Here is a 112311-nt window from a genome sequence, read left to right on the forward strand (position 1 = left end):
CGGTCGATGGCTCGGATTGCGGAGGCACAGCGGGCTCGTGCTCGACCTCGGGTGCGATTGCGGCTTGCGACTCGGCGGTTTCCGGTTCGGCGACGTCGGGTACACCGGCTTCCGGTTCAGTCGGCGCGGCCGGCGGGGGTGGCAGCACGGGAGGAGTGAACGACGTGTTCACCAGCGGCGGTGCCGCGCGGCGGTTGCGTGCGGCATCCAGGCGATCAGAGAGACTCATCTGCTGTCCTTCCGTTCGGAACGGCGACTCCTCGTCGGTCGCTCGCGTTCGGCAATCCGGGTGGCGAGATCCCGGAATCGGCCGGATGCCCGATCCCGAGGGCTATCGATCACCACGGGCACTCCGCGGTTGGTCGATCGCCCGACCGCACCCGTGCGCGGCACCACCACTCCGACACGGTGTCCGAGTGCGCCCTCGATCTCGGCCAGCCGCGCACCGCGGCCCATGAGGTTGAGCACCAACTGATGCGACTCAGGAATCATCGACAGTTCACGCAGCACCGAAAGCTCCTTGGTGAGGCCGTGGACGCTCGTGATGTCGGGGCTCGTCACCGAGATGACGTGGGCTGCTTCGTCGATCGCGGCGAGGGTGTGCTCGGACAGACCGGGAGCCGTATCCACGACGACAAAGGCGTACTCCTGGGCCAGTTGCCGCAGAACGATCGCGATATCGCGCGCGGTGATCCGGTCAGCGTGCACGGGTGAGGGCGGCGCGGCCAGCACGAGAAGCCCGCTCGAGTGCGGAGTGAGTGCGTGCTTGACGAGGAGCACGTCGCGCGAGGCGGCGGGGCCCACGGCATCCGCCATCGACGCCGTCGGCTCGAGAGCGAGTGCCTCGGCGACGTCCCCGAACTGGAGGTCGAGGTCGACGAGCACCGTCTCGTGCGGGCGCATCGCCGCGAGGACAAGGGCGACGTTTGTCGCGATCGTCGTTTTGCCGACGCCACCCTTCGGCGCCGTCACGACAACCACTTCTCCCCGCGGGCGCAGTTCTCGGGGTGTGGAGAGCTGCGCGGCAGCGCGAGCGGCCCGGTCGGATGCCGCGACGAAGAGCGCGTCGACATCCTCGAGTTCCGCCCCCGGAGCGAGGGTGAACGAGATGCCGACGGCCGCATCGGCGGGGGTCACCTCCGAGCCGGAACCGGCAACGGCGAGGGAGGGGATCGTCAATCGCAGGCGCGCCGCGAGTTCCGCGGTCTGTTCCGCGGTGACGTAAGGGCCAAAAACTACCAATTGCGGGCGAACGGGCAGTCGGAAGAGACGGCTCAGCACGGCTTCGGTTTCGGCGGGCGGGAACACGACCACCTGGTCCTCGAGGAGCAGACGGGACTGCTCCTCCAGGGCGCTGTCGGGCCCGATGAGAACAACGCGGGTCACGTGAGGAGCTCCTGAAGGGTGAACGGCGTGTTGGTGCTCGGCGTCGTCTCCTCGTTCTGTTTCGTGAACCACAGCTGCGCGTACTCGCGCGCGTAGATGATGGCCTGAGCGTCGACCTCCGACACCGCGAGAGTGACCGTGACCGTGTTGCCGGCGCTGATCGTGCCATCCGCGGACACCGCCTGACCACCCGAAACGGCGGTCACCAAAACCTGCTCGAGCAGCGGTCGCGTCTGGCGTGGGTTGGCGCCGTCACTCTCGACGCTCACATACACGCCGACCGAGTCGCCTGCGGCGATACGCCCACCGAGGATGCGCGGGGCCTCCAGCGAGACCGTGACCTCCTGCAAACCCTCCGGAATCTGCACGGAGCCGCCACTCTCGACGAGCGATTCGGGTGAGGCAAAGCGTTCGCGAACGAGCTGCTCACCGCTCACGAGCGCCGCCGTCGTCACGAGGTCGGCGACCTCGGCGAGCTCATCGACACTAGTGAAGGCGCCCTCCGCCCGGAAGGCCGCAGGAACCTCGCGCTGCTCCACAAAAAGCTCGAGCTCACTGGCGAGCGTGCCCTGCGGCACCGTGTCGGTAACCACAAGCACCGGTGTGAGTTCCGCGCCCTCGGATGCCCGCTGATCGGCACCCCTCACGTAGTTCACAAGCAACACCCCGCCGGCGATGGCGAGGGCGATGGCGACGACCAGGGCAATAATTCGTGTTCTCATCGGGACTTTCTTTTAGGCGACGAGGCGGTAGGGGGTTAAGATTTCGGCGGCTTCTTGCTCGGTGAGATCGTCGTCAACGACCTGACCCTGAAGGCCTTGGCAGGCAAGAGCCTCCGCGAGAAGGCCCTCGACAAAGGGCAACAGCGAGCTAACAACTCCCGGACCTAGACCTAGCAACTCCCCGAGGTCGCTACTGCATCCGGGGTCCTCCCCGCCGGGCGGGTAATACTCGAGGTTCTCGCCCGAACTCAGGATCCCCTCGAAGTCCCAGCCCGTGACGCGGATCTCGGCGAAGCGTTTAATGTCGGTCTCTCCAAACACGGATCCGACGGCTGTTCCCACCGCGCTGTCGTACACCGGCACGAGTACCCGTTTGCCCTCGAGTCCACGGATCACGTCCGCACATGAGTCGTAGGCGACAATCTTGCGCAAGCTCGCCCCCACGTACGTCGCAAGGTTGGGATCGAACGTGCAGTCGTCGTGCATGTTTGCGAGCCAGCCCCCCGCAAGCAGATTCGTGTTGCAGTTGACGACCTTCTCCACGTAATCGGCGAGGTCGACCGTGCCACCGAAAATCGCAATCAGTCCGCCGACAGAGGAGAGCAGCGTTTCAACACCCCCGTAGAGACCCGTTCCGATGAAGGTGGTCTCCTCGCTCGGTTCACCGAGTACACATGAGTTCACCGCGAGGGGTAGGGCCACGGCCGCGGTGTTCCATTGGGCGGTGGCGCTCGCCGCGACATCCGTTCCACTACTGCCGACGCTCCAGGAGAACAACGCGTTCTGCGTGCTCGTGAGGTTCACCGTCACGGTGCCGTCGCCGAATACCGGTTCACCCACGACACTCGCGTTGCCGTCTCCGACCGTGGCATCGGCGATCGCATTAGCGGTCGCGCTCGCCCCGGCTCGGACGTCCGCGGCGCACCCGTCGACATCGGTTGTGGCCGGGCTTTCGTAGCAGCGCTGAGCGAGCGAGAGTGCTGCAGCATCCGCCGCATCCTGCAACTGTGCATCGCGCGAAATGGCGGCGCCCATGTCGACAACGAGCGCCGCGACGATGAGCACAATCGTCATCGTCATGGCGATGAACACGGCACTCGCGCCGCGCTCGTCTTTAGCGCCGCTGATCAGCCTCCGCATTGCCGGGTTGCCTTTCCGCTGAGCGGCAATGTTGCGCCGAAGAAGCCGGTCAGGAGCGGTTTTTGTACCGTGACGGTGACAGTCAGCATCGCGGGACTGGAGCACACACCGTTCGGGGTGACAGCGAAGTCGATGTCGCTCGCTGTGAGCGGCAAACCGATGACCTCGGTGGCGGTCGACGCTGCCGCAACCGCGGCTGTTTCGTCGGCCGTGATCGAGTACGACCGAGCAGCCTCCCTGGCGGCGTTCGTCAGCAGTAATTGCGCGTTGTACGCCGCGCCGAACTCGATGATGCCGAGCAGCACGATGAGCAGCACCGGCAGCACGAGGGCGAACTCGACCGCGGCAGCCCCGCTCTCGGAATCCCCTTGATTCTTGCGCGCGCTCCCCGGTTGCTTCACGGGTCCGTTATGGCGTTGCCGGAGGCTCTTCGGCCGGCACGTTGTTGTTGAGTACGTCTTCGATGCCGCCGAACATGTTGCCAAGAGCGCCGGAAAGTCCCGCCACGGCGACCACGAGTACAACGGCGATCAGGCCGACGATCAGCCCGTACTCCACCGCTGTGGCGCCGGTCTCATCCCGAACGAGCCGCGAACGAATGCGGTCGAATGTGCGTATGAACATAAAAACCCCCAGGAATTCGGCTACCACTGAGCGGACAGGTGGCACTCACAAAGTGAGCGTGCGTCGGGGTCAGGATACGCTCAGGTCCCAGACGCACGGTAACGAAATGGTACCCCCCATTTGGGTGACACCGTGTACCCCATAAGAGATGTGCGATTCGAGCAAAAAATGACCGAAAATGACGTCCCCTCGGGCGGGGTCGAGCATACCTCGGTTCCCACGGCCCCGCGATACCGGGCGGTCGCGTGGATCGGGGGCACCGCCGTTGCGATCGCGCTGACGGCCGTTTCCGTCGCGCGGATGCCGGGTTCGCCCGTCCTGCTCGTGCTCGCGCCTTTCGCGGTCGTGAGCGTTGTGCTCGCCGCGATCGACCTCCGTCGGCGCATCATCCCGAACCGCATCGTGCTGCCGAGCCTCGTAATCGTGCTCGTTCTCGGGGCGACCGCAGCACTCCTCGACGACCATCCGCTCCGCGCGGTGTGGATGCTCGCCGGATCCGCCGCGCTGTTCGTGATCTACCTCGTACCGGCGGTGGTGGCTCCCGGTTCGGTCGGTTTCGGGGACGTCAAACTTGCCGCTGTCGTCGGCGCGGTGCTCGGGATCTTTGGTCTCCAGGTGTGGTTCTGGGGCGCCATTGCTGGGTTCTTCGTCGGTGCACTGATGGGTCTCGTTGGGATGGCCATCCGGCGGCTCACCCTCCGCTCTCGCATCCCCTTCGCGCCCGCGATGCTCGTGGGGGCCTGGTTGGCGGTGCTCATCGTCGCGCTGTGAGGGAACCTCGGGGGAGGGTTGAGATCGAATCGCATCCGTGCAAGGCTGGCATCAATCGGGTGACCTGGCTGGGGAGCGGGGCACTGAGTTCCATAACAACTTCTTGTGCAAAGAAGGAAGATCCCAGCCATGAAAACGTTCACGTCTCGTTCGCGTTCCATCCGCTCGGGCACCGTTGCCGCTCTGGCTCTCGGCGCCGCCGCCGTCATTGTGCTTCCCACCGCCGCGACAGCGGCTCCCGTCGTCTCGCAGGGTGAGGGTCGACTCCTCACCGCGAGCCTCCTCGGTACACCCATCGATGGGCTGTTAGAGCTCGCCGGCGCCACCGCGGTGAACGCCACCGGCGAGCCGACGGTCGTCGCCAACGTGCCCCTCGACGCCACCGCGTTGGGGGCCCTCAACATCCAGGTGGCGCCGGGAATCGGCCTCTTCGGTGATACCGGGCTCATCCGCCTCGGTGCCGTCGGCCAGTACGCCGAGGCCAGACCGGACGGTTCATCCGTCGCATTCTCCGGAACGGTGAGCGCCGCCCCTGGCCTGCTCGATATTGAGACCACCCCTGAGGGAAGCAACGTCGGCACCCCGGGTGCCGGCGACTCCGCGAGCATCACGGTCGGAACCGCCGCACTCCTCGGCGGCGCAGACCTCGTAAACCTCAACATCGGCATCGGCGCGGTTGCCGCGAGCGCGCAGCAGTTGCCTGGTGGGGTACCCGCGACGGGCGACTACACGATCTCGGACCTCTCGGTCGGAGTCGGGGGAACGCTCCTGGATAGCACGCTCTCGCAGCTGTCGCCCATCCTCACCACGCTCCTCGGCACCGTCACAACCCTCACGGGGGTGACGATCGAGAACCCCGTCACGCCGGGTGGCACGATCGAGGTCACGCTCGATGAGCTGCTCGCGGCGGCGGAGGTTGCAAGCCTCAACGAACTGCCAGAGGGAACAAATCTCCTGCAGTACCTGCCCGAGGCTCTCGTCACGAAGCTCACGAGCATCGTGAGCGGCCTGCTCACGGAGGTCTCGGCGCTCGTTGCGACGTTCCCGCTCGTGGGTGCGCTGCTTCAGGCCGCCATCGACCTCGCGAACGGTTTGCTCACGCCGATCCTCACGAACCTCGCGACCGCGCTCGGTGGACCGCTCGGTACCGCGATCGACGGTCTCGCGCAGCTCGACGTGAACAATAAGACGACCAACCCGGACGGCTCGTTCACGCAGAACGCCCTGACGATCGGCCTCGGAGCGGACGGATCGATTGCCGAGGTGGCCCTTGCAAACGCCACGGTCGGGCCGAACGCCGGCATCGAGGGTATTCCGGTGGCCAACGCGGAGAGCCTGCTCATCGCGGGTGGCATCCTCGGGGCCGGTGCCATCGCCACCGCCGCGGTGCTCGTCAGCCGTCGCCGCTCGATCGCCCGCGCGGCCTAAAGGCGGTCGACGATGAGTGGCAACGGAGTTCCCATCGGTGGCGGCCTCGCCGTCACGGGCCTCGCCATACCGTTCGGCTGGTATTTCGTGATCGGGATTGCCGTGCTCGTGCTCGGCTTCCTACTCGTGAGGGTCGCCATGCGGCGCAGCGCTAAGCGCAGCCCGCGGCACGCCTAAGCGGTTCGGCACACCCACAACTCAAGACATCACGTACTCAACACTGGGGGTGATCCCGGTCGGTTCGGGCCGACCGGGATCGCTGGGGAGGAGATGATCGGATGCCCGCGAGCGAATCGGCGCAGGCCCTGGCTTTCGTGCTGCTCATCATCTTCCTCGCCTACGTGCTCTTGATCCTCGTGCCCTTCCTCCGACGGTCGAAAGACCCGGAGGGGGACCCGAGCCGGTTCGGTTGGCACGTTTTTGTTCCGTGCCGTGACGAGGAGGCGGTGATCGGGGCGACAATCGAGCGGCTCCGCACGACCTTCCCCGAAGTGCATGTGTGGGTCATCGATGATGCCAGTGACGACGACACCGCGAGCATCGTTCAGGCCGTGGCATCCGTCGACCCGCTTGTGCACCTCGTGCGGCGGCACCGGCCGAATGCGCGGCAGGGCAAGGGTGCGGCGCTCAACGAGGCCTACCGTGCGCTCAGCCGTTGGTTGCCGCGGGACGCCGACCGCAGCCACACGATCGTCGCCGTTGTCGATGCCGACGGACGCCTCGCGCCCAACGCGCTGCGTCAGGCCGCGGGAGCCAAGGCCTTCGCTAACCCGACGATCGGTGCCGCTCAGGCCGCCGTGTGGATGAGCAATCGGGATGACCCCGCCCCCCTCAAGGGGGAGCACTCGTCGTTGCGGCAGGCCTGGGGCCGCTACCTCGTACGCATGCAGGACATCGAGTTCCGTACGACGATCGCCGCCATGCAGTGCCTTCGGCTGCGCACCTTCTCGGTGGGGCTCGGGGGCAATGGCCAGTTCAGCCGTCTCTCGGCGCTCGACACCGTCACCGAGATGTCTGGTGCCCCATGGCACGGATCACTCCTCGAGGACTACGAGCTCGGCGTCCACGTGGTGCTCGCGGGCTACCAGAACACTTATATGCATGACACCCATGTCGAGCAGGAGGCGCTCCCGCAGACGCGGCGACTGCTCACGCAGCGCGTGCGGTGGTGCCAGGGCGGAATGCAGTGCGCCAAGTACCTCCCCAAGATCTTCCGCTCCGAACACTTCACCAACGCGGGGTCCCTCGAGGCGACCTACTTCCTTCTCCTCCCCTTCATCCAACTCGCCGGAATCGTGTTGTGGCCGGCCGCCTTCATCGCGATGGCCGCCCAGGGCACGCTCTACGCGGGGAGCTTCGCCGCTTTCGCTGCGCAGTCGTGGTGGCTCATTCCGCTCATCGTGCTGACGGGCATCCTGCCGTTCGGCATCTGGGCCATCATCTACCGTCAGCAGGTGGCCCGCGAGGCGAGTTGGGGTCGCGCGATCGGCTGGGCCATGGGGTACTGGCTGTACATGTACCAGGCGTATATCTGCGTGGTGCGCGCCCTCACCCGGCTCGTGCTCGGCAAGGACACGTGGAGCAAAACCCGGCGTAATGCCGAGCGCGACAACCTCGGCCTCGTGGCGAGGGAAACATGACAACCGCCGAACTTCGACCCCGGGCGCGTGGGCGTCGCGTCGCTACGGCGCCATCGTCGCGGAGACCGGCGCTTCTCGTCGCACTCGCCCTGTGGGGGTTCGCCCTCGTGCTCGCGCTCAACTCGAGCGCCGTGATCACCCTCGAGGCGAAGTTCACTTCGCTCATCATGGGGATGTTCACCTTCGGCGGTGCGACCTCCCACGATCACCTCATCTATATCGGCATCGGAACCGGCGAAGTCCTCGGGTTCCTCATTACGCCCCTGTGCACGTCGCTTGTGCTCGCAACCCCCGTCATCGTGCTCGCCGGAGCACTACTCCTCTTTCCTCGCTACCGCGTCTCGTGGGTACTCAAAGGCGTTCTCATCGCGCTTCCTCTCGCCGTCGGCGCGAATACCGCTCGCTTCGTGCTCGTCGGCGTAGCCTTACAACTGTGGGGACGTGGGGGCTTCGAGGTCATGCACCACTACGTCGGTTCCGTACTCGTTCTGCTGTGCTCGGCGCTCGCGCTCGTGCTGCTGCTCGTGGTCGCCACGACCGGCCGAGTGCGGATTCCCCGCTCGTGGCTCGACCGGCTGGGGCGTCGAGACTGAACGCACCACACACTCGCGCCGCGATCCTCGTGTGCGCGGCCCTCCTCGCTACCCTCGCGGGGTGTGCCACACCCGGCGCCGGGGTGGGTGTCGCCGACGGAGAGCCCACCGTGGGGGAGTGCCACAACCTTGATCGACCAGAACACTTCGCCGTGCTGAGCGACAGCGCTCCCGCCGTCGCGTGTGACCAGCCGCACACAACCGAGACCTACCTCATCGGCGATCTCACGAGTGTGACGAGATTCGCCACACGGTATCCGGCGCTCGAGGAGCGTGGGCTGATCGCCGATCTCGTGTGCGACGGAGCCGTCGTCCGCGCCTACGTAGGCGCGAACCCGCGGCAGGCGCTCTACGGGCTGTGGACGGTTGCGGTGCTCCCCACGCCAGAACAGTGGGAGAGCGGCGCGCGATGGGTTCGGTGCGACCTCGCGATGGTGCGTGCCGAGGATGCCCCGTTCGAGCCGATCGACTCGAGCTTCGCGTTGCGGGATGCCGCGGCATCCGGTGACGCCGACGGACTGTTGCGCTGCTACGTGCGCGACGGCGAGAACGCGCGCGACGTGCGCTGCTCGGAGGAGCACGACGAGCGCGACGTCAACATGTGGATGCCCGTGACCGCAATCCCGTCGGAGCTGGAGATCGTGCAGCGCTGCGTGCCGTCGGTCACCGAGTGGTCCACGTTCACGGGCACAACCGCTGACGGTGTCTCCGGAGTGCTGCACACCGAAGACAACGGGTCGCTGACACTTCGATGCACGGCGGTGAACGAACGTGTCGACGGCTGACGGCAGGCGCCGCGCCCGGCACTCGGGGCGGCAGTCGACGCGACGACGGGTCACACTCATCGATGGGGTGAGCGCGGTTCTCTCGCGTATCGCACCCGGTGAGCTCGAGAACCGACCCCGCGTGTGGCTCGCCGCGGTCATCGCCGGCGCCGTCGCACTGACGGCACTCCTCGTCCGCATCTTCGTGCCGAGTGTGGTCGGTATGGCCGACGACGGCGACGGATTCCGGATGCTCTGCGCGCTGGGTCTCGCCGGTGACAGGCCGTTCACCGCAGACCCGTCGCGAGCGGTGTATCCCCTGTGGAACTCGGCCGAATGGTTCGGACGGGCCTGCCCTCCTTCGCCGGCCGCCCCCTTCGCCACCCAGTACCTCTTTGTTGCGCTGGCTCAGGCGATCTCCCCCCTCTTCGGCGCCGCCCTCGATCTGCGTGTGCTCGGTGGCCTCCTGGCCCTCGCGGTCGCGTTGCTCGTGGTCGCCCTCGTTCGCTACCTGCCGGGGTCGACCCCCTTCCGACTCGTGATCGCGGCGGCGGTTGTCGTCATCCTGCTCGACAGCTCGTTCATCGATTTCTTCGTGTCGGCCGACCGCGAGGGTGTCGAACTCGTCGCGGTGCTCGCCGCCTTTGTCGCGCTCCTCATCCTGTGGGGTGGGTACGCGGACCGCGTCACCACGCTCGACATTCCCCCGCGCGGTGTCGCCGCAAACCTGCTCGCCGTGGGGCTCGCGGTGCTCGTCACCCTCACCAGTCCGCTTCTCGCTGGCGCCTTTCTGCCGGGGTTTGTCATCGGACTGCTGTGGGTTCCGCGATTGCGCGACCTCGAGCGGGTTCGGTCGCGACCGGTGGGTCGCGCGCTCCCGGGCGATCGACGCAGGGAGTTCGCGCGTAAGGTCGCCCGGCGCGCGCCAGCGCTCGTCGCGTGTGCCGTGCTCGTCGGCCTCACCGGGGCCCACGTTGCCGTCGACGCGACACGCGACCAGCGCGCCGAAGTGTACGACGGCATCTTCCTCACCATCCTTCCGTCGAGCTCCACCCCCGAAAGTGACCTCGAGTGGTTCGGACTCGACGCGCGGCTCGCGGGAGCCAGTGGTGCGGCCAGCACCACAACGGCCGCCGCCGAGGTCTTCGCGGATGCGGCGTTCTCGGAGATCGCGGCATCCGACGTGATCCTCTTCACGGTGACGCATCCGGAGCGGATTGTGGCGCTCGCCGACCGCGGCATGGCGGCGATCGCGTCGCCGCAGCAGGCTGGGAGGGGCAACTTCCTCGATGTGCGCCTCGACGACGATGGCGAACTCCTCCACGACACCCGATGGGTGCCGGTGCAGTGGGGAAGCCGACTCCTCTATTCTGTGCCGCTGCTGATCCCCGCCGGTCAGATCGCCGGAATCCTCATGTCGCTTGCTCTCGCCTTCTCCGGCGCTGGCTCAGTGCGCAGTCGTAGCCTCGGCTGGGCGACGTTTTTCCTGCTGCTCGGCTCGGCGATCATCTTCTGGTCGACCTTGCTCGCGCCTCACACGAGGCTGTCGGAGGCGTTGCTGCCGGTGACGCTGGTGGTGTGGCTCACGGTTCCCCTGCTCTTGGCCTGCGCGGCACTGAGGCTCGCGTCGGGGGCGCCGCCGAAGTCGGCGATTCTCGAACCGGAACCGAAGAACTCCTGGATCGCCGCGGCCACACGCATCGCGGCGCCGCCGTCACCGTAGGGATTGATGGCGCGAGCCATCTGCGCGTACGCGTCATCGTCGTCGAGCAGGCGAAGGGCGGTGGAGACGATCGTGGCCTCATCGGTTCCGACGAGAACGGATGCTCCGGCCTCCACCCCCTCGGGGCGCTCCGTCGTTTCGCGCGTCACGAGCACAGGTTTGCCGAGGCTCGGGCCCTCCTCCTGCACCCCACCCGAGTCGGTGATCACCAGATGCGAGGCCGCCAGGAGCGACGAGAACTGGTGGTAGTCGAGGGGTTCGACGATCGTCACACGCTCCTGCTCGGGGAGCGACACGTCGAAGGCCTCCCGCACGATCGGATTGCGGTGCAGCGGGATGACCGCGTGCACGTCGCTGCGGGCCGCGACGATCGTGCCGATCGCGCGAGCGGTCGATGCGAGGCCCGACTCCCACGACTCGCGGCGGTGACTGGTCACGAGCAGGATGCGTCGGCCGGAGTCGATCGCCGCCTGCACGTCGGCGTCGAAATCGGCGGGAACATCGGTGGCGTGCAGCAGCGCATCGATAACCGTGTTGCCCGTCACGACGATGCTCGACGGGTCGATGCCCTCGCCCAACAGATTCTCGGCGGCACCGCGAGTGGGCGCAAAGTGCAGTGCGGCGATGTGGCCGATGATGCGCCGGTTACCCTCCTCGGGAAAGGGGGAATCGAGGCGGCCGGAACGCAGCCCAGCCTCGAGGTGGAACACGGGAACTCCGCTGTAGTAGCCGGCGATGGCTGCTGCCGCGGCGGTGGAGGTGTCGCCCTGCACGAGCACGGCATCCGTCGGCGTCTCCGCGAGAACGCGGCCGACCCCGTCGAGTGCGCGGGAGGCGAGAGACGTGAGTGTCTGACCGTGCGCCATGAGGGAGAGGTCGACGCGCGGCTCGATGCCAAAGAGGTTGTTGACCTGGTCGAGCATGGCGCGATGCTGTCCCGTCACCACGACATCGACGTCGACACCCGGCGTCGACTCGAGGGAGGTAATGACGGGGGCGACCTTGATCGCCTCAGGGCGCGTACCGTAGACGACCATCACGCGGGGCACGGGTGGCTCCTCGGCGAGACTCTTGCGGCATTCGCGGCCCCGGAAAAAACTAAGGGGGCCGGTGCCGCCTTGCTGGGGACTCCGCGGCACCGGCCCCTGGTCCCGATCACTCGGGGCTGAAGCAAGGGGCACTTCACCAGACAAGACTCGGAACCCACGTGGCTATGACGCGACTTTCCAAACTTTTTTTGGATCAAGGTGTGACGGAGACCGGGGCGGGCATCGGAGCCCCCGGCGCGGGGTCGAGAGCGCGCGAGAATCCGATGGCGAGACTGCCCACGAGGATGACCGAACCGATGATCGCGACGAGCATCGCGCGCCTACCGACGACCATCGCGAGGGAGAACGTTCCGATGAGGGCGGGAGCCATCGCGTCATTGTGCGCGGCGGTTTCTGCGGCTTCGGGAAGCGACGGAAGGATCGACTCGGCCATTGCCGTCATGGAGGGCTGCGTGAGCGTCTGGAGGTAGCCGACGCCGGCAACCCCGCCGAGGACGAGCGGGATCATGACAAACGCGAGGCGCGACCCGATCTCCTCGATCTCCGCGGAGACCAGGAGGCACTTCGTGCACTCGCCCAGATGGCGCTCGATGCGAGCGGTGTCGCGAGACCCGAGGCTGCGCCGTGCGTATCCGCCCATCTTCGACGTCGCCCACTGGCACTCGTCCGAGTTGCCATCGTCGCCCACGTGAGCCTGAAGCCAGGTCTGGCGGAGGCCCTCGCGAGCACGCAGGGCAAGCGCCGCGACACCGTTGGCCGAAATGCCCATGAGCGGGGCGACCTCGTGGGGGTCCATGCCCTCGATCTCCGTGTACCAGAGCACGGTCTGCCAGCGTTCCGGCAACGCACGGAAGGCCTTGGTGGTGATCGAACGCTCCAGCGCAACGAGCATCTGATCCGATTCGTGACGCGGATCCACCGGGTCTTCGTACAACGGGTCGGTTGCGAGCTTCGCCGCGGCGGCACTGCGCGTCATGGCGACATTGCGGATGACCGAATACAGGTAGGGGCGGAACGCCGACGTCGGCCCCTTGCCGGCGAGCAACTGCTGGTACACCCGCAGGTACGCCTCAGAAATGAGGTCGTCTGGTTCGATGGTGCGCGAGAACTGCTGAGCCGCGCGGTAGGCGGGGCGGTAGTGGCGCTGCCAGAGTTCGCCAAAGGCACGTGTGTCACCAGAGCGGATGCGTTCGATGAGTTCGGCATCCGACGTGACGGTTGCGACGTCAGTCTCGAGCATGAGCCCCCCTCGGAGAATTCTATCGAGCGGGGGGCCGCACGGGAAGGTTTCTCAGAAGAGTCGGCTGTGCGAATCGTCGAGGCCACGCATGGCGTCGTAGTCGAGCACGAGGCATCGGATGCCACGATCCTCGGCGAGCACGCGCGCTTGTGGTTTGATCTCCTGCGCGGCGAAGACCCCGGCCACGGGTGCCAGCAGCGGGTCGCGGTTCATGAGTTCCAGATACCGCGTAAGTTGTTCGACCCCGTCGATGTCGCCGCGACGCTTGATCTCCACCGCGACACTTCGGCCGTCGGCATCCGTTGCGAGGATGTCGACCGGGCCGATCGCGGTCATGTACTCACGGCGCACCAGGCGGTGCCCGTCGCCGAGGAGCTCGATCTGCTCGGCGAGGAGCTTCTGGAGGTGGGCTTCGACGCCGTCCTTCTGCAGCCCCGGGTCGATGCCGAGCTCGTGTTTGCTGTCGTGGAGGATCTCGTGGATGGAGATCACGAGGAGGTCGGCGGTTTTCGCCTGCGCGACCTTCCAGATCTCGGTCACGCCCGCCTCGAGTTGCTCCTCGTCCGGCTCGATAGACGACACCGTGCAGGGCGGGCTCATCCAGTTGAGCGGTTTGTAGCTGAGCGAGTCGGAGTGCACGAGCACACTGCCATCCGCTTTGAGCAGAAGGAGTCGGGTCGCGAGGGGGAGGTGTGCGCTCAGCCGCCCGGCGTAGTCGACCGAGCAGCGGGCGATGACGAGTCTCATTGGTTCAACGCTAGCGGACCCAAATGCAGGAGATTCGGCGCAGGATGCTCGGCCAGCGCGGTTCTGGGGCGCCGGTAGCCCCGAACTCCTGCATTTGGGATCGGGCGGGGTTAGGACAGGTGCGGCTCGCGCGCTCGGGAGCGCACTCAGGGGTGTAGAGAGCGAAGAAGATCGAGTGCTTCGGTGAGGCACTCGTCGAACGGCCTGTCCTCGCCTTCCGCTATCCAGGTGGCGAACGCGAGGGCAAAGGCTCCGTCACCGCTCGTAGCCGCGAGAGCCGCAGTGCGGGGCGGAACGCCGCGGGCCACGAGTCCGGCGGAGAGAGCCTCGGTGAGGCGAATCCGTTTGAGCGACTCGCGCTCGACGAGCGCTGGACTCGACGTGATGATTGCCTGTCGCGCGCGCGAGTGCTCGCGCTTGCCGTCGGGAAAAAACGTCGCGCCCCCGCGAAGTGCGTCCTCGACGAGTGCCATGGGTTGCGTCGCGGGCGACGACTCGAGTGCGTTTACAAAGAGAGCGTTGTACTCCTCTTGAGAGCTGAAAAGCGCTTCGCGCTTGTCCGTGAAGTATCGGAAGAAGGTGCGCTCCGTTACACCCGCCGCCGCAGCGATGTCGCCAACCGTTACGGCGTCGAATCCGCGCTCGGTGAAGAGTGCGATCGCGGCGTGTTTGAGTCGACCCCGTGCATCCTCAGGCCAGCGTCCCATGCGCTCCATGCTACCGGCGAAGTTCCGAGTGATGACAGGTTCTGACATCACGGCGTACAGTGATGTCACACACTGACATGAGGAGAAGCCGATGCGTGTTTTTGTCACGGGCGGAACCGGGTGGATTGGGTCCGCCGCCGTCGAGGAACTTCGGACAAGAGGACACGACGTCCTCGCCCTCGCGAGGACGGAATCGGCGGCGACCGCGCTCGCGGGAAATGGCATGACCGTACTTCGGGGGGATCTCGACGACGCGGAGGCGTTGCGTCGAGGAGCGACGGAGTCGGATGCCGTGCTGCACCTCGCAAACAAGCACGACTGGGCGCATCCGGAGGAATCCAATCGAGCCGAACGTTTCGCGGTAGGCGCCCTCGCCGATGCGCTAGTCGACACCGGAAAAACATTCGTGCTCGCATCCGGCCTGCTCTTTCCCGGCCTCGACCGCCCCGCGCGCGAATCCGACATCAACCCCGCCGTTGGCCCCGAATCGCTGCGAGGGGGAAGCGAGAATCTTGCACTGGAATACGTCGAGCGAGGGGTCGGAACGGTGGCGCTTCGGTTCGCCCCGACCGTGCACGGGCGCGGAGACACGGGATTCGTTGCTCAGCTTGTCGCAGCGGCCAGACGTGCACACTCGTCGGGCTTCGTCGGTGACGGGTCTGCGGCGTGGGCCGCGGTTCACCGTCGGGATGCAGCGCGCCTGATCGCGCTCGCACTCGAGGGCGCCGCGCCCGGCTCCCGAATCCACGCCGTGGCGGAGAGCCGGGTATCGACTCGGGCGATCGCGGAGGCGATCGGGCGCACTCTTGAGGTTCCGACAGTCTCGGTGAACCCTTCCCGAGCCGTCGAGCATTTCGGTTTCGTCGGGAGGTTCTTCTCCGCCGATGTCACCGCGACGAGCGACGCAACACGTGCGCTCCTCGGGTGGACTCCTCGGGATTCGGGTCTCATCGCCGACATCGAGGGCGGGGCGTACAGCGAATGACGCCGCCGCCGCGCTGGAAGTTGGCGATCCTGACCTGGATCGGCGTCTACCCGAGCATCACCGTTCTCCTGGTCGTGCTCGGTCCGTTTCTGTTCGAACTGCCGATCCCCGTCGTCACCCTCGTCCTCTCGGTCACCCTCGTCGCACTCCTGAGCTTCGTGATCATGCCGCTCCTGACGCGAGTTTTCCGCCCCTGGCTCACGCGACGCGCACCAACCGCCGACGCCGATCGCGACTAGCGATCCCAAATACAGGAGATGTGGCGGGGGATGCTCGGCCAGCGCCGTTTAGGCGCATCCGCGGCCCCCGAGTTCCTGTATTTGGGATGTGAGGGAGCGCAAATGTGAACTAAGAAGTGACGAGAGTGCGGAACCTAACGTCGTAGGTCTTCTTCTGTGATGACACCCAATCTCAACGCAATTCCCTGCTGCCTCGCGAGGATAGCGCTGCGGTTGTAGTTCAGAACCATCACGAGCACGAATGACGCGATCAGGGAGATGACGAGCACTCCATACGCTTGGTTGAATCCCGCAGCCAGCGCAGTGATCACCGCCGCGACATAGACGAAAAAGCGCACAACTCCGATCAAATTGAATCTGCCGCGAAGCTGCATGAACTCTGGGTTGGATAGCAGCACTCGGTTTGCTTGCTCAGGGTTGATCACTTCAGCTCCCGCTTCTCGAATCAATGCACGTTATCGAAGCGTACTCATAATTGGATTATCTCTGCGACGGCAGGGTGGGACGAGCCCAGATGTGGAAGCCACGTCAGCGGAGCTGGCCGTGATCATTTCCTTGCACGACGGCCCACCGAATGCCTACCGCATGAAGGTGGGGAGCTGGTGAAGAGGTTTCCTCGACGTGGCGCAGAAAAGGCGCCGGACCGTAAAGTGCGCCGACCTGAGATTTACCCTCTCGCGCTCTTAGCGCGGCAGGTTGGGGTCGGCGAAGGTGTCGGTGCTCGTTGTGGCATCCGCGCGCTCTCGTGCGGCGCTCGCCACAATGCCGCCGGCAACACACAGCACGAGCACCACGAGGAGCGCGTTGAGGATGCCCACGTTCTGGCCGAGCACTCCGATGAGCGGCGGGCCAGCGAGGAAGGCCAGGTAGCCGATCGTCGCGACGGCACTCACGCGTGCGGCGGCCGTCTTGGGGTCGTCGGCCGCGGCCGACATGCCGATCGGGAACCCGAGCGCCGAGCCGAGGCCCCACGCGGCGGCACCGATCGTGGCGATGATCGGGTCGGGGACGATGATCACAACAAGAAGGCCCAGCCCCGCGACGAGGAAGGATGCCCGCAGCACCGGAACACGTCCGAAGCGGTTCAGCAGCACAACCCCTCCGAGGCGGCCCGCGGTCATCGCCGTGACGAAGACACCGAAAACGAGCGCACCGGACGCTTCGGTCACGTGGTGGCCGTCGACCATGGCGATGGTCAGCCAGTCGTTTGCCGAGCCCTCGGCGAAGGCTGCGGCGAGCACAACGAGTCCGATGAGGATGGTGCGCGGGTCGCGCCAGATGGAGAGGCGTCCGCGCCACGTGAGGGAGCTGTCATCCTCTGCGCTGGACTCCGCTTCGCCGGAATCGTTCTGGAGGAACCTGTAGGAGACGAGGGTGACTGTGACCATGATGGCCGCGACGATCGCCATGTGGATGGCGACGGGAAGAGCGACCGCGGCCGCGAGCGCGCCGACCGCGGCTCCGATCATCGTTCCAAAGCTGAAGAACGCGTGGAAGATCGGCATGATCGCTTTGCCGAGCGCACGTTCGTTGGCGGCGCCCGAGACGTTCATCGCAACGTCGGTGATGCCGGCAGCCGAGCCGAAGACGAACAGTCCGATCCAGGCGACCGCGAAGATGCCGAACTGGGCGCCGATGCCTGCCACGGTGATGCCCGTCGAGACGACGATGAGTCCCGCCAGCACGCTCGCGCGCGCGCCGAAGCGCGCGATCAGGTGGCTCGAGAAGAGGAGGCCAACAATTGAGCCGGAGGCGAGCCCGAACATGAGGATGCCCACTTGGTCGAGTTCGATGCCGAGGGCGTCTCGTACCGACGGTAGTCGCGACACCCACGACGCGAGCGCGATGCCGGCGAGGGCGAAAACGGCGAACGTCGCATTACGCCACGCGAGGAGCTGGGGGCGGGCGAAAGTGCTGGTCATGGGCATCCGTCGGTCGTGCGAATTCGCTATCGAATCGATTCGAGCGAATCGATTCGACTAAGCTACCAACCCATGACGACCGAGGCAAGCCGGCCCACCCTCGCGTCCGTGGCCGCGCTCGCGGGCGTCTCGGCCTCGACGGCTTCACTCGCCTTCAGCGGGGCAGGGCCGGTCTCCGGCGCGACCCGCGACCGAGTGCTCGCCGCGGCACGCGAACTCGGCTACGCCGGCCCGGACCCCCGAGCACAGTCGCTGCGACGCGGACGGTCGGGAATCATCGGTGTGGTCATGGAGGATCGCCTGAGTGACGCGTTCCGCGATCCCGTGAACATCGCCATGCTCGACGGGGTCTCGGAAGAACTCGGGATTGCCGGATACTCCCTCCTGCTCCTGACGGACACCGGCGACAACCATGCGACTCTCGCCGCTGCCCCCGTCGACGGTGTCATCATGGTCGGCTGTAGTCGCGAGCTCGACGACCCAGTCACGGCGTTCCGTCAGCGCGGCATCCCCATCGTGGCGATCGAAGCCGATCGAATGGACGGGGTGCTCCACATCGACCTGGACAATCGGGATGCCTCGGCGCGAGCGGCTCGCTACCTCCACGAGCTCGGCCACCGTCGAGTCGCGCTCGTGACCCTGCCGCTCGAGGGAACACACACGATCGGTCCGCTCACCGCGGAGGCCGAGGCGGCGAGCCGCGTTCACACAACCCTTGAGCGCATCCGCGGTGTTCGCGACGTCTTTTCGGAGGCGACGGGTGTTGTTGCCGGTGGCAGCTCTGTCGAGGACGGCCTCGTTGCCGGTCGGATGCTGTTGGCCGGGGACGAGCGGCCCAGTGCCGTGATCGCGCAGAGTGATCTGCTCGCGCTCGGTGTCATCCGTGCTGCCGAGGAGGCGGGACTCGCGGTGCCGGGTGATCTGAGTGTCATCGGCTTCGACGGTGTGCGTATCGAAGGTGCCGGTGACTACGAGCTCACCACGATGGCTCAGCCCTCGGTGGACAAGGGGCGAGCCGCGGGTCGCGCGGCGGTCGACCTCCTCGGTGACGGCGAGGCCGCTCCGGCGTCGTTCACGAGCGAGCTGCGCGTCGGCAACACAACGGCGCCGCCGCGTTAGCGCCCCTATTTGAGATGCTCTCCGTCGGGCGGGAGTGGTTCGCCGCCGAACGTCATCGGTAATCCCTGCCCAGTAAGGGGTGAGCGTCGATCCATGAGCTGTGCATGAACGTGCGGCTCGGTGCTGTTGCCGGAGTTGCCGCACAGGGCGATCACGTCCCCTGCCCGCACCCGATCGCCGACCTTCACGCGGATCGACCCGCGCTGCAGGTGCGCGACGAGGGCGAAAACCCCCGACTCGGCCTCGATGACAAGGTGGTTGCCGACGATGAAGCGCGGCCCGCCGAGTTCACGCGCTGCGCCCTCGACGAACATATAGAGGAGCGCCGGCCAGTTCGATCGGGCGCGGTGGTCCCGCAGACCGTCGGATGCCGTCACGACAACCCCATCGACCATGGCGCGCACCGGTTGCCCGAAGGCGGGGTACTCCGCCGGGGCGCGGAAGGCGCGCCCCGAGGAGAACTGCGGTCGTGCGGTGTCGGGCGACTCCGGGTCGAGCACAAGATCGATCGCGTACGCCTGGCCGTAAGCCCGCACGCCGTGGCTCGGTACCTTCGTGGTTGGGCTGTTCACGGCGAGCCACCTTCCGGTGACGGGCGCCGCGACATCCGTGGGCGGATGCTGCGGCAACAGCCGCCACCCCACCAACGCGAGGATGGCGACCAGCGCCAACCCTCCGATGCCCACACGAATGACGATCGTGGCGACGTCGCCGAGGCCGGGCGCGATGATCCGCAGCGGGATCGTGGCGAGAATCCCGATGACCGCCACAAGGAGGATGGCTCCTCGCACCCGGTAGAGGCCGAGCACGGCGCGCTTCATCGTTCCACCGCCACAAGGCAGGCGAGCAGCGGTACGGCGCGGGCTGCGGGCACCTCGTAGCTGCCTCGCCCGCTCTGCTTCAGCCATCCGGTTGCGAGCAACTGGCGCAGGTGGTGATGCAATTGGCCGGTGGTACCGAGCGACTCGATCGCGGCGAGGCCGGAGGTCGAGGTCGTGCCCGACATGACGTGGCGCAGGAGTTCGAGCCGCACGGGGTGGGCGAGCGCCGCGAACCCCGCAGCCCTCTCGCCCCAGTCGACCTCGAACAGTCCCTCGGTGCCCGCGCCCTGCTGCCATTCGGCGACCGCACCCGTCGGCGTCGTGATGGAGCCGACGATCATTACTGCGCCCTTTTCGGTCGACGGATGCTCGGCCAGGCGCTCGCGCAGCCCGCTGAGCGCCCACAATGCGTCACCGGACGCCGCGGTGGGCGCGCTGCGCTCGTTTCGTGCACCCTCCAGCGCTGCCACGCGGTCGGAGAGCGACGTGATGGCGAGGCGGAGGGCATCCGTATCCTTGTCGATCATGAATCGATACTACGTTTGAACGTAGAAACGTATCAAGCTTTCACACTGATTCCTCTGGCGGGCGAGGAATGGCTGTGGATATCGCCGTGAGTGCGCATCGTTTTCCTAGGCTGGTCGAATGGCACGCACTCCGACGGCGCAGACGGCCGCAGCATCCATCGACCTGTCGAAGCGCGATCTGACCCTCGACCTGGCCCGCGTGTTCTGCGTGCTGCTCGTTGTGGTGATTCACCTGCTCATGGTGGGGGTGGGTGTCGGAGCGGATGGCGAGCTCATCGCGCAGACCCCGACCGAGAGCCCTCTGGGTGCTGCGCCGTGGTTTCCGCTCGCGACCTGGGCTGGTCAGATCATGCCCCTGTTTTTCGTGGTCGGTGGGTTCGCGTCGATCACGGCCTGGCGCAGTCTCACGCGGCGCGGCGGAACGGGCGCCGACTACGTGCGCAACCGGGTACTGCGACTCGCGCAGCCGGCCCTGCCTCTGTACATCTTCTACGCGATCGTGATCGGGGCGGCGATGGTGCTCGCGGTCGCACCCGAGCTCGTAACCCTGGCCGTGCAGGGCGCAGCATCGCCGTTGTGGTTCCTGGCGGCGTACACGCTCTGCCAAGCGCTCGTGCCCTTCATGGTCGGCTGGCATACGCGCGCACCACGAGCGACCGTGGTCGTATTGCTGGCGGGCGCAATCGTGGTGGATGCCGTGCGCTACAGCACCGGCATCCAGCAGATCGGTCTTCTCAACCTCGCTTTTGTGTGGCTTCTCGTGCAGCAGATCGGATTCTGGTACGCCGACGGATGGTTCGGCCGGCGCCCCGCCTGGCAGCTCGTCACCATCGCGGCCATCGCCTATGCCAGCCTCGTCCCACTCACGACGTGGGGTCCGTACTCCGACAACATGCTCACCAACCTCAACCCGCCGACGCTCCCACTCGTCGCGTTGGCCATCGCGCAGGCATGCGTGCTGCGGCTGCTTCGCCCGGCGCTCGCCGCCCTCATGAACACCCATGCCGCACGGGCGGTCGTCTTCCTCGCAGGTACCCGCTTGATGACGATCTACCTGTGGCACCTGCCCGTCATCCTCATCCTCACCGGAGTCACGCTGCTCATCCCGGGTGCCGCGCCCGAGCCGGGAACGGCGGCGTGGTGGTGGTCGCGACCCCTCCTCTATGTGCTGGTGTTGGCCGGCGTCTTCGGGCTCTCGCTCGTGGTCGGTCGTTGGGAGGCACCGCGCGAGGTGATGCCGACACCTCCGACCGCCGTGGTTGTCGTCGCGGCCGTGCTGTCGTTCATACCGTCGTTTCTGGTCATGCAGTTCTTCATGGACTTCGTCATCGCGGTCACGGGGAGCGTGCTGCTCTCGGTGTCCGTGCTGATGCTCGGTCGGTGGGGTCAGCGCGCCAGCGCCGCGGGACAGGGAGCGCCGCTCTAGCCCGTCACGACCGTCGCCACGGCGTCGCCGAGCGTCTCGCGCAACTGGTCACGGGTCGGGCGCGTCTCCGGCACGAGCATGGCGACGGCGAGCCCGTCGATGAGCGCCAGGAGCATTCGAGCGTGGCGGTCTGCGGTGCCCGGGAGCATCGCGCCCTCCTCGTCGAGAATCTCGAGCCACGCAACGGTGCGCACCTGCGCTTGTCGGGTGAACGCCGTCCAGGCGGCTCGCATCTCCGGGGTCGCGCGCTGACGCACCATCGACGCGAAACCCTCGAGCCACGCCTCGAGTGCAGCCTCCGTGGAGTCCGCGGCCTCAAGAAACTGCCACAGGCATTCCAGCAGCCGATCGCGAGGGGGAACGGTCGTGTCGCGAATACGCAGGTCGTGGAGGTTGGCGTCGAAGGCGGCGGTAAACACCGCGTTGTGGAGGTCCCGCTGGCTGGGGAAGTAGTGCCGGAGGGTGCTCGCGCCGATACCCGCGCGTGAGGCTACCGAGCGCACGGTGACGGCGGATGCCCCACCCTCGAGGAACACGAGTCGTGCTGCTTCAACGATCTCGTCGCGGCGTGCGCTCATGGCACCTCCCTTTAGCACAGTGTACTAGCACAGTGTGCTAGTCTCGATGAACCGATAGCACAGTGTACTAACGAGGAGATCCCACCATGCTCGAAGCCCTGCAGAACTTCACCGAAGGCCTCCCGGCCGCCCTCCAGTGGCTCGGCGTGATCCTCCTCGGTGCCATCCCGTTCGTTGAGTCCTACCTCGGCTCCGTTATCGGGGTGCTCGCCGGGCTCTCGCCCTTCGTCGCCATCCCTGCGGCGATTGTCGGCAACATCATCTCCATGCTCGTTTTTGTGTTGTCCGCACACCGCGTGCGCGAGCGGGTGACACGCGACAGCGAGAAGGTGCTCAGCCCGCGGCGGCAGAAGCTCAAAGAGCGGTTCGATCGTTTCGGGGTTCCGGGCGTGAGCCTGCTCGGTCAGTTGGTGCTGCCGAGCCAGATCACCTCGGCTGCGATCGTCTCCTTCGGCGCATCGCGCAATGCGGTCATCCTGTGGCAGACCATCTCGATAGTTCTGTGGGGTGTTGTCTGCGGCACGCTCGCCGCCGTTGGTGTGAACCTCTTCGCTGGCAGGTAGGTGCCGCCTAGGCTGACGTGATGCAGTACGCACTGCCACCACGTCGCCGTGGCCGCCCGCGCCGAGGCGAAAGTCTCGACACTCGCGAGCGGATTCTCGCGGCAGCGGCCCACGAGTTCGGGGAGCTCGGGTACGACGGCGCGACCATGCGCGGTATCGCGGGTCGAGCGAGAGTCGATGCATCCCTCGTCCATCACTATTTCGGCACAAAGGCCGACCTCTTCACACCGCATGATGAATAACGCGGTGAAGGTCGCGGGGCTACGCGTGACGCGCGGACGGGTCGCGGTCTTCGACGGTTTCGACGTGGCCGTGCGACAGGGCGCGATCACGGGACTCCTCGGTCCATCGGGGTGTGGCAAGACCACACTCCTGCGGTCCATCGTCGGAGTTCAGCGCATCGCCGCCGGCACCATCACCGTGCTCGGAGCACCTGCGGGGTCGCGCGCGCTGCGTCGCAGGGTCGCGTATGCCACGCAGGCGGCATCCGTCTACGACGACCTGACGGTGCGGCAGAACCTGCAGTACTTCTCCCGTGTGCTCGGCGCACCCACGGGAGACGTGCAACGTGTCATCGACCAGGTCGAGCTCGGGCCCTACTCCCGCCAGCGAATCGCGTCCCTGAGTGGCGGGCAGCGCAGCAGGGTCTCGCTCGCCACGGCCATGCTCGGTACGCCGGGGTTGCTTGTGCTCGACGAGCCGACCGTCGGACTCGATCCGCTTCTTCGCGAAAACCTGTGGAGCATCTTTCGATCCCTCGCCGACTCCGGCGTCACGGTCATCGTCTCCAGCCACGTCATGGACGAGGCTCTGCGCTGCGACGATCTGATCCTGCTGCGCGATGGAGCGCTCGTAGCCCACACGACACCGGCGGGGCTCCTCGAACAAACAGGCGCGACGAACCCGGATGACGCTTTCCTGACCCTTATCGAACGTGCGGGGCGCGCGGCATGAGCCCCACTGCCACACTCGCGACCGCGGCCAGAGTCCTGCGTCAGCTCTCCCACGACCCACGCTCGATCGCGCTCATGCTCGTGGCGCCGAGCCTGCTTGTCGGACTCTTCGCGTGGCTCTTCGTCGACAACGACGGAGTGTTCCAGAACTTCGGCGGGCCCGTCCTCGCGCTTTTCCCGTTCATCGTGATGTTCCTCATCACGTCGGTCACGACACTCCGGGAGCGGCGCTCGGGCACACTCGAGCGATTGCTCTCCACCCCGCTCGGCAAAGCCGACTTCATCCTCGGCTACGCCATCGCATTCGGGGTCATGGCAACGATTCAGGCCATCGTCACCGTCGCATTCGCGGTCGGGGTGTGCGGCCTCGAGGTCGAGGGTCCGCTGTGGCAACTCGGGCTCGTCGCTGTTCTCGACGCGATCCTCGGCACGGCGCTCGGACTCCTCGCGAGTGCGTTCGCGAACACCGAACTCCAGGCCGTACAGTTCATGCCCGTCCTCGTGTTCCCCCAGATCTTCCTGGGGGGCCTCCTCGTGCCGCGGGACACCATGCCCGATGTGCTCTACGCCATCTCCGACTGGTTGCCCCTGAGTTATGCCATCGACGCGATCACCGCGGTCACCGCAGGCGACGGGGGCTGGGATTTCGCGAAGCCGCTCATCGTGATCGGCGCATTCACGATCGTGTCACTGGCCGTGGCCTCTCTCACGCTCCGCCGCCGCACACCCTGAGCGACTGACAGCGGTCGCGTCGGTTCGGCGAACTAGGATTTCGGCATGAGCGTAGCCTCCGGCATTGACCCCGATGAACTCGAGCCGGGCATCCGCCCGCAGGATGACCTCTTCCGCCACGTGAACGGGCGGTGGATCGATCGCACCGAGATTCCCAGCGACAAGGCCAGGTACGGGTCCTTCTACCTCCTCGCCGAGGAGGCCGAGAAGGCGGTGCGCGACATCATCATCGAGTCCCAGTCGGCAGATCCCGGCACCGAGGCTCGCAAGGTCGGTGACCTCTACGCGAGCTTCATGGACGAGGCGCGTATCCAGGCGCTGGGCGCAGAACCGATCGCGGAGGCCCTCGCATCCGCCGCCGAAGTCTCGAGCATCCCCGATGTGCTCGCGACCCTGGGGCGGCTCGAGCGCGGAGGGGCGTCCGGCTTTTTCGCGGCCTTCGTTGACAACGATCCGGGTCAGCCCGACCGCTACCTCGTTTTCCTCGAACAGTCCGGTCTGGGGCTACCCGACGAGTCGTACTACCGCGAAGACGGCTTCGCCGATATCCGTACCGAGTACGTCCATTTCATCGAGCGGATGCTCACCCTCGTCGATCTGGACGGTGAGGGTGACGACTCCGCCGCCGCACGCGCCAGCCGCATCATGACCCTCGAGACGGAGCTCGCGACCCATCACTGGGACAACGTCACCTCTCGCGACAGCGAGAAAACCTACAACCCCATGCTGTGGCAGAAGGCCAACGACCTCGCCGGTTCCGTCGACCTCGACGTCTGGCTCACCGCGCTCGGCGTCCCGGAGCGTTCGTTCGACGAGGTTGTCGTGCGTCAGCCGAGCTTCCTCAGCGGTCTCGAGTCGGTTCTCCGTGACGACAACCTGGCCGCGCTGCGCGACTGGCTCGCATGGCAGGTTGTGCGCTCCAACGCTCCATATCTCTCGAAGGAGTTCGTCGAGACGAACTTTGGTTTTTACGGCCGCACGCTCACGGGAACCCCGCAGATCCGCGATCGGTGGAAGCGCGGCGTGAGCCTCGTCGAGGGTGCGCTGGGTGAGGCTGTTGGGCGCATTTACGTCGAGCGGCACTTCCCGGAGGCGGCGAAGACCACAATGGACGGCCTCGTCGCCAACCTCGTCGAGGCCTACCGCCAGAGCATCGAGAAACTCGAGTGGATGGGGCCGGCCACACGAGCGCGAGCCCTCGAGAAGCTCGCCAAGTTCACACCCAAGATTGGCTACCCCGTCCGCTGGCGCGACTACTCGAGCCTCGAGATCGACGCGACCGACCTCATCGGCAACATCCGCGCGACCAACGAGTTCGAGTTCCAGCGCGAGCTCGGAAAGATCGGCAAGCCGCTCGATCGCGATGAGTGGTTCATGACGCCGCAGACCATCAACGCGTACTACAACCCAGGGTTCAACGAGATCGTGTTCCCTGCGGCCATCCTGCAGTTCCCCTTCTTCGACGAGACACGGGATGCCGCTGCGAACTACGGTGCGATCGGTGCCGTCATCGGTCACGAGATCGGCCACGGGTTCGACGATCAGGGGTCCAAGTACGACGGCGACGGCAAGCTCACCGACTGGTGGACGCCCGAGGATCGCGCCGCGTTCGAGGAGCGCACGGCATCCCTCATCGAGCAGTACAACGCGCTCGCCCCTCTCCAGGTACCCGACCACCATGTCAACGGCGCGCTCACGATCGGCGAAAACATCGGTGATCTCGGCGGCCTCTCGATCGCATGGAAGGCCTACCTCCTCTCGCTCGGCGGCCAGGAGCCGCCCGTCATCGACGGCTTCACGGGTGCTCAGCGGTTTTTCCTCTCGTGGGCTCAGGCATGGCAGTTGAAGGCGCGAGACGAAGAGGTTGTGCGCCTCTTGACGATCGACCCGCACTCGCCGAGCGAGTTCCGCTGCAATCAGATCGTGCGCAACATCGACGAGTTCTACGACGCCTTCGATGTCAGCGAGTCCGATGCACTGTGGCTCGACCCGAAAGACCGCGTCACCATTTGGTAGAGATCACCCGAGCCCGAGAGCGCAGGGAGCGTCTTCGCACCCCCCGCGCCCCGCAGCATGCCGGCACCGGGGAGCACGAGAACTTCTCCGCCACGTTTGCCGCGCTCGGGCGGCTCGCGTACGAAGGCGCACGAGTATCGGCGAGTGCCGTGGACCTCGCCAGCGGCAAGACTCTTCTCGCCATCGACGATCGCATCGTGCTTCCCACGGCGAGCATCGGCAAGATCCTTCTGCTCATCGAGGTGTCGGCGCGCATCACCCGTCGGGAGTTCTCCGGCTACGGCATTCTCGACAAGACCCCACCCGATGCGGTGGGCGATTCGGGTATTTGGCAGCACCTCCAGGCGCCGTCTCTTCCCATTGCGGACCTCGCTTCGCTCGTGGCATCGACAAGCGACAACCTCGCGACCAATGTGCTCCTGCGGGAGGTTGGTCTCGCGGCCGTCCGGTCGCGCACCGAGTCCCTCGGTCTCATGCGCACGGCGCTCCTCGATCTCGTGCGTGACAGCCGAGGGCCGGATGACGCGCCCCAACTCTCGGTCGGATCGACCACCGAACTGACGTGGCTTTTCGGGGCTCTCGCTCGCAACGAGGTGGTCGATGCGCTCACGAGCCAAAGGGTCCTCGGTTGGCTCTCGTTGAATTGCGACCTGTCCATGGTGGCGAGCGCCTTCGGGCTCGACCCGCTGGCCCATCGTGGCGCAGATCATTCAACACTTCTCGTCAACAAGACGGGAACGGATGCCGGGGTGCGCGCCGAGGCGGGCGCTGTACGCGGCAGCTCGCGATCGGTCGCCTACGCCGTGTCGATCCAATTCAACGATGATTCACTCGCGGCTCGACTGCGTGTTCTCGAGGGGATGCGCACGGTGGGCACCGATCTCCTGGAGTACATCCACCAGTGACCCCCATTCTGGGGTAGGGGTAGCTGTCCCCCGTCCGGGGCAACAACGCGATTGCGGGTTGTCCGCAGAAATGCGGACATGCTAGTTTTGCCCGAGCGACGCGTGCGTGAACCCGAAAAATCACGCACACCCCGACTCGTCGCGGTCGAGCCTTACCCCGATCAGGCCATTTCCTCACCCGAGGCGTTTGATGCTGGGTGCGGCGCGACTCCCCTTACCCAGGAGTTCACCCGTGCTGAAGAAGTTCCTCGCCGTCGTGACGACCCTGCTCATCGCTTTCGGCCTCTCGGTCGTCGCGGTGGCGGCTCCCGCGTCTGCACACCACACCGACCTGTCCGCGAAAGCCGACTGTAAGACCGAAGGCGGCTGGACGATCACGTGGACCGTGATCAACTCCGAGAACTTCGAGGGGGAGGTGACCTCCTCCAACAACACCGCGATTCCCACAGGTACAAAACTTGCGGCGAACCCGAACTACGGCAACAGCAACTCGATCAAGAACACGTTCACTCAGACGGTGACCTCGAACTCGCCGGTGAACACGACCATCACCGTCAAGTGGTTCCGCCAGGGCAACACCGTGTCCCACACCTCGAACGTCACGTTCTCGAGCTTCCCTGCGGACTGCTTCAACTGGAACTGGGAGTACCCCGCCCCGACGTGCGAGTCGCTCACCGTCACCTACCCGTCTGGCATCCCCGCGGGCCAGGCGAATGACGTGAACGTCCGCATCAAGTACGGCGTGAACTTCGCCAACGAGGTCACCCTCAACTTCCACAACAACACCGGAACGTGGTCGGGCACGCAGTCCTTCGTCTACGCCCAGCACCCCAACTGGCCAGCGAACATCGGTCAATACAAGGTGGTGTGGGTGCAGGTCGGCGGCACCAACTACCACTGGCAGGGTGAGGTCACGTGTGGCGAGCTCCCGAAGGATGCTTCCGCCGAGGTGAGCACCACCACCCCGACGTGTGAGCAGGGTTCGAGCCTGGTTCCGGGCGCCATCGTCAACGCGACGTGGGGCACGCCGGTCATCAACGGCAACAGCTACTCGATCGTCGCGACCGCCAACCCCGGACACCTGTTCGCCGACGGCAACTCGACGAAGACCTTCTCGGGAACACTGCAAGGGCCGAAGACCGGGGGCGTCTGCGACGACGTCTCGGTGGCCATCACCATCACGTACGTACCCGAGTGTGCGGTCGACCCTGACAACACGTGGCGTGTCTTCAACCCGTCGGACGAGACCATCGTCGTGACCTACAACGGCCTCACGCACTCGGCGACTCCCGGTTACTCGACGATCACCACGCCGCGCTCGATGGACCCCATCACCCTCACGTGGGGTGCCGATGAGTCGGGCATCAAGCCGGGAAGTGTTGTCGGAACACCCGGCGCCGACCTCACCGGTGAGGACGAGGAGTGCTACACGGCTCCCGATGTGACCAAGGTCGTCGGACAGTGCGCCTACTTCGAGGACGGCACCGCGGGTAACCGCACCGTCTCGATCACCTACGACAACACCGACAGCAACGTGCCCGTCACGTTCTCTCTCCAGGGCTTCGCGGGCGTCTACGACCGCACCGTCCCCGCTGGTGAGAGCGTCACGGTTGAGGCTCCCAACGTGCTCCCGGCCGGTGGGACGTACACCGTGACTGCTGCTGGTGAGACGTTCAATCTGGTGATCGAGCCGTGCCCGACGTTCGAGAAGCCGGAGCCCAAGGTCGAGCAGCGTCCGGTGGCATCCTTCGAGTGTGGCGACACCCAGGTGACGATCGTCACGACGACGTTCACCGCCGAGCCGGTGTTCAACACTGAGACGCTCGAGTGGGGTTGGGGTGAGTGGGTCGAGGGTGAGTCGGTGACGACGTACCGCGCCCCGCTGCCCGAGGAGATCTCCGAGGAGGGTTGTGCCATTGTCGTGACCGACCCGTCGGCCTCGACCTGCACCCCGAACGGTGCGACCGACCTCACGAGCTGGATCCGTGTCGAGCTGAACCCGAACGTGGAGTTCCGTATCGACGGTGAAATCGTCACGGCCGAGTTCACCTCGGTGACCGCCGGCGAGCACGAGGTAACGGCGACGGCCCTGAACGGCTACACGCTCGAGTCGGTCAACCCGGAGCCTGACTACTGGACCGGAACCTCGCACGCGTGGACGTTTACTGCGGTGGATGCTGCGGTCGACTGTGTTCCGACCCTCGCCGATGTGCTTCCGTCGTTCGACTACGAGCCGCTCACGTGTGACACGGACGGCAGCTTCACGATCGGTGCCGAGTTCGGTGACGTGTCGTGGACGGTCAACGGAACCGAGTACCCGCAGGGCACCTACCCGGTGACCGAGGCATCCACGGTCACGCTCGAGGCCTACCCGACGAACCCGGAGGACACCCTCAATGAGGCGTGGATCGACGAGCCGATCGTGTTGACCTTCGAGGAGCCTGCCAGCGGTTGTGGCTTCCCGCTCATTCCGAAGACCCCCGAGCAGCTTGCCTTCACCGGTGCTGCCGCCTCGGTGGGTATCGGTTGGGCCGGAGCGCTCGTCGTCCTGACCGGCCTCGGCCTGGTCATCCTGCGTCGCAAGGCATCCGCCAACTAACGCACGCAACACAGCGCACACGAGCCGCGGTGATCGGGAGACCGGTCCCCGCGGCTCGTGTGGTGTTGGGGCGTCGTACAGTAGCGGGATGACGCGGCTCACGCTCGAGCAGAAAGCTGCCCTCGTCGTGGGCAACGGCTACTGGACGACGGCGTCGGCTCCGGGCATCCCTCCCATCGTCATGGGTGACGGGCCGCACGGGCTTCGGACTCAACGCGAGACCGCGGACAACCTGGGCATCGGCGCGAGCCTCCCTGCGACCTGCTACCCACCAGCGGTGGGACTCGGGTCCAGTTGGAACAGGTCGCTCACCGAGCGGGTCGCCCGGGCCATCGCCGACGAGGCGATCGAGCAGGGTGTCGATCTTGTGCTGGGGCCGGGTGTCAACATCAAACGTTCGCCACTGTGCGGCCGCAACTTCGAGTACTTCTCCGAGGACCCCTACGTCAGCGGCCAGCTCGGCGCCGCGTGGGTGAGGGGCGCGCAGTCCCTCGGCGTTGGCGCATCCGTCAAACACTTCGCGGCCAACAACCAGGAGACCGCGCGCATGACGGTGAGCGCGGAGGTCGACGACCGAACCCTGCGCGAGATCTACCTGCCGGCCTTCGAGCACATCGTGCGAACGGAGAAGCCCGCGACGGTGATGTGCTCGTACAACCGCGTCAACGGTGTCGCCGCGGCGGAGAATTACTGGCTGCTCACCGAACTCCTCCGCGAGGAGTGGGGTTTCGACGGGCTCGTGCTCTCCGATTGGGGTGCCGTCGACAACGCGGTGCCCGCTCTCGAGGCTGGACTCGACCTCGAGATGCCCGGCCCCCAACGCGATTCGCGTGACGCGATCCTGGCCGCCGTGCGGTCGGGCGAGCTCGATGAGTCGGTACTCGACCGTGCCGTCGCCCGGCTGAGCTCACTCGTCGAGCACGTGCACTCCCGCGGCCACCGCGGCGACCACCTCTCGCTCGCCGAACGGCAGAGGCTGGCACGGGATGCCGCGATCGAATCGATCGTGCTGCTGCGCAACGAGCGAGGACTGCTGCCGCTTCGCCCCGGCACACGCGTTGCCGTCATCGGCGAATTCGCACGCACTCCCCGGTTTCAGGGCGCGGGAAGCTCCCAGGTGAACCCCACAAATGTCGAGGCTGCGCTGCCCGCCATGGAGCAACTCGCGGACGTCACCTTCTCACCCGGTTACTACCTCGACGAGCGTGACAACACCAGTCTCATCGAGGATGCCGTCCGTTCCGCCCGGGACGCCGACGTCGCTGTGCTCTTCATCGGGCTCCCGCCCATGGAGGAGTCAGAAGGGTTCGATCGCGACCACCTCGATCTGCCGGCCGACCAACTCGCGCTCATCGCTGCTGTCGCGGCAGCCACCGCCAACACGGTGGTCGTGTTGAGCAACGGCGGCGTCGTCACGGTGGAGCCGTGGCACGACTCGGTAGCGTCCATCGTGGAGGGCTGGCTCCTCGGGCAGGCCGGAGGCCCGGCGGTAGCCGACGTGCTGTTCGGGGTGGCCGCACCCTCGGGTCGCCTCGCGGAGAGCATCCCGTTCCGCCTTCAGGACAACCCGAGTTACCTCAACTTCCCGGGCGAGAACGACGTCGTGCGCTACGGCGAGGGGGTCTTCGTCGGCTACCGCTACTACGAGAGCGCCGAGGTCGCCGTGCGCTACCCGTTCGGGTTCGGGCTCGGCTACACCGATTTCGAGTTCAGCGACCTCGTCGCGACACGCAGTTCGGCGTCGGTTCGTGTCACCAACACGGGTGATCGCGCGGGCAGCCATGTCGTCCAGCTGTACGTAGCTCCGGCGCCATCGCACGTCTCTCGCCCGCGCCGTGAACTCAAGGGCTTCGAGAAGGTGACGCTCGGGCCCGGGGAGTCGGCCGTCGTCGACTTCGTGTTGGATTCGCGAAGCTTCGCCTACTGGGACACCCTCACGGGTGGTTGGCTCGTGCCCGGTGGCCAGTACTCGGTGGAGATCGGGCACAACGCTCGCGACATTGCCCTGCGCGCCGACGTTCGGTTGCCAGCGCCCCCTCCTCGGCGGTTGTCACTGGATTCGCGTGTGAGCGAGTTGATCGAGCATCCGGTGACGGGGCCCGTGCTGTCCTTCGCCATGCGCCGAGCGGAGAACGCGAACGAACTCGGCGGCAACCTCTTCGACATGGTCGCGACCGTGCCGGTGCGTCGACTGCTGCGGTTCCCCGGTGTTGGCGAGCAGATGCGTCAGTTGCCCCTGCTGCTGTCGCTCGCGAACAACCCCGTCATTCGCGCGGTAGCGAGCTGGTTCGGCAAGCGCAGACGCCCGTGAGGTGCCCAGTTCGGTGGGTGCAAATCGCCTGAGACCCACCGAAGTGGGCACCTCACGGAGGGGTGAGGGTTAGGCGGAGTGCTCTTGCGTATCGATGACGGATGTCACGGCGGGCCGCACGTCGAAGACCGCTGCGAGTCCGGCCTCGAACTCGTCGAGCCTTCCCTCCGCGGCGAGTTCTCGTGCTCGTACGGACGGACCGTGCACGAGCACACTCGCGAAGTGTTTGAGCGCCCGCTCCACTTCAGGTGACGCGGCGCGAGCTACCTCGTCCTCGAGCACGTCGAAGATGTGGGTGCGCAAGGCAACAACGGCGGGTTCGGCGGCCGTGTCGGCGGCGAACTGGTGTGCGGCATCCCGCACCATCGCCCGCGCGTCGTCGTGCGCGGTGAGTTGTTCGAGGGGGGCGTGGAGGCTGATGGTCTCGAGGTCGAGCATCTCGACCCCCGGCAGGAAGGCGACGGCGGGGTCGATATTGCGTGGCAGGCCCAGGTCGATCACGAGGCGCTGGCCACGACCCGGGAAGCGATCGACGCCGAGCACGATGTCGGCGGTGCACGTGATGATGACGTCCACCTCGAAGTCGTCGCTCACGGTGAGGCCGTACTTCGCGGCGAACGGAGCCCCACGGCCACTCGGCGAGTGCACGCGGATGTCCTCCGCACCGTGCTGCCGGAGGGCCGCGACCGTGGTCGCCGCGTACTGTCCCGTGCCCACGAGGAGCACCCGCATACGCGACCAGTCGTCGATGCGGCTGGACGCGAGTTCGAGCGCGAGGCGCACGAGCGAGCGCCCGGCACCCCCGACCGCGGTGCGGTTTTTGACGCCGCGACTGGTGTGGGTCGCGCGCTGGAACAGTCGCTCCAGGTCACGACTGGTTGTGCGGTCCCGCCGGGCACGCGAGAGGGCTCCGGCAACCTGGCCCGCGATCTCGTCTTCGCCGACGACGACGGATTCGAGGCCCGAGGTCACCGCGAAGAGGTGAGCCGCGACATCCGTTCCCTCGTGGACCTGCACGGATGCCCGCAACTCGGGCAGCGGAATCCCACTCGCATCGCTCAGTGCCTCGAGGAGCGACATGCTCGCGACGGCGGTCGCCGCCGTGAGTGGCTCATCGATGTCGAGGTAGGCCTCGAACCGGTTGCACGTGGCGAGCACCACAGCGCCGCTCACGAAGTCTGTGGCCGCGACGAGATCAATCGTCGTCTGCTCTGCCACCGTCGAGAGGCGGTCGAGGAGGTCGAAGGATGCGTTCTGGTGGTGGGAGCTCAGACACAGAAGCACTGACCCATGGTAACCCCGCTTCCGGGGTGCTCTCAGGCGCGCATGGCGACCCCGCGGCGCCAGTACCCCATGAAGGCGACCTGGCCGCGGTCGATTCCCAGACCCTTCACGAGGTGCCGTCGCAGCGTCGTGACGACACCGCTCTCGCCCGCGATCCAGAAGTAGCGGTCCGCATGAATGGCAACCGACACGGTCTCCTCGCCGAGCCCGGAGAAGGTGGGGGTCTCCCACAGGAGCTCGTCGCCGACGGGCGGGGCTTCGTCGATGGCCGCGACGGAGGCTGCACCGAGATGCCCGAGCACGGCGGGAATGAGCGCAGACCCGTGCTCACGCCCGAAACGCGGCAACCAGGTCACCTCCACGCCCCGCGGCAACACGATCGGCAGGATGTCGCCCGCCTCGGGAACCTCGATGAACGCGTGACCCGTGGTCTCGGCAGGGGAGTCCTCGAGGATGCGCGCGATAGCCGGCGCCGCCGTTTCGTCGCCCGCGAGCAGGATGCTGCCCGCCTCACCCGGATCGAACTCGATGCCTCCGCCATCCGTGCGTCCGCGGCGGGGACCCAGGACGAGCACATCGTCTCCGGGTCTGGCCGAGCTCGCCCACAACGAGGCAGGCCCGGTTCCGTTCGGGTCGAGGTGGAGTACAAAATCGACGACGAGTTCGGTGGCCGTGGCATCCGCGCGGAGGTGGCGGATCGAGTAGGTGCGCATGGCACCGCGGGTGTGCTCTGGCAGCTCAAGCCAGCGTTGGTACCACTCGTCGCCTGCCGCCTCGAGGGTCGGCAACGGGGCGCCCGGGCTGGGGAAGATCAGTTTGATGCGCTGATCGAAGACGAAACCGGGGGTGCCCAGCTCGGCGATCTCGTCGCCTCCGAACGTGATGCGCACGAAGCTCGGCGAGACACGGTCGACCGCGCGAACAACCGCGCGCGCGAGAAGGAACGGGGAGACGGTGTCAACGGGCATGGTGCCTTCCAGCGGGGATCACGAGCGGGTCGCCCGATACGGGGTCGGTGATGATCGAGCATTCGAGACCGAACGCTTCGCGCACGAGCTCGGCGGAGATGATGTCGCGTGGCGCGCCGGTCGCGAGGATGCTGCCGTCCTTCAGCACAACGAGTTCGTCCGCGTATCGCGCGGCGAGGTTGAGGTCGTGCAGCACCATCACGATGGTGGTCCCGCGATCGCGATTGAGGTCGATGAGCAGATCGAGCACCTCGACCTGGTGGGCGACATCGAGGAACGTCGTCGGCTCGTCGAGCAACAGGATGTCGGTGTGCTGGGCGAGCGCCATAGCGATCCACGCTCGCTGCCGCTGCCCACCGGAGAGCTCGTCGACGGGGCGTTCGGCGAGGTCGAGGATGTCCGTTGCCTCGAGGGCGTCGGCAACGGCGGCGTAGTCGTCGGCGCTCCAGCGGGCGAGGGCGCCCTGGTGCGGGTGGCGGCCGCGGCCGACGAGGTCGGACACCACGATGCCTTCGGGAGCCGTGGGGTTCTGCGGCAGGAGCCCCACGATGCGGGCAACCTCGCGCGTGGGGAGGGAGCGCGGGTCCTTTCCGTCGAGGAGCACCCGGCCGCTGGCGGGCGCGAGGAGTCGCGCGAGCGAACGCAGCAGTGTGGACTTGCCGCATCCGTTGGCCCCCACGATTGCGGTGATGCGCCCGCTCGCGACGTCGTAGTCGAGCGCGTCGATGACCGTGCGGTCCCCGTAGGCGAGGGTGAGTCCCTCGGCGGTGAGGGTGCGGTGGGTCGTCATATCGTGCTTCCCTTGCGATTCATTCTGATGAGCAGGTAGATGAGGTACGGCGCACCGAGCGCGCCCGTGATGACGCCGACGGGGTATCGGTTGTCGAGGGCGAACTGGCCGATGAGGTCGGCGCACAGCACGAGCAGTGCGCCGATGGCACCCGCGGGGAGCAGCAGGTTCGCCCCTGCACCCCAGATTCGTGCCGCGATCGGCCCGGACATAAACGCGACGAACGCTATAGGGCCCGTTGAGGCTGTCGCCACGGCGAGCAGGCAGACCGCGGTGACGATGAGCGCCAGCCGCGTGCGCTGAACACCCACGCCGAGGGATGCCGCGGAGTCGTCGCCGAGCCTCAGGGCTCCGAGCGGTCGCTGCAGCGCGATGAGCACGGGAACCGCGAGAACACAAGCGATCGCCACGGGCAGCACACGCGACCAGCCGGCTCCGTTGAGGCTTCCCGTGAGCCACTGCATGGCCACCTGGAGGTTCCACTGCGCGGCCCGCGAGAGCACGTAGGCAACGAGGCTGTCGAGCATGGCGGCAATGCCAATACCGATGAGGATGAGACGGATGCCCGAGAACTCGCCGCGGTGGGAGAGCAGGTAGATGGCGCCCGCCGTGAGGAGCGCCGCTGCGAGCGCGAGCAACGACACTTGGGTTTCGCTGAAACCGAGGACCACGATCCCCACTACACCGGCGGCGCTGGCTCCCGCCGTGATGCCGATCACGTCGGGCGAGGCGAGCGGGTTGCGCAGAAGCGTCTGGAAGCTCACGCCGGCCATCCCGAAGCTCACGCCAGCCAGGAGGCCGAGGGTCGCGCGGGGGAGGCGTAGTTCACCGATCGTGAAGGCGCCGGGCGCATCGACTCCCACCAGGACGGCGATCACGTCGGAGAGCGGATACACGGTGTCCCCGACCATGAGGGTCGTGGCGAACACCACGACTACGGCAAGGGCAGCGATCGCGAGAAGGATGCGCTGCCGACGGAGTCGCCGGGTGCGACCCTCACGGAGGATGCTCACGGCGGTCATAGTTCGCGCACCCGCTGCCGGCGGACGATCCAGATGAAGAAGGGTGCCCCGATGACGGCCGTGATGATGCCGACCTGGATCTCTTCCGGCCGCGCAATGACACGACCGAGAACGTCCGCTGCCACGAGGAGTGCTGCTCCACCGATTGCCGAAAACGGCAGCAGCCAGCGGTAGTCGGTGCCGACGATGAGACGGCACACGTGAGGAACAACGAGACCGACAAATCCGATGGGGCCAGCGACGGCGGTCGCGGTGCCGCACAGCAGGATCGCCCCGATCGCTCCGACGAGGCGGGTGCGCCCGACGCGCTCGCCGAGTCCCGCCGCGAGGTCGTCGCCGAGCGCGAGCACGGTCATGCCGCGCGAACTGATCAGGCACAGCACCGCTCCGAGTGCGAGGATCGGCGCGACAACTCCGATGCGCCCCCAGTCCGCTCCGCCGACGCCCCCGATCTGCCAGAACTGATAGAGCGTGAGCACGTCGACGCGCGGTAGGAGGATCGCGGTGACGAGCGAACTGAGCGCTGCGGATGTCGCGGCCCCTGCGAGGGTGAGTTTGAGCGGTGTAGCCCCTCCCCGGCCCAACGAGCCGACCGTGTACACACCCGCGGAGGCCACGGCGGCGCCGAGGATCGCGACGGCGACCATCGTGTAGGGCTCGCTGAGCCCGGCGAAGGCGATACCGATGACCACGGCGAGGGCTGCTCCCGACGACACTCCGAGGATGCCCGGGTCGGCGAGAGGATTCCGCGTCACGGCCTGGATGCTCGCACCAGCAAGCGCGAGGGCAGCACCGACGATGATCGCGAGCACCGTGCGCGGGACACGCTTGACCACCGCGGACTCTCCAATTCCCGACGTGCTGCCGGAGAGGCCGCCCACGATCTCATCCCACGAGACATCCCGCGCGCCAAAGGCGAGGGATGCAACACACAGCACCGCGAGCACGCCGAGCGCGACAGCGAGCCACCCCAGGCGCACCAGCCGAGTTCGCTGGAGCGTGTGGGCCGGTGAGCCCGGGGTGATGGTGGCGGTGGTCACGACGCGGTGAGGGGCTCCGAGAGCGTCGCGAAGTACTCGTCGATGCCCCACCCGATCGACAGCGGTGACGGGTTGGCCGAAGCGGCGAGCGGTGCGGAGTTCTCGAGCACCGCAATGCGTCCTTCCGCGATGGCGGGGATGGTGCGCAGAAGCGGGTCGGCCTGGAGCTGCGTGATGATCGCGCCATCCGCATCCCCGTAGGTCACGAACACGTCGACGTCGGCGAATCGGTCGGCGGCCTCGGAGCTGACGGTCACGTAGAACTCGTCGGTGCCGGCGGACTCCTCGGTCACGATCTCGGGCGCGGGGAGTCCGATTTCCTCGAGGAATCCCGGGCGCGTGTCGTGGCTCGTGTAGAACCCGATCTGACTGAGGTCGGAGGGGTCGAGGTAGGAGAACAGCACCTTGGCGTCGGCGAGTTCCGGATGCCCGGCGAGCGCGTCGTCGATCTGCGTGTCGAGCTCCTCGATGAGCGCCTCGCCCTCGCTTTCGAGCCCGAGAGCTGTCGAGTTCATGCGGATCATGTCGTCCATGGACGTGCCCCAGGCCACGTCGGGGTAGGCGACGACGGGCGCGATCTTCGACAGGGTGTCGTACTCCTCCTGAGTGATGCCGGAGTAGGAGGCGAGGATGACGTCCGGGTCGGTGTCGGCGACAGCTTCGAAGTCGATGCCGTCGGTCTCGTCGAAGAGCACCGGTGTCTCGGCGCCCAGCTCCTCGAGCTTGTCCTCGACCCACGGCAGCACACCGTCGTTGTCGTCATCCCCCCACGTTGCCTTGCTCATGCCGACCGGCACGATACCGAGGGCGAGCGGAACCTCGTGGTTGGCCCAGGCGACGGAGGCAACACGCTCCGGTTTCGCGTCGATCGTCGTCGTGCCGTAGACGTGCTCGATTGTGACGGGGAAGACTCCGTCGGAGGCGGCCTGTTGCTGCTCGTTGTCGGTCGTGGAGCACGCGGCGAGAGTGAGCGCAACGGCGCTGATGGCGACGATCGCGGTGGGGCGGAGGCGGGTCACAAGGGTCCTTTCGGTGGGCATGTTAGGGGAGCCTAACCTAATTAAGCAGAGCGGTCTAGCGTTACTCTGGAACCGTGAACCTCCCAGCCCAGCACCCCCTCAACGACGGCCGAACCGCCGAATCACGGCTCGTCCGGGCCTATCGCGGGGAGCGCCCCGAGGTCACACCCGTGTGGTTCATGCGTCAAGCCGGGCGCTCGCTACCCGAGTACCGCGAGCTGCGGGTCGGCACCGCGATGCTCGATGCGTGCCTGACGCCAGAACTCGCGAGCGAGATCACACTCCAGCCCGTACGCAGGCACGGAGTGGATGCCGGCATCTTCTTCAGCGACATCGTCATCCCCGTGAAGCTCGCCGGCGTCGGGGTCGAGATCGTTCCGGGTCGTGGACCCGTGGTCGAGCATCCGATCCGCACCGCAGCCGACGTTCTCGCGCTGCGACCGCTCGATCCGGCCGCGCTGGAACCCATCACCCGCGCCGTGGAACTCACCGTCGCCCAGCTTGGCTCGACCCCCCTCATCGGATTCGCGGGGGCGCCATACACACTCGCGTCGTACCTCGTCGAGGGCGGGCCGTCCAAGGATCAGCTGCGCACGCGCACCCTCATGTACTCGGACCCCCACACGTGGGCGGCGCTGCTGAACTGGTGCGCCGATGTGACAGGGCAGTTTCTGCGAGCCCAGGTGCTCGCCGGTGCATCCGCCGTCCAACTCTTCGACTCGTGGGTGGGGTCGCTGAGCGAGCAGCAGTACGTGCGCAGGGTCGCGCCGCACTCGAAGCGTGCCCTGTCCCATCTCCGCGGCCTCGACGTGCCGCGTGTGCACTTCGGTGTCGGCAGCGGGGAACTCCTGCACGCCATGCACGCGATCGGCGTTGACGTCATGGGGGTCGATTGGCGCATCCCCCTCGACGAAGCCGAGCGGCGGCTCGGCGGGGGTGTTCCCCTCCAGGGCAACCTCGACCCGGCACTCCTCGGTGCTCCCTTGCCCGTGCTGGAGGCGCACGTGCTCGACGTGCTCGACCGCGGGATGCTCGCACCGTCGCACGTCGTCAACCTCGGGCACGGCGTGCCGCCCGAGACCGACCCCGACGTGCTCACGCGCATCGTGGAACTGGTGCACTCACGATGAGTTCCCGTGACTGACGTCACCGTTGTCGGCGGCGGCATCGGTGGGCTTGTTGTCGCACGCCTACTCGCGCTTGCCGGGCGTACGGTGACACTGCTCGAAGCGTCCGACCGGCTGGGCGGCACCGTGGCGAGCCACACCGTAGGCGGCCTTCAACTCGATGCCGGTGCCGAGAGTTTCGCCACCCGAGGCGGCACGGTTCGAACGCTCGCGGCTGAGCTCGGGCTCGGCGATCGTGTTGTTGCCCCCGCGGCTCTCAGCGCGTGGTTGCAGCCAGTCTCCGGCGAGGCCGTGCCCCTACCCGATGCCGCGCTCCTCGGCATCCCGGGGACGCCGCTCGCGGCCGACGTCATCACCGCCGTCGGTGGAGCGGCCGCGTTCCGCGCCCAGCTCGATTCGCTCATCCCCGCGCTGTGGGCGCGGAAATCGCTCACCGTCGGCCAGCTCGTGCGGCGTCGGATGGGGGCCGGTGTGCTCGAGCGACTCGTCGCGCCCGTCGTCCACGGCGTGTACTCGATTCATCCGGACGACCTCCCCATCGACCGAGTAGCCGGACTTCGTCAGGCTTATGGTCTGCAGGGCTCGCTCGCGGCAGCCGTGCGCTCACTGCGTGATGCCGCGCCCGCCGGCTCGGCCGTGGAAGGGATCGAGGGCGGGGTGCACCGGCTCGTGTCGGCGCTCGCCTCCGACCTCGACAGGCTCGGTGTCGCGGTCGAGTTGGGGCACGAGGTGACCTCACTCGCTGGCCTCTCCGGCACGGTCATCGTTGCTGCTCCCGGCGTGGTGGCGCCCGTCGATGGGCGGGACGTGACCGTCGCCACCCTCGTCGTCGATGCGCCGTGGTTGGATGCAGCACCCCGAGGTACGGGGGTGCTCGTCGCTCGAGGGGCACGAGGCATCCGTGCACGCGCACTCACGCATTCGACGGCGAAGTGGCCATGGCTGCGCGATCGTGCGGAGGGCAAACACGTGCTGCGCCTGTCGTATGACGATGAACCCGACAACCTTGCCGAGTCGGCGCGCACGGATGCCGAGGCTCTCCTCGCAGCGGAGCTTCCACCCGCGTCGATCCTCGACTTCGCCCGCGTGACGTGGACCCGGCCAGCGGCCCTCACGACCCCGACGGACCACATCGTGGTCGGCGAGACCGTCGGTGGCTCCGGCATCGCGGGCATCGTCGCGCACGCGGAGCGAACCGCGCGAACGCTACTGGAGAACTCATGACGAACATCACGATCACCCACGCAGAGACGGGAGTCATCCACGCCGAAGTGCTGCGAAGCCAGCGCATCTCGCCGAACTTCGTACGCGTCACCTTGACGGGCGACGATCTGCGGCGGTTCGAGTACCGCGGATTCGACCAGTGGTTCCGGCTCGCGCTCCCCGTCGACGACTCGACCCGGTTCGACAACCTGCCGAGCCGCGTCGACACCCGCGGGTATCTCAAGTTCCTCATGCTGCCGAAGACCACCCGTCCGGTCATCCGTAACTACACCGTGCGAGCGTTCCGGCCGGAGGGCCCCGAGCTCGACATCGACTTCGTGGTGCACGGCACGGAGGGTGTCGCTGGCCCGTGGTCGGCCGCAGTGGAACCCGGCGAGAGGGTGGCGTTCATCGACCAGGGGTGCGGGTGGAAGGGCGTGGCATCCGACTACGTGCTGCTCGTCGCCGACGAGACCGGACTGCCCGCCGTTGCGAGTGTGCTGCGCGACCTGCCGAGGGAGGCCACGGGCCATGCCGTCATCGAGGTGCCCGACCTCGCCGACCAGCAACCGACCGACGCGCCCGACGGTGTCACGGTGCGCTGGGTCGCGCGAGAGGGCGACGCGAAGCCCGGGACTCTCGCGCTTGACACTGCGAAGGCGCTCTCGCTGCCCGCAGGCACCCCCTACGTTTTTGTGGTCGGCGAGTCCGCCCTCGCGACGGGACTGCGACGCTGGGCGGTCTCCGAACGCGGCGTCCCGAAGTCGCACGTCACCTTCTGCGGCTACTGGAAGCAGGGGCACGGCCACTAGTTTTTTTGGTGGTCACCAACTAAATTTGGTGACCACCAACTATTCTGGGAGGCACCATGCAGTTTCAGAACCCATTCGCTGTGATCACTCCCAGCGCCGATGGGGACGTGCTTCAGGTCGTCGCGCGCGCCCCCCAGGCCTGGCACACCTCGGCTGCGGTGGCGCGGATCGCCGGCACCCGATCCCAGGAGGGGGTACGACTCGTCCTGAATCGACTTGTCGAACAGGGCATCGTCGAGCGTGAGGCAGACACCCAGGGGCATCGATTCCGTCTGAACCTGGACCATCTCGCCTCCGACGCCGTCATAGCCATCGCCCGGCAGTGGGAGACCTTCCTCTCGCGTCTCACACTCGAGGTGGAGAGTTGGAATCGACCGCCCCTGTACGGAGCCGTGTTCGGCTCGGCAGCGCGCCAGGACATGAAGGCGACAAGCGACATCGACCTCTTCCTCGTTCGCCCAGAAGGACTCACCGACGACAGCTGGTTCGAGAACGTGACGGTCTTGGAACACAAGGCTTCGAGGTGGACGGGAAACGATGTGCGAACGCTCTGGATGGATGGGTCAGAGGTTTCGGAGCGTGTGCGCGAGACCGTACTGAGGGATATCCTCCGTGACGGCGTCCGCATCACGGGAGATCCCCTCTGGCTGAGACGTGTTGTGGGTGGGTCACGATGAGGACCATCGAGTGCACCGCCAACACGCGGGAGGGCCGGATGCGCAAAGCGACGGACACGCATCGGGCCAGAGTCACGACGAAGCTCGAAAGTTGCTAAGACAAGCTGAGCCCTCGCTCGAAACCTCTCTCACGACGCTGTTGGGCATAAAGACCGATGCTGGATACGGATCGGTCGCGCTGTCCGCGCAGAAACTGAAGGCCGCCGAACGCGCGGCGCGAAAGCTGGTCGAAGCGGCCCGAACCGTCTAGTTTTCTACGGCGCGTATTTTCTACAGCGTGTAGAGAGTGCGAGGATGGAACGATGACAGACGAAGCGCTCGGCTACACGTTGTGGGCAGTTTTGCGCAGGGATGGCGCCACCCCGGCAGGTACGGGTGATCTAGCCCCCGCGATCGCGGCGGTCGAGGCTGCGGGGGTCACAATCCGCGGGTTCTACGACGTGTCATCCATGCGGGCGGATGCCGACCTCATGATCTGGATGCACGGCGAGAAGCCCGAGACGCTGCAGTGGGCACTCCGCGAACTGCGTCGCAGCGAGCCCCTGAAGAGCCTGCTCCCCACGTGGAACGCGATGGGAGTGCACCGCGAGGCCGAGTTCACGCGCAGCCACGTGCCCGCGTTCCTCCGCGGCAAGGAGCCGGAGGCCTGGCTCACCGTTTACCCCTTCGTGCGCTCCTACGAGTGGTACCTGCTGCCCGACGATGAGCGCAAGGCGATGCTCGCCGACCACGGACGCAAGGGTTCCGAGTACCCGCAGGTGCTGGCCAACACCGTCGCGGCCTTCGCGCTCGGCGACTACGAGTGGATCCTGCCGCTCGAGGCACCGGAACTCGTCGACCTCGTCGACCTCATGCGCCATCTACGGCAGACGGATGCCCGGCTGCACGTGCGCGAGGAGATCCCGTTCTACACCGGTCGCCGCATCCGCGTCGACGAGATCGCGGAGGTGCTGTCGTGACGCTGACAAACGGTGAGGTTGGGCGACTCGTGCCCGGCGCAACCCCTGCCGCATCATCCGGCCCCGAGCACGTGGAGGAGCCCGTCGCCTACGACGCGATCCTGCTCGCGAGCTTCGGCGGCCCCGAGGGGCAGGACGACGTGATCCCCTTCCTCCGCAACGTGACGCGCGGCCGCGGAATCCCCGAGGAGCGCCTCGAGGAGGTCGCGCACCACTACCGTGCGTTCGGCGGCGTGAGCCCCATCAACGACCAGAACCGTGAACTCAAGGCAGCCCTCGAGGCGGAGCTCGCGAAGCGCGGCATCGACCTGCCGGTGCTGTGGGGCAACCGCAACTGGGACCCGTACCTTCGGGATGCCCTCACCGAAGCGCACGAGCGCGGGTTCACGAAACTCATCGCCGTCGGCACGAGTGCCTACAGCTCCTATTCGAGTTGCCGCCAGTACCGCGAGGATTACGCGATGGCTCTCGAGGAGACCGGCCTCGGCGGGGTCATCCAGATCGACAAGGTGCGCCAGTTCTTCGACCACCCCGGTTTTGTGGAGCCCTTCATCGAGGGCACGCGTGACGGCATCGCCGCGCTCGAGGCGCAGGGCATCCCGCGCGATCACATCCACGTACTGTTCGCGACACACTCCGTGCCGACGGATGACGCGATCCGCAGCGGCCCCCGCGACCGCGACTTCGGGGAGGGTGGCGCCTACGCCGCCCAACATCTCGCGGTCGCCGAGGTGGTGGTGCGCGAGGTCGCCGACGGAATCGGGTGGGACCTCGTCTACCAGTCCCGCTCCGGGCCGCCGACGCAGCCGTGGCTCGAACCGGACATCAACGACCGCATCGTCGAGCTCGCGGGGCAGGGCGTGAAGGGTCTCGTGATCGTTCCGCTCGGGTTCATCTCCGATCACATGGAGGTCAAGTGGGACCTCGATACCGAGGCGCTCGAGACGTCTGAGGAGAACGGCATCACCGCGGTGCGGGTTCCCACCCCCGGTGTGCACGCTGCCTTTGTGAGCGGGCTTGTCGATCTCGTGCTCGAACGCCGCGACGGAGTACCGACCGCCGAACGACCGGCACTCACCGATCTTGGCCCCTGGTACGACGTGTGTCGCCCCGGCTGCTGCGAGAACATCCGTCTCGGATTTAAGCCGGCTCTCGCGGGGATCGCGCCGTGACCGTCGTGCGCATCGGCACGCGAGGCAGCGAACTCGCGCGGGCCCAGACCGGGATGATCGCGCGGGAGCTCGAGAAACGCGGCGCGCAGACCGAGCTCGTCATCATCGCGACCGAGGGCGACCGCTCGACGGCGCCGCTCGCCTCCCTCGGCGGCGCTGGTGTTTTTGTCGCAGCCCTGCGTGAGGCTCTCCTCGACGGACGAGTCGACGTGGCGGTGCACTCGCTCAAGGATCTGCCGACGGCGCCGGCCCCCGGCCTCGCGATCGGAGCTGTACCCAAGCGCGTGGATGCCCGTGATGCACTCTGCGCTCGCGACGGACTGACCCTCGAGACTCTCCCCGAGGGCGCTCGTGTCGGCACGGGGTCGCCCCGCCGCGTTGCCCAGTTGCGCGCTCGCCGTCCGGATCTCGAGATCGTCGACCTGCGCGGAAACGTCGACACGCGGCTCGGCACTGTGGCGTCGGGCGAACTCGACGCGGTGGTGCTCGCCGTCGCCGGTCTCGATCGCCTCGGTCGCCTCGAAGTCGTCACCGACTTCCTCGATATCAACCCCTGGCCGACCGCACCCGGTCAGGGTGCGCTGGCTGTAGAGGTTCGTGCGGGCGAGGAGAAACTCGTCGCTGCCCTCGACCACAAGACGTCTCGAGTGACCGCCGAGGCGGAGCGCCGCACGCTCGCACTTCTCGAAGCGGGATGCTCGGCCCCCGTCGGCGCGCACGCGGTCATCGACGACGGGCTCCTCTTCCTCAGTGCCCGTGTCTACGGACCTGACGGTCACATCACGAGTTCCCACGCCCTCTACGTCTCGGACTCGAAGGATCCGGCGACCGAACTCGCCGAGCGTGTTTCGGCGGAGCTCTTCGACCAGGGCGCTGCCGACCTGATCGGGGCGACGGCATGATCGTCCGCCCTCGCCGATTGCGCGCGACACCGGCCATGCGCCGACTGGTCGCGGAGACTCGACTGCACCCGGCCGAGCTCGTCCTCCCGATGTTTGTGCGCGAAGGTACAAGCGAGCCGATGCCCGTAACCTCCATGCCCGGTGTCGTGCAGCATTCCCTCGATTCGCTTCGCCGCGCGATCGCCGAGGCTGCGGAGGCGGGCGTCGGCGGCGTCATGCTCTTCGGTGTGCCAGAGCACAAAGACGCCGTGGGTTCCGGGGCAACCGACCCTGACGGCATCCTCAATGTCGCCACTCGCGCAGTCGTCGCCGAGGCGGGGGATGCGCTCGTGGTGCAGACGGACCTGTGCCTCGACGAGTTCACCGACCACGGGCACTGCGGCGTTCTCGATGCCGAGGGCCGTGTCGACAACGACGCCTCCCTGCTGCGCTACCGCGACATGGCGATCGCACAGGCAGAGTCCGGGTCGCAGCTGCTGGGTCTCAGCGGCATGATGGACGGTCAGGTCGCGGCCGTGCGCGACGCACTCGATGCGGCCGGGCATCCGGATGTTCCACTCCTCGGGTACGCGGCAAAGTACGCGTCCGCCTTCTACGGGCCGTTCCGCGAAGCGGTCCAGTCTTCGCTCGAGGGGGACCGGCGCAGTTATCAGCTGAATCCCGCCAACGCGCGGGAGGGCGAGCGCGAGGTGCTACTCGACGTCGAGGAGGGCGCCGACATCGTGATGGTCAAGCCCGCGATGAGTTACCTCGACGTGCTCGCTCAGGCGGCCGCGATCAGCCCCGTTCCCGTGTGGGCGTACCAGGTCTCGGGCGAGTACGCGATGATCGAGGCGGCTGCGGCGCACGGCTGGATCGATCGTGAGCGAGCGATCGCCGAATCGGTCCTGTCGATCAAGCGTGCCGGCGCGGATGCCGTACTCACCTACTTCGCCCTCGAGCTCGCAAGGAGTCTTCGATGACCGAGTCGATCACCAATGAGCAGGCCTTCGAGCGAGCCAGAGCCGTGCTGCCGGGTGGTGTCAACTCGCCAGTGCGCGCGTTCGGTTCCGTCGGCGGCGCGCCCCGCTCCTTCGTCTCGGCGCGCGGTCCGTACGTCACCGACGTCGAGGGTCGCGAGTACGTCGATCTCGTCGGATCGTGGGGTCCGGCCATCCTCGGTCACGCGCACCCCGCCGTGATCGCCGCGGTGCAGGATGCCGCCGCACGCGGACTCGGCTTCGGGGCATCCACACCGGGCGAGACCGAGCTCGCCGAGCTCGTGATCGACCGTGTGGGAACCCGTTATCTCGAAAAGCTCCGGCTCGTCTCGACGGGCACCGAGGCGACCATGACGGCGATCCGCCTCGCGCGCGGGGCGACCGGTCGCGACCTGCTCGTGAAGTTCGCCGGGCACTACCACGGTCACTCCGACGGCCTCCTCGCTGAGGGCGGCTCGGGCCTCGCGACTCTCGCGATCCCCGGTTCGGCTGGCGTGCCGGCACCCATCGCCGCGCAGACGATCGTCATCGGCTACAACGATCTCGATGCGGTGCGTGAGCTCTTCGCCGAGCGTGGTCACGAGATCGCGGCCGTCATCGTCGAGGCGGCGCCGGCGAACATGGGAGTGGTTGCGCCGGCCCCCGGCTTCAACCGAGACCTCACCGAGATCGCCCACAACCACGGCGCCCTCGTCATCCTCGACGAGGTGCTCACGGGCTTCCGTGTCTCGCCCTCCGGCTGGCTCGGGCTCGACGGCGACTACTCGCCCGACCTTGTCACCTACGGCAAGGTCATCGGAGGCGGCCTGCCGCTCGCCGCCCTCGGTGGTCGTGCCGCCGTGATGGACTTGCTCGCCCCGCTCGGCCCGGTGTACCAGGCGGGAACACTCAGCGGTAATCCCGTCGCCGTCGCCGCGGGGCTCACCACCCTCAAGAACGCGGATGCCGCGGTCTACTCCCACCTCGATGCGACGGCGGCAACCCTCTCCTCCGCCGTCTCGGCTGCACTCTCCGCGGAGGGGGTGGACCACAGCATCCAACGCGCGGGCAATCTCTTCTCCATCGCGTTCCGTTCGACGGCACCCACCAACTACGCCGAGGTGAAGCAACAAGACGCGTTCCGCTACGCGCCCTTCTTCCACTCCATGCTGAGCGCGGGGGTGTCGTTGCCGCCGAGTGTCTACGAAGCGTGGTTCGTCTCGGCGGCCCACGACGCTGCGGCACTCGACCGCATCCTGGATGCGTTGCCGGCAGCTGCCGCTGCGGCCGCAAGCGCGGTGTGACCCTGCGACGGATCCCCCGCCGCTGTCAACCCCTCTGCATTCCCTTCGTGGCATAGACACGCGAGGTCTAAGGTGGAGGCGTCAGCACCACGACTACCGAATGAGGGAGACACCATGCGAGGCAAGATCCTCTTCGTAGTCGGCCTGGGGGTCGGCTATGTTCTCGGAACCCGCGCCGGTCGCGAGAAGTACGAGCAAATCAAGTCGGCAGCCTCGAAGCTGTGGAACGATCCGCGGGTTCAGAAGCGTGTCGACGACGCGCAGGACTTCGTGAAGGACAAGGCCCCGGAGGTCGCAGAATTCCTCGCCGACGGCGCGAAGAAGGTTGTCTCGAAGGCATCGGGGTCATCGACGAAGGCGCCCGCCAAGTCGAGTGGCTCGCGTTCGACGGCGTCGAAGTCGACGTCTGCGAAGTCGTCCACGGCGAAGTAGTCGGTTATGTCCGGCGTCCCTCCCCGCCCCAAGCGTTCGCTTTTCGCACTCATCGCAGACCTGCCGGGGTATCTCGTTGACCTCCTGAGGGCCGAACTCGACCAGCTCAAGAAGGAGCTCGCGCAGCGCGCGGCACAGGCAGGAATCGGCATCGGTTTCCTCGTCGGTGCCGGACTGTTCCTTTTTTTCGCGCTCGCAGCCTTCATCACGGCGGCCATCCTCGGGCTAGGGGAGGTCCTGCCCGCATGGGCGGCAGCTCTCATCGTCGCGGGGGCGCTTCTCGTGATCGCGGGCATCCTCGTGGCTATCGGTATCGCGTCACTCAAGAAGGGCGCACAGGGCCCTAAGAACACTGTCGAGAGCATCAAAAAGGATGTCAGCGTTATCCAAGGAACAGGAAGGCGAGACTGATCATGACCGACCTACCCGTTGAAGAGCGCGTAGCTGCCGCACGAGCCGGACTCGGCGACACCCTGGACGCGATCGAAGACAAGCTCAACGTGCCCAAGCGTGTCGAGGAACTCACCGCCAAGGCCAAAGCCTCGTACGAGGCGAACCCGATTCCGTGGATCGTTGGCGCCGTCGGTGCGGCGGTTGTGGTGGCTGGCCTCGTGGCGTGGGCAGTTCTGAGCGACGACTGACCGGCGGGGCGCCTCGATTCGCGTCCCACTCCCCTACGGGGGGAGGATAGACGCATGGCACCCAAACCGCTCGCCGGATGGCGCGTGCTAGTGCCTCGAGGCGGTAAGTGGGGCGACGGCGTCGCGGCGACCCTGCGTCAACTCGGCGCGACCCCCGTCATCGCGCCCATGATCAACTTTGCGAGCGCGGATGACGGAGCGGCGCTGGCCAACGCGCTGCACGAACTCGCCGATGGACAGTTCGAGTGGCTCGTCGTGACGAGTGCGACAACCGTCGACGTTCTGGCAGGGCACGGCGTCACTCTCCCCGAGTCGACGCGTGTTGCCGCCGTCGGAGAGACAACGGCTGCCGCTCTCCAACTCGCCGGGTATCGCGTCGATTTTGTGCCGCAGCGCGACAACTCTGCTCGAGGTCTCGTGAAGGAGTGGCCGGCCTCCGGCGGCGGGCGTGTGCTCGTCCCTCAGTCCGACATTGCCGAGCCCACTCTCGTATCCGGGCTTCGCAAGCTCGGACTCGACCCCACCTTTGTCGCGGCGTATCGAACCGTGGGTGTTGCCGTGTCGGACTCGGTGCGAACGGATGTCGCTTCCGGTCGTATGTCGGCAATTCTCGTGAGTTCCGGCTCCGTCGCGCGCCAGATCGCCGAGCAGTTGGCTCCCCTGCCCGACGGCATCATCGTCGCGTGTATCGGTCCGCGCACCGCCTTCGACGCGCGCGCTGCTGGTCTGCGCGTAGACCTCATCGCCGAGGACCGATCGGCCGACTCGCTCATTGACGCTCTCGTGGAGCGCGCGGCGAGGTAGGCCGTCAGCGACGGGTGAGCCTCACGAGGGGGATCGTGCGAGATGTCTTCTTTTCGTAGCTCGCGAATCCTGCGTTAACCGAGGTGATGTACCTCCACAGGTCGTCGCGTTCGGCACCCTCGACCACCGTTGCGTGAACTGGCACGGTTTCGTTGCCGTACTCGATGACGGTGTCGGGGTGGGCGAGGAGGTTGTAGTACCACCCGGGATTCTCGGGTGCCCCACCCTTGGAGGCGACGACGATCCAGTTGTCGTCACCGGGGAAGCTCATGAGCGGGCTGACTCGTTCCACGCCCGACTTGGCGCCCACGTGATGCAGGAGTACGAGCTTGTCGCTGTGGAACGGCGCACCGACGTAACCACCATTGGCACGGAAGTCGGCGATGATCGCGGAGTTGAAATCTGTCACGCCGTAGTCAACGCGATGACGAGCGACACGATTCCCAGCAGCGGAGCGAGACCCTGAATGAGTGCCGGTCGCGCGAGCTTCGGTGAACTCGCGATGAGCACGAGAGCCGCTCCGACCATACTTCCCGCGGCGAGGAAGATGAGCGCGGCGCCGGCCTCGGGCATCCCCGCCCAGAAAAGCACGATGCCCACCGCCACACCGATCGCGAGGAAGAGGTTGTAGAACCCCTGGTTGAAGGCCATCGGCTTCACCGTGTCGGCGTCCGCCTGGCTGCCGACACCGAAGGTGCGCCACGTTGAGGGGCGCGACCACCGGATGCTCTCGAGCACAAAGATGTACAGATGGATGATGGCGCCAAGCCCCACCAGCACGCTTGCCGCTACGGCGAATCCCACGTTCATGGGGTGAGCGTATACCCGCGGCCGCGTGTGGACGGGGACTTAACCGAAGAGGATGGCCGCCTCGTCGTACCGGGATTGCGGCACAACGTTGAGGGTGCCGAGCGCATCCTCGAACGCGACGTGGGTGATCGACGTGCCGCGCAGCGAGACCATGCGGCCCCAGTGGTTGTGCACAACCGAGTCGACCGCGGCCATTCCGTAGCGGGTGGCGAGCACGCGGTCGTACGCGGTGGGGGTGCCGCCGCGCTGGATGTGCCCGAGGGTGGTCGCACGCGTCTCGATTCCCGTGCGGGCCTCGATCTCGGGTGCGAGCACGTCGCCAATGCCTCCGAGACGGGGGCGGCCGAAGGCGTCGAGTCCGCGCTCGGAGTGCGCGTCATCCATCGTGTCGAGCTTGAACCCCTCGGCGACAACAACCAGCGGCGCGCGTCCGCGGGCACGAGCGGATTCCACCCAGCGGATGATCTGATCCATGCTGGTCTTCTGCTCGGGGATGAGGATCGCGTGCGCGCCCGATGCCATACCCGAGTGAAGTGCGATCCAGCCGACGTGACGACCCATGACTTCGGCGACCATGCACCGACCGTGCGAGTCGCCCGTTGTGCGAAGGCGGTCCATGGCGTCCGTCGCGATCTGCACCGCCGTGTCGAAGCCGAACGTGTAGTCCGTCGCGGAGAGGTCGTTGTCGACGGTCTTCGGCACACCGACGATCTTGATACCGGCATCCGTCAGGCGCTTGGCAGCAGCGAGAGTGCCCTCTCCACCGATCGCGATGAGCGACTCGACGCCGAGTCGATCCATGTTCTCTTTGATGCGATCCGGTCCGCCGTCGCCCTCGAACGGGTTCGTGCGGCTCGTACCGAGGATCGTGCCGCCCTGCTTGGCGATGCCCTGAATGTCTTTGCGTTCGAGCGGGACGACGTCACCCTCGACGACACCACGCCAGCCGTCCTTGAAGCCGACGAACTCTTTGTCGTAGATCTGGATGCCCTTGAGGACCGCACCGCGGATGACCGCGTTGAGGCCGGGGCAGTCTCCACCACTCGTGAGGATGCCAATGCTCATACCTCCATCATGCCGTGTTGCGGAACCCGTAGTGCACGAGGCCTCTTCACCACTAAGGTCGGGGGCACATCGACTCACGTGAGTCATCCCCCTGAGATACGAGGAGAACAGCAATGACCGACGTGACACCTCCGGCAGCCCCCGAGCCCACCCCCGCGGCGAGCACTCCGCCGCCCGCACCGGCCCCAGCACCCGCAGCACCACCGGCATCCGACGGTAAGACCCTCGGAATCATCGCTCTCATCGTGGCTTTCCCCTTCAACCTCATCGGCGCGATCCTCGGCTTCGTCGCCAAAAGCCAGTCCAAGAGGGCAGGGGTGTCGAACGGCCCCGCCACCGCGGCGATCATCGTCGGCCTCGTGCTTTTTGTCCTCACGATCATCGGAGTCATCCTCGCGGTGGTTCTCGGTGCTGGCGCCATTGCCGGCCTGTGCGAAGGCCTCGAGCCCGGCATCTACGAACTCGAGGGTGGCGGAACCATCACCTGCAGCTAATCCCCTCCTTCACGAATGCGCCTCGCGAACTCTCGCGGGGCGCATTCGTGCGTTAGCCTGCCGCCGTGCACCTCTTCTTCCGCACCCTCCTGCATCTCTTTCTCAGCAGACGAGCACCCCGCATCGCCGCAACCGATGTCGCAAGCATCACGTTGCGTGTGCTCCCCACCGACCTCGACGTGCTCGGTCACCTCAACAACGGCGTGTACCTCTCGATGATGGACCTCGGACGGATGGACCTCATGGTGCGCGCCGGCGCCTGGTCGAAGCTGCGCGCCGAGGGCGTCTATCCGGTGATGGCATCGGAGACCATCAGCTTCCGCAAGTCGCTCGAGCCATGGCAGCGATTCGATCTCGAGACACGACTCGTCGGTATGGATGCCCTCGCCGTCTACTGCGAGCAGCGTTTTGTGGTCGACGGCGAGATCTACGCGTCGGCGATGACACGCGGGCGGTTCCTCCGGCGAGGGCGCGGGGTGGTGAAATCCGACGAGGTTGCTGCGCTTCTCGGTGTGGATGCCGCGTCTCTCACGCCGCCCGAGTGGGTTCAGCGGTGGGCATCCGATGTCGCCCTCCCGAGTACCCGCGCAGAAGCCCCCAACATCTGGGATTAAGGCGCGGCGCACATGCTGGCGCGAGGGTGCACCATACTGGCTCTCAGAATGTGCCGCGCGCGAGGGGAGATCAGTTGAGTCTCACGATCACCGATACGTCATCGGCAGCCGACCCCGAGCGCGGGCGTTCGCACCGACGGCACCCCACGATCGCGGAGAAGGTACGCGCGCTCGGTGAGGTACGCATCGGTGCGCTTCTCCTCGTGATTGCCACGATTGTCGCGATCGTGTGGGCCAATCTCCCCGAGAGCAGTTACCACCACTTCTGGGAGACCCACCTCGTCATCGGTCTCGAGGATCTGCGTTTCGAGTTCACGCTGCACGCTCTCGTCAACGATGCCCTCATGGCGATCTTCTTCTTCTCCGTCGGGCTCGAGGTGCGACGTGAGTTCGCGATCGGCGAGCTCACCAAATGGTCGCGTGCGATCATCCCCGTGACGGCAGCGATCGCGGGCCTTGCGGTGCCCGCGATCATCTTTGTTCTCTTCAACCTCGACTCCGGCCAGGCGCACGCCTGGGGAATCGTCATCTCGACGGACACGGCGTTCCTCGTCGGGGCGCTCGCCCTCATCGGTCCGCGCGCGCCCGGTCGTTTGCGCCTCTTCCTTCTCACCCTCGCCGTGGTCGACGACATCGGCGCCCTCAGCATCATCGCCTTCGTCTACACGGAGAACTTCGCGCCACTCCCGCTCGTGGTCGGCGCTGTCGGTCTCGCCGGTATCTACCTCGTGCGCTACCTGCAGCGCGGCCGCGGCCCCATCTACGTGACGCTCGCAATCATCGTGTGGATGTCGTTCCTCGCTTCCGGTGTGCATCCCACCCTCGCGGGTGTCGCTATCGCGCTCCTCATCCCCGTCTACCGGCCAGACCGTCGCGACGTTGAGCAGGCCCTGGACCTTGCCCACATGTTCCGTCAGTCGCCCAACTCTGAGTACGCGCGACAGGCCGCCAACAGTCTGCGCGAGTCGATTTCGATCAATGAGCGACTGCAGTCGGCGTATGCGCCGTACATCGCGTTCGTCATCCTTCCGCTGTTCGCCCTCGCCAACGCGGGGGTGGAGATCTCGCCGGAGATCCTCGCGGCCGCGGCGATGTCCCCCATCACCTGGGGCATCGTCGCCGGTCTCGTGGCCGGAAAGTTCGTCGGTGTCTACGGGGCGTCGGCCGTCCTCAAGTACTTCAAGCTGGGGGACTTCGGGCCGGGTCTGACCCTCGGTCGCATCGCTGGCGGTGCAGCCCTGTGCGGTATCGGATTCACCATCTCCCTCTTCATCGTCGACCTCGCCATTGACGACCCCGCCGCACAGAACGAAGCGAGGGTGGGTGTGCTTGCCGCCTCGGTGATCGCCCTGATCCTCGCCACGATCGTCTTCCGGATCACCGACGGTCGCCGAAGCGACGAGGAGATCGGCGCCGTGCTCGCGCGGCCCATCGATCCGGCGAAGGATCACACCTACGGCCGACCGGATGCCCCGCTCACGCTCGTGGAGTACGGCGACTTCCAGTGCCCGTTCTGCTCGAAGGCCTCCGGTTCCATCGAGGAGCTCCGCGCGAACCTCGGAGACGATCTCCTCTACGTCTGGCGTCATGCGCCGCTCATCGAAAGCCACCCGAACGCGCTCGCCGCGGCCGAGGCCGCCGAGGCCGCGGGCCTTCAGGGTGCCTTCCCGCAGTTCTCACGGAGCCTCTTCTCCGACCAAGACCACCAGCTTCCGCGCGACATGATGCGCCGGGCGGAGGAACTCGGGCTCGATGTGGAGAAGTTCGCCAACGACCTGCGCTCCCCCGAGATCGCCAACCGCGTGCAGGACGACGTGCTCGATGCCGAAGCCATGGACATCACGTCGGTGCCCACGTTCTTCGTCAACGGCCGGCGTCACACCGGTCCGTGGGACGCCCCCACCCTCGCGCGAGCGCTCCGCGGCGAGAAGTAACGGCGGATCAGGCGTCGATAAGGGGCAATCGGAGGCTCGCCGAGAGTCCGCCGGTCGGACGGGCGTCGAGCGTGAGTGAGCCGCCGTGCCGCTGGGCGATTCCGTCGACTATCGCGAGACCGAGGCCGTGGCCCCGACCGGAGAGCCGGCTGTCCGCTCCGCGGTAGAACGGCTCGGTGAGGAGCGCGACGCTCTCCTCGTCGATCGTGGCACCCGAATTCTCCACGAGCAGCGTTCCCTCGGCGACCCGGACACGCACCCACCCTCCCGACACGTTGTGTCGAATGGCATTGTCGAGGAGGTTGCGCACCGCTCGGGCGATGAGTGTGGTGTCCCCGAGCACCGTCGTATCCGAGACGTCGACGTCCACGGTGAGGTCGCCGGTATCGTCCAGTTCCTCGAGTTCGGCGAGCACGACAGCACCGAGGCTGACAGGCTCGACGTCGTCCGAACCGTGCCGTGCGCGAGAGAGCGAGAGCAGGGCGGCAATAAGTCGCTCGCTGTGCTCGGTGGCACGGATGGCGCGGCGCACCGCCGGCTCGAGAGTTTCCGGCACATCGCCATGCTCGAGCGGAACTTCGAGCGCCGTGCGTGTAGTCGTCAGGGGTGTCCGCAGTTCGTGGGAGGCGTTGGCAACAAAACGATCGCGGGCAGCGAAAGCCAGTTGTAGGCGATCGAGCATCTCGTCGATGGTGTCACCGAGTTCCTTGATCTCGTCATGGGGACCGGGCAGCTGGAGCCTGCGATCGAGATCGTGCTCGGTGATGTCGCGCGTCGCGGAGGTGACCTCGCCGATGCGGTCGAGCGATCGTCGTGCGAGCCACGACGCGATCCAGGCGGCGATACCCGCGAAGACGATGAGACTCACGATGGAGGAGACGAGCAGGCCGCCGACGATCTCGTCGGACAGAAACTGGGACTGCTGGAGGACGGCACCGACGACGTCGGTCGTGCCGGCGTCGACGGGGGTCGTGGGGGACACGCCCGCGACTGAGGGGCTCGAGCATCCGGTGTCGTCTATCGAGATCTCGATGTCGAGCACATCCCCCGGCGGCACGGCGGCGCAGCTGACCATCGTCACACTGACCGCGGACGCGAACAACCCTTGCACGACGACGTACTGCACGGCGAGGAGCGCGGCTCCCGCCGCCACGAAGGTTGTCGTGATGATGATGGCCAGTCGTGTGCGGAAGGCCAACCGGCGTCTCACGATTCCCCCATTCGGTAGCCGTACCCTGGCGCGGACTGGATAACCCCGGGCGGGCCGAGCTTTCGTCGCAGGGTGTGGACGACGATCTTGACCACTCCCCGCGTGCGCTCGAGCGGCTCATCCCACACCGCGTCCAGTAACTCGTCGGCGCTCACCCACCCGCCGCCTGCGCTCAGAAGGATTTCGAGCACGCCGAACTCCTTGATTGTGAGCTGCACGGGATGCCCGTCGCGTTCGGCGATCCGGCGCGATCCATCGATGCGAACGCCGGAGTGCTCCAGCACAACAGCGGTCGAGGGCGAGCGTCGACCGAGCGCGCGGATACGCGCCAGGAGTTCGAGATACGCGAACGGCTTGGCGAGATAGTCGTCGGCGCCGAGGTCGAGCCCAGCGACACGATCATCGAGGGTGCCCGCGGCCGTGAGCATAAGAATGCGGGCCGGGTACTGCTGGGCCACGAGTGTTCGACACACGGCATCCCCGCTCAGCTGCGGGAGGTCGCGGTCGAGGACGATGACATCGACCTCGTTCTGGGCGGCGAGGGAAAGTGCGCGAGCACCGTCGGTGGCGACATCGACGAGGTAGCCCTCGCGTCGCAACCCGGTGGCCAACGAGTCGGCGAGTTCGGTTTCGTCCTCCACCAGCAGAAGTCTCATGGACCCATTGTCAGAAGCGGCGGTTAGGTCGCGGTTAGGCGCAGTCACACCGGCAGCAAACCAGCCGATTCGTAGAACTGTCTGAGTCGCGGACGTTCCGCGACGTGACGGAAGGAACTCCCATGAAGCTCACGATTCCCGCTATCGGTGTGGTCGCCATCACGGCGGGCCTGCTCGCCGGATGCACAACAGACCCGGGTGCGGTCTCCAGTCCCGACGCGGCAGGCAAGTTCGTTGCGTGCCTTACCGCGTCGGGCCAGACGGCGAAGATCTTCGAGGGAGGGCAGGTCGGCTTGCTCATGCCGGAGATGGGCTCGCAGGAGTCGGGGACCATTGAAGCTCCCGTTCCGTCGGGCGACGGTTCCGTCGCTCCCTCGGCCGCCGTGTTCATGGATGACGATGGAGCGTGGATGGCGGCGGATTCCGCTGACGCCTATCCCGAGGACGGCGGCATGCGAGCCGCGTGGGCCGACTGCGAGGCCCAGGTGCCGGACTTCGAGCAGGGGGCACCAGACCTCGGTGGTGAGGAGATGGAGATGGTGACCGGTGAGCAGATCATCCAGGCCGGTCTCGACTTCGCCGCGTGCGCGCGGGACGAGGGTTACGTCGACTTCGCCGATCCGGATGAGAACGGAATGGTGACCTTCCCGATCGGCATCACCGAAGACGAGTTCCGCACATTGCTCGAGGCGTGTGTGCCCGAGGACGGTTTTATGCCGGGCATTTCCCAGGAGTCCGTCGAGGCGTTCGACTTCGACTGGATGAGCGTGCTCGAGGAGTTCGGCAACGGCGGCATGATCACGATGGGCACGACGTCGGAGGTGAGCGAGTGAGACGCGGGCGGCTGGTCGCTGTGATTGGCGGTGCCGCGGTGATCGCGGTTGCCGCGACGGCCATCGTCTGGCAACCGTGGCGCACGGTGGCCGGTGATCCGGATGCCCCGACCGACGCCATCACGGCCGCGGTCGAGCGCACGACCCTCACGTCGAACCTCATCCTCAACGGCACCCTGAGCTACGGCACCGCCGTCGAGTTGCCCGGTCGTTCCGGCGTCGTCACGGCGCTGCCGCGCGCGGGTGACGAGATCGCTGTTGGGCACCGTGTGTACGAGGTCGATGGCCTTCCCGTCATCGCAGTGCGCGGCGACCGGCCGTTCTGGCGAACCTTGGCGCAGGGCATCCCCGACGGCGCCGATGTGCGACAGCTCGAAGAGTTCCTCGCCGCGGCAGGTTTCGGTGAGGACCTCACCGTTGACGAGGAGTTCACGAGGGTGACCGAGGAACGGGTCAAGGATTGGCAGGAGAGCATCGGGGTGGAAGAGACGGGTGTGATCGCATTTGGCGACCTCGTCGCTGTCGCGTCAGATTCGATCCGTATCGACAAGGTCACGGCAACACTCGGAGACTCGGCGGGCGTCAGCCCTTTGAGTTACTCCAGCACTCGCCTTCGTGTGGTGGCGAAACTCACCGACGCTCAGGCGCGGGAGCTCCAACCGGCAACCGCCGTGACGGTTACCCTGCCGGACGGCACGCAGCTCGCCGGCAGCATCAGTGCCATCGACCCCGGCGGTGCGCCGACGGGCGAGGAGGGTAAAACCACGTCCCCCAGTGCCGATGTCGATCTGGAGGACCCGACGGCTGCGGTCGGGATCGGCTTGCGCGCCGTGAAGGTAACACTCGCGGCATCCGAGGCGCCTGACGCGCTCGTCGTGCCGGTGACCGCGTTGCTCGCGACCGCCGACGACGGCTACGCAGTCGATGTGCTGCGCGACGGCGAGACGGTCCGCATTCCCGTTGAGCTCGGGCTTATCGCCGACACTCGTGTGCAGGTGCTGAGTGACGAACTCGTCGAGGGGGATCTCGTGGTGGTGGCATCGTGAGCGTTGTCGAACTCGTGGACGTGACGAAGGACTACCCGGGTTCGCCGCCGTTGCGTGTGCTCCACGGCGTGAGTCTGTCGATAGCGGCGGGCGAACTCGTAGCCGTGGTCGGTGCATCCGGGTCTGGCAAAACGACGATGCTCTCCATCATGGGCACCCTCGACGAGCCGACGTCGGGGAGTGTGCTCATCGATGGCACGGATGTCGCGAACCTCGGTGAGCGCGAGCGCGCCGCACTTCGAGCCCGGCGTATCGGCTTCGTGTTCCAGCAGTTCTTTCTGCTCCCGTCGCTCGGAGCCGTCGACAACGTGGCGCTCGGTCTCCTCTACTCGGGAACGCCCGCCCGCGAGCGCGGCGAGCGAGCCGTTGAAGCCCTGCACCGAGTGGGCCTCGGTCACCGGCTTGATCACCGGCCCGGCCAATTGTCGGGTGGGGAGCAACAGCGCGTCGCGATTGCGCGCGCCCTCGTTCGCGACCCTGCCGTGCTGTTCGCCGATGAGCCGACGGGCGCCCTCGACTCGGCCACGGGCGAGAGCATTCTCGAACTCCTCACGGGTGTCGCGGCGAGTGGTACCGCCGTCGCGATCATCACGCACGACTCCGGCATCGCTGCGCGAATGGAGCGTCAGGTTCGCATCCACGACGGTCATCTTGTGGAGGAAGCCGCATGAGCGCGGTGCGTTTGAGCTTCGCCGATCAGGTGCGCACCGCACTCATCGGTCCGCGAAGTCGTCCGCTGCGGACGGTTCTCTCCGCGCTCGGGGTGGCCGTCGGGATCGCCGCTCTCACCGCGATCAGCGGCATCGCCGCAACGAACCGTGCGCAATTGCTCGCGGAGCTGGATGGTCTCGGTGCCAATCTGCTCGTCGTCTCACCGGGGTACGGGCCCGACAACCAGCTCGTTCCCCTCCCCGAGACCGCGCCGGGAATGCTCGAGCGACTGGATGACGTCGAGGAGGTGGGCGTGCTCGGCAAGCTCCCCGATGATGTGCACGTGTACCGCACCGACCTCGTACCGCCCGGCCAAACGAACGGCCTCACCGTGTACTCGGCGGACCCCGGCCTGTTGTCGGCGATCGAGGGCTCGATTGCGGCGGGTGAGTGGTTTGACGAGGCGACGCGCGGTCTGCCCGTCACGGTCCTCGGCTCCGGGGCCGCATCGCGGCTGGGGGTCTCGGAGGTCGGCGTGCGCGTGTGGATCGGAGGCGCGTGGTACTCGGTTGTGGGCATCCTGGATTCCGCGGGCCTTGCCGAGCAGATCGATTCTGCCGCCTTTCTCGGCGATCGGTGGGCGAACGAGCATGTGGTGCCAGCGGACGAGACGGACCGCATCGACTCCCTCTACGTTCGATCGGCTCCGGATGCCGCGTCCTCCGTTCGGGATGTCGCAGGCCGCGCGGCGAACCCCCTCTCGCCCTACGTTCAGGTCTCGAAGCTCTCGGATCTCGCGGGAGCGCGGGAGGCGACGAGCGACTCGCTCTCCGGCCTCGCCGTGGGGCTCGCCGCCATCGCGCTCTTCGTCGGCGGCATCGGTATCGCCAACACCATGGTCGTCGCGGTGCTCGAGCGCCGCGGTGAGATCGGGTTGCGACGAGCGCTCGGCGCCCGGTCTGGTCAGATCGCCGCACAGTTCGTCGGGGAGGCGATCACGATCGCAGGAATCGGAGGAGTCGCGGGTGCCGCGGCGGGAGCGGCAGTCGTTGCCGTCCCGGCTCTCCTCGGTGGTCATTCTCCGGTCATCCCCGTTGAGGTGGTCGTGGGTGGGCCCGTCATCGCGCTTCTCGTCGGCATCGTCGCAGGACTGTATCCCGCGGTGAGCGCATCCCGGCTCTCGCCAACGATCGCCTTGCGAGCGGCATGAGGCGAAGGCGGCCGGCACTCACCCGGCCGCCTTCCGTTGGCGTTACCTACTCGGATTCGAGCACGGCCATGGCGGCGTTGTGACCGCCGATGGCGCTGACGGCACCACCGCGCCGGGCGCCGGAGCCGCAGAGAAGAATGCGCGGATGCTCGGTGGCAACACCCCAGCGCTGTGCGGGTGTTTCGAGCACCGCGTCGTCTTCGGCGAAGGGCCACGACAGGGGGCCGTGGAAGATGTTGCCGCCGGGCATAGCGAGTGCACGTTCGAGGTCGAGCGTGGTTTTCGTTTCGATCGTGGGCGACCCGTTCTCATCGGTGAGCAGGAGGTCCTCGATGGGTTCGGCGAGCACGAAGTCGAGCGACGCGAGCACGCGGCGCTGGAGCAGGGCGCGCTGGTCGTCGTTCGTTGCATCCGTCACCAGGCGGTGGGGAGTGTGCAGGCCGAACACGGTGAGTGTCTGCGCCCCCGACGCCTGAAGGTCGGGCGAGAGGATGCTCGGGTCGGTGAGCGAGTGGCAGTAGATCTCGCACGGCAACACATCGGGCACACCTCCGGCGTCGGCCTGACGGTACGCCTCGTCCAACTGGCTCCACGTCTCGTTGATGTGGAAGGTACCACCGAATGCTGCGGCGGGGTCGATGGCGGGGTCGAGCAGTCGCGGTAAGCGCCGCACGAGGAGGTTGACCTTGACCTGCGCGCCTTCGGGCTTCGCGGTTGGGGTGATGCCGAGCAGGCGATCGAGTACCGCCGGTGCGGTATTGGCGAGTACCCACGAACCGTGGAGGGATCGCTCCTCGTCGGCGTGACGGAACCGCACCTCTCCGTCGGGTGTGATGCTCGTGACCTCGGCTCCCGTGATGAACTCGGCTCCAGCGAGGCGAGCGGCGCGAGCGAGTTCGCCGGTGACGGCTCCCATGCCGCCCACCGGTACGTCCCAGTCGCCAGTGCCGCCGCCGATGACGTGGTACAGGAAACACCGATTCGCGGCGAGCGATTCGTCGAGGTTGGGGGCAAACGTGCCGATGAGGGCATCCGTCATGGCGACACCCCGCACGAGGTTGCTCGTGAACCGAGCCTCAACGGCTTCACCGACAGGGTTGTCGATGAGCCACGACCACAGTGCATCGTCACCGAGTGCCCGTTTCGCCTCGCGGCGGGTGAGGAGGGGTTCGGTCACGGTGGGGAAGAGCGCTCGTGCGGCGCGCGAGGTGTCGGAATAGAACTCGCGCCACGCAGCGGCATCGGGGCCGAGCGCCGCGGCATCCGCGTCTTCCGTATCGACGAGCAGACCGGATCCGGGGTTGTGCGGGTCCGGTGTGTAGCTCGAGTAGCGGCGTCGCGCGAGCCGGATGCTGAGGCCGAGGTCATCGATGATGCGCCGGGGCAACAACGACACGAGGTAGGAGTAGCGCGAGAGCCGCGCATCGATGCCCGCGAACGCATCCGCGGAGATGGCGGCACCGCCGAGCACGTCGAGGCGCTCCAGAACGGTGACGCGCTTGCCGGCGAGGGCGAGGTACGCGGCCGCCGCAAGGCCGTTATGTCCGCCACCGACGATAACGACGTCGCGACGATCGTCAGTCTTCGCTGAGGTCACTGTCGTCGTCGCTACAGACGGGTGGATTGATCGTGTCGAGCACCCGCTGCGAGACGGAGAGCAGGAGCGCGCGCTCGTCTTCGGTCACCTGATCGAAGAAGTACTGACGGATGGCCTCGGCGTGGTCGCGCATGGCGGCGAGTACGGCGCGCCTGCCGTCGGGGGTGAGTTCGATCCACACTCCGCGGGCATCGTCGTCGCATTCGGCGCGCGAGACGAGCCCGCGCTGTTCCATGCGCTTGAGCTGATGGGAGACGCGGCTCTTTTCCCACCCGATGATGTCGCCGATCCGCCCCGCACGCAGTCGTCTCTCGGGTTGTTCGTGCAGTGAGACGAGGATGGCGAAGTCGGCGGACGAGATCCCCGCGTCGGCCTGGAGCCTGCGCTCGAGGGTGAGGTCGAGCTGCCGTCGCATGACGGTGAACGCTCGCCAGACGTCAAGCTCTGAGGAGTCCAGCGCCGTCGTCATCCTGACATTCTATCGTAGTTGACACGTCATCTATCTAGAGTTATGGTGACGTGTCAACTACACGAAGGGACGGCAATGTCTGAGCTCAAGATCGGTATCATCCTCGGCAGCACGCGACCGGGGCGGCGCGGAGAGCAGGTGGCGAACTGGGTTCTCGAACAGGCCAGCAAGCGCGACGACGTGACCTACGAGCTCATCGACATCGCGGACTTCAACCTTCCGCACCTTGACGAAGAGGTTCCGGCATCCCAGGGTCTCTATGCGAACGGGCACACCAAGGCCTGGGCGAACACGATCGCCTCGTATGACGGCTTCGTCATGGTGACCCCCGAGTACAACCACTCGACGTCGGGCGCGCTCAAAAACGCCATCGACTTCATCTACGCCGAGTGGAACAACAAGGCCGTTGGATTCGTCAGCTACGGCGCGGCGGCCAGCGGTGCGCGCGCGGTCGAGCACCTCCGTCTGATCGCCGGTGAACTCCAGCTCGCCGACGTTCGCCAGCAGGTTGGCATCTCGCTCCTCACCGACTTCGAGGCCTACACGACCATGAAGGCCATCCCGCACCACGAGGCGCCCCTCGCCACCATGCTCGACCAGCTCGAGGCGTGGTCCGGTGCATTGCGCGAGGTTCGTGTCGGATCGGCGGCCATCGCGGCGTAGCCGGTCGCACAAAACACGCGAAAGACCGCCGTAGGGCGCGCAAGAGCTGCGCCATACGGCGGTCTTTGTCGCAGGTTGCGCGATTAAGCTCTCCCCATGTCGACCGAGCTGACCCCGAAGTCCGAGTCGCCCGCCCTGACCGAGGAGTCCGTCGCCACGGTCCGCCGCTGGCTCGAAGAGTCGAAGCGCGCGCCGAAGGATGCCCGCGCCGAACGCCTCGCGCACCTCCTGCGCGACCCACTCGGCCTCGATTTCGCCCTCGGATTTGTGGACACGGTCGTCCGACCGGAGGATCTCGGTGTCGCCGCCCGTAACCTCCGCCGGCTGAGCCGCGCGGTACCGTCCTTCCTTCCGTGGTATTTGCGATCGGCGGTGGTGCTTGGCGGCACGTTCGCCCCGCTCCTGCCGTGGATCGTTGTGCCCATCGCGCGGCGGGCACTACGCGGAATGGTCGCCCACCTCGTCATCGACGCGACACCTCAGCGCCTCGACAAATCGCTCGCGGCCCTGCGCTCCGATGGAGTACAGCTCAACCTCAATCTTCTCGGCGAGGCCGTGCTCGGAGACGCTGAGGCGGCGCGGCGCCTCGAGGGCACCCGCACACTCTTGGAGCGATCCGACGTCGACTACGTCTCGATCAAGGTCTCCTCGATCGCCGCGCAACTGAGTCCCTGGGCATTCGAGGAGACGGTCGATCGTGTCGTCGATCTCCTCACACCGCTCTATGAACTCGCTGCACGCGGGGCGACCAGCGGCCGCAAACCGACCTTCATCAATCTGGACATGGAGGAGTATCGCGATCTGGCGCTCACGATCGCCGTGTTCCGTCGCATCCTCGATCAACCGCAGCTGAAGCACCTCGAAGCGGGAATCGTGCTCCAGGCCTACCTGCCCGACGCACTCGGTGCCCTCGACGAGCTCACCGAGTGGGCACAGGCTCGCCGGGCCGCGGGCGGCGCCGGAATCAAGGTGCGCATCGTCAAGGGCGCCAACCTCGCCATGGAGCGTGTCGACGCGCGGATGCACGGCTGGCCGCTCGCGACCTGGAGCTCGAAGGCCGAGAGCGACGCGAGTTTCAAACGCGTGATCGATCGCGGGCTGAATCCCGAACGCACGGATGCCGTGCGCCTGGGAATAGCGAGCCACAACCTCTTCGATGTCGCGTGGTCGTGGCACCTGTCTCGACTGCGCGGGGTCGCTGACCGTGTCGAGTTCGAGATGCTCCTCGGAATGGCCAGCGGCCAGTCGGAGGCGGTGCGCCGCGATGTCGGAGGACTGCGCCTCTACACACCGCTCGTGCATCCCGCCGAATTCGACTCCGCCATCAGCTACCTCGTGCGGCGTCTCGAGGAGAACTCCTCCCCCGAGAACATCATGTCCGGCCTCTTCGAGCTCGCGACCGACAGCACGGTCTTCGAGCGAGAGGAACGCCGGTTCCGGGAGTCGCTCGCGCTCATGCCGACGCTCGACCTGTCACCGCGTCGAACGCAGGACCGGGCATCCGTGCTCGAGATCGCCGCCGACGTCGGATTCGACAACGAAGCCGACACCGATCCGTCCCTCGCGGCGAACCGCGACTGGGGTCGCCGCGTGCTCGAGCGCAGTGCGGACTCACGGTTGGGCGCCGGCTCCATCGCCTCCGCGCTCGTGACGGATGCCGAGACCCTCGACCAGCGCATCGCTCTGGCAGCTCACCGGGGCGCGGAGTGGGGCTCCACCCCGGGCGCCGAGCGCGCCCGCCTGCTGCACGACGCGGGCGACGTGCTCGCGGCGTTCCGCGGCCGGCTCGTCGAGGTGATGGCCAGCGAGGCGGGCAAAACGATCGCCGAGGCCGACGTCGAGGTGAGCGAGGCCGTCGATTTCGCCCACTACTACGCGGAACGCGCCGCCGAACTGGACGCGATCGATGAGGCGGTTTTTGTGCCATCCCGCGTGACGGTCGTGACCCCGCCGTGGAACTTCCCGGTCGCTATCCCCGCGGGTTCTGTGCTCGCGGCGCTCGCCGCCGGTTCCGCCGTCATCATCAAGCCGGCCCCCCAGGCCAAACGCAGCGGCGCGGTCATGGTCGAGGCGCTGTGGGAGGCGGGTGTGCCACGCGACCTCGTCACCCTCGTGGACATCGAGGAGGGTGACCTCGGTCGTCGGCTCGTCACCCACCCCGACGTGGATCGTGTCATTCTCACCGGTGGCTGGGAAACGGCGGAGTTGTTCCGCTCCTGGCGACCCGACCTCGACCTTCACGCGGAGACGAGCGGCAAAAACGCGATCATCGTCACCCCGAGTGCCGACCTCGATCTCGCCGCAGCCGACGTCGTGCGCAGTGCATTCGGTCACGCCGGCCAGAAGTGTTCGGCGGCGTCGCTCGTGATCCTCGTGGGGTCCGTCGGTCGGAGCGAGCGCTTCCGCCGCCAACTCGTCGACAGCGTGCGCACTCTCCGGGTCGGCTACCCGCAGGACGCGACATCGATCATGGGGCCGCTCATCGAGCCACCGCGCGGCAAACTCCTGCGCGGTCTCACCGAACTGGGCGACGGCGAGGAGTGGCTCGTCGAACCTCAGCGACTCGACGAGACGGGGCGGCTCTGGTCGCCGGGAGTGCGCACGGGAGTGCGACCCGGCAGCGAGTTCCACCGCACGGAGTACTTCGGTCCCATCCTCGGCGTCATGACCGCCCGCGACCTCGACGAGGCGATCGCGCTGCAGAACGGAACAGAGTACGGGCTCACTGCGGGCATCCATTCCCTCGACCCCGCCGAGGTTGCCCAGTGGATCGACGGTGTCGAGGCCGGCAATCTCTACGTCAATCGCGGAATCACGGGAGCGATCGTGCAGCGCCAGCCGTTTGGTGGGTGGAAAAGATCCACCGTCGGTACCGGCACCAAAGCGGGAGGCCCGAACTACGTGCTCACGCTCGGTGAGTGGTCTCCGGTTGAACGGGAGCCCGTCAACAACATCAAGCTCGACGGTGTGTCTGCGCCCGTCGCGACCGTGATCTCGCTCGGTCAGGCGGGCCTCGACTTTCCCGAGTTCGATCGTGTCCGCCGAGCAGCCCGCAGCGACGAGCGCGCGTGGCAGGCGGAATTCGGTGTCTCGAAGGATGCCGCTTCCCTCGACGTTGAACGGAACCTCCTGCGCTACCGGCCGGTGCCGATCACCCTCCGCCTCTCGGAGGGTGCCCCGCTCGGCCACCTCGTGCGGCTCATCGCGGCGGGCACCCGGGCGGGATCACCCATGACGATCAGCAGCGCCCTGCCGTTGCCATCCGCGCTCGTTCAGGCGTTCTCGGCGTTTGTGCCTCCCGCGATCGTCGACGATGTCGTGATCGAATCGGATGCCGCGTGGCTCGCGCACGCGTCACAGCTCTCCGGTCGCGTTCGGCTCGTCGGCGGAGATCCGGCCGCGCTCGCGGCGGCGGTTGGCGGCTCGCCGGACGTGGCGATCTACTCGGGCCCGGTCACGACCGCCGGTCGCATCGAGCTGTTGCCGTTCCTCCGCGAACAGTCGGTCACGATCACCGGTCACCGGTTCGGCAACCCCGACCGGGGCATGCTCTCGCTCGAGGTGTGACCCTAGCCGAGGGCTGACCGCACGTACTCGAGGGCACGGTCGGCGGGGACTCCCAGGGTTGCGGCACGCGCGGCATACTCGGTCGCGGCGACCTGGAGGAGGGCATCCGCGTCACCTGATTTGGCTTTCACCACGGTGCCGTTGCGACCGCGCGTTTCGAGGAAGCCATCTGCCTCGAGTTCGCGGTAGGCGCGGGCAACGGTATTGGGGGCGACCCCGAGGCCACTCGCGAGCTGGCGTACGGCGGGCAGTTTGGTTCCGGCGATGAGTTCGCCGGACGAGACCCGTTCGACGATCTGTGCCTTGAGCTGCTCGAAGGGCGCGTGCTCACCTTTCGGGTCGATGGTGAACTCGATGGGGCTGGAGGTGGGCGGTCTGCGCCAGGATTCGGTCATCAGTCCTGCTGTCGGTGGATGAGGCGCGAGAGCACGATCGCGCTGCGGGTGTGATCGACGTTGGGCGCGTTACGTACGCGCTCGAGCGCGAGTTCGAGTGAGGCGATGTCGCGAGAGCGCATGTGCACGATGGCGTCGGCGGATCCGGTGACGGTCCCTGCGTCCACGACCTCGGGGACGGCCACGAGTATGCGCTTGAGCTCGTCGGGCGCCACGGTGCCCCGGCAGAACAACTCCACGTAGGCTTCGGTCGCCATCCCGTCGACGGCCGGGTCCACCTGGATCGTGAAGGCGCGGATGACGCCGTCGGCGACGAGGCGGTCGACCCTGCGTTTGACGGCGGATGCCGACAACCCCACGACACTGCCGATGTCGGCGTACCCCGCACGCGCGTTCTGGCGGAGCAGGTCGATGATGCCGTGATCGAGGTTGTCCATGCGGGCATCCTACGCTCAAATCATGCGTTGCGCACCGTCTACGCGCAGGTTTTATGCGCCACAAGCTCTGACATTGCGGATAGGTGCGTGAAACACTGGGGCCATGACGATGACCGACACCGCCACGAGCGTGACAGAGCGCACCCCCACCCGCAAGGCCGTGCTGATGTGCCGCCCCGAGTATTTCACGGTCAGCTACCGCATCAACCCCTGGATGCACCCCGAGGACCCCACGAGCACCGCGACCGCCGTCGCGCAGTGGGAGACCCTCTACCGCACGTACCTCGACCTCGGCTTCGACGTGCGCCTCATCGACCCCATCCCCGGCCTCCCCGACATGGTCTACGCCGCCAACGGCGGATTTGTTCTCGACGGCATCGCGTACGGCGCGAGCTTCACCTACCCGGAGCGTCAGCCCGAGGGGCCCGCCTACATGAGCTGGTTCCAGGCGAACGGCTTCGACGTGCGCGAGCCGCTCGAGGTCAACGAGGGCGAGGGCGACTTCCTTCTCGTCGGCGACGTCATTCTCGCCGGCACCGGCTTCCGCAGTGCGAGCCACAGCCACGATGAACTCGCGCGCATCATGGGGCGCGAGGTCATCTCCCTGAACCTCATCAACCCGAGCTTCTACCACCTCGACACCGCCATCGCGGTACTCGACGACGGTCGTGGCAGCGCTCCGGCGAACATCGCGTACCTGCCGAGCGCCTTCGACGAGGCGTCGTTGCAGATCCTCCGCGAGCGGTACCCGGACGCCATTATCGTCACCGAGGAGGACGCCGCGGTCCTGGGGCTCAACTCCTTCAGCGACGGCTACAACGTCGTCATCGCCTCCCGCGCGAAAGACTTCGAACGTCAACTGCGCGAACGCGGCTACAACCCGATCGGTGTCGACCTCTCCGAGCTCCTCCTCGGCGGCGGCGGCGTCAAGTGCTGCACCCTGGAGCTCCGCTCATGATCACCGAGGTCAAGTCCCATGTAGCGCACAACTACCACCCGCTTCCGGTCGAGATCGCGTCGGGTGACGGCGCGTGGGTGACGGATGTCTCGGGTCGTCGTTACCTCGATTGCCTCGCGGCCTACTCCGCGGTGAACTTTGGGCACGGGCATCCGGCGCTCATCGCCGCAGCCAAGGACCAGCTCGACCGCATCACCCTCACGAGCCGCGCCTTCGGCAGCGATCGGCTCGAGCCGTTTGCGCGGGCCCTTGCCGAGCTCGCGGGCAAAGACATGGTGCTTCCGATGAACACGGGCGCTGAGGCGGTCGAGTCGGCCATCAAGATCGCCCGAGCGTGGGGCTACCGCGTGAAGGGTGTCGAGGCGGACCGCGCGACGATCATCGTGATGGATGGCAACTTCCATGGACGCACCACGACGATCGTGAGCTTCTCCACCGATGAGCAGGCGCGTGCCGACTTCGGTCCGTTCACCCCGGGTTTTGTGGTCGTCCCCTACGGAGACGCCGAAGCACTCGAGGCGGCGATCGACGAGAACACCGTCGCCGTGCTGCTCGAACCGATCCAGGGCGAGGCCGGCATCATCGTGCCGCCCAAGGGCTACCTGCGTGCCGTGCGCGAGATCACAACACGCGAGAACGTGCTCATGATCGCCGACGAGATCCAGTCAGGTCTCGGACGCACCGGCCGGACTTTCGCGAGTGACCTGTCGTGTGTCGAGCCCGACCTGTACCTCCTCGGCAAGGCACTCGGCGGCGGCATCGTGCCCGTGAGCGCCGTTGTCGGCGATACGGCGGTGCTGGGTGTTCTGCAGCCGGGCGAACACGGCTCCACCTTCGGCGGCAACCCGCTCGCCGCCGCTGTGGGCCTAGCGGTTGTTGAACTGCTCGCGACGGGAGACATGCAGCACCGCGCCACCGTTCTCGGGGAGAGACTGCACGCGGGACTTCGCGGTCTCATCGGCCACGGGGTGACCGCCGTCCGCGGTGTCGGACTGTGGGCGGGTGTTGACATCGACCCCGAGCTCGCGACCGGCCGCGAGGTGTGCGAACTGCTCATGGATCGGGGTGTGCTCGTCAAGGACACCCACGGTTCGACCATCCGTTTCGCTCCACCCATCGTTGTCACCGAGGACGAGATCGATTGGGCCGTCGCCCAGCTCGCCGCCGAACTGGAGGAACTCGCCTCCCGCTGACCGCGTGCATCCATCGCCGCATGCACACCCCCAGACCGACACGCCGTACCTGACACCTCTCGGTGCGGCGTGTCGCATGTCCCGTGTGCAGCCGCCGACGGAGCGCCGCGCTACCGCAGGTCGAGCCGCATGAGTACGCGCGGGAACCCGTTCAACACCGACTTCGTCTCCGCCGCTTGGGTGAACCCCGCCTTCTCGAAGAGTGACTTCGTGCCGACGTAAGCCATCGTGAGGTCGATCTTCGCGCCCTGGTTGTCGAGCGGGTAGCCCTCGACCGCGGGCGCTCCTTCAGCGCGTGCGAAGTCGACGGCTCCCGCGAGGAGGGCGTGCGAGATGCCCGCACCGCGGTGGCCGGGACGCACGCGGATGCACCAGACCGACCACACGTCCGCGTCGTCGACGTGGGGGATCTTGCGGTTGGTGGCAAAGGACGTGTCGGACCGCGGATGCACGGCAGCCCACCCCACCACGACGTCGCCGTCGTACGCCAGCACGCCGGGAGGGCCCTGCTTCATGAGCTCCGCCACTTTCTCGCCGCGAGCGGGGCCGCTCAGTGCGAGGTTCTCCTTCGACGGGATGCGGTAACTCAGGCACCAGCACACGTTCGAGGTGGGCTTCTTCGGCCCGACCATGGTCGCGACATCCGCGAACTCGGTCGCCGGTCGCACCTCGATCGCCATCTCGCTACCCGAGCCCTGTCGGCTCTTGGTGATCGTCGTCCGCAGTGACGGCTCCGGAAACCGGTTTGCGGGACAGGGTCACGGCCCCCGCCTCGGGGTTGTGCGAGGTCGCGGCCGCGACGGCGGGGCGGTCATCGGCCTTTGTGTAGGCGTGCCGCAGGTGCACGGGCTCGATCGGGGCGCCCTGCTTTTTCTCGATGCGGCGCTTGTAGGCCAGGTTGAGGGCTTCGACGACGATCGCGAACGCCATCGGCACGTAAATGAGTGCCTTGTCGATCTTCACACCGAAGCCGTCGGCGATGAGGAAGACGCCGATGAGCACGAGGAAGGCGAGTGCGAGCATCTTCACACTCGGGTGCTTGTTGACGAAGGCGAAGATGAACTTCGCCGAGAACAGCATCACCCCGAACGACAGCACCACGGCGACGATGATGACGAGCAGGCTGTCGATCATGCCAACCGCGGTGATGACCGAGTCGAACGAGAACACGATGTCGATGAGGATGATCTGGATGATGACGCCCACAAACGTCACCGACTTCGGTTTGCCCTCACCGTGGTGGGATGCCGCGCCCTCGAGCTTTTCGTGGATCTCGTGCACCGCCTTGTAGATGAGGAACCCACCTCCCGCGATGAGCACGAGGTCACGCCCGGAGAAGCCGAGATCGCCGATCGTGAAGAGGTCGTCTTTGAGGCTGATGAGCCACGACGCTGCGAACAGCAGGCCGATACGCATGAACATCGCGAGGGTGAGGCCGAGGTTGCGGGCCTTCGCCTGCTGCTCGACGGGCAGTTTGCTCGCGAGGATCGAGATGAAGATGACGTTGTCGACCCCCAGCACGATCTCGAGCACGAGAAGTGTGAGGAAGGCGACAATGAGATCCGGGGTCAGGTCGACGGCGAAGTCCATGGCCACAGGCTACAAGTTAGGGTCGGTGCATGATCCTCCCTCCCGCAACCCACACCCCCCTCCGCGGCGGCGCGGTGCAGCGGTGGGGCATCCTCGCGCCCGGCGGCATCGCGGATGCCTGGGCCGAAGCACTCCACGCCCACACCGACCAGCGGGTGGTCGCCGTCGCCTCGAGGTCACAGGAGCGGGCCCAGGCCTTCGCCGATCGGCACGGAATCCCGCGGGCCTTCGGTACTTACGAGCAGCTCGTCGCCGACCCCGAGGTGGACGTCGTCTACATCGCCCCGCCCCACACCGAGCACCTACGGCTCGCGCTCCTCGCGATTGCCGCGGGCAAACACGTGCTCGTCGAGAAGCCCATCGGTATTAGCGCTGCCGAGGCACGTGAACTGGCCGCGGCGGCTCGTGCGGCCGGTGTGTTCGCGATGGAGGCCATGTGGTCGCGGTTCCTCCCCCAGACGACGGTTGTGGATGCGCTCGTACGTGATGGCGTGCTGGGCGACGTGCTCACGGTCACGGCCGACTTCGGGGCCGTGTTCGACACCGACCCGAACGGCCGGGCCTACAACCCTGCGCTCGGTGGTGGGGCGCTCCTCGATGTTGGTGTGTACCCGGCGTGGTTCGCGCACTTCGTGCTCGGCGCCCCGACGCGTGTGACGGCGAGCGGTTCGCTCACGAGCACGGGCGTCGATGCTCAGGCGGCCGTCATCCTGGACTACAACTCGCATGCCCAGGCGGTGCTCACGACGAGCATGCTCGTGGCGACCCCGCTGGCCGCGACGATCAGCGGGACCGCGGCGCGAGTCGACTACCCGCACGAGTTCATGGGGCCGAGCTCTTTCCGGGTGCTCGTCGAGGAGAGGGTGGTCGCCGAGTTCGCCGACCCGAACGGGTTCCGCTGGCGGGACGGTCTCTGTTACCAGGCGGTCGCCGTCGCCCAGCACATCGCCGATGGGCTCACCGAGTCGCCGCTTCATTCGCTCGACGACACGATCGCCGTGCTCGACGTGCTCGACGCGGCCCGCGCCCAGATCGGCTGATCGTGTCTCCTGAGGTAAGCCATTCCGCCCCTTTCGACCATCCCTCAGGGGCCGATCGGCTTACCTCTGTGCTGGATGCTGCGGATCCGTTGGCGGAGTACCGGGAGCGTTTCGTCGAGAGTGACGGGCTCGTCGCCTACCTCGACGGTAATTCGCTCGGGCGACCGCTCGTCGCGTCCGTGGAGCGGCTCGGTACGTTTGCGCGCGAGGAGTGGGGTGGTCGCCTCATCCGTGGCTGGGACGAGGGCTGGATGCACCTGCCCACCACACTCGGCGACGAACTCGGTCGTGTGGCGCTCGCCGCCGCACCGGGGCAGACCGCGATCGCGGACTCGACGACCGTTGTGCTCTACAAACTGCTCCGCGCCGCGACGGATGCCCGTCCCGGTCGCACCGAGATCGTCATCGATCGCGACAACTTCCCCACCGACCGCTACCTCGTGGAGGGTGTCGCGCGCGAGCGGGGACTCACGGTGCGCTGGGTGGACACCCCGCACGACGGTGGTGTGACACCCGACCTCGTGGCGGAGGCCGTCGGGCCGGACACGGCGGTCGCCCTCTTCAGCTCCGTCGCCTACCGTTCGGCGTGGCTCGCCGATATCCCTGCGATCACCGAGGTCATTCACGACGCTGGCGCCCTCGTCATCTGGGATCTGTGTCACTCCGCCGGGGTCGTTCCGACGCCCCTCGACGAGTGGGGGGTGGACCTTGCGGTGGGCTGCGGTTACAAGTATCTGAACGGCGGGCCGGGAGCCCCGGCGTTCTTGTACGTGCGTTCCGAGTTGCAGTCGGAGCTGACCCAGCCGATCCAGGGCTGGATGGGCTCCAGCGCACCGTTCGAGATGGGGCAGGGGTATGAGGCTGCGGCGGGCATCCGGGGCTTCCTCAGCGGCACCCCGTCGATTGTTGCCATGCAGCCGATGCGCGACATGATCGCGCTCATCGACGAGGTGGGTATCGAGGCGGTGCGAGCGAAGTCGGTCGCGCTCACGGAGTTTGCGATCGAGCTTGTCGACGAGGTGATTCCGGATGCCACGCTCGCGAGCCCGCGCGAGGCGACGCGTCGCGGCGGCCACATCACGATCGACCACCCCCGCTTCGCGCAGATCATGCCGCATCTGTGGGGGTCGGGGGTCATCCCCGACTTCCGCAGGCCCGACGGTATTCGTCTCGGTCTTTCGCCGCTCTCGACGAGTTTTGCGGAGATCGAGGCCGGGGTGCGCGCGATCGCTGCGGAGCTCGGTTAGCGAGCGAGCTGCGGGTACAGCGCGCTGATGGGGGCGGCGAGCCCCTGCTTGACGCTCACCGACACGTCATCCGCTAGAACTTCGTACTCCAGAGCCTCGAGGCCCGCATAGGCGGCGCGCACGACGTCGGCGGGGTCGTTCTTGGGGGAGGTGACATCCGTCACCATCGGGGTGTCCGTGTAGCCGAGGTGGAAGCCCATGACATGGGTTCCGGCAGGCGCGAGTTCGAGGCGCAGGGAGTTGGTCGCCGACCACAGCGCGGCCTTGGATGCGCTGTAGGCACCGGCGACGCCGAGCCAGCTGAGCACGGAGTGCACGTCGACGAGCGCGCCGCCGCCATTGCGTGCGAGCACGGGCGCAAACGCCTGGGCGACGTTGATCGCGCCGAACACGTTGGTCTCGAACATGGCCCGGATGCCCGAGGTTCCGCCCGTCGCGATGGGCACGGTGCCGCCGACGCCCGCATTGTTGATGACGATCGTGGTGTCGCTCGCTTGCTCGGCGGCAGCCGCGACGGATGCCTCGTCGGTGACGTCGAGGGCGAGGGACACCACGCGTTCGTCGTCCCACGAACGCGGAGTCCGCGCGGTGGCGTAGACCTTGGCCGCGCCGAGATCGAGTGCCTGCTGCACAAATTCGGCGCCGAGGCCGCCGTTCGCTCCTGTGACGAGTACTACCGCGTTGTCGATCATGACGTCTCCTAGCTGAGTTGGAAACAACAACCTAGCACCCTAAGTAGGCAAGTCCAACTCAGGTAGGATGCCTGACATGGATGCCGCGGAGTTCAACGCTCACTGCTCGATAGCGAGAAGCCTCGAGGTTGTCGGCGAGAAGTGGACGCTCCTGATCCTCCGCGAGGCGTTTCGAGGAAGGACCCGGTTCAGCGAGTTTCGCGAAGCGCTCGGTGTGGCCAGAGACATCCTCTCCGCACGTCTCGCGGTGCTCGTCGAGCACGGGGTCCTCAGTAAGCGCGCGTACCGCGACGAGAACGCGCGCGAGCGAGAGGAGTACGTGCTCACCGATGCCGGGCGCGATCTCCGCCCCGTACTCGCGGCGCTGACCGAATGGGGTGACGCGCACCGGGGGCTGCCGCAGGGTCCCACCGCGCGGTTCATCGAGACGGCGACAGGGCAGCCCGTGCGGCTCGCGTTCGTCGCGGAAGACGGTCGTGAGGTCGCGGTCGCAGAGGTGACGAGCGAGTTCACCGCGGCGGCCACGATCTAGCTCGCACGGCGTAGCGTTGGGCACATGACCGTGCTGACCGAGGACCTCCTGCTGGGCATCCGCGAACGTGCCGCAGACTACGACCGCGACAACACTTTTCCGTTCGAAGACCTGGACGCGTTGAGGGCGGCCGGATACCTCGCCCCGCGCAGTCTCCTCGAGACGGCACGCGACCAGCGGATGCTCGCCGCCTACGCACCGGCGACGGCGCTCGCCGTGAACATGCACCTCGTGTGGGTCGGTGTGGCCCGCGTGCTGAAGGACCGCGGTGACTCGTCGTTGCAGTGGGTGCTGGATGACGCGGCCGCCGGCGAACTCTTCGCGTTCGGCAACAGCGAGCCCGGCAACGATCTCGTGCTGTGGGACTCGCTCACCACGGTCGACACCGTCGAGGGTGGTTACGCCTTCACAGGCACCAAGATCTTCACGTCACTATCCCCCGCGTGGACGAGGCTCGGCGTGTTCGGCAAGCACGGCGACACCCTCATTCACGGGTTCATCACTCGCGACACCCCGGGTTGGCGCGCGCTCGACGATTGGGACACGCTCGGCATGCGCGCGACCCAAAGCCACACGACGGTGCTCGAGGGCGCCGTCGTTCCCGAGGAGAGGGTCGCGCGCATCCTGCCGGTCGGACCAAACGCCGACCCTTTCGTTTTCGGTATCTTCGCGAACTTCCTGCTCCTCATCGGGAGTGTCTACGCGGGCATCGCCGATCGCGCCCTCGAGCTCGGGGTGGAGGCAGTGAAGAGGCGCACGAGTCTCAAGACGGGCGAAACCTACGACCGTGACCCCGACTTCCGCTGGCGCCTCGCCGACGCGGCCCTCGCGCTCGACGCACTCGCGCCGCAGCTCGAGACCCTGGCAGCGGATGTCGACACCCTCGCCGACCACGGCTCGCGCTGGTTCCGGCTCCTCACGGGCGCCAAACACCGGTCGACCGAGACGGCACGCTACGTCGTCGATCAGGCAATGCGTTCCGCGGGCGGCGGCGGGTATCGCTCCTCCTCGGAACTTGCGCGCCTCCAGCGTGACGTGCTCGCGGGCATTTACCACCCGAGTGACACCGAGTCGGTGCACTCGACGGTCGCGACGAACCTGCTCGGCTAGTCGGCTCTGGTGGCGCCGTCCCGCATCCAGTAGCGTGACCCCTCGTGAGTGAACCCGGGTTGCGCCGCAGGGCGCGACCTCGCCTGCGCCCCGCGCAATGGACCGTTGGCGGGTTTGCAGCAGGCATCCTCATCGGCACCCTGCTGCTCCTGCTTCCCGTCGCCCGCACCGGTGAAGGCGGGGCGTCGCCGATCGAGGCCTTCTTCACCGCCGTCTCCGCCATCTGCGTAACCGGGCACGTCATCGTCGACACGCCAACGTTTTGGACACCCTTCGGCCACGTCGTCATTCTCCTGCCCATTCAGCTCGGAGGTATCGGTGTCATGACGTTCGCCTCGATCGTCGGCGTGACGATCATGCGACGGCTCTCCCTCACCTCGCGGCTCAACGCGGCCGCGGAATCGCGCGCCCTCGACATCGCCGACGTGCGATCGCTCATCGTCGGTGTTCTTCGCCTCTCGCTCATCATCGAGGGCGCCGTCGCCCTCGTACTCTCCCTCTGGTTCTGGCTTCACTACGGTCGTGACCCGCTCGAGTCGGCGTGGCTCGGGGTCTTCCACGCCGTCTCGTCGTTCAACAACGCGGGCTTCGCACTCTTCAGCGACAACTTCATGAGTTATGTGGCCGACCCTGTCGTCTCACTCGCGTTGTGTGCGTCGATCATCCTCGGTGGGCTCGGTTTTCCGGTCCTCATGCAATTGCGCAAGTTCTGGGGCAAACCCCTGCGCTGGAACATGAACACCCGCATCGTGATCCTCATGACGCCGATCCTCCTCATCGGCGGCGCTATCTACATCACCGCGATCGAGTGGAACAACCCCGATACCCTCGGCGCCCTCGACTGGCCGGCGCGCATCCTTGCTGGCTTCTTCCAGTCGGTGCAGACCCGCACCGCGGGATTCAACTCGATAGCTATCGGTGATGCGGATGACTCGACCCTTTTCGGAATGACCGCCCTCATGTTCATCGGCGGAGGCCCAGCCGGAACCGCTGGCGGCATCAAGGTGACGACATTCGCCGTGCTGCTCTTCATCCTCGTGGCCGAGATCCGGGGTGACGGCGTGGTCAACGTGCTCGGTAAGCGGCTCTCCCGCGCGGTGCACCGCCAGGCCATCGCCGTGGTGTTGCTTTCGACGGCGGTGGTCACGGCGAGCACGGTCGTCATCATGCTCCTCTCCGACCTGCCCCTCAGCCCGGTGCTCTTCGAGACGGTCTCCGCCTTCGGCACGGTCGGGCTCTCCACTGGCATCACCGCGTCACTCCCAGTGCCCGCGCAGCTCGTGTTGTGTCTGCTTATGGTGTTGGGCCGACTCGGACCGATCACGTTCGCCGCCGCCCTCGCCCTCCGCGAGCGCGAGGTGCTGTACCAACTCCCCAAGGAAAGGCCGATCATTGGCTAGGTCACACTCTCAGTCGGACGCGGGACGCGTCGCCCGCGCGGATTCCGTAGCCGTCATCGGGCTCGGGCGCTTTGGTCAGGCTCTCGCGCTCGAGCTCATGGACAGCGGAACCGAAGTGCTCGGAATCGACTTCCGCGAGGAGATCGTGCAAGAGCTCAACGGCCAGCTCACCCACGTCGTACAGGCGGACTCGACGAAGGAGGCCGCGCTGCGCCAACTGGCCGTTCCGGAGTTCGACCGCGTGGTGGTCGCCATCGGGCACGACGTCGAGGCGAGCATCCTCACCACGTCGATCCTTCTCGGCTTCAACATCGAGCACCTCTGGGTGAAGGCGGTGAGCGAGCAGCACGGCCGCATCCTCGAGCAACTCGGGGTCAAACACGTAGTGTTCCCCGAGGGCGACATGGGCAGGCGCGTTGCGCATCTGGTCCGCGGCTCGATGCAGGACTACCTGGAGATCGGGGACGACTTCTCCCTCATCAAGATGGCTCCCCCGCCGAGCACCATCGGCAAAAACCTCACGGAGGCAGGGGTGCGCACCAAGTTCGGCGTCACCGTTGTCGCGGTTCGCAGCGTCGGGGGCCGGTGGACGTACGCGACCGCCGAGACCGTCATCGCCGAGGGCGACACCCTGCTTGTTGCCGGCAGTACGGCTAAGGCCGAAGCGTTCAGCCAGCTCCGCTGAGCGAGCGTAGGGTGAAGGAATGAGCGACGGGGCTGACGGCACCACAATCGACGTCACGGTGGCACTAGTCGGCACACTCGATACCAAGGGTGCCGAATACCAGTGGATGCACGACCGGCTCGTTCGGCACGGTGTGTCCGTTCTCGTGGTCGACGCGGGCACCGAAGCGCCGCGCGGGTTCGTCTCCGAGGTGCATGCGGACGCAGCATCCGTCGCGTCCGCCGGCGGTGCCGACCTCGATGAACTCCGCGCCGACCAGGATCGCGGCGCCGCCGTCACGGCGATGGGCGAGGGTGCTGCCGTCGTTCTCGCGCGTGAGTTCGACGAGGGCCGCGTGCACGGGGTGCTGGCTCTCGGCGGCAGCGGCGGATCGTCGATCGCCGCGCGAGCGGTGCGCGATTTGCCCATCGGGGTGCCGAAGCTCATCGTCTCGACGATGGCCTCCGGTGATGTCTCCTCGTACGTCGGATCGAGTGACGTCACCCTCATGTACTCGGTCGTCGATATCGCCGGCATCAACCAGGTCTCCCGCGCCGTGCTCGGAAACGCTGCCGCCGCCATCGCGGGGATGGCGAAGGACTACGCGAGCCGGCAACACGAGGAGCCCGTCGACGAGCGCCCGCTCGTTGCCGCTTCGATGTTCGGTGTGACAACACCCGCCGTCGATGCCGCGCGCGAGAGGCTCGAGCATCTCGGTTATGAGGTGCTCGTTTTCCACGCGACCGGGTCGGGCGGGCGCGCGCTCGAGGCGCTCGCGCGGTCCGGGATGCTCGCAGGGGTCCTCGATCTCACGACAACCGAACTCGCCGACGACCTCGTGGGCGGGATACTGAGCGCAGGTCCCGACCGCGTGACCGCCGCCGCGGCATCCGGGGTCCCTCAGGTGGTGAGCCTCGGTGCCCTCGACATGGTCAATTTCGGCCCGCGCGAGACCGTGCCGAGCGAGTTCGACGATCGCCTCCTCTACGTGCACAACCCGACGATCACCCTCATGCGCACGACCGTCGAAGAGAACGCGGAACTCGGGCGTCGGCTCGGCGGCAAACTCGCCGGTCAGCAGCGCACCGTGCTCATTGTGCCGCGCGGCGGAGTGTCCGCCCTCGACGCCGAGGGGATGCCCTTCCACGATGCGGCGGCGGATGACGCGCTCTTCGACGCCGTCATCGAAGCGGCGAGCGGCATCCCTCTCGTCGTGAGCGACTCCCACATCAACGACCCCGAGCTCGCCCGTCAGGCGGCAGACACACTCCACTCCCTCATCGAAGGACGGCAATGATCGACAGAACTACAGCCCTCGAACGTCTGCGCGCGCAGGTGGCCGCCGGCCGTCCCATCATCGGGGCGGGGGCGGGCACCGGTATCTCGGCGAAGTCGGAGGAGGCCGGCGGCGTCGACATGATCATCATCTACAACTCCGGGAGGTACCGGATGGCAGGCCGTGGTTCGCTCAGCGGGCTGCTCGCCTATGGGGATGCCAACCAGATCGTGGTCGACATGGCGCGCGAAGTGCTGCCCATCGTGCAGAACACCCCGGTCATCGCGGGCGTGAACGGCACCGACCCGTTCCGCGTTATGGGGCACTTCCTCGACGATCTGAAGCGTCTCGGTTTCACCGGAATCCAGAACTTCCCCACGGTCGGCCTCATCGACGGGCTCTTCCGTCAGAACCTCGAGGAGACCGGCATGAGCTACTCGCTCGAGGTCGACATGGTTCGACTCGCGGCCGAGCGTGACCTGCTCACCACGCCGTACGTGTTCGACGTCGAGTCGGCGGTCGCGATGACCGAGGCGGGAGCCGACATCGTTGTCGCGCACATGGGGCTCACGACGATGGGAACAATCGGCGCGAAGACGACAGCCGTGACCCTGGAGGGCTCCGTCGAGAAAGTGCAGGAGATCGCGGATGCCGCCACCGCCGTCAACCCGGATGTGCTCGTCATCTGCCACGGCGGCCCCATCGCGGAGCCGTCCGACGCCGCCTACGTGCTGCAGAACACCACGGGGGTGCACGGTTTCTACGGGGCATCCTCGGCGGAGCGGTTGCCGACGGAACGTGGCATCCGTGAGCAGATCGAGGAGTTCAAAGCGATCACGTTCGAGAAGGGGTAGTCATGACGAAGCCCGATGACGTAGCCACCCGCGTGCTCGACTGGGGCACCATCAAGTGGCTCGTGTCGCCCGAAACCGATCCGGGTACCGGCATGACCATGTGCGAGGTGATCGTGTACCCGGGCAAGGGTCACGCCGAGCACAATCATCCGGATGCCGAGGAGACGATCTACGTCATCTCCGGCACGGGTTCCCAGACGGTGGGAGGCGCTGGCCCCTTCGACATCGCGCCGGGGGACGCCGTGTACGTGCCGCTCGGCGAGATGCACTCCACCATGAACACGGGCTGGGCGCCGCTGCACATCCTCGTGACCTACAACCCGGCGGGTGCCGAGCGCGCCATCGACGCGGACCCCACGGTGCGCATCCTGCCGCCGGGCGAGCCGCCGGTTGCGTGAGTTGGCACGTTCCCACCCATCCGCGGGGCGGGGGGTGGGTTGGTGACAACTCGCAGCGTGTTTAACTAGTCCCATGCCACTTCAGGGAGAGTACGCACCAAGCACGTCGGACTGGGCTCGCGAGCAGGCCGAGAAATACGAGGCCACGGGCGGCAAGGAGGCGGGGGACCTTCGCGGGATGCCCGTCATCGTGCTGACCACGGTGGGCGCGAAGTCCGGGATGCTCCGCAAGACGGCGCTCATGCGTGTCGAGCACGACGGGGTCTACGCCGTCGTCGCCTCACTCGGTGGCGCGCCCAAGAACCCCGTCTGGTACTACAACATCGTGAAGCAGCCGCACGTCGAACTGCAGGACGGCGAGGTCAAGAGCGACTACCTCGCGCGTGAGGTCACGGGCGACGAGAAGGCGATCTGGTGGGAGCGCGCCGTCGCGGCCTACCCGCCCTACGCCGACTACCAGCAGAAGACCGACCGCGAGATCCCTGTCTTCGTGCTGGAGCCGTTCGAGGAATAGCGCCGGCTACGGCTGGAACTGCTGCAACCAGCGCTCGCAGAGCGGGCGCCAGGCTTCCGCCGGATAGCCTTCGGCGAAGCCCAGACCGTGGCGGCCCTCCGCGAAGACGTGCAGGTCGTGCGGTACACCGTGGCGGGCGAGGGATGCCGCAAGCCGGTAGCTGTGCTCACGAGGGGGCACCGCGGCATCCGCCCCCGTCGACCAGATGAACATGGGTGGGGTCTCTGCGGTGACGAGCCGATCGATCGAGAGCGCCCGCTTGCGCCACCACGATGGCCGGGGACCCAGAAGGTTGTCGCGCGAGCCTCGATGCGTGCGCTGGTCCATCGCGATCACCGGGTAGCCGAGTACGGCGAAGTCCGGCCGAGGAGTGCTCACCGCCGCGTGCGCGGCCAGATGTCCGCCGGCCGAAAAGCCGAGCACACCAACGACCTCGTGTCCCGCGGCGCGCTCCACCGCGAGTTCACGCTGCGCAGCCAGCAGCGGACCGGGATGCCGCGTGCCGACGGGATACTTCACGACCCGGGCATCCCACCCGAGGCCCCGCAACCACTCGGCCACGGGTTCGCCCTCATGATTCGCGTGGTGCGCGTAGGAGCCGCCGGGAAATACAAGGATGCTGCCGCTCATGGCCCAACGCTACTGATTTTCGTACGCGTAGTAGCGCGTGGGGCCTACTTCTTCTCGCGCCAGGCCCTCTCGAACGGTAGCCGCCACGAGTGCGGCGCGATGAGCTGGTGGATGGCGTCGGGCCCCCAACTACCCGGGAAGTACGGACGTACCGGTCCCGGATTCTCGAGCAGCGGTGCCGAGACTTCCCAGAGCCGCTCAATGTCGGCAGCCGTCGTGAAGAGGGTGTGGTCACCGCGCATGGCGTCGAGAATGAGGCGCTCGTACGCTTCGAGCACGTCGCCAGCCTGCTCGACCTCGGCGAGTGAGAACTGCATGCTCAACTTGTCGAGCTTCATACCCGGTCCCGGGCGCTTGCCGTAGAACGAGAGCGACACCTTGGAGGCATCGGCGAGGTCGAAGGTGAGGTGATCGGGTCCGTGTTCTCCGATGCCGGAGCCCGCCGGGAACATACTCTTCGGCGGTTCGTGGAACGCGATCGAGATGATGCGCTGTCCTTCTGCCATCCGTTTACCTGTGCGCAGGTAGAAGGGCACCCCCGCCCAACGCCAGTTGTCGATGTAGCACTTGAGCGCGATGAAGGTCTCGGTCTCCGACTCCGGAGCGACGCCGGCCTCGTCACGGTAGCCGCCGTATTGGCCCCGCACGACGTTCTCCGGCTCGAGCGGCTGCATCGAACGGAACACCTTGTTCTTCTCGTCGCTGATCGCTCGCGGTTCGAGGGCGGTCGGGGGCTCCATCGCCATAAACGCGAGCACCTGGAAGAGGTGGGTGACCACCATGTCCCGATAGGCGCCCGTCGCCTCGTAGAAGCCGGCGCGCCCGTCGAGGTTGAGTTTCTCGGGCACGTCGATCTGCACGTGGTCGATGAAGTTACGATTCCAGATCGGTTCGAACAGGCCGTTCGCGAAGCGGAACGCGAGGATGTTCTGCGCGGGCTCTTTGCCGAGGAAGTGGTCGATCCTGAAGATCTGGCTCTCGTCGAAGACCTCGTGCACCTGACGGTTGAGGTCGATGGCGCTCGCAAGGTCGGTGCCGAACGGCTTCTCCATGATCACGCGGGAGTCCTCGACGAGGTCGGCGCTCGAGAGGGTCCGGATGACGGCGAGTGCGGCCTTGGGTGGAACGCTCAGGTAGTGGAGCCGCTTCGTGCCGGGGCCCAAGAGCGCCTCGGCCGCGCGCACGGCGTCGGCGAGGGCATCCGGACCCTCACCGGTCGGTACGTAGGTGAGGCGACCGGCGAATACGGACTTCTGCTGGTCCGTGAGTGGTCGCGTGCTGAACTGGGCGACGGCATCGAGGGCCATGTCGCGGAACGATTCGTCCGTGTGATCTTCGAGTGACGTCCCGACGACACGGATGTCGGGGGCCAGGGCGGAGAGCACGAGGTGGGCGAGGCCCGGCAGGAGCTTGCGGCGTGCGAGGTCGCCCGCAGCTCCGAAGAGGACTACGACGTGGGGCGCGATCTCGTCGCGCTGTTCGGGTTCGGGTGCGATGGTCACCACCCGATGGTGGCAGCAGGCCCGCAGCGCAATGGCGCTGAGCGACGATCATTTACAGGGGTTTAACGCGCCAGTAATCTGCCGTCGTCAGCTCAGTTCGACGAGCACCTCCACGTGCCTGTCGTCTGCCGAAAGACTGACCTTTCGGAACGCCTGCCGGAGCACCGCCCGGTAGGCGGCGGGCCGGAGACCCTTGCCGGTGCCGTCGGTGAGCACGGCCGTGACGCGGAGGGTAGCGGGGGGCCCGGCGCGGAGTTGGGCTCGAATGCTTCCGGGCACAACGGGGGCCGCCTGACGCACTTCGCTGATGCCGGCGCCGATGGCTCGGCGTTGGTCGGCGTTGAGGGTTTCGAGCAGGCCATCGGGGTCGTCGAGTTCGTCGACGAGTTCCGCGAGCCAGGATGCCTGGGCGCTGCGTACGAGCATCGTGCGTAGTGTCGTGGCGAGCCCACGTGCGCGGGCAATGTCGGCTGGCGTTATCGCGTCGGTGTCGAGGATGTTTTCGAGGTAAGGGCCGACGCGGTAGTCGACGATCTGGCGCCGACGTTCGGTGGCTTCGGCCTCTTCGGTCGCCCTGATCGTGTCGCGCTCCCGCTCGAAGGTGAGGATGCTCGCTCCCCGCCACTCGAGCACCCTCGAGACGAGCACGTGCGAGAAGGCCGCTGCACCGCAACCCACCGCGAGCAGGGGTATCGCATAGCCGAGCGCGAGCTCCGCCGTAGCCGAGAACAGGAGCGCGATGGCGCCGACGGCGACCGAGGAGACGACGGTGAACCCGGCAATTTCGATCGCCGGCCGGAACGAGCCGATGAGCAGCAACAGCACGGTGAGCGCGACCGCGGCCCACACCCCGACGGCTCCCGGGAACCGGCTGGCGCAGTCCGCGGCGAAGGCCGCGATCATGAGCACGTGCAGTGCAGCGTGCCGCCACGCACCGAAAGGGAAGTTGCGCGGGTCGACGCCGAGCAGGTTGATGCCGGCCGCTCCGACAAAAAGCGCGATCGCTGCCGCCTGAAGGGGAAGCGAGCGGATCTGGTCGCCGTTCGAGGCGAGGAGCAGGATGACGATACCGACGGAGACGACGGTGCTCACCACCGCGAAGTAGCGCGCGGTCAGCCCGCCGAGCGGGTCGAGGGTTTGCGGTGTGTGGCGGGCGGTCATCCTTCCTCCCGGGTGATGGGGAAGGCGAGGATGACGGATGTGCCGAATCCGGGGCTACTGAGAATGCGCGCGGAACCCCCGGCGGCCTCGACCCGTCCGAGGATCGATTCGCGGAACCCGAAGCGATCGGGAGGCACGGCGCTTTCGTCGAAACCGACGCCGTTGTCGACCACGGTGAGCACCACGGACTCGCCGCTGGGAATGATGGAGAGTTCCGCGGCATCCGTCTGCGCGTGCGCCGACACATTGACGAGAGCCTGTTGCGCCGCGAGCAGCAGTGCTTCACGTCCCGCTGCGGGAAGGAGTTCGAGTGCCGACGGTTCACCGCTGACCACAACGGTGACACCCGCGCTCGCCGCCCGCTCGACGAGCGCGACGACGTCCTCGCTCGGTGTCGAGTCGATCACGACCGCGCCGCGGGCCTCCCGAACGGAATCGAGACTGCGGCGGATGCTCGTTCTTGCCTTGTCCGAGAGGGGGCCGGGTGGCATGGTGGCGATCGCGGCGAGCTCGCTCAGGATCGTGTCGTGCACGAGGGTCCGGGTTTGCAGCTCGAGCGTGCGTCGCTCGTCGGCGGCAATGTCGGTGAGCACCGCGTGATCGATGCGAGCGCTCACCGCGCGCGAGGATCGTCGCACCACCGCGAGCATCGTGTAGTACGCGGCGACACCGGCGGCCACGATGAGCGTCGATGGTTCGAAGATCGGACCGTCCGGTGCCAGGAGGAGGGCGCCCTGGGCGAGGGCGTAGCCGACGAGCGTGCCGATGGCGCCAGTCCAGCGGTCGAGGTTGCTGCCGAGAGCCGTCACGGCGATGACGCTGGAGACGAGCGCGAGACCCGAGTGTGGCGCGACCTGTCCGAGACACCACGCGAGTACTCCGCCACCGAGAACCATCACGGCGATGAGGGTCGGGTGAGTCGTCCGCGCCCTGTGGGCGATCGCGAGCAGGACCCACAGGGCGACGATCACCGCGAACGCCTGCCACGATGTTGTGCCGCCGAGCGCGAGCGCGGCGAGCGCGCCGCCGAGGAACACCGTCGCCACGGCGAAGAAGGCACTCTCGATGCCCAGGCGAGTGGTGACAGCAGCTTCGGATGTCGGGTACACCCAGCTCATCGAACCCTCCAGTTCTGGTGTGGAGAGGGTACTACCTGACCACCTTCCCTCGCCTCCGAGAATTCTGAGTGTCAAGAATAGTTGACATGCAGTCTGAGATTCTTTACAGTTCACATGTCAAAGTTTCTATACACACGGAGGACGACCATGACGTACGAAGAAAAGGGAGTGTGGGTCTACCTCGTCGTGACCCTCGGCGCCTACGGCACCTATCTCGCTATCGTTCTCGGTCAGCTCGCGGCGACCCCCGTCGCGGAGATCGACTACGTGCCGGCGCTCCTGTGGACGATCGGCGCATCCATCGCCGCCGCCATCGTCCTACGCATCGTCGTCGAGATGTTCGGTCCCAGCGAGAGCCAGAAGGCGGATGCTCGCGACCGAGACCTCAAACGTACGGGCGACCGACTCGGCGGCTGGCCGATCATCGCCGGGGCCCTCGGCGCGCTTGTGCTCGCCATCGTGCAGGCCGAATACTTCTGGATTGCCAACTCGATCTACCTCGGGTTTGCGGCATCCGCGGTGCTCTCCTCGGTCATCACGATCGTGCTCTATCGTCGGGGACTCTGATGGTGAAGCCGACCCGCATCACCAACGACATTCGAGCATTGCGTTTCGCGGCCGACGAGATGACCCAGGCGCAGCTCGCCGAACGGATCGGCGTCACACGCCAGACCGTCATCGCGATCGAACAGGGCAAGTACTCGCCGTCGCTCGAACTCGCCTTCCAGATCGCGCGCGTGTTTGAGGTGCCCCTGGATCGTGTGTTCCAGTACCCGGAGGAGCAGCGATGAGGGCAGCGGTCTTCAGTCGGTTCGGGGCTCCCGACGTTGTCGAGGTGCGAGAGCTACCGACCCCGGTCGCGGGTGCGGGGGAGATCCTCGTGCGGGTGGAGGCGGCATCCGTCGGGGCGGCCGACTCCGCCGGGCGCAGCGGGCGACCGCGATTCGCACGCCTCATGTTCGGCTTCGGTCCCCGCGACACTGTGCTCGGCAGCGACTTCGCCGGAACCGTGGTCTCCGTCGGCGACGGGGTGACCGAGTGGATGCCCGGAGACCGCGTCTTCGGAGCGACGGGAGCCTCGTGGGGCGGACACGCCGAGTACCTGGTTGTCAAAGAACGTGGCGCGATCACGACGCTGCCGGAGGAGGTTTCGGTGGAGCAGGCCGTCGCCCTCGTCGATGGCGCGATGACCGCCCTCCCGTTCCTCCGCGATGTCGGGCACATCAGCGCCGGCATGCGTGTGGTCGTTGTTGGCGCGAGCGGCGCGGTGGGTGCCGCGGCGGTGCAGCTTGCACAACACCGGGGCGCGCACGTGACCGCCGTGACAACCAACACCGAACTCGCGCGCGGTCTCGGGGCCGACGAGACGATTGACTACCGCGAGACCGACTTCACGGATGGCAGCGTTCGGTACGACATCGTGTTCGATGCTGTCGGCGCCAGCTCCTACGGTCGAGCGAAGCGTGTGCTCACGACGCGCGGCGTGTACCTCACGACCGTCCCCGGTTCGGTGCTCATCGACCGGCTTCTGGGACGGCGTGCACGTATCGCCTTCACGGGATTGCGCCCGGATGCTGCCAAGCGCCCCGATCTCGCCGAGCTCGCGCAACTCGCCGCTGCCGGCATCCTTACCCCCACCATCGACAGCGTGTATGCGCTCGACGACATCCGCGCCGCCCACGCGCGCGTCGACACCGGGCGTAAGCGCGGCACCGTCGTTGTGCGACCCGCCTAGATCGAAACACCGCCGCAACACTCCGCGCCTATGCTCGGTGCATGGCTGACCTGTTCGACGGCTATGGCACCACGGCCACGAAGAGGCCCGGTGCGCGCGCCTGGGATGAAATGTTCGATTCCCCCGGCTCGCCCCGCGAGTCCTATCGGGAGATCCAGGCCGCCCTCGCGCAAATGACGCAGGACGAGTTGCGCGGGAGAACGGAGGCGCTCGGCGCCAGCTATCTCGCGCAGGGTGTCACGTTCGACTTCGCCGGGGAGGAGCGGCCCTTCCCGCTCGACGCCGTGCCGCGTGTGATCGATCAGGCCGAGTGGCTCGAGGTCGAAGCTGGCATCAAGCAGCGAGTTCGGGCGCTCGAGGCGTTCCTCGCCGACGTCTACGGTCCGCAGCGCGCCGTGCGGGACGGGGTCATACCCGCGCGACTCATCACGAGTTCGGCGCACTTCCACCGCGAGGCCGCGGGGATCGAGCCGGCCAACGGTGTGCGCATCCAGGTTTCGGGAATCGACCTCATCCGCGACGAGAACGGCGCCTGGCGTGTTCTCGAGGACAACGTGCGGGTGCCCTCCGGTGTCTCGTACGTCATCTCGAACCGCCGGGTCATGGCCCAGACCCTTCCCGAGCTGTTCGTGTCGATGCGAGTGCGTCCGGTTGGCGACTACCCGCACAAGCTCCTGAGCGCACTGCGGGCATCCGCTCCTCCCGGAGTCGAGGACCCGACCGTTGTTGTGCTGACCCCCGGCGTCTACAACTCGGCGTACTTCGAGCACACGTTGCTCGCGCGACTCATGGGTGTCGAACTCGTCGAGGGACGCGACCTCTTCTGCTCCGGCGGTCGGGTGTGGATGCGCACGACGGCCGGCCCCACACGCGTCGATGTGATCTACCGTCGCGTCGACGATGAATTCCTCGACCCGCTGCAGTTCCGCGCGGACTCCATGCTCGGTAGCCCCGGTCTCATGCTCGCGGCCCGTCTCGGCAATGTCACGATCGCCAACGCGGTCGGCAACGGTGTCGCCGACGACAAACTCGTGTACACGTACCTGCCAGACCTCATCAAGTACTACCTCGACCAGGACCCGATCCTGCCCAACGTGCAGACGTGGCGACTCGAAGACAAGGGTGCTCTCGAGGAGGTGCTCGATCGCCTGGACGAACTGGTGATCAAGCCCGTCGACGGGTCCGGTGGCAAGGGCCTCGTGATCGGGCCGGATGCCTCGAAGCAGGAGCTCGACGAACTGCGAGGTCGTCTCCTCCGAGACCCGCGGGGGTGGATCGCGCAGCCCGTTGTGCAGTTGTCTACTATCCCGACCCTCGTCGATGACGGCATGCGACCACGTCACGCGGACCTGAGGCCGTTCGCGGTCAACGACGGTGAGGACATGTGGGTACTGCCCGGCGGCCTCACGCGTGTCGCGCTGCCGGAGGGTGAGCTCGTCGTGAACTCGTCGCAGGGTGGCGGCTCGAAGGACACGTGGGTGGTCGGCCAGGACCCTCTGCAGATCGCGCGCCACAGCATCCAGGGACTGGTCGCAGGCCAGGCCGCCGCCACCGAGAGCATCACGATCATCACGCCCGAGATGCTGGCATCGCACCTGCAGGACCACGCCCCGGCCGATCGACCTCTCGGTCACGGCCAGCAAGAGCAACAACAGCAGCAACACACTCGCTCAATCGACCGCGACGGGGAGGCCAACTAATGCTCTCCCGCATCGCCGAATCACTGTTCTGGATCGGACGCTACGTCGAGCGTGCGGACGGCACCGCCCGAATCCTCGACGTCCACCTGCAGCTCCTCCTCGAGGATCCGTGGATCGAGGAGGATCTCGCGTGTCGCTCGCTCCTCAGCGTCATGGGAAGCGAGGCTCCGCAGGATGCCCAGCTCTCGCGTCAGGACATCCTCACGATCCTCGCGGTCGACCGCAATGAGCCAGCATCCATCGCGTTCTCACTCGGCGCCGCGCGAGAGAACGCACGCCGTGCGCGCGAGATCGTGAGCACCGAGCTCTGGGAGTGCCTCAACACAACACGCGCGCGGATGCCCCGCCGGGTCGCCGCGGACAAGGTGCACGAGTTCTTCGGCTGGGTGCGCGAGCGTTCGGCACTCGCCGTTGGCATCATCGAGTCGGCCACGAGTCGCGACGAGGCGTGGCAGTTCTTCACCCTCGGTCGCAGCATCGAACGTGCCGACATGACCGCGCGACTGCTCGCCACACGTTCGCTCACCGAGGCGAGCGGCCCATCGTGGACAACGATCCTCCGCTCGTGCGGTGCCTACGAGGCGTACCTGCGCACCTACCGCGGCGTCCCGAGCGCGCGCAATGCGGCGGAGTTCCTGCTCCTCGATCGGCTCTTCCCCCGCAGCATCCTGTTCTCGGTCACGCGCGCGGTGAACTGCCTCAAGGAGATCGAGCCGCGCAGCGATCGTGTCGGTGTCTCCGACCACGCGCAGCGCATGCTCGGTCAGATCCGCAGTGAGCTCGAGTACCGGCCGATCTCGGAGATCCTCGAAGACCTGACCATGCACATGGACAACGTGCAGTCGACGACGAGCGCGGCCTCGGAGGCCATCCGTCAGCGGTACTTCCCGACACAGGTGGCCCCGAGCTGGGTGGGTGAGACGTCATGAACCGGTTGCGCATCAAACACATGACGGGCTTCCACTACGGTGGTGACGTGACGGCCTCGTACAACGAGGCGCGCATGCTTCCCGTGAGCTCCGACGGTCAGCTCGTGTTGTTCTCGAACCTCGAAATCCTGCCCATCTCGAGCCACCACAACTACGTCGACTACTGGGGTTCCCGGGTGTCGTCGTTCGAGATCCTCACCCCGCACAAGGAGCTCGCGCTCACGGCGACGAGTCTCGTGGAGGTCCGTGAGGCTCGGCACGATGAGTCGACGCTGGACTGGGATGGCCTGGCCGAGGCATCCGAATTGTTGACCTCGACCGTGGAACAACTCGGGCAGACGAGTCGCACCGCGCCGCCCGTCGAGGTGCAGGACATCGCTCGTGAGATCGCGTCCTCGTACGACGACCCGTGCGCGGCGGCCCTCGAGATTTCGCGCACGGTCGGCGAAGCCATGGAGTACATGCAGGGTGTCACGGCGGTGACCTCGACGGCAGCGGAGGCGTGGGCCGAACGCAAGGGTGTGTGCCAGGACATCACGCACATCGCCCTGGGTGCTCTGCGACACGTTGGCATCCCCGCTCGGTACGTCTCGGGTTACCTGCACCCCAAGCCGGACGCCGCGATCGGTGAGACGGTCGCCGGCGAGTCGCACGCGTGGGTCGAGTGGTTCTGTGGTGATGGATGGCGCGGCTACGACCCGACCAACCAGATCGACATCGGCGATCGGCACGTTCTTGTGGGTCGGGGTCGCGACTACAACGACGTGCCTCCCTTGCGTGGCGTTTACGCGGGGCCGTTCGGGAGCACTCTCTTCGTGACGGTGGAGATCACGCGCGAGAGCTAGCGGTGCGCGTGATTCCGGGTAAGTTGGAACAGCCAACAAATACCGGGAGGTACCGTGAGCGTCCAGCGCGCCGAACGATTCGAAGCCCTACTCGCGGAGGACGAGGACCTCCGGCGACTCGTCGATGGCGGGTGGATTCGCTATCGCACGTCCCCTGCCCTGCAGGAGTTGACGTGGGACGCCCACGCGACGTGCGCTCGCATCAACCGCACCTACTACGACGATCCGGTCGAGGCGCAGCGGCTCTTCGAAGAGCTCATCCCCGGAGCTGGCACCGGCATCGACTTCCGCCCTCCGATCAGCATCGATTACGGCATGCGGATCCGGATCGGCGATCGCACCTTCATCAACGCGGACTTCCTTGTCATCGGCGGCGGACTCGTGACGATCGGCAGCGATTGCCTCATCGGACCGCGTTGCGCGATCTACACGCCGAACCACGCCGAGGACCTCGAGCGACGGCTCGACGGGTGGGAGCTTCCCGAGGCGGTGACGATCGGCAACAACGTGTGGCTCGGCGGGTCGGTGACCATCACCCCCGGTGTGACGATCGGCGACAACAGCATCATCGGGGCGGGTTCCGTCGTCACGAGGGATATCCCCGCTGGCGTTGTCGCTGTGGGCAACCCGTGCCGACCGGTGCGGCCCATCGCCGCCGCGGGCTAGCTCGTCCGCCGCTCGGTGGTCTCGACGATCGCGATGTCTTCGGTGGCGAGTTCGCGTTCGTCGGCGAGGGTGGGGGCGAAGCTCACCGCGAGGCCGAAGCGCGATCCGGGATGCCGCGACAGTCGCATCCCGCGTCCGAGCACCAACCACGCAACACCCACACTGGCCGCTAGTACCCCGGAGAGCGCCGCGATACCCACGGCCCACCGCGGGCCGAGGGCGTTGGCCGCCCACCCCACGATGGGTGCGCCGATGGGCGTGCCGCCGGCGAAGAGCGCGAGGTAGAGCGCCATCACTCGTCCGCGCACCGCGGGGTCGGTTGTCGTCTGCACGTAGGCGTTTGCCGTGTTCATGGTGGTGAGTCCCGCGGCGCCGACGAGCAGGAGGAGCAGACCGAATACCCAGAGCGATGGGGCGAAGGCACCGACGGCGCACGTCACTCCGAATGCCGCCGCTCCGGCGATCACGATGGACAGCCGCGCCTTCTCGCGGCGGGCGGCGAGCAGTGACCCTACGAGTGACCCGATCGCGATGACCGAGGAGAGGATGCCGAACTGTTCCGAGCCGCCGCCGAACTCGACCGTCGACATGGTCGAGACGAGGATCGGGAAGTTGAAACCGAAGGTTCCGATGATGAACACGATCGTGAGCACGACAACGAGGTCGGGCCGCGAGCGCACGTAGGCGAGGCCTTCGCGGATCTGCCCTCGGCCTCGCTCGAGTCGGGGGGCGGCGATGAGTCTCGCGCGCCGGATGAACGCGAGCGAGGTCAGGACGCCGGCGAAGGAGACGGCGTTGAGCAGAAACACCGGTCCTGCTCCAATGAGGGCGACGAGAACACCCGCGACGGCGGGCCCGATCAGTCGCGCCCCCTGGAAGGACATGGAGTTGAGGGCGACGGCGTTCGGCAGGTCGGCGTCGCCCACGAGTTCGGAGACGAACGCTTGCCGCACGGGGGAGTCGATCGCGGTGGCGATACCCAACCCGAGCGCGAAGGCGTACACGATGCCGAGTGTGGCGAGCCCGGTGACAACCAGGATGCCGAGTCCGAGAGCCAAAACGAGCTGCGCCGTCTGCGTCCACACGAGTAGTCGCTTGCGGTCGAAGCGATCGGCCATGAGGCCGGCGACCGGCATGAGGAGTAGAAGCGGCCCGAACTGCAGTGCCATCGTGATACCGAGCGCGGCGGCATCCCCGTCGGTGAGTTCGGTGAGAACGATCCAGTCCTGCGCGGTGCGCTGCATCCACGCACCCGTGTTGGACACGAGGGCCCCGGCGAACCAGAGGCGATAGTTGGCGACCCGCAGACTGCGGAACATCGCGCTCACGAGTCGGCGAGCGCGCGGATGATCGGGGTGCTGGCCAGGAGTGCGCGCTGGTCTTCTGCGCTCAGGGTGTCAAACTGCCGACTGAACCACGCGATGCGTCGTTCGCGGGTTTCCGCAACGATGCGCTCCCCCTCGTTGGTGAGCGAGACGAGCACTTTGCGGCCGTCGTCGGGGGCGGGGGCTCGCACGACGAGGCCCGCGTCGACCAGAGCAGTCACGGTTCTCGTCATCGACGGCGCGCTCACGCGATCGTGTTCGCTCAATGCGCCGGCCGTCTGGGGGCCGTGCTTGGCAAGCACGAAGAGTACGGCGAGTTGCCCGTCGGTGACGTCGCCGTCCACTCGCTCGATGCGCATTCGCCGCGCGAGGCGCATGACGGCGATACGCAGATCGTCCGCCGTGTCGAGCGCTGTGTCCCGAGCCGCGTCGGGGTGGTCAAGAGTCATCATTAGTTAGCATAGCAAATTAGTTGCGCTAACTATTCCCGAGAGCCCTACGATGGGGTTCAGCGAGGAGGCGGCCATGCCCACATTCGTCCCGGTCCGGCATGATGCGACCTACGTTGACGCCCACGGCGTCACGATCCATTACTACGTGTGGAAGGCCGCGAAGCCCAAGGCCGTCGTCCAACTCCTGCACGGTCTCGGTGAGCATGCGCTCCGCTACGAACAGCTCGCGGGCGAGCTTGTCAATGCTGGCTACTCCGTCTACGCCGATGACCACCGCGGCCACGGCCGCACGGGCATGGAGCAGTGGCGCAACGACGCGACCAAGCTCGGCAGGCTCGGCGTCGGGGGCATGCGCGCCACTATCGCCGCGATCGAGCAGCTCACCGGCATCGCGCGCGCCGAAAACCCCGACATCCCGCTCATCGCTCTCGGTCAGTCGTGGGGCTCGCTCATGCTGCAGAAGATGCTCGACGAGCATCCGCGTGACTACGACGCCGTTGTGCTCACGGGTACCGCCTACCGCACCCTCACGGACATGAACTCCGGCGACCTCAACAAGCACCACAAGCACCTCGGCACGACGGGCTACGAGTGGCTCAGTCGCGACCCCGCCGTCGCCGAAGCGTTTGTGGCTGACCCCCTCACCTTCTATGCGGCGGCCGCCAAACTCTTCGGCCTCGTTGACGGGCTGAGGCTCCTCGGGCGACCTGCCAAAAACCTGGAGCGCGATGTCCCCGTGCTCATCCTCACCGGTAGCGAGGACTCGCTCGGCGGCGAGAAAAGCATCGCCAAGCTCGCTCGCGCTTACGTGCAGCGGTCCGGACTCACGGATGTCACGGCGATCGTCTACCCGGATGCCCGGCACGAGGTCTTTCGCGAGACCAACCGCGACGAGGTCGTCTCCGATCTGATCGCCTGGATGGACGCCCACGTCGCCTCATGAGTTCGGTCTTCACCCACATCCTCCAGGGCACGTCGCCGGGTCGCTTCGTTTGGCGCGACGACGTGTGCTTCGCGATTCTCACGATCGAGCCGCGAAAGCCCGGTCACGCCCTCGTCATCCCGAACGACGAGGTCGATAGCTGGACCGACCTGCCGGAGGCTGTCGCGATGCACATCTTCCGGGTGGGCCGCATTATCGGTCTCGCCCAACAGCAGGAATGGGACTCGCCCCGCGTCGGCGTCATGTACGAGGGCTACATGGTTCCGCACTCGCACCTGCACGTGTGGCCGTCGTGGACCGTGTACGAGTACAGCCACACCGGGATCGACAGGAACGCGCATCCGGCCGACCTTGACGAGGCTGCCGATCGCCTCCGCGCCCGTCTCATCAGCCGCGGCTACGGGGAGCACGTCCCCACGAGTTAGGCTTGCCTAATGCACGGCGAGTTCAAGGTCCCAGGCGGAAAGCTCGTTGTCGTCGACCTCGACGTCGTCGACGGAGCGCTCGCGAACGTCCGGTTGGCGGGGGACTTCTTCCTCGAGCCCGATGACGCGCTCGACGACATCAACCGAGCGATTACCGGCCTGTCGGCGGACGCGGATGCCGCGACCATCGCCGCGGCCGTGCGTGGTGCCCTCCCTGCCGACGCGCTCCTGCTGGGCTTCTCCCCCGAGGCGGTCGCGACCACGGTGCGTCGCGCCCTCCACAAGGCGACCGGCTGGCGCGACTACGAGTGGCAGCTCATCCAGGGCCCGGCATTCGACCCCGTGCTGCAGATGGCGCTCGACCAGGTGCTCGCCGAGGAGGTGGGCGCCGGTAACCGCAAGCCGACGCTGCGCATCTGGGAGTGGGAGAAACCTGCCGTCGTGCTCGGCAGCTTCCAATCCGTGAAGAACGAGGTCGACCTCGACAATGCGGCCAAGTACGGGCTCGACGTCGTGCGTCGCATCTCGGGTGGCGGTGCCATGTTCATGGAAGCCGGCACCGTGATCACCTATTCGATCTACGCGCCGAGCGATCTCGTGCAGGGCATGAGCTTCGCCGATTCCTACGCCTTCCTCGACGAGTGGGTCATCATCGCCCTCAAGTCCCTCGGAATCGAGGCGAGCTACGTTCCGCTCAACGACATCACGTCTCCGACCGGCAAGATTGGCGGCGCAGCCCAGAAGCGGCTCGGTGTTGGCGCGGTGCTGCACCACGTGACCATGAGCTACGACATGAACGGCGAACGCATGGTGGAGGTGCTGCGCATCGGTCGCGAGAAGATCAGCGACAAGGGTGTCGTGAGCGCCAACAAGCGCGTCGACCCCCTGCGCAGTCAGACCGGCCTCGCGCGCGCCGAGATCATCGATCGTATGGTCGGCACTTTCCGCGGTCTCTACGGCCTGACGCCCAGCGAGATCACCCCGGCTGAGCTCTCCCGTGCGCAGATTCTCGTCGACGAGAAGTTCGCCACCCCGGACTGGCTCTACCGGGTGCCGTGAGCCACGGAGCCCGCTACACGATCCTCACCGCCAGCCTCGTTGTGCTGTTGGTGGGTGGTGTCGTGCTCTCCGCGGTGCTCGGGCAACTCCCGATCAGCGCCACGGAGGTTGTCGGGTCCCTCGCTCGGGCGGCGGGCATCCCGAACTCCTGGGCACCCACCGACCCCATCATCGAGTCCACCCTGTGGGTCGTGCGTTTTCCGCGGATCGTCATGGCGCTCGTGGTGGGCGCCGCGCTCGCCGTAGCTGGCGCAATCATGCAGGCGATCTTCGGCAACCCGCTCGCCGAGCCGGGTGTCGTGGGTGTTTCGGCCGGTGGTGCGCTCGGTGCAGCGCTCGCGATCGTCATCGGTGCCGCGGCACTCGGAAGCGGCGGTATCGCCCTCTTCGCCTTCCTCGGGGGACTCGGGGCGACCCTCCTCGTCTACGGGATGTCGCGTGCCAACGGCCGTACGGAGGTTGTGACGCTCCTCCTTACGGGCATCGCCGTCAACGCCTTCGCCGGGGCAGGGCTCGCCTTCCTCATCTTCCTCGCGGATTCCGGCAGCCGCGAGCAGATCGTGTTCTGGCAGCTCGGCTCGCTCAACGGCTCCCTCTGGAATGAGGTTGCTCTCGTCGCGCCGGTCGCGGTCATCGGCACGATCATCGCGGTCATGCTCGGCCGCCGCTACGACCTCCTCGCTCTCGGCGAACGTAATGCGCGCCACCTCGGTGTCAACGTCGAGGCCCTGCGCATCGGCTCGATCGTGCTCGTGGCACTCCTCACCGGTGTCGCCGTGGCGTTCTGCGGCATTATCGCTTTTGTCGGACTGGTGGTGCCCCACGTCATCCGCATGGCCATCGGCCCAGCACACCGACCGCTGCTCATCGCGACGGCATTCGGCGGTGGTGTGCTCATGGTCTTCTCCGACCTCATCGCGCGTTCGGTTGTCGCGGGGGCCGACCTTCCCATCGGTCTCGTGACCTCGCTCGTCGGTGGACCGTTCTTCTTTTTCCTGCTGCTGCGGCAGCGCAAGCGCAGCGGGGGGTGGGCCTGATGGTGGAAAACCAGACGCCACGCATCGCCGCGACCGACGTGACCGTCGAACTCGACGGCGCACGGGTGCTCGATTCGGTCTCGCTCGATGTGCGGGCCGGCGAGGTTCTCGCGCTCGTTGGCCCGAACGGTGCGGGAAAATCCACACTGCTCGGGGTGCTGAGCGGTGAGCGTAGGCCGAGCCGCGGAAACGTCACCCTCGACGGTCGCGAGCTGTCGAGCATCCGCAGTGCCGAACTCGCCCGCCTGCGGAGTGTCCTCACGCAGGACAACCAGGTGAGCTTTCCGTTCCGGGTGATCGAGGTCGTGTCGATGGGCCGCAGCCCGTGGGCGAGGTCCGTAGAAAGCCGCGACGACATCGCCGCAGTGCACGAGGCGATGGATGCCGCCGACATCCACCACCTCGCCGAACGTCGCTACACCCAGCTCTCGGGTGGCGAACGCGCACGGGTCTCCCTCGCGCGCGTGCTCGCGCAGCGGGCCACAACCGTCTTCCTCGACGAGCCGACCGCCGCCCTCGACCTTCGCCACCAGGAGGACGTCATGCGTCAGGCGCGGGGACTCGCCGAATCCGGATGCGCCGTGGTTGTTGTACTCCACGACTTGAGCCTCGCCGGCGCCTACGCCGATCGCATTGCCCTCATCGCGAATGGTCGACTCGAGGCTGCAGGGACTCCCGTCGAGGTGCTCACCGAGGAGCGGGTGGAGCGTGTGTACGGGTTGCCCGTCGACCTGCACCTCGTTGCGGGTCGCCCCGTAGTGGTGCCGACGCGCGACTAGCGGGTCAGCAGGTCCGCGTAGTCGGGGTTCTCGCCGATCCACTTCTTGATGAACGGGCACCGCGCGACAACCCGCAGATCGGTTTCGCCCCGAACAAGATTGAGGGCGCCGCGTGCGAGTTCGTCACCCAAACCCTGGCCGCGAAAAGCCGGATCGATCTCGGTATGGAGGAAGACGATCTTCTCGTCGTCGGCGACATAGTCGGAGATGCCGGCCTGTACACCGTCGACGAGCAGTTCGAAGCGGCTCATCGGAACGTCCTGCACAACTTCGGTAGCCATACGTTAAGCCTACGCGCTGTCGCGAATCACCAATCGGGTGGGGAGCACACGCTCGCGCTCGGTCGGCACACCGTCGAGCAGATCGAGCAGCATCCGCGCCATCTCCGTGCCCATCTGCCGCGACGGCTGGTGGACCGTCGTGATGCCGACTTCCCCGCTCGTGGCGGCTGGGCTGTCGTCGAAGCCGACCACCGCAACATCCTCGGGCACGCGCCTACCGCGCGAGCGCAGCACCGAGATCGCCCCGGTGGCCATGAGGTCGCTCGCGACGAACACACCGTCGAGCGCGGGCTCCCGATCCAGGAGCTCGCGCATGGCAGCGGCGCCGCCCGCCATGGTGAAGTCACCCGTGGCGACGAGGGATGCGTCGAGCCCGGCATCCTCGAGGGCTCGGCGCCACCCCGTGTGCCGGTCGAGGGCTGCCTGCATGTTCGATGGGCCGGAGATCGTCGCGATGCGCCGCCGGCCGAGGTCGATGAGGTGCTGCGTGCCGAGTGCGCCGGCCGCCTCGTTGTCGACGTCGACGAAGCTGTTGCCGTGAGCATCCGGGTGGAAGGGCCGACCACCGAAGACCACCGGGATGGTCGAGTCGAGCGTTGTGAAGAACTCGTCTCCCGAGTGGTGGGACACGACGATCGCTCCGTCGACATTGCCGCCGAGGAGGTAGCGGATCGTCTTGGCCGACGGCGCGGTGGGGCGTGCCAGCTGCAGGTTCAACACGTAGTCGCTGTCCTCGATGACGTTGGTGATGCCCTGCATGATCTCGGAGAAGAACGGGTCGCCGAAGAACCGCTGCGCGTCTTCCGGAACAACGAGCGCGATCGCCATCGTTCGACGGTTCGCGAGCGACCGGGCCGCCCGATTCGGGATGTAGTTGAGCCGTTCGATTGCTGCATTGACGGCGAGCACCACATCGGGGCTCACATGCACGGACCCGTTGACGACGCGCGAGACCGTCGATCGGGAGACCCCGGCCTCGGCGGCGACAGCTTCGAGCGTCGGCGCTTCCCGTCGCGTCGGCACCTCAGTCGTCATGAGCGTCGAGTCTAGCTAGTGGGTGCGACGCGATCAGAGCGCACGGTCGGCGATGATCGCGCGGTACGCGAGAGCGCTGTCCTTGAGCGTGCGCTCCTGAGTGGCGTAATCGACCCGCACGATACCGAACCGCTTGTCGTAGCCCCACGCCCACTCGAAGTTGTCCATGAGCGACCAGTAGAAGTAGCCCCGCACGGGGACACCCTCGTCGATGGCGTCAAGGATCGCCTCGAGGTGATCCTCGAGGAAGGCCACGCGATCGTCATCGGGGATCGCGCCATCCTCCGCCACAACGTCGTCGTAGGCTGCGCCGTTCTCGGTCACGGCGAGCACGGTGCCGGCCGGCCCCGTGTACTCGTCGTGAACACGGCGCAGCAGTCGCGTGAGTCCCTCCGGTTGCACCTCCCACTGCATCGCCGTGAGCGGCAGGTCGCGCAAATGCCAGTGCACGTTTTCCGCGGCCGGGAACGGGGAACGCTTCGGGCGCTCGCTCGGGGCCTGAGTGGTCATGGTGGCGCCCGTCGGCGGATGCCCTCCCACGAGTTCACCGTGGTAGTAGTTCACGCCCAGAAGGTCGATGGGCGCTGCGATGGTCGCGAGGTCGCCGGGGTGCACCACCTCGTCGAAACCGAGGTGCGCGACATCCGCGAGCAGATCGGCCGGGTAGGAACCGCGGAAGATCGGGTCCAGGAAGAACCTGTTGAACTGGCCGTCGATGCGTCGAGCCGCATCGACGTCGGCGGGGTCCTCGGGGTTGACGGGATCGGCGACCGTCAGGTTGAGGGTGATGCCGAGGGAGAGCTCCGGGTCGCGGCGTCGCAGTTCCTCGATGACGAGACCGTGCCCGAGAAGGAGGTGGTGACCGGCCGCGAGGCCTGCCGCCGGATCCTGTCGTCCCGGCGCGTGCTCGCCTCCGATGTAGCTCAAGAACGATGCGCACCACGGCTCGTTGAGGGTGGTCCAGTTGCTCACGCGATCACCCAAGGCGTCATGGACGGCGAGGGCATAGTCGACGAAACGGTACGCGGTATCGCGAGCCGGCCATCCGCCCTGATCCTCGAGCGCCTGCGGGAGGTCCCAGTGGTAGAGCGTGAGCCACGGCAGGATCCCGTGCTCGAGCAACTCGTCGACAAGTCGCGAATAGAAGTCGATGCCCGCAGGGTTGACCGGCCCGCCGTCCGGGCACACCCGCGCCCACGACGTCGAAAAGCGGTACGAGTCGAGCCCGAGGTCCGCCATGAGCTTCACGTCGTCGCGGTACCGGTGGTAGTGATCGCACGCGACATCGCCGTTCTCCATGCCGACCACCGCGCCTGGGACGCGTGAGAACGCATCCCAGATGGAATCGGTGCGGCCGTCCTCGTGTGCCGCGCCCTCGATCTGATAGGCGGAGGCGGCCGCACCAAAGAGGAAGTCGGTGGGGAATTGACGGCGCGAAGCGGTGGTCGGCATCTGACGCCCTTCTGTTACGGAGGTCATCTCAGCCTTTCACTGCCCCGGCCATGATGCCACTGACGAGTTGCCGGCCGGCGAACACGAAGAGCAGCAGCAGGGGGATGGTCGCGAGGATGACACCCGCGAGCACGATCGAGTAGTCGACGAAGTAGTTGGACTGGAGGAGCGAGAGCGCGACGGGGAGGGTCGGGTTCTGTCGGTCGAGCACGATGAACGGCCAGAAGAAGTTGTTCCACGCGGTCACGAAGGTGAAGAGGAAGAGCATCGCCGCCGCGGGGCGTGCGGCGACGGCGCCCACCGTCCAGAACGTGCGGATCATGGATGCGCCGTCCATGCGCGCAGCCTCGATGAGCTCGTCCGGTACGGCCTGACGAAGGTACTGGGTCATCCAGAACACCCCGAAAGCACTCGTGAGCGCGGGGATGATGATCGCGCCGATCTGACCGGTCCAACCGAGCTCCGCGAAGAGGATGTAGAGCGGAACGACACCGAGCTGCAGCGGCACGGCCATCGTCGCGACGACAAACACCAGGAGCCCACTACCGCCGGCGAACCGCAGCTTCGCGAATGCCCAACCCGCGAGGGTCGAGGAGATCACAACCGAGACGGCAATGAGAACGGAGCTGTAGATGCTGTTCCACAACGCGGCCCAGAAGTTGACCGCGGGATCGCTCATGACCTTGAGTGCGTTGGCAATGAAGTTGCCGGCCGGGAAGAATCCGGGGTCGCGGAGGGTCGAGGCATCCCCCGATCCGATGAGAAACGAGAAGTAGAAGGGGAACGCCGAGGCCACAAAAACGACGCCCAGCCCGACGTAGACCCACAGGCTCGGTCGCATTCCGCGGATCCGGATGGTGCGGGCGCCGCGTTTGCGTTGCCGCGCGTTCGGGATGCCCTCCTCGACGATTGCGAGGGGAGGATTGGTGCCGATACTCATCGGGCTACCGCCTTCTGTGTGCGCTTGCGGCGAGACTTCTCGACCGGGGATCGGGTGCCCTCCGTGCGCAGGAGGGTGCGCGTGACGAGCAGGTTGATGAGGCCGATGGCCACGATGATGAGGAACAGGATCCAGGCCATGGCGGCAGCCCGGCCGAAGTTCCACTGGCCCCAACCGATGTCGTAGAGGTACAGCGAGATCGTCAACCATTGCTGGCCGGCGCCACCTCGACCGAACTGGTCGAAGACACGAGGTTCGTCGAAGATCTGCAAGCCACCGATGGTGGAGGTGATGACGACAAAGATGAGGGTCGGGCGCAGCGAGGGAAGCGTGATGCTCCAGAACTGACGGAACGCGCCAGCGCCGTCGACGGTGGCGGCCTCGTAGTAGTCGCGGTTGATGGCCTGCATCGCCGCGAGGAGGATGAGGGCGTTGTAGCCCGTCCAGCGGTAGTTGACCATAGTGGCGATCGCGACGTGACTCCAGAACGGGTCGGAGTGCCACGGGATTGGGTCGAGGCCGATGGCCTGGAGGTTGGTGTTCACGATGCCGAATTTGTCCGCGAAGATCACCGTGAAGATGAGGCCGACCGCGACCGGGGCCACGACGTATGGCAGAAGGGTGCTCATGCGCCAGAACGTCTTGGCGCGGATATTGCGGTCGAGCATCGTGGCGATGAAAATCGCGAGCACGAGCTGGGGAACCGTCGAGAGCAGGAAGATGCTGAAGGTATTGCGCAGCGCTGTCCAGAAGTGCGGCTGCTGAAGGATCCAGGTGTACTGGTCGATGCCAACGAACGTGCCGGAGCCGCGCACCAGATCCCAGTCCATGAACGAAATCACCGCGGTGAAGACGATCGGGAAGACGCCGACGATGGCGAAGAGGATGAAGAACGGCGAGATGTAGAGATACGGGGAGAACTTCACGTCCCACTTGCTGAGGCGCTGCGAGAACGAGATGACTCGGGGCTGGGTGGTGGTCACGGGCGATTCCTGTCGATGGGGGGAGCGAGCGGGGGTGCGAGCCGCAAGGGAACGGCGCGCACCCCCGTCGTGGTGGGGACTAGAAGGCCGAGACCTCGGTCACCCAGGTGTCCCAGGACTGCTCCGGCGTCTCGAGTCCGTCGAAGACTCGGGTCACCGCGTTCTGGAGCGCGTCGTGGAACTGGAAGTACTTCGGGCCCTTGAAGGTTGAGACGGTCACGGCCTCCGCGCGGTCGATTCCGATCTCACCCGTCGGGGCGTCGTTGAAGTACTCGTTGGTGTAGCCCGTGAGCGCCTCGTCCGTGTAGGCGTCGGGCTGGCTCGGGAAGGTTCCCGCGTTGAGGAAGGCCTTGATCTGGGTCTCCGGCGAGGTGAGCCAGTCAGCGAGCTGCTGGGCCGCCTCGACGTTGGCGCCGTTGGCGGGGACCGTCAGGTACGAGCCGCCCCAGTTTCCGCCGCCACCGGGGAACGCGTCGGCGATGTCCCAGCCCGTGATGTCGGGAGCGTTGCCGGAGATGATGCCGTGCATCCATCCGGGGCACAGCATGGCCGCGAACTCACCGTTAGCCATCGAGGCGTTCCAGTCCTCGCTCCACTGAGCGGGGAAGGCCGAGATCGGGATGGCCTTCTCGACGACCGTGTTGTAGGCATCCTGAATGTCGGGGTTCTCGGTCGCGATGATCGTGCCGTCCGGCTCCTCGTAGGCGAACTCGAGCTGGTTGACGATGCCCTGCAGCACAGAGTTCGCGGAGTCGATGAACGGCTTGCCGGTGGCCTGCGTGTACTGGGCGCCCACCTCGAAGAAGGCATCCCAGGTCGGGAAGAGCTCGGCGACGGCCTCGCGGTCGCTCGGCAGTCCCGCCGCGGCGAAGAGGTCGCTGCGGAAGCAGATTCCCTGCGGGCCGATGTCGGTGCCGTACGCGATGAGGTTGCCGGCGGCATCCGTCGCGGCCGCTTCCTTCCAGTCGAGCCAGCGGCCCTTGAGGTCGTCGGGCACGGGGGCGAGGAGGTCGGAGTACTGCATGGCCTCGGTGAACCAGTCGATCTCGACTGCCTCGACGTCGGCGAGCCCGGACTTGCCGAGCTTCTGGAAGTAGTTGGCGCGAGCGTCGTTCGAGGTCGCCGCCTTGTTGTGGATGACCTCGATGCCGGTCTCTTCGGTGAACTCGGCGAGGAGCTCGTCGGTGTATCCGAAATCGTTGAACGTCGCGAGGGTCAGCTGTGTGGTGCCGCCAGCGTCAGAGTCGCCCGAGGGCGCGCATCCGGTGGCGATGATTGCGATGGTTGCGGCTCCAGCGATTGCTGCGGCCACGGTGCGTCGTGAGGTTCTCACGGTCACTCCTTTGTGTGCGTGGATGGGAAGTCGTGCTGTCCTGCTCCGCCGTGGGAGCGCTCCCACAGCGACGCGGCTCAGAGTAAACACGAGGCGCGATCCCTGTCAACACGCGGATGGGAGCGCTCCCACGAACGCAAGCGCTTGCTTCATGAGAATCCCGCGGAAACTCGCGGAAGTGCCGCCCGGAAAAAAATCTTGAGGACTACCGCAGAACGGATGCCTCGGCCACCCAACTGTCCCAACCGCTGGGTGCCGACTCGTGGCCGTCGAACACACGCGCCGCGATGTTGACGAGGGCATCGTGGTAACGCAAGAACCCCGGGCCGCGCACGGTGAGTTCCGTGATCGCGAGAGCGCGATCGGCGGAGATCTGTCCGATGGGCGCGTCGCTCAAGTCGAGGTCCTTGGTGTTTGTGATCACCGGCTCGGCGAACACCGAGGGTGTACTGGGGAACACCTTGGCATTGCGGTAGGCGGCGAGCTGGTTCTCGGGCAGCGTCAACCACGCGGCAAGGGCCTGGGCATCCTCCACTCGGTCGCCCGTCGCGGGAACCACGAGGAAGGTTCCTGCGGTATTCATGCCGCCGCCGGGATAGGTGTTCGCGACACTCCACGTGTCGATATCGGGCGCGATCTGGGGGATGGATGCCCGCATCTCGGCACCGCACAACATGGCCGCGTACCCGCCCTCATCCATCTCCAACGCCCACTCCCACCCGTCCGGCTTGGAGAATGCCGCGATGGGGAAAGCTCGTTCGACAACCGAGTCGTAGACCTCGCGCACAGCGGGATTGGTGGTTGCAACCACGGTTCCGTCGCGTTCTTCGTAGGACACCGGGAGCTGGTTGATCATGCCGTCGACGATCGGTGTGATCGAGTCCACGAAGGGCTCACCCGTGGTCGCGGTGTACTGCGCTCCGACGGTGAAAAACGCGTCCCAGCTCGGGAAGAGCGCGGCAACAGCCGCCGGATCGGTGGGGAGTCCGGCTTGTTCGAAGAGGTCGCTGCGGTAGCAGATCGCTTGCGGGTCGATCGTCGCACCGTAGGCGAACAGGGTGCCATCAGCCGCCGTCGCACTCGCGACCTTCCAGGGGAGCCAACGATCGATGAGGTCGGATGACACGGGCGCGAGGTCGCTCGTGTAGGGCAACAGATCGGGAATCCAGGTCAGGTCGATGGCCTCGACGTCGGCGAGCCCACCCTCTCCGATGTTCTGGAAGATCCCAGAGCGTGCCTTGTCGGGAGTTGTGATCGTGTGAACGACCTCGATGCCCGTCTCCTTCGTGAACTGTGCGAAGAGCGCGTCGCTGTAGCCGATGTCACCGAAGGTGGTGATCGTGAGCGGATCCCCGGTCGTCTCGTCCTCGGCCGCCGGAGCGCAACCGACGACGAGAAGAATGAGCGCGGATGCTGCGGCCGCTACGGCGATTCGGCGGTGATGGAACACGTCACTCCCTTGTATGCGTGATGCGGAATATGGTCTATCGAGCGGCGGGAACCTTGGCGGGAGCGTCGGCCGCTGCAGCATCATCCGCAGCCTCATCGATGGCCGATTTGTCGCGGAGTGGCGCGGTCGTGATGAAGAAGCTGATCGCGAGGCCGATGACCATCACCGCGAAGCCAACCCAATACGCGCTCACCGCCGCATCGTTGAAACCCTCGCGGAACGGTGCGGTGAGGCGGTGGTCGGCGAACAGCAGGAAGTTCGAGTTGCTGTCGAACGCGTCCTCCGCCGCGGTGCCACCGACTCCGTCATCGAACAGGTCGATGATCGCCTGGTTCGCCTGGTTGGTGCGCACCTGAGGGTCGAAGGCGAGCGCGTCGATGAGAGCTCGTTTGATGATCGGCCTGTCCGCGGCGGCTTCGATGGCATCCGGAAGCCGCGTAAAGATGATCGAGAACAGGATCGAGACACCCAGTGTTCCGCCGAGGGAGCGGAAGAACGTCGATGCGGTCGTCGCGACTCCGAGATCGCGAGCCGTAACCGAGTTCTGGGAGGCGATCGTGAGCGTCTGCAGCAGCTGACCCAAGCCGAGTCCGATGATGAACGTGCCCGTCATGACCCACAGCGGACCCTTGTCTGCCGTGAGGAACGTGAGCCAAAGGAAACCGAGCGTGAGGGCGACCATGCCGGTGCGGAAGAACACCCCGTAGCGACCCGTACGCCCGATGATCTGACCGGTCACGATCGACGCGATCATGAGCCCCAGAAGCATCGGGAGCATCTGCAGGCCGCTCACCATCGGGGAAGAGTTGTTGACCAGTTGGAGGTAGAGGGGTGCGGTGAGCATCGAGCCGAACATCCCGAAACCGACAAACACACCGAGGATCGTCGCCATCGCGAACGTCTGGTTGCGGAACAGCGCGAGCGGGATGAGCGCGTCGTCCCCCATGCGCATTTCGATGAGGATGAACGCCACGATGCCGGCGACCCCCACGACGTAGCACAGCAGGGCGCCCGGGGAGGCCCATCCCCAGTCGCGACCCTGCTCGGCCACCACGAGGAGGGGGACGAGGGCGACCACAACGGCGGCGGCGCCCCACCAGTCGATCTTGACCTCACGCTTGGTGTGGGGGAGGCGGAGGAAGCGCAGAACGATGGCGAGTGCGGCGAGCCCGATGGGCACGTTGAGGAGGAAGACCCACCGCCAGCCGTCCAGGCCGAAGAGTTCCTGTTGGCTCGAGAACACCCCACCCAAGAGAGGCCCGGCGACACTCGACAGGCCGAACACTCCGAGGAAGATGCCTTGGGCGCGTGCGCGCTCGCGCGGGGCGAGCACGTCTCCCATGATCGCGAGCGGCAGCGCCATGAGACCACCGGCGCCGAGGCCCTGGATGGCGCGGAACCCCGCGAGCTGGTACATCGAGTCGGCGAAACCGGCCGCCGCCGACCCGATGAGGAAGATGACGATCGCCGCGATGAAGAGTGGACGCCTGCCGAAAATGTCGCTGAGCTTGCCGTAAATCGGGGTGCCGATCGTCGACGTGATCAGGTAGGCCGTCGCGACCCACGATTGCAGGGTGAGCCCGTCGAGGTCGTCGGCGATGGTGCGCATCGACGTGCTCACGATCGTCTGATCGAGCGACGACAGGAACAGCCCGGCCATGAGTCCAACGAAGACGAGAATCAGCTGCCGACGCGTCATGACGGTCGACGCCGTCAGCGACTGCGTGACATCTTCTCGTCGCAGCGCGCGCTTTTTGCGCTGAGAACTCTTGGACATGGCCGGGCTCCTGGGTACGTCGTTGTCGTGCCACGGTACATCGAGTTACCGCTGTGTCGCTGAGTCGTCCTCTCCGGTCTCCGCGGCGACGGGCGCGACGAGCGCGCCGGTCTGCGCGGCCGCGAGATCCGCCTGAACGGCGGCCTCGGCATCCGCTGCCTCCTGGAGGGCCGACTTCTGCCGCAGCGGGGCCGGGCGAAGGAAGAAGCTCAGGATGAAGGCGACCGCCACCACCGCGAGTGCGACCCAGTACACCGTGACCGTCGCGTTGTTGAAGCCCTCGAGGAAGGGCGCCGTTAGACGCGGGTCGGCACCGTTGAGGAACGACGTGTCCCCGTTGAGCGCGTTGCCGAGCGACCCACCGTCCTGGCCTTCCTGGAGCACCTTGAGTACACCAGCGTTGGCGGGATCCGCGAGAACGGAGCGGTCTGCGAGCGCGGCGGCGAGATCATCCTTCGCCTGCTGGCTGGCGAACGCCGTCGCGATGGTCTCCGGGATGCGGGAGAACAGCACCGAGAACAGCACAGCCACACCGAGCGTTCCACCGATCTGGCGGAAGAAGGTCGACGAGCTCGTGGCGACGCCGATATCGCGGGGGCCGACGGAGTTCTGCGACGCGATCGTGAGTGTCTGCATGAGCTGACCGAGTCCGAGGCCGATGAAGAACGTGCCGATCATCATGAACCACACGGGCTTGTCGGCAGTGAGGAAGGTCAGCCACGTGAAGCCGACGAGCATGAGCGCTGTTCCGGTCCGCGGGAACACCGTGTACTTACCCGTGCGCGAGATCACCTGACCGCTCACGATCGAGGAGATCATGAGCCCCAAGATCATGGGGAGCATGAGGAATCCGCTCTCCGTCGGCGTCGCGCCGTTCACGAGCTGGTAGTAGAGCGGGATGGTCATCATGGCGCCGAACATTCCGAAGCCGACGAGGATGCCGAGCACCGTGACGGTCGAGAAGGTGCGGTTGCGGAAGAGCTTCAACGGGATGAGCGCGTCATCCCCCATGAGCTTCTCGCTCAGGATGAAGGCGGCGATACCGATCGCGCCGAGTCCGTAACACACGAACGCGCCGATCGAGTCCCAACCCCACTCACGCCCCTGCTCGGCAACGAGCAGAAGGGGAACGAGGGCGAGCACCACCGTGGCAGCACCCCACCAGTCGATGCGAACGGGACGCTTGTGGTGAGGAATGTGGAGGAAGCGGGTCACGATCGCGAGGGCGATGACGCCGATGGGCAGGTTGACGAGGAACACCCAGCGCCACCCGGCGACAAAAAGGATCTCGGGGGTGCCGGAGAACAGTCCGCCGACGAGCGGGCCGACGACGCTCGAGATGCCGAACACGGCGAGGAAGTAGCCCTGGTACTTGGCGCGCTCCCGCGGGGCAAGGATGTCGCCCATGATCGCGAGGGGCAGCGCGAGCAGACCGCCGGCACCGAGGCCCTGGATCGCGCGGAAGATCGCGAGCTGGTACATCGACCCCGCGAAGCCTGCGGCAAGCGAACCGGCGAGGAAGATCACGATCGCGATGATGAACAGCGGGCGCCTGCCGAAGATGTCGCTGAGCTTGCCGTAGATGGGTGTCGCGATGGTGGAGGTGATGAGGTAGGCGGTTGTCACCCACGCTTGCAGGCTGAGGCCGTCGAGGTCATCGGCGATGGTGCGCATCGACGTGCCGACGATCGTCTGGTCTAGCGAGGACAGGAACATGCCAGCCATGAGGCCGGCGATGACAAGGAGGATCTGGCGGTGGGTCATGACACCGCCGGCGTCGGCGATGGCCTGCGCCTGCTGCTTGCCGCGTGAGGTGGGTTTACTCGAGGAGGGAGAGCTGGACATGGGTGGTGTGATCTCCAAAAGATTGCGTAGAGTGCAAACTTACACCCTGCGCACCGCTGATGTCCACGGGATGCCCGGGCCGTAGTATCGACGGATGACCGAGGCGTTGCGTCCCCGCCGCCGGCCCTCCAAGGCCGTGCGTCGTAGGCGGACCATCGTGATCGCGAGTGCGATCGGCGTCGTCGCCGTCGCGGCGATCGTCGCGGGCATCCTGCTGCTGCGTCCGTCGCCTCCGGCCCCGGTGCCCACGACCACCCCGAGCCGCACCCCGAGCCCGACGCCGAGTGCGACCCCGACTCCCACTCCCACGCCGACGTTCGATCGCACCGCACAGTCCATCGACGACCCGTCGAGCTACTGGGTCGTCGTGAATAAACAGCGCCCCATCACCGTGCTCGGCTACGAGGCGACCGACATCGTTGCGGTGCCAGTCCCCTTCATCAACGAGCCCTACCTCCGACAGGCCGCCTCTGACGCCGCGGTGCAGATGTTCGACGCGATCACCGCCGAGACGGGACTCGAACTTCAGGCACAGAGCGCCTACCGGAGCTACTCGGTGCAGGAGAGTGTGTACGCCGGATGGGTGTCGAGTCTCGGTCAGGAGGCCGCCGACCTCACGAGCGCACGGCCGGGCCACAGCGAGCACCAGACCGGCCTCGCCATCGACGTGAATGCGCTCCCCGATCAGGGCTGCGCCCTCGAGCCGTGCTGGGGCGCTACGCCACACGCGCAGTGGATCGCGGAGAACGCGTATCGGTTCGGATTCATCGTGCGCTACCAGGACGGCATGACCCCGATCACGGGCTATGAGTACGAGCCGTATCACCTGCGCTACGTGGGAGTGGAGCTCGCGACCGAGATGCACACGACCGGTGTGAAGACCCTCGAGGAGTTCTTCGGGCTACCGCCGGCCCCCACGTACTAAGCCTCAACTGACCCCAGCGCTATCCCAAATACAGGAGACTCGCCACATCCGGTGCCGGAATCCGGATGCTGTGGCCAATCGACTTCGATTGTCCTGCATTTGGGATGACCGTCGTCAGCCCTGCAGGGCGGCGTCCACGATCGACTTCGCCTCGGCCTGTACCTGCTTCAGGTGATCCGGCCCGAGGAACGACTCCGCGTAGATCTTGTAGACGTCCTCCGTGCCGCTGGGGCGCGCCGCGAACCACGCGTTCTCGGTGGTCACCTTGACGCCGCCGATCGCGGCACCGTTACCGGGAGCGTGCGAAAGCTTCGCCGTGATCTGCTCGCCCGCCAGTTCCGTCGCGGCGATGTCGTCGCCACTGAGCTTGCCAAGGCGTGCCTTCTGCTCCTTGGTCGCGGCGGCATCGATGCGCTCGTACGCGGGATCGCCGAACTGTGCCACGAGCTCCGCGTACAGCTGAGACGGGGACTTTCCGGTTACGGCACGAATCTCGCTCGCGAGGAGCGCGAGCAGGATGCCGTCCTTGTCCGTCGTCCAGGCCGTGCCGTCGAGGCGCAGGAAGCTCGCACCCGCACTCTCCTCACCGCCGAAGGCGACACTGCCATCAACGAGGCCGGGCACAAACCACTTGAAGCCGACAGGCACCTCCCACAACCTGCGCCCGAGGGATGCCGCGACCCGGTCGATCATCGAGCTCGACACGAGGGTCTTGCCGATCGCGGCATCCTGGCTCCACTGCGGGCGGTGCGTATAGAGGTACTGGATGGCGACAGCCAGGAAGTGGTTGGGGTTCATGAGCCCAGCATCCGGGGTCACGATGCCGTGGCGGTCGGCGTCGGCGTCATTTCCCGTGAGGATGTCGAAGTCGCCCGCCTTCGCGACAACCGACGCCATCGCGTTGGGGGAGGACGGATCCATGCGGATCTTGCCGTCCCAGTCGAGCGTCATGAAACCCCACGCGGGGTCGACCAACGGGTTCACAACCGTGAGACTGCTGCGGCCGTCCGCCCCGTCGAGGTGGTACCGCTCAGCGATGAGTTGCCAGTAGTTGACGCTCGCGCCGCCGAGCGGGTCAGCGCCGATCCGGATGCCCGCTCCCGCGATCGCGTCCATGTCGATGATGTTCACGAGGTCATCGACGTAGGCTCCGCGGTAGTCGTAGGTGGCCACCGCGGACGGCTCGGCCCACTTCACGTCGCCGCTGCCCGCCTCGATGATCTCGTTTGCGCGGTTGGCGATCCACCCCGTCGCGTCACTGTCGGCCGGGCCACCGTGCGGCGGGTTGTACTTGAAGCCCCCGTCGCGCGGCGGGTTGTGGCTCGGGGTGATGACGATGCCGTCACTCTGTTCGTCGTGCCCCGCGGCGTTATACGCGATGATCGCGTGGCTGAGCGCCGGCGTCGGCACCCAGTCGTCGAATTCGTCGACGAGAGCCTCGACGCCGTTCGCGACGAGCACCCCGAGCGCCGTCGTCTCGGCGGGCCGGGAGAGCCCGTGGGTGTCCTTGCCGATGAAAAGCGGGCCCGTGATGCCCTGGCTCGCCCGATACTCCACGATCGCCTGCGTGATGGCCGCGATGTGGGTTTCATTGAAAGCGGTGTCGAGGGAGGAGCCACGGTGGCCGCTCGTGCCGAACGCGACGCGCTGCGCCGGGTTCGTGACATCCGGAACCCTGTCGAAATAGGCCTGCACGAGTTCGTGCACATCGATGAGGTCGGATGCTTCGGCCGGCTGCCCTGCGCGATCGTTCATGCAGCAAGTCTGGCAGGTGTGCGCGCAGAGCACCGCCTAAACTCTGGGTCATGCCAGAGACGACCGAAGCGAGCGATACCTACTCCTACCTCGGCCCCGCTGGCACCTTTACGGAGGCTGCGCTCAAGCAGGTTCCCGAAGCCGCGGGCAAGGCCTGGCGCCCCGTCAACAACGTGGGCGAAGCGCTCTCCGACGTCATCGAGGGTCGCAGCGTCGGCGCGATGATCGCGATCGAGAACTCCATCGAGGGCGGCGTGAGTGCGACGCAGGATGCCCTCGCCACCATCCCGGGGCTGCGCATCATCGGCGAATACCTGGTGCCCGTGAACTTTGTGCTCGTCGCCCGGCACGGAACCACCCTCGCCGACGTGAAGGTGGTCAACGCGCATCCGGTCGCCTACGCGCAGACCCACAAGTGGCTGGAGGCCAGCCTGCCAGGGCACGGGCACATTCCGGCGACGTCGAACGTGGCTGCCGCGGCATCCTTGCTCGATGGCTCACTCGCGGATGCCGCGGTCGCACCACCCGGAATCACCGAGTACCACGACCTCACCGTGCTCGCCGAAGGTATCGGCGACAACCCGAACGCGGTGACTCGTTTTGTGCTCGTCTCCCGCACACGCACCCTGCCGGAACCCACCGGCTCCGACAAGACCTCGATCATCGCGGAGCTTCCGGATGACACGGCCGGCCGCCTCCTCGAAATGCTCGAGCAGTTCGCCACCCGAGGGGTCAACATGAGCCTCCTCGAGTCGCGCCCCATCGGGGACGCGCTGGGTCGCTATCGGTTCGTGATCGACCTGGATGGCCACATCCTCGACGAGCGGGTGGCGGATGCGCTCCTCGGTCTCAAGCGTTTCTCCCCCAAGGTGGTGTTTTTGGGCAGCTACCCGCGCGCTGACAAGCAGACCATCTCGGTGTCCCCTCGCTACAGCAACGAGTCCTTCGTGGACGCCCGCGACTGGCTTCGCGCCCTCATCTCGGGCGAGCCCGCGTAGCGCGCCCTGCACCTGCACCTCACCTGCACCTGCACCTCACCCACCCCCACCTCGCCGAGTGTTGCCAAATGGCTGCTCTGACGCAGCAAATAGCAGCCATTTGGCAACAGTCAGCGACTTAGAGAGCGCTGGATGCGGGTGACGAGTTCGCGCGGATCGTTGAGGTCGTCCGCGTTGAGCTCCATGACCGTCCAGCCCTGGGACTCCAGGCGGGCTCGACGCGTCATGTCGCGGCGCCACTGGGTGCGGGTGCGGTGGTAGTCACCCTGATACTCGAGAATCAAACGGTGTGATGGAAACGTGAAGTCCGGGCGAACCTGCCGCCCGGTCTGAGTGTCGACGAGCGGATGATTGATGTCGGGCGTCGGCAGCCCCGAGGTGACGAGCAGCACTCGTAGCCGAGACTCCGGCCGCGACTCAGCCCGATCGCTGAGCAGTTCGAGTGCCTGCCGCGCGAGTCGCACTCCGCGCTTGCCCACTGAGCGACCGATAACCTTCGCGAACTCGACGCGGTCGGTCAGCGGCGCCTTGTGATGAATGAGGTAGTCGCCCACCGCGACGAGATCGTCGAGCCTGAGCACGGACGCGAGGTCGAACCACGTGCGCGCTGGCGAGGTAACCCGCAGCCCACCCCACGTCGTGACGTCGCTGGGCGCCACATCGAGTCGATGACCAATCACGTGTCGGGAAACCAGCGGGGCAGCGCCGGCATACGTTCCGAGATGGATGCGGGAACTGCTCTCGAGGCGGAGTGGCAGGGGCGCTCC

The 112311-nt window shown here is 66.7% G+C and carries 116 protein-coding genes and 1 pseudogene (2 of these 117 cut by a window edge); 67 read left to right on the top strand and 50 right to left on the bottom strand.

Annotated elements, in window-relative coordinates:
• The 6 genes in view from LH407_RS07660 to LH407_RS07685 are tightly spaced (at most 12 nt apart) and all read right to left on the bottom strand, a layout consistent with a single transcriptional unit that may run on beyond the window.
• Positions 1-229, bottom strand: the 5' end (the start) of a protein-coding gene (locus LH407_RS07660) for a CpaF family protein (RefSeq protein ID WP_322134582.1). 1442 nt of this gene lie to the left of the window's left edge; only the first 229 of its 1671 coding nucleotides appear in the window; its start codon is at positions 227-229; its stop codon lies beyond the left edge, outside the window.
• The gene (locus tag LH407_RS07665; protein WP_322134581.1) at positions 226-1386 is read right to left on the bottom strand and encodes an AAA family ATPase; all 1161 of its coding nucleotides are present in this window, start codon (positions 1384-1386) and stop codon (positions 226-228) included. Before LH407_RS07665 ends, LH407_RS07660 begins: the two co-directional genes overlap by 4 nt.
• Positions 1383-2108 carry a Flp pilus assembly protein CpaB gene (cpaB, locus tag LH407_RS07670; protein ID WP_322134580.1) on the bottom strand — a complete coding sequence of 242 codons (726 nt, stop codon included), beginning with the start codon at positions 2106-2108 and terminating at the stop codon, positions 1383-1385. Before cpaB ends, LH407_RS07665 begins: the two co-directional genes overlap by 4 nt.
• 12 nt (positions 2109-2120) lie before the next feature.
• Positions 2121-3248 carry a pilus assembly protein TadG-related protein gene (locus LH407_RS07675; RefSeq protein WP_322134579.1) on the bottom strand — a complete coding sequence of 376 codons (1128 nt, stop codon included), beginning with the start codon at positions 3246-3248 and terminating at the stop codon, positions 2121-2123.
• Positions 3236-3649 (bottom strand): TadE/TadG family type IV pilus assembly protein, encoded by a 414-nt coding sequence (locus tag LH407_RS07680; protein ID WP_322134578.1) that lies wholly within the window; start codon positions 3647-3649, stop codon positions 3236-3238. The genes LH407_RS07675 and LH407_RS07680 overlap by 13 nt, the downstream gene beginning before the upstream one ends.
• 7 nt (positions 3650-3656) lie before the next feature.
• A complete protein-coding gene (locus LH407_RS07685; RefSeq protein ID WP_322134577.1) occupies positions 3657-3872 on the bottom strand; it encodes a Flp family type IVb pilin in 216 nt (71 codons plus the stop codon).
• A gap of 168 nt (positions 3873-4040) precedes the next feature.
• On the opposite strand from LH407_RS07685, the gene LH407_RS07690 reads away from it, so the two are divergent.
• The 7 genes and pseudogenes from LH407_RS07690 to wsfD form a co-directional block, all read left to right on the top strand.
• Complete coding sequence (locus LH407_RS07690; protein WP_322134576.1) at positions 4041-4643, top strand: prepilin peptidase; 603 nt, start codon at positions 4041-4043, stop codon at positions 4641-4643.
• A gap of 129 nt (positions 4644-4772) precedes the next feature.
• On the top strand, positions 4773-6071 hold the full coding sequence (locus tag LH407_RS07695) for a PVV-CTERM domain-containing choice-of-anchor G protein (RefSeq protein WP_322134575.1): 1299 nt from the start codon (positions 4773-4775) through the stop codon (positions 6069-6071).
• 12 nt (positions 6072-6083) lie between these two features.
• Positions 6084-6248 carry a hypothetical protein gene (locus LH407_RS07700; protein ID WP_322134574.1) on the top strand — a complete coding sequence of 55 codons (165 nt, stop codon included), beginning with the start codon at positions 6084-6086 and terminating at the stop codon, positions 6246-6248.
• Positions 6249-6349: 101 nt separating this feature from the next.
• The gene (locus LH407_RS07705; protein ID WP_322134573.1) at positions 6350-7711 is read left to right on the top strand and encodes a glycosyltransferase family 2 protein; all 1362 of its coding nucleotides are present in this window, start codon (positions 6350-6352) and stop codon (positions 7709-7711) included.
• Complete coding sequence (locus tag LH407_RS07710; RefSeq protein ID WP_322134572.1) at positions 7708-8304, top strand: archaeosortase/exosortase family protein; 597 nt, start codon at positions 7708-7710, stop codon at positions 8302-8304. The genes LH407_RS07705 and LH407_RS07710 overlap by 4 nt, the downstream gene beginning before the upstream one ends.
• On the top strand, positions 8274-9089 hold the full coding sequence (locus tag LH407_RS07715) for a septum formation family protein (RefSeq protein WP_322134571.1): 816 nt from the start codon (positions 8274-8276) through the stop codon (positions 9087-9089). The genes LH407_RS07710 and LH407_RS07715 overlap by 31 nt, the downstream gene beginning before the upstream one ends.
• A 121-nt stretch (positions 9090-9210) precedes the next feature.
• Positions 9211-10584: pseudogene (wsfD, locus tag LH407_RS14230) on the top strand (glycan biosynthesis hexose transferase WsfD); the annotation flags it as partial.
• A 17-nt stretch (positions 10585-10601) separates the two neighbouring features.
• On the opposite strand, the gene wecB reads toward wsfD, so the two are convergent.
• The 4 genes from wecB to LH407_RS07735 form a co-directional block, all read right to left on the bottom strand.
• Positions 10602-11840, bottom strand: a complete 1239-nt coding sequence (gene wecB, locus LH407_RS07720) for a non-hydrolyzing UDP-N-acetylglucosamine 2-epimerase (RefSeq protein WP_322134570.1) — start codon at positions 11838-11840, stop codon at positions 10602-10604.
• A gap of 193 nt (positions 11841-12033) precedes the next feature.
• Positions 12034-13080, bottom strand: coding sequence for a sigma-70 family RNA polymerase sigma factor (locus tag LH407_RS07725; protein ID WP_322134569.1), 1047 nt, complete (start codon positions 13078-13080; stop codon positions 12034-12036).
• Positions 13081-13131: 51 nt separating this feature from the next.
• The gene (nucS, locus tag LH407_RS07730) at positions 13132-13827 is read right to left on the bottom strand and encodes an endonuclease NucS (RefSeq protein ID WP_322134568.1); all 696 of its coding nucleotides are present in this window, start codon (positions 13825-13827) and stop codon (positions 13132-13134) included.
• A 146-nt stretch (positions 13828-13973) separates the two neighbouring features.
• A complete protein-coding gene (locus LH407_RS07735; RefSeq protein WP_322134567.1) occupies positions 13974-14534 on the bottom strand; it encodes a TetR family transcriptional regulator in 561 nt (186 codons plus the stop codon).
• Positions 14535-14625: 91 nt separating this feature from the next.
• On the opposite strand from LH407_RS07735, the gene LH407_RS07740 reads away from it, so the two are divergent.
• Complete coding sequence (locus tag LH407_RS07740) at positions 14626-15519, top strand: NAD-dependent epimerase/dehydratase family protein (RefSeq protein WP_322134566.1); 894 nt, start codon at positions 14626-14628, stop codon at positions 15517-15519.
• Positions 15516-15758 carry a hypothetical protein gene (locus LH407_RS07745; RefSeq protein ID WP_322134565.1) on the top strand — a complete coding sequence of 81 codons (243 nt, stop codon included), beginning with the start codon at positions 15516-15518 and terminating at the stop codon, positions 15756-15758. Before LH407_RS07740 ends, LH407_RS07745 begins: the two co-directional genes overlap by 4 nt.
• A 134-nt stretch (positions 15759-15892) precedes the next feature.
• Here LH407_RS07745 and LH407_RS07750 read toward each other — a convergent pair whose 3' ends face one another.
• On the bottom strand, positions 15893-16183 hold the full coding sequence (locus LH407_RS07750) for a hypothetical protein (protein ID WP_322134564.1): 291 nt from the start codon (positions 16181-16183) through the stop codon (positions 15893-15895).
• Positions 16184-16441: 258 nt separating this feature from the next.
• Positions 16442-17680 carry an MFS transporter gene (locus LH407_RS07755; protein WP_322134563.1) on the bottom strand — a complete coding sequence of 413 codons (1239 nt, stop codon included), beginning with the start codon at positions 17678-17680 and terminating at the stop codon, positions 16442-16444.
• Between the two features lie 72 nt (positions 17681-17752).
• On the opposite strand from LH407_RS07755, the gene LH407_RS07760 reads away from it, so the two are divergent.
• On the top strand, positions 17753-18799 hold the full coding sequence (locus LH407_RS07760; RefSeq protein ID WP_322134562.1) for a LacI family DNA-binding transcriptional regulator: 1047 nt from the start codon (positions 17753-17755) through the stop codon (positions 18797-18799).
• Between the two features lie 5 nt (positions 18800-18804).
• On the opposite strand, the gene LH407_RS07765 is transcribed toward LH407_RS07760, so the two are convergent.
• Together LH407_RS07765 and LH407_RS07770 are read right to left on the bottom strand one after the other, a co-directional pair.
• Complete coding sequence (locus tag LH407_RS07765) at positions 18805-19620, bottom strand: M23 family metallopeptidase (RefSeq protein WP_322134561.1); 816 nt, start codon at positions 19618-19620, stop codon at positions 18805-18807.
• Complete coding sequence (locus tag LH407_RS07770) at positions 19617-20147, bottom strand: ArsR/SmtB family transcription factor (protein WP_322134560.1); 531 nt, start codon at positions 20145-20147, stop codon at positions 19617-19619. The genes LH407_RS07765 and LH407_RS07770 overlap by 4 nt, the downstream gene beginning before the upstream one ends.
• Positions 20148-20265: 118 nt before the next feature.
• On the opposite strand from LH407_RS07770, the gene LH407_RS07775 reads away from it, so the two are divergent.
• On the top strand, positions 20266-21573 hold the full coding sequence (locus LH407_RS07775) for an acyltransferase family protein (protein WP_322134559.1): 1308 nt from the start codon (positions 20266-20268) through the stop codon (positions 21571-21573).
• Here LH407_RS07775 and LH407_RS07780 read toward each other — a convergent pair.
• Positions 21570-22151 carry a TetR/AcrR family transcriptional regulator gene (locus tag LH407_RS07780; protein WP_322134558.1) on the bottom strand — a complete coding sequence of 194 codons (582 nt, stop codon included), beginning with the start codon at positions 22149-22151 and terminating at the stop codon, positions 21570-21572. The two genes, LH407_RS07775 and LH407_RS07780, sit on opposite strands and share 4 nt — an antisense overlap.
• Positions 22152-22237: 86 nt before the next feature.
• Here LH407_RS07780 and LH407_RS07785 point away from each other — a divergent pair, with 86 nt between their 5' ends.
• The 8 genes from LH407_RS07785 to LH407_RS07820 all read left to right on the top strand — a co-directional run bounded on the left by LH407_RS07785 (position 22238) and on the right by LH407_RS07820 (position 32230).
• Positions 22238-22714: a small multi-drug export protein gene (locus LH407_RS07785; RefSeq protein ID WP_322134557.1), complete on the top strand. Its 477-nt coding sequence runs from the start codon at positions 22238-22240 to the stop codon at positions 22712-22714.
• 20 nt (positions 22715-22734) lie between these two features.
• Positions 22735-22956 (top strand): helix-turn-helix domain-containing protein, encoded by a 222-nt coding sequence (locus tag LH407_RS07790; protein WP_322134556.1) that lies wholly within the window; start codon positions 22735-22737, stop codon positions 22954-22956.
• Entirely contained in the window at positions 22946-23668 is a 723-nt protein-coding gene (locus tag LH407_RS07795; protein ID WP_322134555.1) for an ABC transporter ATP-binding protein, read from the top strand. The genes LH407_RS07790 and LH407_RS07795 overlap by 11 nt, the downstream gene beginning before the upstream one ends.
• Positions 23665-24399, top strand: coding sequence for an ABC transporter permease (locus tag LH407_RS07800; protein ID WP_322134554.1), 735 nt, complete (start codon positions 23665-23667; stop codon positions 24397-24399). Before LH407_RS07795 ends, LH407_RS07800 begins: the two co-directional genes overlap by 4 nt.
• A 45-nt stretch (positions 24400-24444) precedes the next feature.
• The gene (locus tag LH407_RS07805; protein ID WP_322134553.1) at positions 24445-26415 is read left to right on the top strand and encodes a M13 family metallopeptidase; all 1971 of its coding nucleotides are present in this window, start codon (positions 24445-24447) and stop codon (positions 26413-26415) included.
• Positions 26409-27320 (top strand): serine hydrolase, encoded by a 912-nt coding sequence (locus LH407_RS07810; RefSeq protein WP_322134552.1) that lies wholly within the window; start codon positions 26409-26411, stop codon positions 27318-27320. The genes LH407_RS07805 and LH407_RS07810 overlap by 7 nt, the downstream gene beginning before the upstream one ends.
• Positions 27321-27552: 232 nt before the next feature.
• Entirely contained in the window at positions 27553-29919 is a 2367-nt protein-coding gene (locus LH407_RS07815; RefSeq protein ID WP_322134551.1) for a hypothetical protein, read from the top strand.
• A gap of 88 nt (positions 29920-30007) precedes the next feature.
• Positions 30008-32230, top strand: coding sequence for a glycoside hydrolase family 3 C-terminal domain-containing protein (locus LH407_RS07820; protein WP_322134550.1), 2223 nt, complete (start codon positions 30008-30010; stop codon positions 32228-32230).
• Positions 32231-32299: 69 nt separating this feature from the next.
• Here the strand turns inward: LH407_RS07820 and LH407_RS07825 are convergent, their stop codons facing one another.
• The 6 genes from LH407_RS07825 to LH407_RS07850 are packed head-to-tail and all read right to left on the bottom strand — an operon-like array spanning position 32300 to position 38374.
• Positions 32300-33514, bottom strand: a complete 1215-nt coding sequence (locus LH407_RS07825; protein ID WP_322134549.1) for a glutamyl-tRNA reductase — start codon at positions 33512-33514, stop codon at positions 32300-32302.
• Between the two features lie 32 nt (positions 33515-33546).
• On the bottom strand, positions 33547-34482 hold the full coding sequence (locus tag LH407_RS07830; RefSeq protein WP_322134548.1) for a siderophore-interacting protein: 936 nt from the start codon (positions 34480-34482) through the stop codon (positions 33547-33549).
• Positions 34472-35272: an ABC transporter ATP-binding protein gene (locus LH407_RS07835; RefSeq protein ID WP_322134547.1), complete on the bottom strand. Its 801-nt coding sequence runs from the start codon at positions 35270-35272 to the stop codon at positions 34472-34474. Before LH407_RS07835 ends, LH407_RS07830 begins: the two co-directional genes overlap by 11 nt.
• Positions 35269-36294 (bottom strand): FecCD family ABC transporter permease, encoded by a 1026-nt coding sequence (locus LH407_RS07840; protein ID WP_322134546.1) that lies wholly within the window; start codon positions 36292-36294, stop codon positions 35269-35271. The genes LH407_RS07835 and LH407_RS07840 overlap by 4 nt, the downstream gene beginning before the upstream one ends.
• A complete protein-coding gene (locus tag LH407_RS07845) occupies positions 36291-37334 on the bottom strand; it encodes a FecCD family ABC transporter permease (protein WP_322134545.1) in 1044 nt (347 codons plus the stop codon). The genes LH407_RS07840 and LH407_RS07845 overlap by 4 nt, the downstream gene beginning before the upstream one ends.
• On the bottom strand, positions 37331-38374 hold the full coding sequence (locus tag LH407_RS07850) for an iron-siderophore ABC transporter substrate-binding protein (protein ID WP_322134544.1): 1044 nt from the start codon (positions 38372-38374) through the stop codon (positions 37331-37333). The genes LH407_RS07845 and LH407_RS07850 overlap by 4 nt, the downstream gene beginning before the upstream one ends.
• A 53-nt stretch (positions 38375-38427) precedes the next feature.
• Here LH407_RS07850 and hemE point away from each other — a divergent pair, with 53 nt between their 5' ends.
• The 13 genes from hemE to LH407_RS07915 all read left to right on the top strand — a co-directional run bounded on the left by hemE (position 38428) and on the right by LH407_RS07915 (position 49345).
• The gene (gene hemE, locus LH407_RS07855) at positions 38428-39483 is read left to right on the top strand and encodes a uroporphyrinogen decarboxylase (RefSeq protein WP_322134543.1); all 1056 of its coding nucleotides are present in this window, start codon (positions 38428-38430) and stop codon (positions 39481-39483) included.
• Positions 39484-39489: 6 nt separating this feature from the next.
• Positions 39490-40704, top strand: a complete 1215-nt coding sequence (locus tag LH407_RS07860; RefSeq protein ID WP_322134542.1) for a protoporphyrinogen/coproporphyrinogen oxidase — start codon at positions 39490-39492, stop codon at positions 40702-40704.
• Positions 40701-41495 (top strand): siderophore-interacting protein, encoded by a 795-nt coding sequence (locus LH407_RS07865; RefSeq protein ID WP_322134541.1) that lies wholly within the window; start codon positions 40701-40703, stop codon positions 41493-41495. The genes LH407_RS07860 and LH407_RS07865 overlap by 4 nt, the downstream gene beginning before the upstream one ends.
• Before the next feature lie 80 nt (positions 41496-41575).
• Positions 41576-42172: a nucleotidyltransferase domain-containing protein gene (locus tag LH407_RS07870; RefSeq protein ID WP_322135010.1), complete on the top strand. Its 597-nt coding sequence runs from the start codon at positions 41576-41578 to the stop codon at positions 42170-42172.
• 302 nt (positions 42173-42474) lie between these two features.
• The gene (gene hemQ / locus LH407_RS07875; RefSeq protein WP_322134539.1) at positions 42475-43131 is read left to right on the top strand and encodes a hydrogen peroxide-dependent heme synthase; all 657 of its coding nucleotides are present in this window, start codon (positions 42475-42477) and stop codon (positions 43129-43131) included.
• A gap of 2 nt (positions 43132-43133) precedes the next feature.
• Positions 43134-44303: a ferrochelatase gene (locus LH407_RS07880; RefSeq protein WP_322134953.1), complete on the top strand. Its 1170-nt coding sequence runs from the start codon at positions 43134-43136 to the stop codon at positions 44301-44303.
• The gene (gene hemC / locus LH407_RS07885) at positions 44300-45205 is read left to right on the top strand and encodes a hydroxymethylbilane synthase (protein WP_322134538.1); all 906 of its coding nucleotides are present in this window, start codon (positions 44300-44302) and stop codon (positions 45203-45205) included. Before LH407_RS07880 ends, hemC begins: the two co-directional genes overlap by 4 nt.
• Positions 45202-46167 carry a porphobilinogen synthase gene (hemB, locus tag LH407_RS07890; protein ID WP_322134537.1) on the top strand — a complete coding sequence of 322 codons (966 nt, stop codon included), beginning with the start codon at positions 45202-45204 and terminating at the stop codon, positions 46165-46167. Before hemC ends, hemB begins: the two co-directional genes overlap by 4 nt.
• Positions 46164-47468, top strand: a complete 1305-nt coding sequence (gene hemL / locus LH407_RS07895; protein WP_322134536.1) for a glutamate-1-semialdehyde 2,1-aminomutase — start codon at positions 46164-46166, stop codon at positions 47466-47468. Before hemB ends, hemL begins: the two co-directional genes overlap by 4 nt.
• A 114-nt stretch (positions 47469-47582) precedes the next feature.
• Positions 47583-47900 carry a YtxH domain-containing protein gene (locus LH407_RS07900; protein ID WP_322134535.1) on the top strand — a complete coding sequence of 106 codons (318 nt, stop codon included), beginning with the start codon at positions 47583-47585 and terminating at the stop codon, positions 47898-47900.
• A 6-nt stretch (positions 47901-47906) separates the two neighbouring features.
• Positions 47907-48311 (top strand): phage holin family protein, encoded by a 405-nt coding sequence (locus tag LH407_RS07905; RefSeq protein ID WP_322134534.1) that lies wholly within the window; start codon positions 47907-47909, stop codon positions 48309-48311.
• Between the two features lie 2 nt (positions 48312-48313).
• On the top strand, positions 48314-48541 hold the full coding sequence (locus LH407_RS07910; protein WP_322134533.1) for a DUF3618 domain-containing protein: 228 nt from the start codon (positions 48314-48316) through the stop codon (positions 48539-48541).
• A gap of 54 nt (positions 48542-48595) precedes the next feature.
• Positions 48596-49345 carry a uroporphyrinogen-III synthase gene (locus LH407_RS07915; protein WP_322134532.1) on the top strand — a complete coding sequence of 250 codons (750 nt, stop codon included), beginning with the start codon at positions 48596-48598 and terminating at the stop codon, positions 49343-49345.
• 4 nt (positions 49346-49349) lie between these two features.
• Here LH407_RS07915 and LH407_RS07920 read toward each other — a convergent pair whose 3' ends face one another.
• From LH407_RS07920 to LH407_RS07930, 3 genes are read right to left on the bottom strand one after another with little or no spacing between them, the layout of a single operon-like run.
• Entirely contained in the window at positions 49350-49754 is a 405-nt protein-coding gene (locus tag LH407_RS07920; RefSeq protein WP_322134531.1) for a nitroreductase family deazaflavin-dependent oxidoreductase, read from the bottom strand.
• Positions 49751-50155 carry a DUF1304 domain-containing protein gene (locus LH407_RS07925; protein WP_322134530.1) on the bottom strand — a complete coding sequence of 135 codons (405 nt, stop codon included), beginning with the start codon at positions 50153-50155 and terminating at the stop codon, positions 49751-49753. The genes LH407_RS07920 and LH407_RS07925 overlap by 4 nt, the downstream gene beginning before the upstream one ends.
• A gap of 39 nt (positions 50156-50194) precedes the next feature.
• The gene (locus LH407_RS07930; protein ID WP_322134529.1) at positions 50195-51220 is read right to left on the bottom strand and encodes a 6-phosphofructokinase; all 1026 of its coding nucleotides are present in this window, start codon (positions 51218-51220) and stop codon (positions 50195-50197) included.
• Between the two features lie 113 nt (positions 51221-51333).
• Between LH407_RS07930 and LH407_RS07935 the strand changes: the two genes are divergently transcribed.
• The 3 genes from LH407_RS07935 to nhaA all read left to right on the top strand — a co-directional run bounded on the left by LH407_RS07935 (position 51334) and on the right by nhaA (position 54262).
• Positions 51334-51714: a DUF4190 domain-containing protein gene (locus LH407_RS07935; protein ID WP_322134528.1), complete on the top strand. Its 381-nt coding sequence runs from the start codon at positions 51334-51336 to the stop codon at positions 51712-51714.
• Between the two features lie 65 nt (positions 51715-51779).
• The gene (locus LH407_RS07940; protein ID WP_322134527.1) at positions 51780-52328 is read left to right on the top strand and encodes an acyl-CoA thioesterase; all 549 of its coding nucleotides are present in this window, start codon (positions 51780-51782) and stop codon (positions 52326-52328) included.
• Between the two features lie 74 nt (positions 52329-52402).
• Complete coding sequence (nhaA, locus tag LH407_RS07945) at positions 52403-54262, top strand: Na+/H+ antiporter NhaA (protein WP_322134526.1); 1860 nt, start codon at positions 52403-52405, stop codon at positions 54260-54262.
• A gap of 7 nt (positions 54263-54269) precedes the next feature.
• Here the strand turns inward: nhaA and LH407_RS07950 are convergent, their stop codons facing one another.
• Positions 54270-55472 carry a sensor histidine kinase gene (locus tag LH407_RS07950; RefSeq protein ID WP_322134525.1) on the bottom strand — a complete coding sequence of 401 codons (1203 nt, stop codon included), beginning with the start codon at positions 55470-55472 and terminating at the stop codon, positions 54270-54272.
• Positions 55469-56128: a response regulator transcription factor gene (locus LH407_RS07955; RefSeq protein ID WP_322134524.1), complete on the bottom strand. Its 660-nt coding sequence runs from the start codon at positions 56126-56128 to the stop codon at positions 55469-55471. Before LH407_RS07955 ends, LH407_RS07950 begins: the two co-directional genes overlap by 4 nt.
• A gap of 122 nt (positions 56129-56250) precedes the next feature.
• Between LH407_RS07955 and LH407_RS07960 the strand changes: the two genes are divergently transcribed.
• The 4 genes from LH407_RS07960 to LH407_RS07975 are packed head-to-tail and all read left to right on the top strand — an operon-like array spanning position 56251 to position 59868.
• Positions 56251-56961 (top strand): hypothetical protein, encoded by a 711-nt coding sequence (locus LH407_RS07960; RefSeq protein ID WP_322134523.1) that lies wholly within the window; start codon positions 56251-56253, stop codon positions 56959-56961.
• Positions 56958-58007, top strand: coding sequence for a peptidoglycan-binding protein (locus LH407_RS07965; protein ID WP_322134522.1), 1050 nt, complete (start codon positions 56958-56960; stop codon positions 58005-58007). The genes LH407_RS07960 and LH407_RS07965 overlap by 4 nt, the downstream gene beginning before the upstream one ends.
• Positions 58004-58678 (top strand): ABC transporter ATP-binding protein, encoded by a 675-nt coding sequence (locus LH407_RS07970; protein WP_322134521.1) that lies wholly within the window; start codon positions 58004-58006, stop codon positions 58676-58678. The genes LH407_RS07965 and LH407_RS07970 overlap by 4 nt, the downstream gene beginning before the upstream one ends.
• Positions 58675-59868 (top strand): ABC transporter permease, encoded by a 1194-nt coding sequence (locus LH407_RS07975; protein ID WP_322134520.1) that lies wholly within the window; start codon positions 58675-58677, stop codon positions 59866-59868. Before LH407_RS07970 ends, LH407_RS07975 begins: the two co-directional genes overlap by 4 nt.
• Positions 59869-59914: 46 nt before the next feature.
• Here the strand turns inward: LH407_RS07975 and LH407_RS07980 are convergent, their stop codons facing one another.
• Together LH407_RS07980 and LH407_RS07985 are read right to left on the bottom strand one after the other, a co-directional pair.
• The gene (locus LH407_RS07980; protein ID WP_322134519.1) at positions 59915-61465 is read right to left on the bottom strand and encodes a phytoene desaturase family protein; all 1551 of its coding nucleotides are present in this window, start codon (positions 61463-61465) and stop codon (positions 59915-59917) included.
• Positions 61446-61934, bottom strand: coding sequence for a MarR family winged helix-turn-helix transcriptional regulator (locus tag LH407_RS07985; RefSeq protein ID WP_322134518.1), 489 nt, complete (start codon positions 61932-61934; stop codon positions 61446-61448). Before LH407_RS07985 ends, LH407_RS07980 begins: the two co-directional genes overlap by 20 nt.
• A gap of 75 nt (positions 61935-62009) precedes the next feature.
• Between LH407_RS07985 and LH407_RS07990 the strand changes: the two genes are divergently transcribed.
• Positions 62010-62597, top strand: a complete 588-nt coding sequence (locus LH407_RS07990; RefSeq protein WP_322134517.1) for an NADPH-dependent FMN reductase — start codon at positions 62010-62012, stop codon at positions 62595-62597.
• Positions 62598-62693: 96 nt separating this feature from the next.
• Positions 62694-66164 carry a proline dehydrogenase family protein gene (locus LH407_RS07995; protein WP_322134516.1) on the top strand — a complete coding sequence of 1157 codons (3471 nt, stop codon included), beginning with the start codon at positions 62694-62696 and terminating at the stop codon, positions 66162-66164.
• A gap of 2 nt (positions 66165-66166) precedes the next feature.
• Here the strand turns inward: LH407_RS07995 and LH407_RS08000 are convergent, their stop codons facing one another.
• Both LH407_RS08000 and LH407_RS08005 read right to left on the bottom strand, forming a co-directional pair.
• Positions 66167-66559: a GntR family transcriptional regulator gene (locus LH407_RS08000; RefSeq protein WP_322134515.1), complete on the bottom strand. Its 393-nt coding sequence runs from the start codon at positions 66557-66559 to the stop codon at positions 66167-66169.
• Positions 66559-66996, bottom strand: coding sequence for an Lrp/AsnC family transcriptional regulator (locus tag LH407_RS08005; protein ID WP_322134514.1), 438 nt, complete (start codon positions 66994-66996; stop codon positions 66559-66561). The genes LH407_RS08000 and LH407_RS08005 overlap by 1 nt, the downstream gene beginning before the upstream one ends.
• A 103-nt stretch (positions 66997-67099) precedes the next feature.
• On the opposite strand from LH407_RS08005, the gene ddaH reads away from it, so the two are divergent.
• Positions 67100-67954, top strand: a complete 855-nt coding sequence (gene ddaH / locus LH407_RS08010; protein ID WP_322134513.1) for a dimethylargininase — start codon at positions 67100-67102, stop codon at positions 67952-67954.
• Complete coding sequence (gene rocD / locus LH407_RS08015; protein ID WP_322134512.1) at positions 67951-69147, top strand: ornithine--oxo-acid transaminase; 1197 nt, start codon at positions 67951-67953, stop codon at positions 69145-69147. The genes ddaH and rocD overlap by 4 nt, the downstream gene beginning before the upstream one ends.
• A gap of 110 nt (positions 69148-69257) precedes the next feature.
• Here the strand turns inward: rocD and LH407_RS08020 are convergent, their stop codons facing one another.
• Positions 69258-69827, bottom strand: a complete 570-nt coding sequence (locus LH407_RS08020) for a GNAT family N-acetyltransferase (protein ID WP_322134511.1) — start codon at positions 69825-69827, stop codon at positions 69258-69260.
• Between the two features lie 4 nt (positions 69828-69831).
• Positions 69832-70737, bottom strand: a complete 906-nt coding sequence (locus LH407_RS08025; RefSeq protein ID WP_322134510.1) for a TerC family protein — start codon at positions 70735-70737, stop codon at positions 69832-69834.
• A gap of 29 nt (positions 70738-70766) precedes the next feature.
• Here LH407_RS08025 and LH407_RS08030 point away from each other — a divergent pair, with 29 nt between their 5' ends.
• The gene (locus tag LH407_RS08030; RefSeq protein WP_322134509.1) at positions 70767-71777 is read left to right on the top strand and encodes a Gfo/Idh/MocA family protein; all 1011 of its coding nucleotides are present in this window, start codon (positions 70767-70769) and stop codon (positions 71775-71777) included.
• Positions 71778-71845: 68 nt separating this feature from the next.
• The gene (locus LH407_RS08035) at positions 71846-73024 is read left to right on the top strand and encodes a kynureninase (RefSeq protein ID WP_322134508.1); all 1179 of its coding nucleotides are present in this window, start codon (positions 71846-71848) and stop codon (positions 73022-73024) included.
• Here the strand turns inward: LH407_RS08035 and LH407_RS08040 are convergent.
• Positions 73021-73716, bottom strand: a complete 696-nt coding sequence (locus LH407_RS08040) for an SDR family oxidoreductase (RefSeq protein WP_322134507.1) — start codon at positions 73714-73716, stop codon at positions 73021-73023. The two genes, LH407_RS08035 and LH407_RS08040, sit on opposite strands and share 4 nt — an antisense overlap.
• A gap of 76 nt (positions 73717-73792) precedes the next feature.
• Between LH407_RS08040 and LH407_RS08045 the strand changes: the two genes are divergently transcribed.
• The 8 genes from LH407_RS08045 (at position 73793) to LH407_RS08080 (ending at position 80464) form a co-directional block, all read left to right on the top strand.
• Entirely contained in the window at positions 73793-74248 is a 456-nt protein-coding gene (locus LH407_RS08045; RefSeq protein ID WP_322134506.1) for a winged helix-turn-helix transcriptional regulator, read from the top strand.
• A gap of 24 nt (positions 74249-74272) precedes the next feature.
• Complete coding sequence (locus LH407_RS08050; protein WP_322134505.1) at positions 74273-75358, top strand: acyl-CoA dehydrogenase family protein; 1086 nt, start codon at positions 74273-74275, stop codon at positions 75356-75358.
• Between the two features lie 44 nt (positions 75359-75402).
• Positions 75403-76758 (top strand): TrkH family potassium uptake protein, encoded by a 1356-nt coding sequence (locus LH407_RS08055; RefSeq protein ID WP_322134504.1) that lies wholly within the window; start codon positions 75403-75405, stop codon positions 76756-76758.
• Positions 76751-77443 (top strand): potassium channel family protein, encoded by a 693-nt coding sequence (locus tag LH407_RS08060; protein WP_322134503.1) that lies wholly within the window; start codon positions 76751-76753, stop codon positions 77441-77443. The genes LH407_RS08055 and LH407_RS08060 overlap by 8 nt, the downstream gene beginning before the upstream one ends.
• A gap of 19 nt (positions 77444-77462) precedes the next feature.
• Positions 77463-78719 (top strand): Tm-1-like ATP-binding domain-containing protein, encoded by a 1257-nt coding sequence (locus LH407_RS08065; protein WP_322134502.1) that lies wholly within the window; start codon positions 77463-77465, stop codon positions 78717-78719.
• Positions 78716-79552 (top strand): phosphoenolpyruvate hydrolase family protein, encoded by an 837-nt coding sequence (locus LH407_RS08070; RefSeq protein ID WP_322134501.1) that lies wholly within the window; start codon positions 78716-78718, stop codon positions 79550-79552. Before LH407_RS08065 ends, LH407_RS08070 begins: the two co-directional genes overlap by 4 nt.
• A gap of 2 nt (positions 79553-79554) precedes the next feature.
• A complete protein-coding gene (locus LH407_RS08075) occupies positions 79555-79950 on the top strand; it encodes a cupin domain-containing protein (RefSeq protein WP_322134500.1) in 396 nt (131 codons plus the stop codon).
• A 73-nt stretch (positions 79951-80023) separates the two neighbouring features.
• Positions 80024-80464, top strand: a complete 441-nt coding sequence (locus tag LH407_RS08080; RefSeq protein ID WP_322134499.1) for a nitroreductase family deazaflavin-dependent oxidoreductase — start codon at positions 80024-80026, stop codon at positions 80462-80464.
• A gap of 6 nt (positions 80465-80470) precedes the next feature.
• On the opposite strand, the gene LH407_RS08085 is transcribed toward LH407_RS08080, so the two are convergent.
• From LH407_RS08085 to LH407_RS08100, 4 genes are all read right to left on the bottom strand, one after another.
• Positions 80471-81094, bottom strand: a complete 624-nt coding sequence (locus LH407_RS08085) for an alpha/beta hydrolase (protein WP_322134498.1) — start codon at positions 81092-81094, stop codon at positions 80471-80473.
• Positions 81095-81138: 44 nt separating this feature from the next.
• A complete protein-coding gene (gene zwf / locus LH407_RS08090) occupies positions 81139-82596 on the bottom strand; it encodes a glucose-6-phosphate dehydrogenase (protein ID WP_322134497.1) in 1458 nt (485 codons plus the stop codon).
• 87 nt (positions 82597-82683) lie between these two features.
• Complete coding sequence (locus LH407_RS08095) at positions 82684-83757, bottom strand: hypothetical protein (RefSeq protein WP_322134496.1); 1074 nt, start codon at positions 83755-83757, stop codon at positions 82684-82686.
• The gene (locus tag LH407_RS08100) at positions 83754-84875 is read right to left on the bottom strand and encodes a sensor histidine kinase (RefSeq protein WP_322134495.1); all 1122 of its coding nucleotides are present in this window, start codon (positions 84873-84875) and stop codon (positions 83754-83756) included. The genes LH407_RS08095 and LH407_RS08100 overlap by 4 nt, the downstream gene beginning before the upstream one ends.
• A gap of 147 nt (positions 84876-85022) precedes the next feature.
• On the opposite strand from LH407_RS08100, the gene LH407_RS08105 reads away from it, so the two are divergent.
• From LH407_RS08105 to LH407_RS08135, 7 genes are read left to right on the top strand one after another with little or no spacing between them, the layout of a single operon-like run.
• A complete protein-coding gene (locus tag LH407_RS08105) occupies positions 85023-85442 on the top strand; it encodes a hypothetical protein (RefSeq protein WP_322134494.1) in 420 nt (139 codons plus the stop codon).
• Entirely contained in the window at positions 85442-85666 is a 225-nt protein-coding gene (locus LH407_RS08110; RefSeq protein ID WP_322134493.1) for a helix-turn-helix transcriptional regulator, read from the top strand. Before LH407_RS08105 ends, LH407_RS08110 begins: the two co-directional genes overlap by 1 nt.
• The gene (locus LH407_RS08115) at positions 85663-86610 is read left to right on the top strand and encodes an NAD(P)-dependent alcohol dehydrogenase (protein ID WP_322134492.1); all 948 of its coding nucleotides are present in this window, start codon (positions 85663-85665) and stop codon (positions 86608-86610) included. The genes LH407_RS08110 and LH407_RS08115 overlap by 4 nt, the downstream gene beginning before the upstream one ends.
• 41 nt (positions 86611-86651) lie before the next feature.
• On the top strand, positions 86652-88310 hold the full coding sequence (locus LH407_RS08120; protein ID WP_322134491.1) for a circularly permuted type 2 ATP-grasp protein: 1659 nt from the start codon (positions 86652-86654) through the stop codon (positions 88308-88310).
• Complete coding sequence (locus LH407_RS08125; RefSeq protein WP_322134490.1) at positions 88310-89239, top strand: alpha-E domain-containing protein; 930 nt, start codon at positions 88310-88312, stop codon at positions 89237-89239. The genes LH407_RS08120 and LH407_RS08125 overlap by 1 nt, the downstream gene beginning before the upstream one ends.
• Entirely contained in the window at positions 89236-90084 is an 849-nt protein-coding gene (locus LH407_RS08130; RefSeq protein ID WP_322134489.1) for a transglutaminase family protein, read from the top strand. Before LH407_RS08125 ends, LH407_RS08130 begins: the two co-directional genes overlap by 4 nt.
• Positions 90085-90138: 54 nt before the next feature.
• Positions 90139-90750 (top strand): sugar O-acetyltransferase, encoded by a 612-nt coding sequence (locus LH407_RS08135; protein ID WP_322134488.1) that lies wholly within the window; start codon positions 90139-90141, stop codon positions 90748-90750.
• Here the strand turns inward: LH407_RS08135 and LH407_RS08140 are convergent.
• On the bottom strand, positions 90747-92078 hold the full coding sequence (locus tag LH407_RS08140; protein ID WP_407650548.1) for an MFS transporter: 1332 nt from the start codon (positions 92076-92078) through the stop codon (positions 90747-90749). The two genes, LH407_RS08135 and LH407_RS08140, sit on opposite strands and share 4 nt — an antisense overlap.
• A complete protein-coding gene (locus LH407_RS08145) occupies positions 92075-92527 on the bottom strand; it encodes a MarR family winged helix-turn-helix transcriptional regulator (RefSeq protein ID WP_322134487.1) in 453 nt (150 codons plus the stop codon). Before LH407_RS08145 ends, LH407_RS08140 begins: the two co-directional genes overlap by 4 nt.
• 73 nt (positions 92528-92600) lie before the next feature.
• On the opposite strand from LH407_RS08145, the gene LH407_RS08150 reads away from it, so the two are divergent.
• Genes LH407_RS08150 through LH407_RS08170 form a run of 5 tightly spaced genes read left to right on the top strand, consistent with a single transcriptional unit; the run spans position 92601 to position 96770 of the window.
• On the top strand, positions 92601-93470 hold the full coding sequence (locus tag LH407_RS08150; RefSeq protein ID WP_322134486.1) for an alpha/beta fold hydrolase: 870 nt from the start codon (positions 92601-92603) through the stop codon (positions 93468-93470).
• A complete protein-coding gene (locus LH407_RS08155) occupies positions 93467-93895 on the top strand; it encodes an HIT family protein (protein WP_322134485.1) in 429 nt (142 codons plus the stop codon). Before LH407_RS08150 ends, LH407_RS08155 begins: the two co-directional genes overlap by 4 nt.
• Positions 93896-93904: 9 nt before the next feature.
• Positions 93905-94954 carry a lipoate--protein ligase family protein gene (locus LH407_RS08160; protein WP_322134484.1) on the top strand — a complete coding sequence of 350 codons (1050 nt, stop codon included), beginning with the start codon at positions 93905-93907 and terminating at the stop codon, positions 94952-94954.
• Positions 94951-95991, top strand: coding sequence for a FecCD family ABC transporter permease (locus tag LH407_RS08165; protein ID WP_322134483.1), 1041 nt, complete (start codon positions 94951-94953; stop codon positions 95989-95991). The genes LH407_RS08160 and LH407_RS08165 overlap by 4 nt, the downstream gene beginning before the upstream one ends.
• Complete coding sequence (locus tag LH407_RS08170; RefSeq protein ID WP_322134482.1) at positions 95991-96770, top strand: heme ABC transporter ATP-binding protein; 780 nt, start codon at positions 95991-95993, stop codon at positions 96768-96770. Before LH407_RS08165 ends, LH407_RS08170 begins: the two co-directional genes overlap by 1 nt.
• On the opposite strand, the gene LH407_RS08175 is transcribed toward LH407_RS08170, so the two are convergent.
• The 9 genes from LH407_RS08175 to LH407_RS08215 form a co-directional block, all read right to left on the bottom strand.
• Positions 96767-97051: a GNAT family N-acetyltransferase gene (locus tag LH407_RS08175; RefSeq protein ID WP_322134481.1), complete on the bottom strand. Its 285-nt coding sequence runs from the start codon at positions 97049-97051 to the stop codon at positions 96767-96769. The two genes, LH407_RS08170 and LH407_RS08175, sit on opposite strands and share 4 nt — an antisense overlap.
• Positions 97052-97060: 9 nt before the next feature.
• Positions 97061-98086: a LacI family DNA-binding transcriptional regulator gene (locus LH407_RS08180; protein WP_322134480.1), complete on the bottom strand. Its 1026-nt coding sequence runs from the start codon at positions 98084-98086 to the stop codon at positions 97061-97063.
• Positions 98087-98119: 33 nt separating this feature from the next.
• A complete protein-coding gene (locus LH407_RS08185; RefSeq protein WP_322134479.1) occupies positions 98120-99538 on the bottom strand; it encodes a GH1 family beta-glucosidase in 1419 nt (472 codons plus the stop codon).
• Positions 99539-99566: 28 nt separating this feature from the next.
• The gene (locus LH407_RS08190; RefSeq protein ID WP_322134478.1) at positions 99567-100478 is read right to left on the bottom strand and encodes a carbohydrate ABC transporter permease; all 912 of its coding nucleotides are present in this window, start codon (positions 100476-100478) and stop codon (positions 99567-99569) included.
• A complete protein-coding gene (locus tag LH407_RS08195; RefSeq protein WP_322134477.1) occupies positions 100475-101461 on the bottom strand; it encodes a carbohydrate ABC transporter permease in 987 nt (328 codons plus the stop codon). The genes LH407_RS08190 and LH407_RS08195 overlap by 4 nt, the downstream gene beginning before the upstream one ends.
• Before the next feature lie 79 nt (positions 101462-101540).
• Positions 101541-102800: an ABC transporter substrate-binding protein gene (locus LH407_RS08200; protein WP_407650549.1), complete on the bottom strand. Its 1260-nt coding sequence runs from the start codon at positions 102798-102800 to the stop codon at positions 101541-101543.
• Positions 102801-102999: 199 nt separating this feature from the next.
• Positions 103000-104244, bottom strand: a complete 1245-nt coding sequence (locus tag LH407_RS08205; RefSeq protein ID WP_322134475.1) for an ABC transporter substrate-binding protein — start codon at positions 104242-104244, stop codon at positions 103000-103002.
• 34 nt (positions 104245-104278) lie between these two features.
• Positions 104279-106021: an MDR family MFS transporter gene (locus LH407_RS08210; RefSeq protein ID WP_322134474.1), complete on the bottom strand. Its 1743-nt coding sequence runs from the start codon at positions 106019-106021 to the stop codon at positions 104279-104281.
• Between the two features lie 45 nt (positions 106022-106066).
• On the bottom strand, positions 106067-107785 hold the full coding sequence (locus LH407_RS08215) for an MDR family MFS transporter (RefSeq protein ID WP_322134951.1): 1719 nt from the start codon (positions 107783-107785) through the stop codon (positions 106067-106069).
• 175 nt (positions 107786-107960) lie between these two features.
• Between LH407_RS08215 and LH407_RS08220 the strand changes: the two genes are divergently transcribed.
• A complete protein-coding gene (locus tag LH407_RS08220; RefSeq protein ID WP_322134473.1) occupies positions 107961-108791 on the top strand; it encodes a M15 family metallopeptidase in 831 nt (276 codons plus the stop codon).
• 114 nt (positions 108792-108905) lie between these two features.
• Here the strand turns inward: LH407_RS08220 and pgm are convergent, their stop codons facing one another.
• Positions 108906-110546: a phosphoglucomutase (alpha-D-glucose-1,6-bisphosphate-dependent) gene (gene pgm / locus LH407_RS08225; protein ID WP_322134472.1), complete on the bottom strand. Its 1641-nt coding sequence runs from the start codon at positions 110544-110546 to the stop codon at positions 108906-108908.
• Positions 110547-110596: 50 nt separating this feature from the next.
• Here pgm and pheA point away from each other — a divergent pair, with 50 nt between their 5' ends.
• Positions 110597-111544 carry a prephenate dehydratase gene (gene pheA, locus LH407_RS08230; protein ID WP_322134471.1) on the top strand — a complete coding sequence of 316 codons (948 nt, stop codon included), beginning with the start codon at positions 110597-110599 and terminating at the stop codon, positions 111542-111544.
• A gap of 110 nt (positions 111545-111654) precedes the next feature.
• On the opposite strand, the gene LH407_RS08235 is transcribed toward pheA, so the two are convergent.
• A protein-coding gene (locus tag LH407_RS08235; RefSeq protein WP_322134470.1) for an endonuclease domain-containing protein crosses the window boundary here: on the bottom strand, positions 111655-112311 show its 3' portion. Its footprint extends 234 nt past the window's final position; 657 of the gene's 891 nt are visible here — the last part of the coding sequence; its start codon lies beyond the right edge, outside the window; it ends in the stop codon at positions 111655-111657.

It is taken from the genome of Antiquaquibacter oligotrophicus, assembly GCF_020535405.1.
Classification (GTDB): Bacteria; Actinomycetota; Actinomycetes; order Actinomycetales; family Microbacteriaceae; genus Rhodoglobus; species Rhodoglobus oligotrophicus.

What these genes read in the sequence shown, in the direction of transcription:
- cpaB (WP_322134580.1), bottom strand. Translation starts at nt 2,108, where the DNA reads ATGAGAACACGAATTATTGCCCTGGTCGTCGCCATCGCCCTCGCCATC.
- LH407_RS07675 (WP_322134579.1), bottom strand. Translation starts at nt 3,248, where the DNA reads ATGCGGAGGCTGATCAGCGGCGCTAAAGACGAGCGCGGCGCGAGTGCC.
- LH407_RS07685 (WP_322134577.1), bottom strand. Translation starts at nt 3,872, where the DNA reads ATGTTCATACGCACATTCGACCGCATTCGTTCGCGGCTCGTTCGGGAT.
- LH407_RS07690 (WP_322134576.1), top strand. Translation starts at nt 4,041, where the DNA reads ATGACCGAAAATGACGTCCCCTCGGGCGGGGTCGAGCATACCTCGGTT.
- LH407_RS07695 (WP_322134575.1), top strand. Translation starts at nt 4,773, where the DNA reads ATGAAAACGTTCACGTCTCGTTCGCGTTCCATCCGCTCGGGCACCGTT.
- LH407_RS07700 (WP_322134574.1), top strand. Translation starts at nt 6,084, where the DNA reads ATGAGTGGCAACGGAGTTCCCATCGGTGGCGGCCTCGCCGTCACGGGC.
- LH407_RS07705 (WP_322134573.1), top strand. Translation starts at nt 6,350, where the DNA reads ATGCCCGCGAGCGAATCGGCGCAGGCCCTGGCTTTCGTGCTGCTCATC.
- LH407_RS07710 (WP_322134572.1), top strand. Translation starts at nt 7,708, where the DNA reads ATGACAACCGCCGAACTTCGACCCCGGGCGCGTGGGCGTCGCGTCGCT.
- LH407_RS07725 (WP_322134569.1), bottom strand. Translation starts at nt 13,080, where the DNA reads ATGCTCGAGACTGACGTCGCAACCGTCACGTCGGATGCCGAACTCATC.
- nucS (WP_322134568.1), bottom strand. Translation starts at nt 13,827, where the DNA reads ATGAGACTCGTCATCGCCCGCTGCTCGGTCGACTACGCCGGGCGGCTG.
- LH407_RS07735 (WP_322134567.1), bottom strand. Translation starts at nt 14,534, where the DNA reads ATGGGACGCTGGCCTGAGGATGCACGGGGTCGACTCAAACACGCCGCG.
- LH407_RS07740 (WP_322134566.1), top strand. Translation starts at nt 14,626, where the DNA reads ATGCGTGTTTTTGTCACGGGCGGAACCGGGTGGATTGGGTCCGCCGCC.
- LH407_RS07745 (WP_322134565.1), top strand. Translation starts at nt 15,516, where the DNA reads ATGACGCCGCCGCCGCGCTGGAAGTTGGCGATCCTGACCTGGATCGGC.
- LH407_RS07755 (WP_322134563.1), bottom strand. Translation starts at nt 17,680, where the DNA reads ATGACCAGCACTTTCGCCCGCCCCCAGCTCCTCGCGTGGCGTAATGCG.
- LH407_RS07760 (WP_322134562.1), top strand. Translation starts at nt 17,753, where the DNA reads ATGACGACCGAGGCAAGCCGGCCCACCCTCGCGTCCGTGGCCGCGCTC.
- LH407_RS07765 (WP_322134561.1), bottom strand. Translation starts at nt 19,620, where the DNA reads ATGAAGCGCGCCGTGCTCGGCCTCTACCGGGTGCGAGGAGCCATCCTC.
- LH407_RS07770 (WP_322134560.1), bottom strand. Translation starts at nt 20,147, where the DNA reads ATGATCGACAAGGATACGGATGCCCTCCGCCTCGCCATCACGTCGCTC.
- LH407_RS07775 (WP_322134559.1), top strand. Translation starts at nt 20,266, where the DNA reads ATGGCACGCACTCCGACGGCGCAGACGGCCGCAGCATCCATCGACCTG.
- LH407_RS07780 (WP_322134558.1), bottom strand. Translation starts at nt 22,151, where the DNA reads ATGAGCGCACGCCGCGACGAGATCGTTGAAGCAGCACGACTCGTGTTC.
- LH407_RS07785 (WP_322134557.1), top strand. Translation starts at nt 22,238, where the DNA reads ATGCTCGAAGCCCTGCAGAACTTCACCGAAGGCCTCCCGGCCGCCCTC.
- LH407_RS07790 (WP_322134556.1), top strand. Translation starts at nt 22,735, where the DNA reads ATGCAGTACGCACTGCCACCACGTCGCCGTGGCCGCCCGCGCCGAGGC.
- LH407_RS07795 (WP_322134555.1), top strand. Translation starts at nt 22,946, where the DNA reads ATGATGAATAACGCGGTGAAGGTCGCGGGGCTACGCGTGACGCGCGGA.
- LH407_RS07800 (WP_322134554.1), top strand. Translation starts at nt 23,665, where the DNA reads ATGAGCCCCACTGCCACACTCGCGACCGCGGCCAGAGTCCTGCGTCAG.
- LH407_RS07805 (WP_322134553.1), top strand. Translation starts at nt 24,445, where the DNA reads ATGAGCGTAGCCTCCGGCATTGACCCCGATGAACTCGAGCCGGGCATC.
- LH407_RS07820 (WP_322134550.1), top strand. Translation starts at nt 30,008, where the DNA reads ATGACGCGGCTCACGCTCGAGCAGAAAGCTGCCCTCGTCGTGGGCAAC.
- LH407_RS07830 (WP_322134548.1), bottom strand. Translation starts at nt 34,482, where the DNA reads ATGCCCGTTGACACCGTCTCCCCGTTCCTTCTCGCGCGCGCGGTTGTT.
- LH407_RS07835 (WP_322134547.1), bottom strand. Translation starts at nt 35,272, where the DNA reads ATGACGACCCACCGCACCCTCACCGCCGAGGGACTCACCCTCGCCTAC.
- LH407_RS07840 (WP_322134546.1), bottom strand. Translation starts at nt 36,294, where the DNA reads ATGACCGCCGTGAGCATCCTCCGTGAGGGTCGCACCCGGCGACTCCGT.
- LH407_RS07850 (WP_322134544.1), bottom strand. Translation starts at nt 38,374, where the DNA reads ATGCCCACCGAAAGGACCCTTGTGACCCGCCTCCGCCCCACCGCGATC.
- LH407_RS07865 (WP_322134541.1), top strand. Translation starts at nt 40,701, where the DNA reads ATGACGAACATCACGATCACCCACGCAGAGACGGGAGTCATCCACGCC.
- hemQ (WP_322134539.1), top strand. Translation starts at nt 42,475, where the DNA reads ATGACAGACGAAGCGCTCGGCTACACGTTGTGGGCAGTTTTGCGCAGG.
- hemB (WP_322134537.1), top strand. Translation starts at nt 45,202, where the DNA reads ATGATCGTCCGCCCTCGCCGATTGCGCGCGACACCGGCCATGCGCCGA.
- hemL (WP_322134536.1), top strand. Translation starts at nt 46,164, where the DNA reads ATGACCGAGTCGATCACCAATGAGCAGGCCTTCGAGCGAGCCAGAGCC.
- LH407_RS07900 (WP_322134535.1), top strand. Translation starts at nt 47,583, where the DNA reads ATGCGAGGCAAGATCCTCTTCGTAGTCGGCCTGGGGGTCGGCTATGTT.
- LH407_RS07905 (WP_322134534.1), top strand. Translation starts at nt 47,907, where the DNA reads ATGTCCGGCGTCCCTCCCCGCCCCAAGCGTTCGCTTTTCGCACTCATC.
- LH407_RS07910 (WP_322134533.1), top strand. Translation starts at nt 48,314, where the DNA reads ATGACCGACCTACCCGTTGAAGAGCGCGTAGCTGCCGCACGAGCCGGA.
- LH407_RS07915 (WP_322134532.1), top strand. Translation starts at nt 48,596, where the DNA reads ATGGCACCCAAACCGCTCGCCGGATGGCGCGTGCTAGTGCCTCGAGGC.
- LH407_RS07925 (WP_322134530.1), bottom strand. Translation starts at nt 50,155, where the DNA reads ATGAACGTGGGATTCGCCGTAGCGGCAAGCGTGCTGGTGGGGCTTGGC.
- LH407_RS07930 (WP_322134529.1), bottom strand. Translation starts at nt 51,220, where the DNA reads ATGAGCATTGGCATCCTCACGAGTGGTGGAGACTGCCCCGGCCTCAAC.
- LH407_RS07935 (WP_322134528.1), top strand. Translation starts at nt 51,334, where the DNA reads ATGACCGACGTGACACCTCCGGCAGCCCCCGAGCCCACCCCCGCGGCG.
- LH407_RS07955 (WP_322134524.1), bottom strand. Translation starts at nt 56,128, where the DNA reads ATGAGACTTCTGCTGGTGGAGGACGAAACCGAACTCGCCGACTCGTTG.
- LH407_RS07960 (WP_322134523.1), top strand. Translation starts at nt 56,251, where the DNA reads ATGAAGCTCACGATTCCCGCTATCGGTGTGGTCGCCATCACGGCGGGC.
- LH407_RS07975 (WP_322134520.1), top strand. Translation starts at nt 58,675, where the DNA reads ATGAGCGCGGTGCGTTTGAGCTTCGCCGATCAGGTGCGCACCGCACTC.
- LH407_RS07985 (WP_322134518.1), bottom strand. Translation starts at nt 61,934, where the DNA reads ATGACGACGGCGCTGGACTCCTCAGAGCTTGACGTCTGGCGAGCGTTC.
- LH407_RS07990 (WP_322134517.1), top strand. Translation starts at nt 62,010, where the DNA reads ATGTCTGAGCTCAAGATCGGTATCATCCTCGGCAGCACGCGACCGGGG.
- LH407_RS07995 (WP_322134516.1), top strand. Translation starts at nt 62,694, where the DNA reads ATGTCGACCGAGCTGACCCCGAAGTCCGAGTCGCCCGCCCTGACCGAG.
- LH407_RS08000 (WP_322134515.1), bottom strand. Translation starts at nt 66,559, where the DNA reads ATGACCGAATCCTGGCGCAGACCGCCCACCTCCAGCCCCATCGAGTTC.
- LH407_RS08005 (WP_322134514.1), bottom strand. Translation starts at nt 66,996, where the DNA reads ATGGACAACCTCGATCACGGCATCATCGACCTGCTCCGCCAGAACGCG.
- ddaH (WP_322134513.1), top strand. Translation starts at nt 67,100, where the DNA reads ATGACGATGACCGACACCGCCACGAGCGTGACAGAGCGCACCCCCACC.
- rocD (WP_322134512.1), top strand. Translation starts at nt 67,951, where the DNA reads ATGATCACCGAGGTCAAGTCCCATGTAGCGCACAACTACCACCCGCTT.
- LH407_RS08020 (WP_322134511.1), bottom strand. Translation starts at nt 69,827, where the DNA reads ATGGCGATCGAGGTGCGACCGGCGACCGAGTTCGCGGATGTCGCGACC.
- LH407_RS08025 (WP_322134510.1), bottom strand. Translation starts at nt 70,737, where the DNA reads ATGGACTTCGCCGTCGACCTGACCCCGGATCTCATTGTCGCCTTCCTC.
- LH407_RS08030 (WP_322134509.1), top strand. Translation starts at nt 70,767, where the DNA reads ATGATCCTCCCTCCCGCAACCCACACCCCCCTCCGCGGCGGCGCGGTG.
- LH407_RS08040 (WP_322134507.1), bottom strand. Translation starts at nt 73,716, where the DNA reads ATGATCGACAACGCGGTAGTACTCGTCACAGGAGCGAACGGCGGCCTC.
- LH407_RS08045 (WP_322134506.1), top strand. Translation starts at nt 73,793, where the DNA reads ATGGATGCCGCGGAGTTCAACGCTCACTGCTCGATAGCGAGAAGCCTC.
- LH407_RS08050 (WP_322134505.1), top strand. Translation starts at nt 74,273, where the DNA reads ATGACCGTGCTGACCGAGGACCTCCTGCTGGGCATCCGCGAACGTGCC.
- LH407_RS08065 (WP_322134502.1), top strand. Translation starts at nt 77,463, where the DNA reads ATGAGCGACGGGGCTGACGGCACCACAATCGACGTCACGGTGGCACTA.
- LH407_RS08070 (WP_322134501.1), top strand. Translation starts at nt 78,716, where the DNA reads ATGATCGACAGAACTACAGCCCTCGAACGTCTGCGCGCGCAGGTGGCC.
- LH407_RS08075 (WP_322134500.1), top strand. Translation starts at nt 79,555, where the DNA reads ATGACGAAGCCCGATGACGTAGCCACCCGCGTGCTCGACTGGGGCACC.
- LH407_RS08080 (WP_322134499.1), top strand. Translation starts at nt 80,024, where the DNA reads ATGCCACTTCAGGGAGAGTACGCACCAAGCACGTCGGACTGGGCTCGC.
- LH407_RS08085 (WP_322134498.1), bottom strand. Translation starts at nt 81,094, where the DNA reads ATGAGCGGCAGCATCCTTGTATTTCCCGGCGGCTCCTACGCGCACCAC.
- LH407_RS08095 (WP_322134496.1), bottom strand. Translation starts at nt 83,757, where the DNA reads ATGACCGCCCGCCACACACCGCAAACCCTCGACCCGCTCGGCGGGCTG.
- LH407_RS08100 (WP_322134495.1), bottom strand. Translation starts at nt 84,875, where the DNA reads ATGAGCTGGGTGTACCCGACATCCGAAGCTGCTGTCACCACTCGCCTG.
- LH407_RS08105 (WP_322134494.1), top strand. Translation starts at nt 85,023, where the DNA reads ATGACGTACGAAGAAAAGGGAGTGTGGGTCTACCTCGTCGTGACCCTC.
- LH407_RS08110 (WP_322134493.1), top strand. Translation starts at nt 85,442, where the DNA reads ATGGTGAAGCCGACCCGCATCACCAACGACATTCGAGCATTGCGTTTC.
- LH407_RS08115 (WP_322134492.1), top strand. Translation starts at nt 85,663, where the DNA reads ATGAGGGCAGCGGTCTTCAGTCGGTTCGGGGCTCCCGACGTTGTCGAG.
- LH407_RS08120 (WP_322134491.1), top strand. Translation starts at nt 86,652, where the DNA reads ATGGCTGACCTGTTCGACGGCTATGGCACCACGGCCACGAAGAGGCCC.
- LH407_RS08125 (WP_322134490.1), top strand. Translation starts at nt 88,310, where the DNA reads ATGCTCTCCCGCATCGCCGAATCACTGTTCTGGATCGGACGCTACGTC.
- LH407_RS08130 (WP_322134489.1), top strand. Translation starts at nt 89,236, where the DNA reads ATGAACCGGTTGCGCATCAAACACATGACGGGCTTCCACTACGGTGGT.
- LH407_RS08145 (WP_322134487.1), bottom strand. Translation starts at nt 92,527, where the DNA reads ATGATGACTCTTGACCACCCCGACGCGGCTCGGGACACAGCGCTCGAC.
- LH407_RS08150 (WP_322134486.1), top strand. Translation starts at nt 92,601, where the DNA reads ATGCCCACATTCGTCCCGGTCCGGCATGATGCGACCTACGTTGACGCC.
- LH407_RS08155 (WP_322134485.1), top strand. Translation starts at nt 93,467, where the DNA reads ATGAGTTCGGTCTTCACCCACATCCTCCAGGGCACGTCGCCGGGTCGC.
- LH407_RS08160 (WP_322134484.1), top strand. Translation starts at nt 93,905, where the DNA reads ATGCACGGCGAGTTCAAGGTCCCAGGCGGAAAGCTCGTTGTCGTCGAC.
- LH407_RS08170 (WP_322134482.1), top strand. Translation starts at nt 95,991, where the DNA reads ATGGTGGAAAACCAGACGCCACGCATCGCCGCGACCGACGTGACCGTC.
- LH407_RS08175 (WP_322134481.1), bottom strand. Translation starts at nt 97,051, where the DNA reads ATGGCTACCGAAGTTGTGCAGGACGTTCCGATGAGCCGCTTCGAACTG.
- LH407_RS08180 (WP_322134480.1), bottom strand. Translation starts at nt 98,086, where the DNA reads ATGACGACTGAGGTGCCGACGCGACGGGAAGCGCCGACGCTCGAAGCT.
- LH407_RS08185 (WP_322134479.1), bottom strand. Translation starts at nt 99,538, where the DNA reads ATGCCGACCACCGCTTCGCGCCGTCAATTCCCCACCGACTTCCTCTTT.
- LH407_RS08190 (WP_322134478.1), bottom strand. Translation starts at nt 100,478, where the DNA reads ATGAGTATCGGCACCAATCCTCCCCTCGCAATCGTCGAGGAGGGCATC.
- LH407_RS08210 (WP_322134474.1), bottom strand. Translation starts at nt 106,021, where the DNA reads ATGTCCAAGAGTTCTCAGCGCAAAAAGCGCGCGCTGCGACGAGAAGAT.
- LH407_RS08215 (WP_322134951.1), bottom strand. Translation starts at nt 107,785, where the DNA reads ATGACCCACCGCCAGATCCTCCTTGTCATCGCCGGCCTCATGGCTGGC.
- LH407_RS08220 (WP_322134473.1), top strand. Translation starts at nt 107,961, where the DNA reads ATGACCGAGGCGTTGCGTCCCCGCCGCCGGCCCTCCAAGGCCGTGCGT.
- pgm (WP_322134472.1), bottom strand. Translation starts at nt 110,546, where the DNA reads ATGAACGATCGCGCAGGGCAGCCGGCCGAAGCATCCGACCTCATCGAT.
- pheA (WP_322134471.1), top strand. Translation starts at nt 110,597, where the DNA reads ATGCCAGAGACGACCGAAGCGAGCGATACCTACTCCTACCTCGGCCCC.